Source organism: Clostridium sp. 16K-1-R1, assembly GCF_023921145.1.
GTDB classification, from domain to species: domain Bacteria; phylum Bacillota; class Clostridia; order Clostridiales; family Clostridiaceae; genus Sarcina; species Sarcina perfringens.
This window is the reverse complement of record NZ_CP046515.1, coordinates 922,742-1,038,084: the sequence shown is the minus strand read 5'-3', so window position 1 is coordinate 1,038,084 and position 115,343 is coordinate 922,742. Positions and strand designations below refer to the sequence as shown.

103 protein-coding genes and 1 other annotated feature (2 of these 104 running past the window's edge) are annotated in these 115,343 nt (G+C 26.3%); of the genes, 22 read left to right on the top strand and 81 right to left on the bottom strand.

The genetic code is table 11. From position 1 onward, the window contains the following. From GOM42_RS04510 to GOM42_RS04485, 6 genes are all read right to left on the bottom strand, one after another. Positions 1-1,425, bottom strand: partial view of an ABC transporter ATP-binding protein gene (locus GOM42_RS04510; RefSeq protein WP_252597715.1) — the 5' portion only. 387 nt of this gene lie to the left of the window's left edge; the window shows 1,425 of its 1,812 coding nt (coding positions 1-1,425); its start codon is at positions 1,423-1,425; the stop codon falls past the left edge of the window. Between the two features lie 51 nt (positions 1,426-1,476). Beyond that, the gene (locus GOM42_RS04505) at positions 1,477-2,106 is read right to left on the bottom strand and encodes a DUF4004 family protein (protein ID WP_004457311.1); all 630 of its coding nucleotides are present in this window, start codon (positions 2,104-2,106) and stop codon (positions 1,477-1,479) included. Then, the gene (locus tag GOM42_RS04500) at positions 2,091-2,831 is read right to left on the bottom strand and encodes a polymer-forming cytoskeletal protein (protein ID WP_060794399.1); all 741 of its coding nucleotides are present in this window, start codon (positions 2,829-2,831) and stop codon (positions 2,091-2,093) included. Before GOM42_RS04500 ends, GOM42_RS04505 begins: the two co-directional genes overlap by 16 nt. A gap of 51 nt (positions 2,832-2,882) precedes the next feature. Further along, positions 2,883-3,599: a hypothetical protein gene (locus tag GOM42_RS04495; RefSeq protein ID WP_060794400.1), complete on the bottom strand. Its 717-nt coding sequence runs from the start codon at positions 3,597-3,599 to the stop codon at positions 2,883-2,885. 269 nt (positions 3,600-3,868) lie between these two features. Then, on the bottom strand, positions 3,869-4,822 hold the full coding sequence (locus tag GOM42_RS04490; protein ID WP_110077323.1) for a CAP domain-containing protein: 954 nt from the start codon (positions 4,820-4,822) through the stop codon (positions 3,869-3,871). A 786-nt stretch (positions 4,823-5,608) separates the two neighbouring features. Beyond that, positions 5,609-8,023 carry a glycoside hydrolase family 2 TIM barrel-domain containing protein gene (locus GOM42_RS04485; RefSeq protein ID WP_078233460.1) on the bottom strand — a complete coding sequence of 805 codons (2,415 nt, stop codon included), beginning with the start codon at positions 8,021-8,023 and terminating at the stop codon, positions 5,609-5,611. Between the two features lie 228 nt (positions 8,024-8,251). Here GOM42_RS04485 and GOM42_RS04480 point away from each other — a divergent pair, with 228 nt between their 5' ends. Continuing rightward, positions 8,252-9,607, top strand: coding sequence for an MATE family efflux transporter (locus GOM42_RS04480; protein ID WP_078233459.1), 1,356 nt, complete (start codon positions 8,252-8,254; stop codon positions 9,605-9,607). Positions 9,608-9,671: 64 nt separating this feature from the next. Here the strand turns inward: GOM42_RS04480 and GOM42_RS04475 are convergent, their stop codons facing one another. From GOM42_RS04475 to GOM42_RS04425, 11 genes are all read right to left on the bottom strand, one after another. Then, complete coding sequence (locus GOM42_RS04475) at positions 9,672-10,613, bottom strand: hypothetical protein (protein WP_078233458.1); 942 nt, start codon at positions 10,611-10,613, stop codon at positions 9,672-9,674. Positions 10,614-10,869: 256 nt separating this feature from the next. Continuing rightward, on the bottom strand, positions 10,870-11,652 hold the full coding sequence (locus GOM42_RS04470) for a TIGR02206 family membrane protein (protein WP_004457173.1): 783 nt from the start codon (positions 11,650-11,652) through the stop codon (positions 10,870-10,872). A 401-nt stretch (positions 11,653-12,053) separates the two neighbouring features. Next, on the bottom strand, positions 12,054-12,971 hold the full coding sequence (locus GOM42_RS04465; protein ID WP_060796594.1) for a polysaccharide deacetylase family protein: 918 nt from the start codon (positions 12,969-12,971) through the stop codon (positions 12,054-12,056). 239 nt (positions 12,972-13,210) lie between these two features. After that, positions 13,211-13,558, bottom strand: a complete 348-nt coding sequence (locus GOM42_RS04460) for a hypothetical protein (RefSeq protein WP_078233457.1) — start codon at positions 13,556-13,558, stop codon at positions 13,211-13,213. 384 nt (positions 13,559-13,942) lie between these two features. Beyond that, a complete protein-coding gene (locus GOM42_RS04455) occupies positions 13,943-14,317 on the bottom strand; it encodes a DUF956 family protein (RefSeq protein ID WP_003449204.1) in 375 nt (124 codons plus the stop codon). A gap of 172 nt (positions 14,318-14,489) precedes the next feature. After that, entirely contained in the window at positions 14,490-15,401 is a 912-nt protein-coding gene (locus tag GOM42_RS04450) for a PTS system mannose/fructose/sorbose family transporter subunit IID (protein ID WP_003449308.1), read from the bottom strand. Between the two features lie 19 nt (positions 15,402-15,420). After that, positions 15,421-16,224 (bottom strand): PTS mannose/fructose/sorbose transporter subunit IIC, encoded by an 804-nt coding sequence (locus GOM42_RS04445; RefSeq protein ID WP_003449250.1) that lies wholly within the window; start codon positions 16,222-16,224, stop codon positions 15,421-15,423. 50 nt (positions 16,225-16,274) lie between these two features. After that, positions 16,275-17,255, bottom strand: a complete 981-nt coding sequence (locus GOM42_RS04440; protein ID WP_003449270.1) for a mannose/fructose/sorbose PTS transporter subunit IIA — start codon at positions 17,253-17,255, stop codon at positions 16,275-16,277. 326 nt (positions 17,256-17,581) lie between these two features. Further along, the gene (locus GOM42_RS04435; protein ID WP_078233456.1) at positions 17,582-18,409 is read right to left on the bottom strand and encodes a Cof-type HAD-IIB family hydrolase; all 828 of its coding nucleotides are present in this window, start codon (positions 18,407-18,409) and stop codon (positions 17,582-17,584) included. A 146-nt stretch (positions 18,410-18,555) separates the two neighbouring features. Continuing rightward, positions 18,556-19,464: a D-alanine--D-alanine ligase gene (locus GOM42_RS04430; RefSeq protein ID WP_078233455.1), complete on the bottom strand. Its 909-nt coding sequence runs from the start codon at positions 19,462-19,464 to the stop codon at positions 18,556-18,558. A gap of 200 nt (positions 19,465-19,664) precedes the next feature. Beyond that, the gene (locus GOM42_RS04425) at positions 19,665-23,048 is read right to left on the bottom strand and encodes a discoidin domain-containing protein (RefSeq protein ID WP_252597714.1); all 3,384 of its coding nucleotides are present in this window, start codon (positions 23,046-23,048) and stop codon (positions 19,665-19,667) included. 402 nt (positions 23,049-23,450) lie between these two features. On the opposite strand from GOM42_RS04425, the gene GOM42_RS04420 reads away from it, so the two are divergent. Beyond that, a complete protein-coding gene (locus tag GOM42_RS04420) occupies positions 23,451-23,777 on the top strand; it encodes a hypothetical protein (RefSeq protein WP_003449181.1) in 327 nt (108 codons plus the stop codon). A gap of 210 nt (positions 23,778-23,987) precedes the next feature. Here GOM42_RS04420 and GOM42_RS04415 read toward each other — a convergent pair whose 3' ends face one another. From GOM42_RS04415 to GOM42_RS04380, 8 genes are all read right to left on the bottom strand, one after another. Beyond that, positions 23,988-24,305 (bottom strand): hypothetical protein, encoded by a 318-nt coding sequence (locus GOM42_RS04415; protein ID WP_070956490.1) that lies wholly within the window; start codon positions 24,303-24,305, stop codon positions 23,988-23,990. After that, positions 24,298-24,513 carry a DUF4177 domain-containing protein gene (locus tag GOM42_RS04410; protein WP_070956489.1) on the bottom strand — a complete coding sequence of 72 codons (216 nt, stop codon included), beginning with the start codon at positions 24,511-24,513 and terminating at the stop codon, positions 24,298-24,300. The genes GOM42_RS04415 and GOM42_RS04410 overlap by 8 nt, the downstream gene beginning before the upstream one ends. 78 nt (positions 24,514-24,591) lie before the next feature. After that, complete coding sequence (locus GOM42_RS04405; RefSeq protein ID WP_225899490.1) at positions 24,592-24,828, bottom strand: GNAT family N-acetyltransferase; 237 nt, start codon at positions 24,826-24,828, stop codon at positions 24,592-24,594. Between the two features lie 12 nt (positions 24,829-24,840). Next, positions 24,841-25,080, bottom strand: a complete 240-nt coding sequence (locus tag GOM42_RS04400) for a hypothetical protein (RefSeq protein ID WP_225899491.1) — start codon at positions 25,078-25,080, stop codon at positions 24,841-24,843. A gap of 306 nt (positions 25,081-25,386) precedes the next feature. Then, the gene (locus GOM42_RS04395) at positions 25,387-26,169 is read right to left on the bottom strand and encodes an ABC transporter ATP-binding protein (RefSeq protein WP_011591856.1); all 783 of its coding nucleotides are present in this window, start codon (positions 26,167-26,169) and stop codon (positions 25,387-25,389) included. Between the two features lie 163 nt (positions 26,170-26,332). After that, positions 26,333-27,346: an iron ABC transporter permease gene (locus tag GOM42_RS04390; RefSeq protein WP_078233453.1), complete on the bottom strand. Its 1,014-nt coding sequence runs from the start codon at positions 27,344-27,346 to the stop codon at positions 26,333-26,335. Between the two features lie 3 nt (positions 27,347-27,349). Continuing rightward, positions 27,350-28,363: an iron ABC transporter permease gene (locus GOM42_RS04385; protein ID WP_003466752.1), complete on the bottom strand. Its 1,014-nt coding sequence runs from the start codon at positions 28,361-28,363 to the stop codon at positions 27,350-27,352. 98 nt (positions 28,364-28,461) lie between these two features. Beyond that, a complete protein-coding gene (locus tag GOM42_RS04380; protein ID WP_078233452.1) occupies positions 28,462-29,406 on the bottom strand; it encodes an iron-hydroxamate ABC transporter substrate-binding protein in 945 nt (314 codons plus the stop codon). 262 nt (positions 29,407-29,668) lie between these two features. Between GOM42_RS04380 and GOM42_RS04375 the strand changes: the two genes are divergently transcribed. Then, the gene (locus GOM42_RS04375) at positions 29,669-30,289 is read left to right on the top strand and encodes a YdcF family protein (RefSeq protein ID WP_042262351.1); all 621 of its coding nucleotides are present in this window, start codon (positions 29,669-29,671) and stop codon (positions 30,287-30,289) included. Between the two features lie 39 nt (positions 30,290-30,328). Here GOM42_RS04375 and GOM42_RS04370 read toward each other — a convergent pair whose 3' ends face one another. Further along, positions 30,329-30,592 (bottom strand): hypothetical protein, encoded by a 264-nt coding sequence (locus GOM42_RS04370; protein ID WP_236906578.1) that lies wholly within the window; start codon positions 30,590-30,592, stop codon positions 30,329-30,331. Then, positions 30,558-30,875 (bottom strand): YdgA family protein, encoded by a 318-nt coding sequence (locus tag GOM42_RS04365; RefSeq protein ID WP_236906576.1) that lies wholly within the window; start codon positions 30,873-30,875, stop codon positions 30,558-30,560. The genes GOM42_RS04370 and GOM42_RS04365 overlap by 35 nt, the downstream gene beginning before the upstream one ends. 319 nt (positions 30,876-31,194) lie before the next feature. Between GOM42_RS04365 and GOM42_RS04360 the strand changes: the two genes are divergently transcribed. Beyond that, positions 31,195-31,698, top strand: a complete 504-nt coding sequence (locus tag GOM42_RS04360; protein WP_003466491.1) for a hypothetical protein — start codon at positions 31,195-31,197, stop codon at positions 31,696-31,698. Between the two features lie 294 nt (positions 31,699-31,992). On the opposite strand, the gene GOM42_RS04355 is transcribed toward GOM42_RS04360, so the two are convergent. The 5 genes from GOM42_RS04355 to GOM42_RS04335 all read right to left on the bottom strand — a co-directional run bounded on the left by GOM42_RS04355 (position 31,993) and on the right by GOM42_RS04335 (position 38,989). Beyond that, complete coding sequence (locus tag GOM42_RS04355) at positions 31,993-33,252, bottom strand: L-serine ammonia-lyase, iron-sulfur-dependent, subunit alpha (RefSeq protein WP_110077322.1); 1,260 nt, start codon at positions 33,250-33,252, stop codon at positions 31,993-31,995. A 244-nt stretch (positions 33,253-33,496) separates the two neighbouring features. Next, complete coding sequence (locus GOM42_RS04350) at positions 33,497-35,329, bottom strand: glycoside hydrolase family 13 protein (RefSeq protein WP_078233451.1); 1,833 nt, start codon at positions 35,327-35,329, stop codon at positions 33,497-33,499. A gap of 293 nt (positions 35,330-35,622) precedes the next feature. After that, on the bottom strand, positions 35,623-37,497 hold the full coding sequence (gene hisJ, locus GOM42_RS04345) for a histidinol-phosphatase HisJ (protein ID WP_078233450.1): 1,875 nt from the start codon (positions 37,495-37,497) through the stop codon (positions 35,623-35,625). Between the two features lie 183 nt (positions 37,498-37,680). Then, positions 37,681-38,394: a SprT family zinc-dependent metalloprotease gene (locus GOM42_RS04340; RefSeq protein WP_078233449.1), complete on the bottom strand. Its 714-nt coding sequence runs from the start codon at positions 38,392-38,394 to the stop codon at positions 37,681-37,683. A 127-nt stretch (positions 38,395-38,521) separates the two neighbouring features. After that, on the bottom strand, positions 38,522-38,989 hold the full coding sequence (locus tag GOM42_RS04335; protein ID WP_003449275.1) for a hypothetical protein: 468 nt from the start codon (positions 38,987-38,989) through the stop codon (positions 38,522-38,524). Positions 38,990-39,500: 511 nt separating this feature from the next. Here GOM42_RS04335 and GOM42_RS04330 point away from each other — a divergent pair. Continuing rightward, complete coding sequence (locus GOM42_RS04330; RefSeq protein ID WP_078233448.1) at positions 39,501-40,028, top strand: hypothetical protein; 528 nt, start codon at positions 39,501-39,503, stop codon at positions 40,026-40,028. A gap of 138 nt (positions 40,029-40,166) precedes the next feature. Here GOM42_RS04330 and fliB read toward each other — a convergent pair whose 3' ends face one another. Beyond that, a complete protein-coding gene (gene fliB / locus GOM42_RS04325) occupies positions 40,167-41,423 on the bottom strand; it encodes a flagellin lysine-N-methylase (protein ID WP_078233447.1) in 1,257 nt (418 codons plus the stop codon). 170 nt (positions 41,424-41,593) lie between these two features. Continuing rightward, on the bottom strand, positions 41,594-42,334 hold the full coding sequence (locus tag GOM42_RS04320) for a hypothetical protein (RefSeq protein ID WP_057230942.1): 741 nt from the start codon (positions 42,332-42,334) through the stop codon (positions 41,594-41,596). Positions 42,335-42,557: 223 nt separating this feature from the next. On the opposite strand from GOM42_RS04320, the gene GOM42_RS04315 reads away from it, so the two are divergent. After that, positions 42,558-43,139, top strand: coding sequence for a phosphatase PAP2 family protein (locus tag GOM42_RS04315; RefSeq protein ID WP_011590373.1), 582 nt, complete (start codon positions 42,558-42,560; stop codon positions 43,137-43,139). 149 nt (positions 43,140-43,288) lie between these two features. Here GOM42_RS04315 and GOM42_RS04310 read toward each other — a convergent pair whose 3' ends face one another. From GOM42_RS04310 to GOM42_RS04275, 8 genes are all read right to left on the bottom strand, one after another. Beyond that, positions 43,289-43,804: an NUDIX domain-containing protein gene (locus GOM42_RS04310; RefSeq protein ID WP_003466481.1), complete on the bottom strand. Its 516-nt coding sequence runs from the start codon at positions 43,802-43,804 to the stop codon at positions 43,289-43,291. Between the two features lie 246 nt (positions 43,805-44,050). Then, on the bottom strand, positions 44,051-44,647 hold the full coding sequence (locus tag GOM42_RS04305) for an FMN-dependent NADH-azoreductase (RefSeq protein WP_078233445.1): 597 nt from the start codon (positions 44,645-44,647) through the stop codon (positions 44,051-44,053). Positions 44,648-44,680: 33 nt separating this feature from the next. Continuing rightward, positions 44,681-45,562, bottom strand: coding sequence for a pirin family protein (locus tag GOM42_RS04300; protein ID WP_110077320.1), 882 nt, complete (start codon positions 45,560-45,562; stop codon positions 44,681-44,683). Between the two features lie 82 nt (positions 45,563-45,644). Next, positions 45,645-46,088, bottom strand: coding sequence for a MarR family transcriptional regulator (locus GOM42_RS04295; RefSeq protein ID WP_003468852.1), 444 nt, complete (start codon positions 46,086-46,088; stop codon positions 45,645-45,647). A 102-nt stretch (positions 46,089-46,190) separates the two neighbouring features. Continuing rightward, positions 46,191-46,694 carry a hypothetical protein gene (locus GOM42_RS04290; RefSeq protein WP_003468836.1) on the bottom strand — a complete coding sequence of 168 codons (504 nt, stop codon included), beginning with the start codon at positions 46,692-46,694 and terminating at the stop codon, positions 46,191-46,193. Positions 46,695-46,912: 218 nt separating this feature from the next. Next, positions 46,913-47,338, bottom strand: a complete 426-nt coding sequence (locus tag GOM42_RS04285) for a MarR family transcriptional regulator (protein WP_003461590.1) — start codon at positions 47,336-47,338, stop codon at positions 46,913-46,915. Positions 47,339-47,600: 262 nt separating this feature from the next. Further along, on the bottom strand, positions 47,601-48,530 hold the full coding sequence (locus tag GOM42_RS04280; protein WP_003468868.1) for a 2-dehydropantoate 2-reductase: 930 nt from the start codon (positions 48,528-48,530) through the stop codon (positions 47,601-47,603). A gap of 35 nt (positions 48,531-48,565) precedes the next feature. Continuing rightward, the gene (locus tag GOM42_RS04275; protein ID WP_078233444.1) at positions 48,566-49,624 is read right to left on the bottom strand and encodes a PTS sugar transporter subunit IIC; all 1,059 of its coding nucleotides are present in this window, start codon (positions 49,622-49,624) and stop codon (positions 48,566-48,568) included. Between the two features lie 771 nt (positions 49,625-50,395). Here GOM42_RS04275 and cplR point away from each other — a divergent pair. After that, complete coding sequence (cplR, locus tag GOM42_RS04270) at positions 50,396-52,048, top strand: ABC-F type ribosomal protection protein CplR (RefSeq protein ID WP_078233443.1); 1,653 nt, start codon at positions 50,396-50,398, stop codon at positions 52,046-52,048. A gap of 120 nt (positions 52,049-52,168) precedes the next feature. Here cplR and GOM42_RS04265 read toward each other — a convergent pair whose 3' ends face one another. Together GOM42_RS04265 and ahpC are read right to left on the bottom strand one after the other, a co-directional pair. Continuing rightward, complete coding sequence (locus GOM42_RS04265) at positions 52,169-53,839, bottom strand: FAD-dependent oxidoreductase (RefSeq protein WP_011010029.1); 1,671 nt, start codon at positions 53,837-53,839, stop codon at positions 52,169-52,171. A gap of 246 nt (positions 53,840-54,085) precedes the next feature. Further along, positions 54,086-54,649, bottom strand: a complete 564-nt coding sequence (ahpC, locus tag GOM42_RS04260) for an alkyl hydroperoxide reductase subunit C (protein WP_003477110.1) — start codon at positions 54,647-54,649, stop codon at positions 54,086-54,088. Positions 54,650-54,864: 215 nt separating this feature from the next. On the opposite strand from ahpC, the gene GOM42_RS04255 reads away from it, so the two are divergent. Together GOM42_RS04255 and rd (GOM42_RS04250) are read left to right on the top strand one after the other, a co-directional pair. Next, positions 54,865-56,085, top strand: a complete 1,221-nt coding sequence (locus GOM42_RS04255) for an FprA family A-type flavoprotein (RefSeq protein WP_003455843.1) — start codon at positions 54,865-54,867, stop codon at positions 56,083-56,085. 26 nt (positions 56,086-56,111) lie between these two features. After that, positions 56,112-56,273, top strand: a complete 162-nt coding sequence (gene rd / locus GOM42_RS04250) for a rubredoxin (protein WP_003452884.1) — start codon at positions 56,112-56,114, stop codon at positions 56,271-56,273. A gap of 54 nt (positions 56,274-56,327) precedes the next feature. On the opposite strand, the gene GOM42_RS04245 is transcribed toward rd (GOM42_RS04250), so the two are convergent. After that, the gene (locus GOM42_RS04245) at positions 56,328-57,038 is read right to left on the bottom strand and encodes a Crp/Fnr family transcriptional regulator (RefSeq protein ID WP_078233442.1); all 711 of its coding nucleotides are present in this window, start codon (positions 57,036-57,038) and stop codon (positions 56,328-56,330) included. Positions 57,039-57,256: 218 nt separating this feature from the next. Beyond that, positions 57,257-58,003: an FAD-binding oxidoreductase gene (locus GOM42_RS04240; RefSeq protein WP_003455848.1), complete on the bottom strand. Its 747-nt coding sequence runs from the start codon at positions 58,001-58,003 to the stop codon at positions 57,257-57,259. Between the two features lie 602 nt (positions 58,004-58,605). On the opposite strand from GOM42_RS04240, the gene rd (GOM42_RS04235) reads away from it, so the two are divergent. After that, the gene (rd, locus tag GOM42_RS04235; protein ID WP_003455740.1) at positions 58,606-58,767 is read left to right on the top strand and encodes a rubredoxin; all 162 of its coding nucleotides are present in this window, start codon (positions 58,606-58,608) and stop codon (positions 58,765-58,767) included. A 254-nt stretch (positions 58,768-59,021) separates the two neighbouring features. Here the strand turns inward: rd (GOM42_RS04235) and GOM42_RS04230 are convergent, their stop codons facing one another. The 12 genes from GOM42_RS04230 to GOM42_RS04175 form a co-directional block, all read right to left on the bottom strand. After that, positions 59,022-59,732 (bottom strand): Crp/Fnr family transcriptional regulator, encoded by a 711-nt coding sequence (locus tag GOM42_RS04230; RefSeq protein WP_110077319.1) that lies wholly within the window; start codon positions 59,730-59,732, stop codon positions 59,022-59,024. A gap of 164 nt (positions 59,733-59,896) precedes the next feature. Further along, entirely contained in the window at positions 59,897-60,220 is a 324-nt protein-coding gene (locus GOM42_RS04225) for a hypothetical protein (protein ID WP_003455722.1), read from the bottom strand. A 158-nt stretch (positions 60,221-60,378) separates the two neighbouring features. Continuing rightward, positions 60,379-61,077 (bottom strand): iron-sulfur cluster repair di-iron protein, encoded by a 699-nt coding sequence (gene ric, locus GOM42_RS04220; RefSeq protein WP_078233441.1) that lies wholly within the window; start codon positions 61,075-61,077, stop codon positions 60,379-60,381. Positions 61,078-61,254: 177 nt separating this feature from the next. After that, positions 61,255-62,067, bottom strand: coding sequence for a DUF438 domain-containing protein (locus GOM42_RS04215; protein ID WP_078233440.1), 813 nt, complete (start codon positions 62,065-62,067; stop codon positions 61,255-61,257). 345 nt (positions 62,068-62,412) lie between these two features. Further along, a complete protein-coding gene (locus tag GOM42_RS04210) occupies positions 62,413-63,123 on the bottom strand; it encodes a hypothetical protein (RefSeq protein ID WP_252597713.1) in 711 nt (236 codons plus the stop codon). Positions 63,124-63,290: 167 nt separating this feature from the next. Next, a complete protein-coding gene (locus GOM42_RS04205) occupies positions 63,291-63,869 on the bottom strand; it encodes a helix-turn-helix domain-containing protein (protein WP_243447921.1) in 579 nt (192 codons plus the stop codon). Between the two features lie 235 nt (positions 63,870-64,104). Then, positions 64,105-66,891, bottom strand: a complete 2,787-nt coding sequence (locus GOM42_RS04200; protein ID WP_252597712.1) for a SpaA isopeptide-forming pilin-related protein — start codon at positions 66,889-66,891, stop codon at positions 64,105-64,107. A 163-nt stretch (positions 66,892-67,054) separates the two neighbouring features. After that, positions 67,055-67,897, bottom strand: coding sequence for a class C sortase (locus GOM42_RS04195; protein WP_042268034.1), 843 nt, complete (start codon positions 67,895-67,897; stop codon positions 67,055-67,057). Positions 67,898-67,905: 8 nt separating this feature from the next. Continuing rightward, the gene (locus tag GOM42_RS04190; protein WP_110077318.1) at positions 67,906-68,745 is read right to left on the bottom strand and encodes a class C sortase; all 840 of its coding nucleotides are present in this window, start codon (positions 68,743-68,745) and stop codon (positions 67,906-67,908) included. Between the two features lie 89 nt (positions 68,746-68,834). Next, a complete protein-coding gene (locus GOM42_RS04185) occupies positions 68,835-70,484 on the bottom strand; it encodes an isopeptide-forming domain-containing fimbrial protein (protein WP_252597711.1) in 1,650 nt (549 codons plus the stop codon). A 486-nt stretch (positions 70,485-70,970) separates the two neighbouring features. Next, on the bottom strand, positions 70,971-72,260 hold the full coding sequence (gene aspS, locus GOM42_RS04180) for an aspartate--tRNA(Asn) ligase (protein ID WP_078233437.1): 1,290 nt from the start codon (positions 72,258-72,260) through the stop codon (positions 70,971-70,973). Between the two features lie 155 nt (positions 72,261-72,415). After that, positions 72,416-72,640: a binding site (T-box leader), on the bottom strand. 69 nt (positions 72,641-72,709) lie between these two features. After that, positions 72,710-73,489, bottom strand: a complete 780-nt coding sequence (locus GOM42_RS04175) for an alpha/beta hydrolase (RefSeq protein WP_003461598.1) — start codon at positions 73,487-73,489, stop codon at positions 72,710-72,712. 414 nt (positions 73,490-73,903) lie between these two features. Here GOM42_RS04175 and GOM42_RS04170 point away from each other — a divergent pair, with 414 nt between their 5' ends. Then, positions 73,904-75,283 carry a GntP family permease gene (locus GOM42_RS04170; protein ID WP_078233436.1) on the top strand — a complete coding sequence of 460 codons (1,380 nt, stop codon included), beginning with the start codon at positions 73,904-73,906 and terminating at the stop codon, positions 75,281-75,283. A 142-nt stretch (positions 75,284-75,425) separates the two neighbouring features. Here the strand turns inward: GOM42_RS04170 and GOM42_RS04165 are convergent, their stop codons facing one another. Continuing rightward, positions 75,426-78,455 (bottom strand): glycoside hydrolase family 2 TIM barrel-domain containing protein, encoded by a 3,030-nt coding sequence (locus GOM42_RS04165; protein ID WP_078233435.1) that lies wholly within the window; start codon positions 78,453-78,455, stop codon positions 75,426-75,428. 364 nt (positions 78,456-78,819) lie between these two features. Here GOM42_RS04165 and GOM42_RS04160 point away from each other — a divergent pair, with 364 nt between their 5' ends. Next, entirely contained in the window at positions 78,820-79,659 is an 840-nt protein-coding gene (locus tag GOM42_RS04160; protein WP_061415294.1) for an AraC family transcriptional regulator, read from the top strand. A 222-nt stretch (positions 79,660-79,881) separates the two neighbouring features. Here the strand turns inward: GOM42_RS04160 and GOM42_RS04155 are convergent, their stop codons facing one another. Beyond that, positions 79,882-81,246: a glycoside-pentoside-hexuronide (GPH):cation symporter gene (locus tag GOM42_RS04155; RefSeq protein ID WP_003468848.1), complete on the bottom strand. Its 1,365-nt coding sequence runs from the start codon at positions 81,244-81,246 to the stop codon at positions 79,882-79,884. Positions 81,247-81,599: 353 nt separating this feature from the next. Here GOM42_RS04155 and GOM42_RS04150 point away from each other — a divergent pair, with 353 nt between their 5' ends. Further along, entirely contained in the window at positions 81,600-82,094 is a 495-nt protein-coding gene (locus tag GOM42_RS04150) for a DUF2798 domain-containing protein (RefSeq protein ID WP_003460841.1), read from the top strand. Positions 82,095-82,151: 57 nt separating this feature from the next. On the opposite strand, the gene GOM42_RS04145 is transcribed toward GOM42_RS04150, so the two are convergent. Beyond that, positions 82,152-82,307 carry a zinc-ribbon domain-containing protein gene (locus tag GOM42_RS04145; protein WP_003452954.1) on the bottom strand — a complete coding sequence of 52 codons (156 nt, stop codon included), beginning with the start codon at positions 82,305-82,307 and terminating at the stop codon, positions 82,152-82,154. Between the two features lie 307 nt (positions 82,308-82,614). Here GOM42_RS04145 and GOM42_RS04140 point away from each other — a divergent pair, with 307 nt between their 5' ends. Further along, the gene (locus GOM42_RS04140) at positions 82,615-83,970 is read left to right on the top strand and encodes a DUF4317 domain-containing protein (RefSeq protein ID WP_252597710.1); all 1,356 of its coding nucleotides are present in this window, start codon (positions 82,615-82,617) and stop codon (positions 83,968-83,970) included. A gap of 165 nt (positions 83,971-84,135) precedes the next feature. On the opposite strand, the gene GOM42_RS04135 is transcribed toward GOM42_RS04140, so the two are convergent. Further along, positions 84,136-84,939 carry a MerR family transcriptional regulator gene (locus GOM42_RS04135; protein WP_011010017.1) on the bottom strand — a complete coding sequence of 268 codons (804 nt, stop codon included), beginning with the start codon at positions 84,937-84,939 and terminating at the stop codon, positions 84,136-84,138. 153 nt (positions 84,940-85,092) lie between these two features. On the opposite strand from GOM42_RS04135, the gene GOM42_RS04130 reads away from it, so the two are divergent. Further along, positions 85,093-85,722 (top strand): GNAT family N-acetyltransferase, encoded by a 630-nt coding sequence (locus GOM42_RS04130; protein ID WP_004458221.1) that lies wholly within the window; start codon positions 85,093-85,095, stop codon positions 85,720-85,722. A gap of 234 nt (positions 85,723-85,956) precedes the next feature. On the opposite strand, the gene GOM42_RS04125 is transcribed toward GOM42_RS04130, so the two are convergent. Further along, a complete protein-coding gene (locus tag GOM42_RS04125) occupies positions 85,957-86,910 on the bottom strand; it encodes a hypothetical protein (RefSeq protein WP_078233433.1) in 954 nt (317 codons plus the stop codon). A 226-nt stretch (positions 86,911-87,136) separates the two neighbouring features. On the opposite strand from GOM42_RS04125, the gene GOM42_RS04120 reads away from it, so the two are divergent. Together GOM42_RS04120 and GOM42_RS04115 are read left to right on the top strand one after the other, a co-directional pair. Next, entirely contained in the window at positions 87,137-87,829 is a 693-nt protein-coding gene (locus tag GOM42_RS04120) for a YjjG family noncanonical pyrimidine nucleotidase (RefSeq protein WP_060669807.1), read from the top strand. Between the two features lie 575 nt (positions 87,830-88,404). Further along, positions 88,405-89,670: a cation:dicarboxylase symporter family transporter gene (locus tag GOM42_RS04115; protein WP_003461701.1), complete on the top strand. Its 1,266-nt coding sequence runs from the start codon at positions 88,405-88,407 to the stop codon at positions 89,668-89,670. A 332-nt stretch (positions 89,671-90,002) separates the two neighbouring features. Here the strand turns inward: GOM42_RS04115 and GOM42_RS04110 are convergent, their stop codons facing one another. Continuing rightward, entirely contained in the window at positions 90,003-90,413 is a 411-nt protein-coding gene (locus GOM42_RS04110; RefSeq protein WP_003477074.1) for a peptide deformylase, read from the bottom strand. A 188-nt stretch (positions 90,414-90,601) separates the two neighbouring features. Between GOM42_RS04110 and GOM42_RS04105 the strand changes: the two genes are divergently transcribed. Beyond that, positions 90,602-91,801, top strand: coding sequence for a PucR family transcriptional regulator (locus tag GOM42_RS04105; protein WP_252597709.1), 1,200 nt, complete (start codon positions 90,602-90,604; stop codon positions 91,799-91,801). Positions 91,802-91,927: 126 nt separating this feature from the next. Here GOM42_RS04105 and GOM42_RS04100 read toward each other — a convergent pair whose 3' ends face one another. Both GOM42_RS04100 and GOM42_RS04095 read right to left on the bottom strand, forming a co-directional pair. Beyond that, entirely contained in the window at positions 91,928-92,854 is a 927-nt protein-coding gene (locus GOM42_RS04100; RefSeq protein WP_057230902.1) for a DMT family transporter, read from the bottom strand. Positions 92,855-92,902: 48 nt separating this feature from the next. Then, positions 92,903-93,658 (bottom strand): creatininase, encoded by a 756-nt coding sequence (locus tag GOM42_RS04095; protein ID WP_003453056.1) that lies wholly within the window; start codon positions 93,656-93,658, stop codon positions 92,903-92,905. Between the two features lie 447 nt (positions 93,659-94,105). On the opposite strand from GOM42_RS04095, the gene codA reads away from it, so the two are divergent. Further along, positions 94,106-95,368: a cytosine deaminase gene (codA, locus tag GOM42_RS04090; protein ID WP_078233431.1), complete on the top strand. Its 1,263-nt coding sequence runs from the start codon at positions 94,106-94,108 to the stop codon at positions 95,366-95,368. A 262-nt stretch (positions 95,369-95,630) separates the two neighbouring features. Here codA and GOM42_RS04085 read toward each other — a convergent pair whose 3' ends face one another. After that, on the bottom strand, positions 95,631-96,125 hold the full coding sequence (locus GOM42_RS04085) for an NUDIX domain-containing protein (protein WP_060669803.1): 495 nt from the start codon (positions 96,123-96,125) through the stop codon (positions 95,631-95,633). 112 nt (positions 96,126-96,237) lie between these two features. After that, complete coding sequence (locus GOM42_RS04080; RefSeq protein WP_078233430.1) at positions 96,238-96,357, bottom strand: helix-turn-helix transcriptional regulator; 120 nt, start codon at positions 96,355-96,357, stop codon at positions 96,238-96,240. A gap of 656 nt (positions 96,358-97,013) precedes the next feature. Between GOM42_RS04080 and GOM42_RS04075 the strand changes: the two genes are divergently transcribed. Then, positions 97,014-97,196 (top strand): hypothetical protein, encoded by a 183-nt coding sequence (locus GOM42_RS04075; protein WP_235424397.1) that lies wholly within the window; start codon positions 97,014-97,016, stop codon positions 97,194-97,196. Between the two features lie 46 nt (positions 97,197-97,242). Beyond that, a complete protein-coding gene (gene cls, locus GOM42_RS04070; RefSeq protein ID WP_078233429.1) occupies positions 97,243-98,700 on the top strand; it encodes a cardiolipin synthase in 1,458 nt (485 codons plus the stop codon). 135 nt (positions 98,701-98,835) lie between these two features. On the opposite strand, the gene GOM42_RS04065 is transcribed toward cls, so the two are convergent. The 9 genes from GOM42_RS04065 to GOM42_RS04025 form a co-directional block, all read right to left on the bottom strand. Further along, positions 98,836-99,780: a hypothetical protein gene (locus GOM42_RS04065; RefSeq protein WP_078233428.1), complete on the bottom strand. Its 945-nt coding sequence runs from the start codon at positions 99,778-99,780 to the stop codon at positions 98,836-98,838. A gap of 51 nt (positions 99,781-99,831) precedes the next feature. Further along, complete coding sequence (locus tag GOM42_RS04060; RefSeq protein WP_004458219.1) at positions 99,832-100,170, bottom strand: bacteriocin immunity protein; 339 nt, start codon at positions 100,168-100,170, stop codon at positions 99,832-99,834. A 548-nt stretch (positions 100,171-100,718) separates the two neighbouring features. After that, the gene (locus tag GOM42_RS04055; protein ID WP_078233426.1) at positions 100,719-101,129 is read right to left on the bottom strand and encodes a GNAT family N-acetyltransferase; all 411 of its coding nucleotides are present in this window, start codon (positions 101,127-101,129) and stop codon (positions 100,719-100,721) included. Positions 101,130-101,243: 114 nt separating this feature from the next. Continuing rightward, the gene (locus GOM42_RS04050) at positions 101,244-102,161 is read right to left on the bottom strand and encodes a hypothetical protein (RefSeq protein WP_252597708.1); all 918 of its coding nucleotides are present in this window, start codon (positions 102,159-102,161) and stop codon (positions 101,244-101,246) included. A gap of 14 nt (positions 102,162-102,175) precedes the next feature. Continuing rightward, complete coding sequence (locus tag GOM42_RS04045; RefSeq protein WP_078233424.1) at positions 102,176-104,665, bottom strand: hypothetical protein; 2,490 nt, start codon at positions 104,663-104,665, stop codon at positions 102,176-102,178. A gap of 187 nt (positions 104,666-104,852) precedes the next feature. Further along, positions 104,853-105,602: a reverse transcriptase domain-containing protein gene (locus GOM42_RS04040; protein ID WP_252597707.1), complete on the bottom strand. Its 750-nt coding sequence runs from the start codon at positions 105,600-105,602 to the stop codon at positions 104,853-104,855. 11 nt (positions 105,603-105,613) lie between these two features. Further along, positions 105,614-105,868: a hypothetical protein gene (locus GOM42_RS04035; RefSeq protein WP_252597706.1), complete on the bottom strand. Its 255-nt coding sequence runs from the start codon at positions 105,866-105,868 to the stop codon at positions 105,614-105,616. A gap of 298 nt (positions 105,869-106,166) precedes the next feature. After that, positions 106,167-109,565, bottom strand: a complete 3,399-nt coding sequence (locus GOM42_RS04030; RefSeq protein WP_252597705.1) for an FtsX-like permease family protein — start codon at positions 109,563-109,565, stop codon at positions 106,167-106,169. A 16-nt stretch (positions 109,566-109,581) separates the two neighbouring features. Continuing rightward, positions 109,582-110,283, bottom strand: a complete 702-nt coding sequence (locus GOM42_RS04025; protein WP_003457044.1) for an ABC transporter ATP-binding protein — start codon at positions 110,281-110,283, stop codon at positions 109,582-109,584. A gap of 396 nt (positions 110,284-110,679) precedes the next feature. Between GOM42_RS04025 and GOM42_RS04020 the strand changes: the two genes are divergently transcribed. Then, positions 110,680-111,234 carry a TetR/AcrR family transcriptional regulator gene (locus GOM42_RS04020; protein WP_003457091.1) on the top strand — a complete coding sequence of 185 codons (555 nt, stop codon included), beginning with the start codon at positions 110,680-110,682 and terminating at the stop codon, positions 111,232-111,234. An 87-nt stretch (positions 111,235-111,321) separates the two neighbouring features. Here the strand turns inward: GOM42_RS04020 and GOM42_RS04015 are convergent, their stop codons facing one another. The 4 genes from GOM42_RS04015 to GOM42_RS04000 all read right to left on the bottom strand — a co-directional run. Further along, positions 111,322-111,624, bottom strand: coding sequence for a hypothetical protein (locus GOM42_RS04015; protein ID WP_003457097.1), 303 nt, complete (start codon positions 111,622-111,624; stop codon positions 111,322-111,324). Between the two features lie 203 nt (positions 111,625-111,827). Continuing rightward, positions 111,828-112,247: a YmaF family protein gene (locus GOM42_RS04010; RefSeq protein ID WP_003456940.1), complete on the bottom strand. Its 420-nt coding sequence runs from the start codon at positions 112,245-112,247 to the stop codon at positions 111,828-111,830. Positions 112,248-112,377: 130 nt separating this feature from the next. After that, positions 112,378-113,829, bottom strand: a complete 1,452-nt coding sequence (locus GOM42_RS04005) for a carbon starvation protein A (RefSeq protein ID WP_003457086.1) — start codon at positions 113,827-113,829, stop codon at positions 112,378-112,380. A gap of 457 nt (positions 113,830-114,286) precedes the next feature. Next, positions 114,287-115,343, bottom strand: partial view of an alpha/beta hydrolase fold domain-containing protein gene (locus GOM42_RS04000; protein ID WP_252597704.1) — the 3' portion only. 665 nt of this gene lie beyond the right edge of the window; the window shows 1,057 of its 1,722 coding nt (coding positions 666-1,722); its start codon lies off the right edge, out of view — the gene reads right to left on this strand; its stop codon occupies positions 114,287-114,289.

Here is a 115,343-nt window from a genome sequence, read left to right as displayed (position 1 = left end):
TTGAAGAGAATTTATTTTTTCTCCTACTCCAGCCTTTTCTATGCAATGTAAAACTTTTTCTCTATCAACATCTTCTAAATTCTCTAATGAAACATTTTCTGCCACAGTAAATGCAAAGGTTTTAATATCTTGGAACACTACTGATAAGATTTTATAATATTCTTCCTTAGAAAAGCTTTGTATATTTATCCCATTTATTAAAATCTCTCCGCTTGTTGGCTCATAAAGTCTACATAAAAGCTTAACAAAGGTTGTTTTACCTGCTCCATTAATTCCAACAATAGCAAGTCTTTGCCCCTTTTTAATCTTTAATGAAAGATTTTTATAAATATATTTATCTGTTTTTGGATATTTAAATGATACATTTTTAAATTCTATTTCATAAGAACTATCAATAGGTATATCCCTAGTTTTTTCTTTATCTTCACTCTTAATTTCTAAAAACTCTCTCATATCATCTAAATACATATTTTGTGCCTTAATATGTGCTAAGTCATCTAATATACCTTTCATCCAATCTCCAAAGCCATTTATTGTTGAAAAATACATTGTGAAATCCCCTATGCCCATTCCAGTAAAAAGCACATTATATATTAAATATCCATAAACTACACATTCTCTTATTACAAGAAGTACTACATCAACAATCTTAACATTTAATTGTTTTCCTTGGACGTCCCTAGATATATCTATTCTCTCTCCCCTAAATTTCTTAAATTTTTCAATGAGTATATTTTTTAAGTCATATATTCTTATGTCTTTACCATAGGCAAAATCATACATTGTATCAAAGACATAGAAAGTTCTTCTATCCTTATCAGCAGCCTTTTCTTTTTGGCTATACTCATACTTTTTAACCCTCATAGTTAAAGCATAGCTTATTAAAACATTTATTATTAAAAATAATAAAATCCATGGACTTAAAAATAATACTATAGATATATATCCCACAAAGGCAGTTAACTTTCCAAAGAGTCCTAAAATTGTGTGATATACTCCTTCAACCCCTGTATTATTACTCATAACTGCATTCATAACACTTTTTATTTTATTTAGAACCTCAGGATCTTCCGTATTTTTAAAATCCATTTTCATTATTTTCTCACTTATCATGGTCATATAGTCACATCTAATTTTAGTAACCCTAGGACTATATACACATCTAAGCCAAGCTATAGAGTAGTTCATAACTGAAGATAAAAGAAAAAATCCAATTAAAGTCATTAAGATTATTTCTACTCTTCTCTGTCCTAATAGCTCATCAATCAAAAATTTTGGTAAAAAAATTCCTAGAAAAGGTGAAATAGATGCCAAAATAGTATAAACACCACATTGCGCAAACAAAACCTTATCCTGACTCCAAGCATATCCCATAATATACTTGAGATTACTTAAAAGAGTACCCTTTTTCTTATTACCCCTCATAAATTCCATCTCATAATTCCAATTAAACCCACTTATTTCTCATCTTTAGCTCTAATTTATTAAACTATATTTTTTAACCCTCTCCTTTACCCTATCTAAATTTATTTTTTGTACTACCACAGCAATTTCATCTAAGTCTATCTCCTTTCCTTCACTAACTAAATAATAAAAACAAACCCCTAACTTTCTTTTTATTATTAAGATCATTTCTTCTTCAATTCTTCCATATTCCTTTTTTAAAGCAAGTGATATATCCCTTGCCTCATCTCCATTAATGATTCCACTTAATATTAAATCCTTATATATTAATAAAGAAAATAAGCTAATCTCATTATAATTTTCTTCTCTTCCAGAAAAATCCTCAAACATATTTAATACAGTTTCTGAAACAATATTATGCTCTAATATATAACTTCTTTTTAAATATACATTTTTAATAGAATTATTTGAAAATCTTTCTGCTAATTCATCTAATGAAGCCTCATCTTTAAGCTCTATTATGTTGTTTATCCTAGCTATAATTTTTTCTTTAGGGAAAAAGGTCTCTTGTCCAGTAGAAACACTCTTTTTTATAAACCACTCTTCTGGAATTAAATTTTTTCTTTTCCATCTATATAATTGTCCATATGATATATTCATCAGGACTAATAAATCTTTTTTTGAAATTAATTCTTCATGCATACTTTCTCACCTACTATGCTTTTTTCATCTGTTATATTCAATTCTCCTGTATATTCTATTTTTCCTATTTCACATCCTCTCCCTATAGTAATATTCTCACCCCTAACAATCTTACATTTAGTATTTTCTAGAGTAATTTTATCACCTTCAATAATATCACAATTTATAAAACCATCTGAAGAGAAAGAAAACTTTAAAAACATAAACTTTTTCTTCTGTTCAGATTTAATAGTAATTTCTTCCCCACCAATTTCTTTTATATATGACTCTCCTTCTGGTACTATATTTATCTTATCTGCAGCTAAAAGTTCATTTATTCTTATATAGCCAAAGCTATTAAACTCTTCACCTTCACAATTCCCATTTATTTCACAACTTCCTCTAGAAATCATATTTTCAAAACTTACATTTCCACTAATGGAACTTCCTCCATTCAATATAATTTCCTTTCCTGTTAAATCTTCTTTAAATATCCCTGATCCATTTACTTTTAATATATCACTTGACTTTACTGTTCCATTACAAGACATACTACCTGAACATTTAATTTCTTTTGTAATTATATTTCCTTGAAAATCTCCACTTCCACTTACCTTAATATCATTAGCCTTTATATTTCCTAAAATTTGACCTGATCCTGCCACTTTAACATTATTATATTCTCCTTGTGATATACTTCCAGAACCTAATATCTTAACATCATTTAAATTCTCTTTATTTTCCATAAAACTAAATCCTCCTTTTATGAAATTAATTAGAAATCCTATTCAATTAATTTAAATCAAAATTTTCTCCTTAACCAAACTCTTTTCATCTATCTTAAACTCTCCTGAATATTCAATTCTCTCTATTGTACAATTTTTTCCTACAATTATATTCTTTCCTCTAACAACCTTTGCTCTAGTATTTTCAATCTCTATATTATCTCCTTCTATAAGGTTACAAGTCAGTTGATTTTTTTGTTTATAATTAAAAATCCATAATTTAAAATTATTATCTTTTCCAGATTTAATTTTTATATTTTCTCCACCAATTTCATTTATACTAGATTGTCCTATTAATCTTATATCAATATCATCTGCTGAAAGTAATCCATCAATTCTTAATTTGCCTTCGCCACAAATTTTTCTTCCTTCACAGTTATTTATGCATTTGATATATCCTCCAAATTCAAGTAAATCAAAATTTATTTCATTTAAACAAATAAAATAACCAGCAATATTTAACCTATTGGTAACTATATTCTTTTCACCTTTAAACCTTCCAGAAACCCCAATATTTTCAGTAGCATTCAAATTTCCTAAAGCTTTAAAAGAACCTGATATTACCATCTCCCTAAATTCCATATCTCCTAAAGCCTTTGCCATACCAGATACGTTAATATTATTAGCTTTAACATCCCCAATTACTTTTCCTCTACCAGATATATTTATATTGTTATAATCTCCACCTGTAACTTTTCCTGATCCAGATATATCTATATTATTAGACATTGTATCAACACTCCCTTCAATAAAACATTGTTACGTTGATATGTAAAATATAAAAAGATTTTTATTTTAATTTAAAGATTAATCAATAAATTAATGAAACATTGTTACGAACACTATAAAAAAATATAAACTTCTTTATATTTTTAGTATATACAACATACCATGTTTTGTAAATACCTTACCGCAACATTTTTGTAAAAATATAGAACCGCATCAAAATATCGTAATAAAACTTATTTTGATACAGTTCATATTATAAAATTGCTATTCTATTTCATAAACTCTTGTGTAGCGTAATATGTATTTCCTATTTTATAAACTCCTACTCCAATAGAAGTAAAGTTAGGAGAAAGTATATTAGCTCTATGTCCTGATGAGTTCATCCAATTAGTCATAAATTGGTTAGCTATATTTGAATCTCCTGAATATCCACCTAAATAAGCTATATTCTCTCCCCATGCATTATATGAAACTCCATCAGCTTTCATTTTAGCTGTTATTAATTGTCCATTTGGATCTTCATGTGAAAAATATTTTCTCACTCCCATATCCTCTGACTTAATACGAGCATATTTTTGCATAGTGTTACTATAACTTAAAGGTGCAACCCCTGCCTTATCTCTTTCTTCATTAACCTTATTGAATATCATTTGTTCAATTTGAGCTATATAAGAACTACTATTATTTGATTGCTCTACTGGTTTCTCAACTTGCTTTTCTACAGGTTTATTTTCTTGTTTTTGCACAGAATCCTTATTAGTTTCTTTCTCTACTTTATTATTTTCAACTGGTTTTTCTTCTTGTTTATCCTTTGAAGGATTTGCCTCTTTATTGTTACTTTGTGCAACTTCTTTATTTTCATTATTTGATTGAATAATCTCTAACTTTCCATTTTCATAATTAGATTCTACCTTTGTCTCTTCATCTTGTGGAGTATTTTTAACAATCTCTTCTTTTTTAGTAGTATCTGTTACTTTATCCTTAGAAAAATTCTTACTTATATTCTCAAAAACTTTAGTAAAAGGATTACTGCTTAAAATATTAGTTTCTTCCTTGGATTCCTCTCCTTGTTGTGCTTCTACCTTTTCTGAACTTTCATTTGAAACACTTTGGTTAGCTTGTACATTTTTATGAGATATATTATTACTATTAAAATATCTCACCCCAGCACCTCCAGAACATAATCCTAAAGATAATAATATAGAAATTAAAAATTTACTCATGTTTTTCCCTCCTAGTTATCCTTTGTTTTTCCTAATAAGTATAACTAAAATCCTTTTAGTCTTTCTTTGTAGAGGCTATTACTACTTAAATAATTTATTATATTTAAGTAAGAATAAAACTAAAAATCATTTAGCTATTAAATAAAAAAAGTGTTCTATCTTAACTACCTCTATATGTATAAGTCATCTTGGCTTTTACATCTTCTTGTAACCTTTAAGATCAACACTTTTTTCTAGCTTAGGAATGAATAAATTATAAAGTCTTGTCCATAGACTTTAAATGAATTATATATGAATATTTAATCAATCTCCAGTTTTTCTCCTAAAATTCCCCAATATTATTACTGGTTATAAAGTAAAAATAACTCTACAATAATAAATTATTCACCTCCCCCCTATTTTTTCCTATTAATTCCTATATAAATTATAAGGATATTTGTTCTTAATTTAGCTAATAATATTAATGGACCCTCTTACTCTTAAAAATTATAATTTCGACAGTTGTCGTCCTTTCAAAAGTTACATAAAAAGGAGTTATATCAATTTAAACTTATAAATAAAAATTATAAATTCTTAGTGAAATTCACTAATTCTCCAAATATATTTATAATTCTTATATCTAAGTTTTGATATAACTCCCTCTTTTTATTTTAAATTCCTTAACTAAATTTCAAATATATCTTTAATCATAAATTAATCTAAAGCAAAACTTCACTTTAAAATATAATCCATTTCTTTAATTTAAAATTACTTAATTCTTCCTATAAAAATACTAATAAGTTAACTCTACTTAACTTCTATAGAAATTTCTTCTTCAAAGTACATGCTCTTAACCTTTATTTTGCAAAGACCTTTTTTCCCTTGAGTTCTTACCCAGAAAGCTGTTGCTCCACCAGAAATTCCAAACTTACTTGGTCCCATTATACTTAAAGGTCCATCTATTTCTACTTCAATAAAATCATTATTTAAGAAAAGAACCTCTCCTAAATTATCTAAAAGTTTAACCACGATTCTAGTAGCATCATAACTTGTTTTATCTAATGAAAGTTCTAAATTATCTGGTGTAACTTCAAGTTTATTCATGCTTCTAAGTTCACCTATTTCTTTTGAAATAACCTCTTTATTATCTATAAAGCCTTTTATTATTAAGGAGTTTTCCTTATCTCCCCAACCTCCAGCTAATTTATAAACTAAAGACATTATTTTAAATACAGGTATATTTACTCTTTCACTAAATTCTTCAATATATTTAAAATCTTCTTCAGCTAAATTAGTTAAATTAGAATCTTTTAATTTATTTAATACAAAGTCTTTAATTTCTTTTTTTGCTTCTTCAGTAAGAGGTATTTCTGAATCCATAGATAAAATATGTGAAACCTCTATTGGTGGATGTGGTAAATTAGGAAACTTTTCTTTGTTAGGATAATAAGTATCTATATATATTCCATCTTTAAATATTTTTATATAATCACAGTTTGTAAGCACTATAAATGGAAGTATTGCTCCTCCATCTCTTTCTCCCTTAGCCCCTAAAGTAATAGGCTCTAAAACCACACCATCTTCTACTTTCTTTTGGCTAGCATATGAATAAGCTGCATACTTAGGATTTCTAAACATATCAGAAACTCCATGGTAACAAATTTTATCTCCTGAACCAAAGGAACTATGTGTATTATAATCAAAAGCACACCATCCTATGGCTCCACTTATTTCATCTAAGCCAAAGGATTCGTTAATAACTCTCAAATGTCTATAAGCATGTTCAACTTTTTTACATTCTTGATCAAAGCTTTTTGTTGGATACATATGCCCATTATACTCAGTTACTAAATAAGGAACTTTATCTGCTTGTCCTGTTACTTCACTTTGAGTTCTTAATACTTTTTCTCCCCCACTGTGTATAAAATCATTCATGGTATAAACATCTTCTAGGAAATCACTATTTTCTAAGTATCTAACCCCACCCGTTTGTCTAATAGGATCTAAACTCTTTGCCATAGCATTAGTTTTCACATAAAAATCATGACTATCTTGAGACTCATTTATTCTAACGCCCCATAAAACTATGGAAGGTCTATTATAATCTCTTTTTATCATTTCCTCTACATTTTTAATAGATTCTGCCTGCCAAGCTTCATCACCTATATGTTGCCAACCAGGTATCTCTTCAAAAACTAATAATCCAATCTCATCACATTTTCTTAAGAAATGTACTGATTGTGGATAGTGAGATGTTCTAACTATATTAAGTCCTAATTCATATTTTAAAATTTCAGCATCCTTTTCTTGAACTCTTTGAGGCATAGCATATCCTACATATGGATAAGCCTGATGACGATTTAATCCAACAAGTTTTACTCTTCTTCCATTTAAATAGAAACCATCTGCTCTAAATTCAGCCTCTCTAAATCCAAAGGTATCTTTATATTCATCTATAACTTCTGAATCCTTTAATAACTTAACTTTTATTTCATAAAGCTTAGGATTTTCTATATCCCATAACTTAACCATATTTAATTGGTCTATTTCTATATTTTTAATACTTGTTCCTTCTTCAATTGGTAACTTTGTACTTAAAGTTTCTTCAAAAGTATCATCACCAAACTCTACAACAATCTCTAAATCATCTCTATGCTCTTCAAAATTGTTTATTTCTATATCAAGTTCTAATCTTTTTTCTTCCTTTAAGCAATCATATGCCCTTGCATATAAATTATTTATAAATATAGGTTCAACTATTCTTAAGGAAACCTCTCTATATATTCCTCCATAGGTTAAATAATCAACAACATATCCATGAGGAGGTATATCAGGTCTTTCTGTGGAGTCAACAACAACTTTTAATATATTATCTTCATTAATTTTTAAAGCCTCAGTAATATCTATTGAAAAATTAGTGTAACCCCCCTTATGTCCACCAACATGAATTCCATTTAAATATACCTCTGCAGCTATCATAACTCCTTCAAAATCTAAAAATACTTTTTTCCCTTTGATACTATTATCAAATTTTAAAGTTTTAACATAAGTAGAAACAAACTGATATGATTTTTCATCAAAATAATTATATGGTAACTCTATATTTGTATGAGGTAAATCTACCCTTTCAAAATTACTAAAATCAAACTCATTTTTTAAATACTCATCTTTGTAATCATTTGCATAAAACCATTGATCATTGATATGAATTATTTTCCTCATAAATTCTCCTCCTAATTTTACGATTAATTATATAAACCTTAAGTTAATTATTACCATATATACATTATACATGTTTTCTTATGAACTTTCTTTTAACAATTAAAAGTAATGAAATTTTTAAATAAATTTATCTCATTTATTGATTTATTTTATTCAAGTATACTAATCTCATTTTACAATTAAATTAAATATAATAATTGTATATTAAAGCTAACTTAGGAGTATTATATGAATCATGACTATATTTTAGGTAAAGAAAAAAGTTTCACTGCTCTAATGAAATTAAGTATTCCGGCAACCGTAGCTATGCTTATCAATGCTATATACAATATTGTTGATACAATTTTTGTAGGTCGTGAAATTGGAGCATTAGGAATAGCAGGTGTCTCAGTATATCTTCCTTTACAAATGATTATGATGTCCTTGGCATCATTAATTGGTGTTGGTACAGCCTCAATTTTTTCAAGAAAAATTGGTAATAATGATTTAGAAGGAGCTAATAAGGCTTTTGGTAATTTAATTCTATTAGTTTACTTATTTTCCATATTTACATTTATATTTGGATTTATATTTCTTGAGGAACTTGTAAGATTTCTTGGTGCTAGTAATGAGGTTTTACCTTATGCAATAGATTATGCTAGATCAATACTTCCTGGTGTTTTATTTTTCCCAATTTGTGTAGCAGCTAATAATATAATAAGAGCCGAAGGAAGTGCAAAGGATGCTATGTGTTGTATGTCTATTGGTATGATCTCAAATATATTTTTAGATTATCTATTCATATGCAAATTAAACATGGGCATAACTGGAGCTGGTTTAGCAACATCAATTTCAAAATCATTAAGCTTTTCATATTTAACTTATTATATTTTAAATAAGTCATCTGTAAAATTAAAACTTAAGTATTTAAAATTTGATTTCTCAATATTAAAAAAAATTATTTCTATAGGAACATCCGCCTTTATAACTCAAGTATCTATTAGTTTAGTTGCACTTCTACTAAATCATTCTTTAGTTAAATATGGCGGCAACTTTGCCTTATCTATATACGGAATAATATATAAACTTACCTTATTCATACAAATGCCCTTATCTGGACTAGTACAAGGTATGCAACCTATTATTGGATTTAGTACTGGAGCCAATAATAGAACTAGAGTTATTAATACCTTTAAATTAACTTTAATAATATCAACCTTTATTGCTACAACTCTAACACTAATAATATTAATAAAAACTGATATGTTTATGAAATTATTTACAACAGATATAAATCTAATAAATGAAGGAAGTAAAGTATTAAAAAGCAATATAATTATGTATCCATTTCTTGGTATATATCTAACATCTATTGGCTTCTATCAATCAACAGGCAAAGGAAAGGAATCATTAATTTTATCTTTACTTAGACAATTTATTTTCTTTATTCCTCTTTCGATAATATTACCATCATTATTTAATCTTGGTATATGGGGCATATGGTTGGCATTTCCTATTTCAGACTTCTTAGCATTCATATGTACATTAGTAATTGCTAAAATAACCATTAATAAAAAGTCTATAAACCCTAAAATTATAAATTAAACCTTAAAAGAGATACTTATGTGACTAAGCCACACAAATATCTCTTTTAAAATATCTATAATAATTAATTTTCTTCTATTAACCTTTCTAATCTCTCATTTAGTAGATTTACCTTTAAACCGATACTATTTTCTTTTTCCTCTAATTTTCTTATTAAATTTAAAACATTATTACGAAAATCCTCAATCTTATATAAAGAATCATTGATTTCTCCTTGAACTGAAAAATCACTAAATATATTGTCAAAGAAAATATCAAAGGTATAAGAAAATCCACTTATATTTAAGCCTTCATTAAATATAGAGGTATCTACATCCCCTAATTCCTTATTTAATCTATCTACTGAATAACTAAGTCTCTCCATATAAGTTTTAGCATCATCTATTCTATTATGTTTGATTGCTGAAGAAATCATTCCTCCCCCAACAATATCATATATTCCCCAATTTTTAGCACTCCTTAAGGATTTTAAGGTTTCTTCACTAATCATTAAGCAATTATTAGCTTCTCTTAAGGCTTCTGAAATTTCTGTCTTATTACTTAGTAAGTCCTTTATTTCATTTTCTATTTCAATTATTTCATCTCTTATATTTAGATTAAACTTTTTAACTAACTCTCTCTTCTCATTTATAAGATCTTTATACTTACCTTCAATATTAATTAACTGCCCTAATCTGTTGTTATTTTCTTCTACATCATATCTTAACTTTTCCACCTTAAACTTAAAGTTATCATACTTAAGTTTTGCCTCTAAATACTCTCTTTCCTCTTTTTCTAACTTCTCATCCTTATTCCTTAATATATTAGATATTAAATTAGAAAAAGATAAACTCTTTAACTTTTGAACATCATTAAGCTCCTTATTTAAACTCTTTTCAAGCTCTAGTAATTCTTTCTCCTTATTATCCAATTCATTTTCAAGTGATAAATTCCTCTTTTCAAGTGTTTCCTTTAAAGCCATATTTTCACGACATTCTTTTATTTTTTCATTTAAATCTTTAAGCATAATTTATTTTGGGGTATATAAAAATAAGCCTTATAAAAAATATTAAGATAATACATTCATAATCTTTATATAAAACTTTTAATATGCCCCTTTTCACCTCCCTAAAATCTTCTACATATATTTAATAAATTTTTAAATTAAACCCTAATATATTTATATCCTCATTTTTATATAACTTAGTATTATAATTCTTTCTAAGTTATATTGAATTAAAATGATCAACCCCACATTCTTGATAAAATTTTATTGATTAATCCTAATATTTAATTAAGGAATATTCAAACAAACTATCTTTTTTATAATTACTCATATTAAATGGCAAATACATAATAAATATTCCTAATACAAAAATAAAATATGCAAAGATTGACGTTGTAATTATATTATTTTCAACATTTATGAGATTAAGTATTTCATATCCATTTGGTGGATTTAAAAAAGCATAATTGGCATTAAATAAATAATTTGCTATAAAAGCACAAATTGCAAATATAAAAGAAAAAATAAGTGCTTGTTTTACATTTTTTCTTTTTACTCTAAATTCCTCTATTAATATTATATATAATGATGCTATCAATAAAAAATAATGCCCTATAAAAAATGTATAGTAAGTTATATGAGGAAAAATATAAGAATTAGTTATAGGGATTATTAATGCTCCTATGGATCCTATTGTTCCCCAAAAATAAGCTATTGACTTTGCAAAGTCATTACTTTTCCATATTAATCCTATTGCTGCCATAATTATTGCAATTCTACATGGATACAAAGGTAAACTTTCTTTTAAATAAAAATTAGGAAACCTTAAATACCATATTGCTAAAAATATTTGAGTTGATACTAAAATAAGTGCTATAGATATTTCAAATACTCTCCTATATTTCCATGTCTTTATTTTTTCTTTAAATATAATCCCTATAAATATGGTTATTATTACACATAAAATAATTTTAAAATGTAAAGATGAAAATAACGGGAAAGTATAATCATCTGTTTCTATCCTAAATATTTCATTGCTAAACGCTAACAATCTATTCAAAGTATTATATCTACTCAAAAATATTATGCTGAGTAGTCTCCTCCTTGACTTTATTTTTAAACTATATTCTAAAACTCTATTAATTTATATATCTTCTAGAATTTATACTCATATACTTAATAATCCCTTATATAATCACATCCTTCTTTAACTTAACAAATTTATTTTGTTTATTATATTATCTATTTTATCACATAAGAAACAAATTATTTCTTAATTTATTCTTTAAAATATTTTCTTTATTCTTTTTATTATAAAAAATTAAAGCTACTAATTTATTACTTAAATCATTTCTTCATAAAATTAGTAGCTTCTTATTTCTATTATTGAATTATTTTTAATATTATCTTTATTTATATACTTTAGTAAATCTTATCTTTTAATTAAAAGTTATAGTATTCTTATTTAATACTCTTAAATTCAAAGCCTTTACTTTGTAAGTACTCTATTATTCTTGGTAAGGCTTTAACTGTTTCTTCTTTTCCATAAGTATCATGCATTAAAACTACTACACTATCTGCATTAGGTCCTAAAGCTTCTACACTTTTCTTAGCAAATTCAACTAATTCATCTGCATTTTTCTTTTTCCCTTCTGCATCTCCATTTAATGCATTCCAATCAATATTTTCTATTCCCTCTTGAATCATTTTTTCCTTCATAGGTGTTCTATCTTGCCAAGACCAGTATCCCCCTGGGAATCTAACTACTTTTGTTGAGAAATCTTCACCTAAAACTTCTTTCATTAGATTTTCATTCTTATTTATGTCTGACATTATGTTATTTACATTCATCTTTCTATTAGGATAAAGATATTTGTAATCGTGACTATATGTATGATTTCCTATAGCATGTCCATTTTTAACAATCTGCTTTAATAATTCCTTTGATTTCTCTCCAGCACTTATAGAATTTCCTGTTACAAAGAAAGTTCCTTTTATATTATACTTATCCAAAATCTTTAAAACTTCTGGTGTATTAGTTGTTGATGGACCATCATCAAAAGTTAAATATGCTATCTTCTTACCATCTTTTCTAACTGGATACTGTAATGTTCCTTTTAGAAGACCGTTAGTGTGTTCTGATACAACTTTTCCATCCTCAGCATTTGGATCTTTATCAAAAGGTAAATACTCTAATTCATTTGTCTTTGATTTATCTTTACCTTCTGTATTTTTTTCATCTGCTGTATCCTTAGCTTCTACAGATTCTTTATTTTCTGTTGCCTCAACCTGTTTTTTATTTAGTGAGTTGCATCCTACAAAAGCTCCTAAGCATATTAACATACTAAAAACAAGACCAATTTTAATTATTTTTTTCATCTATTTATCCCCCATGTTTATTGATTATTGCAAATTTATTATATAAAAATATAAAATATAAAAAAATACAAAATAGAAACAAAGCGTTTAAAATTATTTTACTTTTTTATGTTATTTTAAAGAATAAAATATTTAAACCTACAAATTTATATACTCAATTACTATCTTAACATACTTTTATAATCTATAATTAAAATAAATTTAATAAAAAATAAAAAGCCACTAATTTAAGTAGCTTTTTAGACGGTTGCCCATGCCATATAATAGTCATCTTCATTATCCTTATTAAAATTAACCTTAACAACCTTATAAGAACTATCATTACAGCAACAAATCATTCTATTACCATATTCATCATAGATTCCTTTTTCATAATATTCTTTTAAAGAAATAAAATCATATCCTAAGGAATGTACTATATCTTTTAAATTTTCTACTCCAGTTCCTCTTATACCTAGCTCCCTTATTACATCGCATTGACACTCTTCACATAGTGTCATGGCATACAAGTTTAGCTCATCATCATAAAGAACTAACTCTACAGTACCATATTTAGTTAATAAATTTTTAAGGTTTTCTTTAAACATAAAATTCTCCCCCTTAAGTATAAACATATCATTACATTTATATCCTATAAGTAAAGATTTCATACATTAATTAACTTATGTATCTTAAAATTTATTATACTCCTCTACATTTTCTCAATCAAACCTACATAGAAAGCTTAAATCAGTAAAATTAATCAATATTCTTATTCAAACTAATATTTGTTTACTTTTATACTAAAAATACAAATTTTCTTTTAATAACTCTTTTATTTACTTTAAAATTAAATATTTAAACATATTTATTTACTTTTATAATAAGCTTTATTAATTTTCTTGGGTAATTTAAAGAATATTAAAACATATTTGCTTTTATACTTAATTTTATAAATTTACATAGAATTTATTACACAAAAAAACTTTAAATTATTTCTTCTTAAATAGTGCTTTTACCTCTCTTTTTACAACATCAAAGAAACTTAATGACTTAACTATACGATTTGCATCAACATATTTTCTAACAGTACGAAGTACTTTCTTTGTGTCTTTAGAAGAAAATGAATATGTACCATTTTTCTTAGTTTTAATTGCATATCGTGGAATCCACTTTCCTTTGAACATAACTGATGCAATTACATAGTCAACTTCTTCCCAAGGGATTTGAATGAACTTTCTATAATCATTAGAATTATAAAATTCAAATCCTTTATCACCAATCATTATTTGTCCATAATCAGCAAGACCTGAAAAAGATGTTGCATCAACTACTAAATCCACTTTTGTATTAAGTGATTGAACCATAGATCTACCTCTTTTCTAATTAAATATATAAACTTATTTTACTTAATTATTTCTTTTCAAAATAAATAGTTCTTATGAAAATTTTTTATAAAGGCTCTTTTATCCTTTTTATTTTTAAGAAAAGCCTAGGCTAAGTAAAAATATTATACTAACCTAGGCTAAATAAAAAATATTACATTAATCCTATTACGTGGAAAACAATACCGATTACGAATAAAGCAAGAATAATTACAATTGGAGATACTTTCTTTTTAAGTAACCACATACAAAGGAATGTTAATAATAATCCTGCAAGACCAGGAATTAATGAATCTAAGTTTCCTTGTAATGTTGTAACTTTCTCAGCAGTTAAAGATAATCCAGCTGATTGTTGTAATAAGGCTTCCTTAATACCTTCTGCACCTGCTGGAAGGCTATTCCAATCAATATAAGCACCTGGGCTTAATTGAACTGTTGATACTACTGGAGCAAATTTAATAGATACCCATCTATTAACTAGTGATCCTAATATAAACATACCAAGTATAGATGCACCTTTTGTAATATCTTGTAATAAGTTTCCTGATAAGTCCTCTGTAATACGAGAACCAGCTTTATAACCAAATTCTTGTGTGTACCAAGTAAATGCCATACGGATAATATTCCAACCTAAGAAGAATATTATTGGTCCTAATATGTTACCAGCCATAGCAAGTGAAGCACCTAATGCTCCTAATATAGGTCTAACAGTAAACCAGAATACAGGGTCTCCGATACCTGCTAAAGGTCCCATCATACCAACTTTAACCCCTTGAATAGTTACATCATCTACTTGAGCTCCATTTGCACGATCTTCTTCTAATGCTAATGTTACACCAATGATAGGTGAAGCTACATATGGGTGAGTGTTGAAGAATTCTAAGTGACGTGTTAATGCCGCTGATCTTTCTTCTTTAGTTTTGTATAATTTTTTGATTGCAGGAATTAATGAGAATGCCCAACCACCATTTTGCATTCTTTCATAGTTCCAAGATCCTTGAATGAAAGTTGAACGCCACCAAATAGAAAGACGATCTTTTTTTGTTAATTTTAAATTTTTCTCCATTTTCGTCTTCTCTCCCTTCTTAGTATCTATCGATAATATCGCCTACTGGATCTCCTATGTTTGATCCACCATTACCTGAGCCACCTTTTTTGCTAAGTGCTAAGTAAATAAGAGCTAAAGCTACACCAATTGCACCTAATCCTATAAGTGTAAGTTGAGGAATAGTTGCTAATACAAAACCGATTGCAAAGAATGGCCATACTTCTTTTGTTGCCATCATGTTAATTACCATTGCGTAACCAACAGCTACTACCATTCCACCACCTACTGCTAAACCATCTGTTAACCAAGCAGGCATAGAAGCAAGTAATGCGCTTATTGGACCAGCACCTATTAATAAAATTAATGCAGCTGGTAATGCTATACGTACACCTTGCATAAGAATAGCAATGAAATGCCACATTTCAACTTTTCTTATATTACCTTCTTTAGCAGCAGCATCCATAAGGTGTACAAATGCTGTAGCTATTGTACGACAAATAATTGTTAATAATAATCCAGCAACAGCTAGTGGAATTGCTATAGCGATAGCTGAAGATATTCCCGCTTGCCCTTCTCCACTAAGAACTAAGATAATTGCAGCTGCAACAGATGCTAATGCTGCGTCTGGTGCTACGGCAGCACCTATGTTTGCCCAACCTAAAGCGATCATTTGAAGACTACCGCCTAGGATTAAACATGGTATTAAATTACCTGTAACTAAACCTATTAAAGTACAAGCAACTAATGGTTGATGAAATTGGAATTCGTCTAGGATCCCTCCCATACCAGCTAAGAATGCAATAATAATAACTAATATTATTTGAATTATATTTAAATCCACTGTTATTAATCCTCCTTTTCATTAAAATAACTTATTTATATTAAATCAAATTATTTTAATTTATTTAATTCCTCTTGTGCTTTTTTAAGAATTTCATCCATATTTCCTTTTGTATCATTTGGAACTTTACGAACATCAAAATCTAATCCAGCTTCTTTAAGTTTATTAAAAGTGTCAATATCTTCTTGATTAAAAGCAAGTACTTTATTTGGTTGAACCTTACCTGGAGAGTGTGCCATAGAACCAACATTAACTGTCTTTATAGGTACTCCTCCCTCTACTGCTCTAAGTACATCTTCTGGGTTTTCAAAAAGAAGTAATGCACGCTGTCCTCCAAAGTGTTGATCATCTTTTGCAAGCTTAATCATTTGACTAACTGGAACAGTATGCGCTTTAACTCCAGGAGGAGCTGCTTGTTGAATCAATTTCTTACGAAGTTCATCTTTAGCTACATCGTCTGATACAACAATAATTCTTGTTGGTTTTACAGTTTTTGTCCAAGCAGTTGCTACTTGACCATGAAGTAAACGTGAATCAATACGTGCCAAAACGTATTCAAAAGAGCCAGGCGCACCTACATTGTTAGATTGTTGAACAGAATCTGTAGTAGCTTTAGTAGACTCTTCAGGTTCTAATGATTCAGGCTTAACTTTAACTCCTTCTCTAGCTGACTTTAGGATATTAGCAGCAATTTCTTGTGCTGATTCCATTGAGAAACGAGAAGCATAAGCTTCAATAACCATTGGTAAATTCATACCAGCTACGATTGCCCATTTGTCTTTATGTTCTTCAACTAGGCTATCTGCTTGGTTAAATGGTGTTCCACCCCATAGATCAACTAAGAATAAAACCTCATCTTGATTATCAAAGGAAGCGATTGCTTCTTTCATTTTTGCTCTAATATCATCAGGTCCTTCACTCGGCATTAATGTAACAGCTTTTACATTTTCCTGTTCTCCAAAAATCATTGAGCCAGATTGTAATATGCCTTTAGCAAATTCCCCATGACTAGCAAGAATAATTCCTACCATATGTATACCTCCTATTTTTTTATTCTTTAAGACAAATTTTTCACTTTATCTTACGTTAATTTTACAATTTTTACATCAGTTTTACAAGCCTTATGTAAATTTTAAACATATATATATTTTTCAAAAATACAAATTCTATTAAATAAATAATACCTCTTTAAGCAAGTATTTATCTATATAATGAACATTTTTATCACTTATGATAATATATTAAACCATTTTAAAAAATTTTCAAAAAATTCAAACTTTATTTTGACAAATTATAAAAGAAGTACACCTATTAATTATACTTCTTCTATATTTTTTCTATTCATTTTACATTTTTTCTATTTTAATCTTTCAATCAAAAATCTAACCACTGCATCATCATTATTATTGCCAATAATCCCCGTAGCTATGGCCTTTAACCCAGCTGAAGCATTTTCTAAAGCATAACATTCATCTGCAATTTCAAACATAGGAACATCATTTTCTCCATCACCAAAAGTTATAACTTTACTATGTTCTACATAATCCGCCAAAAATTTTATTCCATTAGCTTTTGAAGCCTCCTCATTATATACATCTAAGAAAAAAGCTCCTTCGTTATATATATCTTTATAACAATTACCAGTAACACCTTTTACTTTCAGTATCTTCTCAAATAATTCATGAGCTATAAGTTTATTATCTTCAAAAAACACAAAATTTATTATTTGATTATCATCTAAAATATCTAAATAATTTTCAACTTTTTTAAAAGACTTAAGTTTTTTATTGCATCTTTCCTCATAATATTCTCTCTCAAAATCATAAGTAAAATCTTTATGATAAACCCATAGATAATCATCTTTTATCCCATAAAGAAAGAATGTTTTGTTATATTCTTGAAGTATTTTGATAATCTCTTTGACACTTTCTTTGTCTATTTCTTTAACATCTATATATTTTTTCTTTTCAATATCAAAAATTATAACTCCATTCATAAGAACAACAGGTGTTTTTATATCTATTCCATCTAAAATATCTGAAACAGTAGCTGGACTTCTAGCTGTTGCAATTGCAAAATTAATCCCTGTGTTTATAAGTCTATTTAATTCCTTTTTAGAATAATCTGATATAACTTGATCCTTATTTAATAAAGTTCCGTCTAAATCTGAAACAAATAACTCCATTTAATACCTCTTTCTCTAATGTCCTAAACATTAATTACCTTTTTTTATCTAATATACAATATATCTAAATATTATTCAAAGGAGTATATGAAAAACCATTTATTAAAATAATTATCTTTCAATAAATGACTTTTGAAAACTTATATTTATTTTATTTTCTTATTTAATGATGTTTCTATTATTAAATCTATAAATTTTGAATATGATATTCCTCTAGATTCTGCACTTTGTGGAAATAAACTTGTAGCTGTCATACCAGGTAATGTATTTACTTCTAGTATATATGGAACTCCTTCTTCTGAAATTATCATATCCACTCTAGCATAAACTTCACATTTTAATACTTCAAAAGTTTTTAAAGCCATTTCCTTAACTTCATCATATAAAGATTTTTCTAACTGAACTGGTAAATGTTCTGCTCCATTAGCTGCATACTTTTGCTTATAATCATAAAAATCTGCTTTGCTCTTTATTTCAAGAATAGGAAAAAGATCTTCATTAAATATAGGACAAGTAATTTCTCTTCCTTTTATAAAGGATTCAATTATTACTTCTTCATCATATTTTAATCCTTCCATAACAGCATTTTTTATATCTTCTTTTTTATAAACCTTAAAGGTAGCTACACTTGATCCTCCATTATTAGGTTTAACAAAAACTGGATAGCTAATTTCCTCAATCTTGTCATAATCTATTTCCTCTATAGACTTCACAGTTATCCATTTTGCTGTTCTTATGTTTTCAGCTTTTAAAACCTTCTTACTTAGATTTTTATCCATACATAAAGAACTACTTAAAGCTCCACATCCTGAATATGGTATATCCATTATATCTAATAAAGCTTGAACTGTTCCATCCTCCCCAAATTTACCATGTAGTGCTAGTAAAGCAAAATCTAACCCTTTAACTTTTTCTAAGATATCTCTTTTATTATTTATAATTATTTTACTAACTTCATACTTTTCTTTATCTATATGATTAAAAATTGATTCTCCACTTGCTAAAGAAACTTCTCTCTCTGAAGAAATTCCTCCCATTATTATTCCAACCTTCATATTATTGTCCTCCAACTATAATTATTATAAGTAAATCCAAATTTAACTCTATAATATTATTATAGAATTTTTGCATATAAAGGTAAGAACCACATAGGCTTTAATTTTATATAATGGTGGCCTAATAAAAAATGATATTAGATAGAATATAAAATATTTAAATCTATCTAATATCATTTATAATTAATTATTTAGTTTATCTATCTAGCTGTTCTTACTGTTATTGTATCTCTTTTTGAAATTTCTCCATTAGAATACTTAGCAGCAACTTTAAAGTTATAAATTGTATGTCTGTTTAACTTTCCAACTGTAAATTCAGTTTGATCTGCTGAAACTTCTCCAACTTTCTTATTATCCTTATAGATTATATATCCATCTAATCCATAAGTATTTTCTGGTGAATCCCAAGCAAGACTTACACTCTTCTTTTGAACATCTACTGTTCTTAAGTTAGTAGGTGCTTCATTTTCTATTTTCATTTCTATTTCGCCAAAACCTGAATATGGAACTTCAATTCTTCTAGCCTTCTTGCCTTCTGATTTAACTTCTAATGTTAGTACTCCACCCTCTGGATTAATAGATATTCTATCTAAAATAGCTGTATCTCCCCCTTTGGCTACTGAAACACTAACCTTCTCTGGGAATATTGAATCCTTGTCATTAAATATGCTTACAATATCTCCAGCTTCTAAATCCTTTATTTTTAAAGTACCATAATTGTGATTTTCTCCATTCATTCCTGGTGCCTTGTAAGGAGTTAATTCAAATCTTTCTGGAACCTTTGAATATTCCCAATTTTCTCCTTCAAAAGCAGCACTCATTCTTAAACTTTCTCTCTTACCTTCTTCAACTGTTCCATAGTAAACTCTTCCACCATCTTCACCAAAATCTAATCCTTCAAATTTAGCTTCTCCATTAGAGTCTATAGTAGCTGTAGCAAAAGGAGTTTCATCATTTAATCCCTTATAAAGATTAACAGTTTGTCCTTCTTTACCTCTTGTAAATAATACAGAGTCATTATCCCCTTTATTATTTTTAGCATTTACAAATCTCATTGGAATCTCAGTTGTTTGATCTGTAAATGTTTCTTCATATAATTGGAACTCGTATATTCTTATAGCTGCCCAAGGTGAATTTCCTGAATTATCAATTCTCAGTCTTAGATGTTGTGCAACTATTGGATTTTCTAGATTTCTATCAGTAATAGCCTCCTCATTTCCAGTTACAACATCAACCTCTTGATAAGTTTGTCCTCCATCATATGAAACTTCTAAAGCAAAATCTCTTGTATTCATATCTTTTGCTTCTCCACCGGCTTCAGAATGTTTAACAACCCATCTTTGAATATTTTTTGGCTCTCCTAAGTCAATTGTTAACCAACCATCCTTAGCTCCAGCGGCACACCACTTACTATTATTATCTACTTTTCCATCAACGGCTTTAAGACCTGGTTCTGCAGCCCCCTCTGCACTAGTTTGAACTGATTTATATAAGGCAAGGTTTTCATAAACCTTTTTATCTGGAATTTGTGTAGCATCATGAGGAATTCCCCAATTAAATGTTACTCTCTTTCCTTCTCCTCTATTGTAATTTACATCTACAGGAACTACTTCAATGTCAAACTCCATTTCTTCTCCATATCTCTCAAACTCTTGAACATAGTAAGCATCATTTGGAGTTGCTCCCATAAGTTCTCTAGATCCGTCTGGCTTAATTCTATATATTTCATAGAATGCTAAATCATCTTCATTTCCTGATTCTAATCCATTCCAGTAAATTCTAGCCTCTGCACTATTTGAATTATGAACCATTGTTTCTTCTAAAATAACATCACTATTTTTTAACCCTTTATTATTTTCAGCAGTTTCTTCTATGGAGATTTGTCCTACATTTATCTTAAAGTTTTCAACATCTTGACCACTTTCAAACTTTAATGATATTGCAGAAATTGTTTTTCCAACATGGTCACCTAAAGGTATTTTAACCTCTGTCCATTCTCCATTACTATTTTTATTTACATCAAAGAATGTAAAGTTTTCTTCATCATAATTTTCTCCAAAACATAATCCTACTTTCATGTTTGGAGCTGATTCTGTTTTATAAACAATTGATAATTCTGTTGAGTTATTCTCTATATTTAAATCAGTACTATATAACTTAATATGGTTTGGATTTGCAGCCTCTAACTTACCTTCAACCTTTAATGAACTTCCTCCATTGTATGCAGTTTTAAAGTCAAAATCTGGAGTAAGTTTTGAACCATTTGATTCAACTATCCATCTCCAAGTTGGTAAATATTCTTGCATTGCTCTATTGTTCCACTCTTCATCCCTTGAAAGTGAACCATCTATATAATAATCTTCCCCATGTCCTAAATTAAAGTTTGTCACAAATGGTAAATCATTTATTGCTGATCTATCTGGAACATAGTTAGCTAATCCTGTCCAATCTTGCTCTGTATCTGATTTTGATGGATCTCCTGTTGGTCCTACCCAGAATTTTTGATCATGCTTATAGAAATCATAAACATCCTTAGCCATTGAGAATGTTGAGTTTGGAGTATACATAGCTAAAGAAAGTCTAAGCTTTCCATTCTCATCTAATAAGTAATCATCATTAAATGGAGTATTATATGCATTTTGTTGAACATCTAATCCTGCATAAACATCAAAAGGACTTCTTCCTAATGATTTAGCAGTATTAACTGTAGTCTCTATTTTTTCTGGAGTCCAATTATAATTTAAAAAGAATTCGTCAGTTGTTCTATTTTCTCCATTTTGGAAGAAAGCAGCATTCTTATCATTTAAAGCATCTTGCCACTTAACATTTCCATCAACAGTCATAGAATCATACCAACCTATAACCATATTTGGAGCTTTCTTTTTGATATACTCAAGCATTTCTACCATTCTATCTGCATCATCTTTTACACAGCCATAGGATTCTTGGTTAAAGAAATATCCATCAAATCCATAATATTCAGCTATTTCAATCATTTTGTCTGCAACTGGGAAGTTTCCATTCTTATCTTTTTGAAGGAATGCTCTTACTTGTTCAACATACCCTTCTCCTGGCCCCCATGGAAATCCTATTGTAGCTAAAACTGGAACACCATTTTTATGTGCATTATCAACTACATCCGGTGTTGGAAGTGCAAATATTCCTCTACTTGATCCTCCCCAATAAACATATGAATTTACATACTGCCAATATGAAAACACATAAGCATCCATTGAATCACTACCTTGTGATGGTGCTCTATCAACATATGGATTAGTTAGAGCAACATTCATTATTTTAGCTTCTGGATTAGCATTTTCATTTATAATGTCTCCCATAAACCTATCTTGAAGCTCAATGCTTGCTCTATTATACTTAGCATCTGGATCACTTTCCGGTGTCCAATTTAATAAAGTTTCAATGCTATAAACTTCTCCTAATGGTGCTAATGATTCTTTTTGATCATATGGCACATTTGGTGAAGCCTTAACTTCTAATCCTCTAAAACTAATTAATGATGTTGTTACTGATGCCATGCACAAAACCGCTAGCAAACGTTTACTCATAATGCCTCTTTTTCTCATTTCCCTTTTCCCCCTAAAATCTAGTGTTAATTTTATGACTTTATATTTATATTCGGTAAAATCATATAATATGACAAAAAAATAAAACTTTTTTTAGAAAAATTTTATTTTTTCAAATTCATTCCCTCTCTATTGGAAAATATTGTTCTAATATGTTTAAATTGGTTCAAAATAGTAATATAATTATAAATATATTATTGTTTAAATATTACTTGTTATTTAATATTCCTAAAATTAAATTTAAGTTTTTATTTAATATGTAGATTTATAACAAAGCAATATTGTTAGATTTAATCTTTATTAACTAAAAAATAATATTTCATATACGCTTATTTTTTATTGCTAAAGTTTTCTATAATAAAAGTTTAGTAATAAAAAGTAAGTGTGAAAGGAGAAAATATTATGGTTTTAATTCTTATTCTTATAGTTGGATTAATATTTTTATTTGTAGGTCTTTATGTATTTAAAAATAAGAAATTTAAACTTGGATATTATCTTTTCTACTTCAAAAGAATTGAAAACTACTATGATGTGAACCAAATAAAAAATAAAGATCATATTGCAGACTTAATAGGTATAACATTTATAATTATTGGTACCATTTTAGTTTTAACAGAGTGTGTATTTTTTGTTTTTAAATTTGAAGATGCTTATTTATTAATACCTCTTGTAGGTTGCTTTATATACTATGTATCAGAAATGTTTGAAATCAATAAAAAAATCAGTTAAGTAATATTTAAATAAGCAAAAATAGTTGCTTTTATTTAGCAACTATTTTTGTTATCCATCTATATTTCATATAATTTATATTAATATCAAATACTTTTCTATAATGTAATTACCTACAAAGAATTAGTAATACAATCTTTAAATGTTTTATTTAATAAACTTCACCAATAACTTTATTAATATATAACCCTCTATATTTTTAATTACAATCTACTTACTTAAATTATTTACAATACTATCTATAAGAAAGAAATAATAAAAATATATAATAAAGAACATAAAATTAAATAATTTGTAATTTAATATTCTTCTTAATCTTTTATAAAATCCACTTATAGCTACTACCCAATAAGGTCCTAATATTAAAAATGAAATTCCTATTTTCTTAATAATAGATATTTTTTCTTTTCCCATATCACTAAACCATATTGCAGCTAAATTGGTTCCCCATATAAAAATAATAAAAAGAACTATAGCTAAAATTAAAGTCCTTAAATTTCTCTTATTAAAAAATTCTTTATTAAACATTATTTTCTACTTTTCTTTCAAATATTATTTCATAAGCATAAGTAATATTAAGACCTGACTTTTCATTAATTGGAGTAACAATCTGCTTTAACCTCCATCCATTTTTAGCTTCTTCTTTTATAATATCTTTACATTTTTCAAAGGAGTCTCCTCTTTTGCACTTAAATGATTTGTCAACAGGCACATTTATAAATTTATATTCATACATATAACCTCTCCCCCTTTATTCTCTAAACCTATTTATACTATTTAAAATTATAAATATATATTATCCCCATAATTAACTCTACAAGTTTATCCTTGCCATCATAATTTCATCAGCATATTCTCCATTTTTCAAAGCTGACTTTACCTTTATTCCCTCTTCTTTAAATCCAAACTTCTTATATAAGTTTATTGCTTTATAATTATCCCTAAATACACACAATTCCAACCTTATAATATTAAGACTTTCGCTTAAATTTATTAACTTATCCATTAATAAACTTCCTATGCCTTTATTTTGATAATCACTATTGACCATTAATGTTATTACTCAAACATGTTTCTTTCTTAAATTGCCATGATTCATTAATATTCCTAATCCTATAACTTTTCCATTTTCTTCAGCAACATACCAGTACTGATTCTTGCCCCTATTTATAATCTTTTCCTTAATCAATTCCTCTTCCTCATCCTTATTGGACAATATATTCTCCATAACTCCAGGCATTTTTCTAATTTTACTAATTTCTTTATAATCTTCTATCTTAATATCTCTAATCCTTAAACTCATAAATTATCCTCTCTACTTTTTATAATAAGTCAATTTAAAAATTAATTAATATACTTATACCTTTATTTCATACTAATTAATAAATATACTTTTTAATATGTCTACATTTATAGATATTACACTCCATCTAAATTCCAATTTAAACCAATTAAATATTATTATATCATATTAAGTATTTCATTAATCATAAAAACTTTAATAAATAAAATAAATCTTAGAGAATATTCTCTAAGATTTATTTTTATTAAACTATACTTATACTATTATTAGAATTACATTTATATTTTAAAAATTATCATCTTAATTTTACAACATATCATAAGTTACACAAACTGGTCTTTTATTTCTTGGATCCTCTATAATTTCTGCATCTATATTAAACAGCTCTTTAAGATTTTCTTTTGTCATAACTTCGTATGCTGTACCTTGGCAAGCTATTTTTCCTGCTTTCATACCTATCATATAATCGGCAAATCTAGCAGCATTATTAAGTTCATGAATAACCATAACTATAGTTGTTCCATGATTCTCATTCAATTCCTTAAGTAAATTTAAAATCTCTAATTGATGGGCTAAATCTAAATAAGTTGTTGGCTCATCAAGTATTAATATATCTGTTTGCTGTGCTAAGGCCATAGCAATCCAAGCTCTTTGTCTTTGCCCTCCAGATAAGTCTTCTATGTCTCTTTCCCTAAATTCAATTAATCCTGTAACCTCTAAAGCCCATTGAATTATATTTTTGTCCTCTTTTTTTAATTTACCGAAACCTTTTTGATGAGGGAATCTTCCATAGGCTATTAGTTCTTCAACAGTAAGCCCATTAGGTGCTTGAGGACTTTGAGGTAAAACGGCCATAACCTTTGCTAACTCCTTAGCTCCCTGCTCTTTTATATTTTTTTCATTTATATATATTTCCCCACTTTTAGGAGTTAAAATTCTAGCTATTGTTTTTAGCACTGTAGATTTTCCACATCCATTTGCACCTATTATTGTAGTTATTTTCCCCTTTGGTATATTTAAGTTTAAATTTTTAACTATATCTAAACTTCCATATGAAATATTTAAATTATCAGTAGTTATACAATTCATAATTATCTCCTTCTACTTTCGTGAAAACTTTTAATTATAAGATTTTAAAATACTTGTTACTTTAATTCTTATCTCTTATTTAAAATAAATTTATCTAAGATGAAATTTAATTTTAATTGCCTTTTATTTATAAATATTAATTTATGCCTAGGTATATAAATATCTATTTTGATAACATTAAATAAACAAAATATGGAACTCCTATTATAGATACGATTATACCTACTGGCATTTCCATTGGTGCAATTAAATTTCTTGCTATAGTATCTGACACTAATAATATTAAACTTCCAATAAGGGCTGCTACAGGAATTAATTTTTTATGCTTTGGCCCTATTAATTTTCTTGCTATATGAGGAGATACTAAACCTAAAAAACCTATGCTACCTGCAACGGATGTAACTACCCCTGCTAATATAACTGCATATATAATTAGTTTTCTTCTTTCTTTTTCTACTTCAATCCCTATACCTGTGGCAACTTCGTCTCCTAAATTTAATCCGTCTAAATATCTTGATTTATATATAGTTAAAGCCATAAATATAATTATAAATGGTAATATTGCTAATACATATTTCCAACTTGCTCCCCATATGCTTCCTGATATCCAAGCCATAACTCTATTAAATTCTTGAGTGGTAAATCTTAACTGAAATATTGTTAATAAGGATGTAAAAGCTATATTTATACCTATACCTATTAATAATAGTCTTGATGAATTTATTCCATTCTTCCATGCTAATATGTATATTAAAAATGCTCCAAATATGGCTCCACTTAAAGCTACTATAGGCATAGTAAAAATAGTTAAATTGCTTACACCATCATATACATTTCCATTCATTATGTATATATAAACTACAACAAATAAAGCCGCTCCTGAATTTATTCCAAGTATTCCTGAATCAGCTAAATCATTTTTAGTAACCCCTTGCAGGATTGTACCTGCAGTTGCTAAAGCTGTTCCTACTAATATTCCTATGACTATTCTAGGAAGTCTAAGCTTAAATATAGCTATTTCATTACTTTTTGTACCTTGTCCAATTAAAGTTTTAATAACTTCTCCTGGCTCTATTGAAAGTGAACCCATGTTTAAACTTATTAAGAAGGTAATAAAAATTAAACCTATTAAAATTCCCGTTACCCATATAAATTTATAATTCTTTTTTATATTCATAAATTACTTACCTCCCTTTCTAACTAAGTATATAAACACTGGAACTCCTAATAAGGCAGTTAAAGATCCTATTGGTGTTTCATAAGGAGGGTTTATAATCCTTGCTAATATATCACTATACACTAATAAAACAGCACCTAATATCATTGAACTAGGTATTATATATCTATAATCTGAACCTACTATTCCTTTGCATATTTGAGGAATTATTAATCCTACAAAGACAATATTACCAGCTACCGAAACAGAAGCACCTGTTAGACATATAACTATTATTATGGATATAAATCTTACAAGATTGGTTTTTTGTCCAAGTCCTATGGCTACTTCTTCTCCTAAACTCAAAATTGTTATTCTAGGTGACATAATCATGGCCCCAATAAATGCTATTCCTCCAATTAAAGCTAATAAAATTACCCCTTCCCATTTAGCACTTAACAATCCACCTGATACCCAGAAACTTAACTGTTGAGATAAATTAAAATACATTGATATTCCCATTGCTAAGGATATAAGTAAAGTTCCTAAGGCTGTTCCTGCAAGAGATAACTTAACAGGATCAACTTTTCTAGATGCTCTAGAGCTTATAAAATATACTAAAAGACCACTTATACTTGCCCCTAAAAATGCAAAAATCATAAGAGCAAAGCTATTTATAACTAAATTAGGATATATTCTTTGTAAAACAAATGCTACAGCTATCATAAATGTAGCTCCTTGAGTTATACCCATTACAGAAGGTTCTGCAATTGGATTTCTAGTTATTCCTTGCATGATGGCACCAGCTACGGCTAAAAATCCTCCTACTAAAGCTGCTGCAAGTGCTCTAGGTATTCTTACATCCCTAATTATATTAGTATTTATATCTGCATCATTTGTAAAAATAGCATTTATTATCATAGAAAAATCAATTTCTTTTGCCCCTATAGATATAGATAGAATGATTCCACTAAGCAAAAGTAATAAACCTATAAACATTAATCCATAAGCCAAGGTCTTTTTCCTTCCTATTTTCATAAGTTGTCCTCCTTAAAGTATCACCAAAATTTCTATTTTAACTTAAATAGTGGGGCTGTATCTTTATATTTTGATACAGCCCCTACTAAAAATTTTAATTATTTTACAAGTTCATTTTTTATTGACTCTAATAAAAGTTCTCTTCCCATTGGGTTATAAGCTTGGCTAAAATATGGACTTACATCAAGTATTGTTACATTTCCATTCTTAACAGCTCTCATTTCATTCCAAACACTATTTGACTCTAAATCAGCCTTATCTGATTCTGTTCCTAAAACTATAATATGATCTGCATCTATTTCAGTAAGTCCTTCAAGTGTAACTGTAGGTAATGTTATGCTATCTTGTTCTGGCATTTTACTTGGTTGAGGTAATCCCATATCACTCTTTAAAATTGTGCCTATTCCACCTTCAGTAAATACCATGAATTGACCTGAAGAAGCTAAAACAGATAAATAAGTTCCATCACCATTTGCTTTCTTTATTTCTTCTCCAACTTCTTTTGCTTTTTTATAATAATTATCTAACCAATTTTGTGCTTCATCTTCTTGATCAAATAATTTTGCTACCTCTTTAAACTTAGCTTCCCAATCATTTGCATTATCATTAATTATAACTGTTGGAGCTATTTCTGCTAATTGATCATATATTTTCTCTTGTCTAGGTGACATTATTATTAAGTCTGGCTCTACTGATAATATCCCTTCTATATCAGCAGTATCCATCATAGAATGACCAACTATTTTTGTATCTTTTAACGTCTCAGCCATATATGCTGGTACTTGATCAGTTTTATATGAGTCTACATTTGCCGTAGCTACAGGAGTATGTCCTAATAAAACTAACTCTTCTGAACTTCCTGAAATGTCTACTATCTTTTTAGGATTAGCTGGTATCTCAACTTCTCCTTTTACAGATTGAACAATCCTTTTTTCATTACTAGTGTTGCCCTCTTCACTAGTTTTACTATTAGAACATCCTACAAACATTCCAACCGTAAGTGTTGCGATCCCTAAAATCGCTAATTTTTTAAGTCCTTTCATCTTTAGTCCTCCTAATTTCCTTATTAGATTACCAGCAACTTGCATCAATGATAATCATTTTCATATAAACATGATTTATTATATCATCAGATTCTGCCTAGTCAATATAATTATCAAAAATTTCACAACTCCAATTTTTACCTACATATTATTGTAATAGTTCCTTAACATTTAAATCATAATTATGTAAGTTATATATGAGATAATAAGCTTAAGGATAAAATTTATATTAATTCAAAGAATAAACATAGGAAGTGATTATTTGCTAAAGAAGAAAATTTTAGTTGGAATATCTATTTTAATAGGGCTACTTATCCTAGTCTTCCTTATTTTTGAAGTTTTTTTAACATATAAAATGATAAATTTTAAAGATATAAATCAACTTAAGGATGTAGAATATGAAATAATTTTAGGTGCAGGATTATATGGAGACAAGCCAAGTCCAATTTTACAAGAAAGGTTAGAGGAAGGCTTGAAATACTTAGAATTACACCCTAATACTAAAGTAATAGTTTCAGGTGGACAAGGAAGTAACGAGCCAATACCAGAATCTGAGGCTATGAAAAATTTTCTTGTTAATAAAGGAATTAATTCTAATAGAATTATAGAAGAAGATAAATCTAAATCAACCTTTCAAAATTTAGAATTCAGTAAAAAAATTCTTGAAGAAAGACATGCTGATAAAGATGAAGTGTTAATAGTAACAAGTGATTTTCATTTATTTAGAGCTAAGGAAATCGCAGATTACCTTAATATTAAAAATGAAGGACTTCCTTCAAAAACTCCTATATCTTTAAGAGTTCAATATATGGTTAGAGAGTTTCCTGCTATGATTAAATTACTTCTGCAAGAAGCTTTTCTAGATACAAAAGATATTGTTTAAAAAAATCAGCCAAATAAATATCAAGAGTACTCTTGATATTTATTTGGCTGATTTAAAATTCTCTATTTTCATATTTAATATATTTATTTCTGGACTATCACTATCTACTCTTTCAATTTTAGCTATAATATATTTTGCTCTTTCTATATCTCCTCTTTTTATAGCCTTATCTGCCTTACGTGAAAAATCATCTATTATACATTTTTTACAAACTTCTATTTCTTTATGACTATTTATTTTTAAATCATTTGAATCATCCTGAATTTCCCTAAAAACATCTATAGCTTCTGAATACCTTTTCATTTTTTTCCAATCTTAATCCTTGATCATAAAGTTCCTGCTGTTCTTTATGAAACTCTAAATTCTGTATCTTTTTACATATTACATTGGTCTTATTGTTCATAAGTTTAGCTTTTTCTAATAATACCTCTGCTGTCTTATATTCTTTATTTTCAATAGCTTTATTAGCATTTTCTATAATATTATTAAACCTTTCTTCTTTTAAACTTGTATAATGATTAGCTATTAATAAGCCTCCTAATCCTAGACATATAATAACTGATAAAATTGTAATAAATTTTTTCATGCAAATCTCCACCTTTAAAGCTACAAAATACATTTACATTTTATTCATCTTCATTATAACACCTATGAAAACGTTTGTATATAAAGAAATATTTATATACCCAACTAATATTTGATAGTATTTTAAATTCACTAAAGTTACTTTTTTATTCTTATATAAAATTAAATATAAAAATTTCTATTTAATCCTTTACTTATATTTACAAAAAGTTTATATTAGTATAGAGTTAGTTAACATTTTGTTCATTTTTGTAGCAATTTAAATTTAATGATAAGCTATTTCACATTCACTATTTACTTATATTAAGGAGTTGAAAAAATTGAATACAACAAACAAACTTAGAAATAATATCTCAACATTAATTATGATTGCTTTATCATTTTTAATAATCTACTTATTGCATGATATTTCAAAAGCTGTGGTTGGATTATTATGTGGAGGAAAAATAGAATTTAATCATGGCATAACAATAGTAAATGCTAATTATGGCAATTTTTCTTATGCCCTTAATCTTATACTAGGAATATCAATACCAGTATTATTTTTATTCGCACTAGTACTTATATTTAATAATTCATTAAGAAATGGCTTATATCATAAATTTACTCTTATATTTTTTATGTGTTCAGTATTAAGCATTTCAGTATGCTTAATTTTCTATCCATTGGTATCATTATTTACTGATCTTGGATTACATACTGAACTAGACGAATTAATAGAAGTAACAGGACTAAGCCCATTAGTCGTATTAGTACTCTCCTTATTAATAACAACTTTATTAGTAAAAATAGCTTCTAAGAAAAACTTATTTAAAAATTTATAAGGTTCTAGATAAAAATTTTTAAAACTTATTTTAAGTATCTAAACTTATCTAAAAAAATATATAGTTATTATTTTATTAAAGTATAAAAAAGATTGTATTAAAAACTTTGAATAATAAAACTTATAATTTATAAAAATATATTTAAAAGTTTTATAAAGTAAATTAATACAATCTTTTTTCATTTATATTTTTATTTATTCTTTCTTTTTACAGATTCTAAGTAATATATTAACTTTGGCTAGGCTCTTAATCACTTTTTAATTATTAATATTAACCTTTTATCTTTATTACTTATTACTTATTATTCTTTTTCTTTTCAAGCATTATGTTAAGTATAGTATCATCAACATTTTTAAAGCCATTTTGTATTAAAGTTTCTATACTTTCAATTGTTTCTTCTACATCTTTTGCTACTATTCCATCATTGGCTGTTGCTGATATGCCATTTATAGCCAAGTTTGCACATTGTATTGCAGCATTAGTTCCTGTGGCAATCTTTAAAGCACAGGTTTCCTTTGCTCCATCACATATCATACCTGAAAGATCTGAAATCATATTATTTATACAATAATTTATATTTTCTAAATTTCCTCCAAGAAGATAAGTTATTCCACAGGAAGCCCCTGTTGCCCCTGCTATTCCTGCACCGCATAGAGGAGAAAGTCTTCCCATGTGTTTTTTTATTCTTATTGTAACTAAATTACTTAAAACTAAAGCTCTTGCTAATTCCTCTTCAGACTTATCTAAAAGTCTAGCAGTTTGAGCTACTGGTATTGAACAAGCTATTCCTTGATTTCCACTTCCTGCAGTGGTCATTATAGGCATTGCACACCCATCCATTCTTGCATCTGAGGCTGCTGCTGAGGCTGCAATTATCTTATTAGATGCATCATTAGAAAATAAATTAAAATTACCCTTTTGAATTATTTTACTTCCAACTTGAAGTCCATAATCTCCTTTTAATCCTTCTTCTGATACCTTTTCATTCATTTTTGCACTTTCTAAAATAAATTTTATGTCATCAAAATCTGCCTCTTTAGCAAAGTTATATATATCTGCTATCTTAAATAATTTATAGTCTTCCTCTAAATCTTCACTTACCTCACTATTATTGTCCATTATTATTTCATCATCACATTCAATTAAAGTTACATTAGTATGAGTATCCTCTATAATAACTTTAGATTTTGAAGTTTCAGATAAAAGTTCTACCTCTATATAAAGAGCTTTATTGGTATTTTTTTGCTTTATATTTATTATATTTTCATCTACAATTTCCTTAGCTTTTTTAAGTTCATCCTCTGTGAAATTAGATAATATAGTTAATTTTTTATAGGATTTTTGAATTGAGATTCCTAAAGCTGCTGCTATTTCTATTCCAACTCCTAAGGCATTTTTTATTACGTTTTTACTTAAATAAATATTTACTTCTTTTATTTCTCCCTTTAAATGTTCTGCTGCTATAGATGCTGCATAAGCTATTGCTATTGGCTCTGTACAGCCTTCTGATGGTACTACTTCCTTTTTTAATGTTTTTAAATATAACTCTCTCATCTTCTCACCTTCTTATAAATTCCTTTATATTTTTATTATAACACCATATCTCACCTCGTGTAATCATTTACAAGAAAATTTCAAATTTATTTATTATAATGTTTTAATTACACGTTTAATTATTGCTTACAAAACACATTAGAACTATAGTTATTTTATCCTTTCTAAATATAAATAAAAAGAGTAAAAATTATAAAATATAATACATTCTAAAATTCTTACTCTTTTTTTAATTTATTAAATATTAAAGCTTTTTATAAACTTTAAATGCAAAGGGCTTTAAGTCTATATCTTCTTTTAAGAGTTCAATTTTTTCTTCAAATAAATCATTAATCTTATTATTTTTAAGCTCCTTAGGTAAATATATCTTTTCTTCATTCTCTGAATTGTTCATAATTATAAATATATTTTCCTTTGAATAAATAAGTATATTTTCATCCTTATTAGCTCTTATCCAATTATTATCTAATAAATTTAATTCCTTATTTTCTTTTCTTATTTTTATTATTTGTTTCATAAACTTAAGCATATCTTTGTCTTGTTTATTTTCATCCCAAATCATACATCTTCTATGGAATTCCATACCCATTCCTTGATTTCCTTCCATACCAACTTCATCTCCATAATATATACATGGAGAACCAGCTTGAGTAAACATAAACAGATAAGCTAGTTTCATCTTATCCTTATTTCCTCCAGCTACAGTTAATATTCTTGGAGTATCATGACTATCTAACAAGTTAAATATTGTTTCTCCTATTTGTCTTAAATAGCTAACCTTATTAGCTTCTATCATATATTTAAAATCTTCTGGATTAGATTGATTTAAACAAAAATATTCTTTTACTGCATCTGTAACAGGGTAATTCATAACTGAATCAAACTGATCTCCCATAAGCCATGGAAGTCCATCATGCCAAACTTCTCCTAATATATAAACTTCTTTATTAGTTCCCTTTACTACTTCCCTAAATTTTCTCCAAAATACATGGTCTACTTCATTACATACATCAAGTCTCCAACCATCTATATCCATTTCTTCAACCCAGAACTTAGCGACTTTTAATAAATATTCTACAACCTCTGGGTTTTCAGTATTTAGTTTAGGCATTGTGGCTATTCTTCCAAAGGTTTCATAATTCAAATTATTTCCATCAACATTTTCTAAGCCATTTTCAAGCACTGGGAACTTCTTTATACAAAACCAATCCTTATATCTTGATTTTTCATTATTCTTTAATACATCTTGCCATTTTGGTGAAAAATAACCTATATGATTAAATACTGCATCTAACATTATTTTCATGCCTCTTTTGTGAGCTTCACTTACAAGTTTTTTAAAGACTTCATTCCCACCAAGTGCTGGATCTACTTTAAAATAATCTATGGTTTCATACCTATGATTCTCAGTAGCTTCAAATACTGGACAAAAATATAGTCCATTAATTCCAAGATCGCATAAGTAATCTAATTTATCTAAAACTCCCTGTAAATCTCCTCCCATAAAATTATCCCTAGTAGGCTCTGTCCCCCATGGCTCAACATTTTCTGGATCTATTGATTTATCTCCATTGCAAAATCTATCTGGGAATATTTGATACCAAACAGTATCCTTTACCCATTGTGGTGTTTTAGCAACATCTATGGCATTTAAATATGGAAAACAATAAAAGTTTCCTATAGCACTTAATTTTTCTTCATCATACTTTCCATCTAACTCCTCTATTCTTTTTTCTGTGCATAAAAGAGTTTCCTCATCTCCATATAATATAAATCCATATCTTGAACGTTTGGTTAATGGTTTATACTCAACTATCCAGTGATCAAAGTATTTTGTTTCGCATTCCTTTCTCATAGGATAACTTTTTCCACCTGTCCATCGTCCTCCAGTGGCATTCATATTTCCTCCATCACAACCACCTTCATCCCATATGTAAGGATCTCCAATTCTTATTTCCACTTTATTAACTTCACCTTTTTTAGTCTTAACTCTTAAATGCAAAGTTTCATTATCATATCCATAGGAATAATTGCTTTGAGCTATATGATGTATTGCCTCTCTTGTAATTTTACCCATAAATTTAACCCTCCATAATATTATAATCATAAATTATTACAAACAATTTTGGTAACGGTACCAAAACAAATCAAAAAAATATTAATATGTATATCTTCTCTGTATGTAATTATAATCCCCTTTATGAAAACGTTCAATATTTTTTAACATTTTTATTATAAATTCCTAGAAAGGTTTTAAATTTTATATTTAAATGAAATTAAAAATTACTATAAGATTTTGTTTTAGGTAAGTGTTTAGTTTAGATATATAATTACTATCTAAACCAAACACTACTTTAAATCATATCTTGTTTATAAGAATTCTTTTATACATTTTATATATTTAGCAGAATGAGAATCACTTCCTAAAACCATAGGTATGCATTTCTCAATTGCCATTTCTAGAACTTTTCCTTCTATATAGAATTCATTACACTCTTTTTTTCTTAAACCTGCAATGTTAAAATCAAGTTCATATCCTTTTTCTTTTATAAGATCTAGTATTTCCTCTATCTTTGAAATATGTTTTTCGTAGTTATATGGAAATTCCTTATTAAACCTTCTTACTAGATTTAAGTGTCCTATTCTTTTTGGTTTGTATGGTCCTAAATCACTTTTTAAAGCCATAATTAATGTATCGTAATATTTATTATATACTTCCTCTAAAGAACCTAAATCATCTATGATTTTTTTAAATTCCTTTTCGCTAAAATCTATACAATAATATCTTTTATTTCCTTTTATCATATGAACGGATAAAATTCCATCATTTAAGTATTTGCCATATTTATTTAAAAGCAATTCTGTTTCAATCTCGTAACCTTCTATATAGTCTACTTCTACTCCAATATTTACTTTTATCTTATCCTTATATTTTTCCTGTAACTCATGTCCCTCTTTTAAATAGGATTCCATTTCTTCTAATTTCATAGCACTATCTTTCAAAGGCGAAGGATCAATAAAATTTTCAGGAAGAGGAAGGTGCTCAGTAAAACTTATTTCATCTAACTTATATTTTATAGCTTCTTCAATATAATCTTCAATATTATCATCACTACCATGAGGGCAATATTTTGTATGGACATGACCATCTTTATTTTTAAAGTTATATTCTCTAATCATATTATTAAAAAATCTATATCCTCCCTTTTCTCTATTTTTTACTTTATACATAGCCTTATCAGAATTTCTCATAAGTACTTCTATTTTTTCTCCATCCTCTGGAAATATTGTTATCCCTATGGATGAGTCAATATTACATGTAACATCTCCTATTTTTATTCTTTTTCTTAAGGAGTTTTGAATATCTTTAACTATTTTTTCAATTTCTTCTCTATCACTTATATCCTTTAATATAGCTGCGAATTCATCTCCACCTATTCTTCCTAGAATATCGCCCTTCCTTAAACATTTGTATATTCTTTTAACTGCACAAACTAGAACTTCATCCCCTACATCATGTCCATAATTATCATTTATTTCCTTAAACCAATCTAAATCTATAAAAAGAACTGCAAACTTCTTGTCCATCTTTTTGCTTTCATTTATAGTATTTCTGAAAGATTTAAAAAATAATCTCATATTAGGAATATTAGTTAATTCATCATAATTAGCCATTCTGTCTAACTCTATTTCCATTTCTTTTCTCTTTGTAATATCTTCTCTTGAACCTACTATGAAAACTCCATCATCCTCATCAACAATAGGAAGTAGTTTCGTTAAGAACACTCTTTTCTTCCCATTTAAAAACAAATCATCTTCAAATACAACTACTCTTTTACCTTCTATACAATTTTTATAATAATTACAGAATCTTTTCCCAAGCTCTTCCCCAAACACATCCTTTGGAGTTTTATTTATAATCTCTTCTCCTTTAAGTCCAAATTCCTGAAGATATGCATTGTTATTTCTTACATATTTAAAATTTCCATCTTTAAGCATTTCAACTAAAAATAATGCATCTTGAGTTCCATTAAAAACTATATAATATTGTTTTAATAAGCTTTTTATATTCTTTATAGCCTCATATAGGGTATTTTTTCTTTTACAATTGCCACATAAATTTTCTATAATCTTCAATTCATTTTCTATCTTAATACTTAAGATATCCATTTTTAATTCTCTATTTTCTTTGCCTTCTTTATAGTAAATTTCATCCACAACCTCTTCTAAATAGTAGTTTTTCATATCTTACCCTCACTTGTGAAGTATGTTATTTAATAATAATATTAAATAAGTTTTAATGTTTCGATAAAAAATTAACATTTTATCCATATACAGTATATAATATTAATTAAATAATTTCTATCTTATTAATTATAAAAATACTAAAATTATCCTTTATATTAATTTTAATACTATTTATTCCTATCATATATCCATTATAATTCCATTTTCTTTTAACCACATTTTTTGTTCTTTATAATTTGGAATAATTTTTGAAACAAAATTCCAATAATTTTTTGAATGATCCTTATGAACCATATGTGTCATTTCATGAACAACTATATAATCAACTACTTTTAAAGGTGCCATGATGCATCTCCAATTAAAAAGTAAATCATTATAATATGTACAGCTACCCCATCTTCTTTTTTGCTCTTTAACCTTTATACTTCTAGGCTTTACAGAATAAAACTTCAAATAATGCTCAACTCTATCTTTAATTATTCTTAACCCTTCCTCCCTATACCATAATTCAATTGCTTTTCTTAATCTTTCCTTATTATATTCTCTCATACAAACCACTAATTCTTTTCCTATTATCCTAACAGAAATCCTCTTTAAAAATGGACTAAACTTTATTTTTAATGAATATTCATTTCCTAAATACATAAATAAATCTCCATCTTTATAGTTTTTTTCAACTTTTTTAGAATTACGCTTGTAAGCCTCTTCTCTCTTTTCAAGAATCCATTTTCCTTTTTCCATAACCTGACTAATAATTACTTCCTCTGAAATGCCCATAGGGGCTCTTACTTTTACTTCTCCCTCAGCGGAAATCTCTATGCTCATAGTTTTTCTTTTACTTAATATTAATTCAAAATCTATAATTTTATTTTCATATTGAAATTTTAATATCATAAAAACCTCTCTGTAATTTTTCACATTTTAACAAAGTTAATTATACCAAATAATGCTATTTTAATTTTATTTCTGTATAAAAAATCATATAAATAAAAAATGCTTCACAAAATTGTGAAGCATTTTTTTATATTTCTTTATTCTCTTCCATAATTCTTACTATACCAGCCATACAAAATACTATAGCTTCTGTCATTCCTAATGAAAAAGCTAAAGACATTCCTATGTTTATAATATACTTTATAAATGAAGTATTTAAAACCTCTGTATTAATTACATTTAAAGCAACTAATACCATACCTAATATAATTATTATACTTGTACCGTATTTAAACATTTTTGTGTAGATTCTACTAAAATACTTAAGTCCTTTAATTCTATCAGTAAAACTTTTAATACCATCTGTTAAAGTTAATCCACGCTTTTTTAAATCCCATATATGGTATCCTAAAGCAAAAATTGTCCATAAAAGAGCAATTCCTGCAAGTACTGATTCTTCTATATCACTACTTGCCCTTCTTATCATAAGTATATAATCAATCATTACCAAAATAGTAATAATCTCAATCTTTAGTTTTCTCTCGTAACTCTTCATGCTCCCCTCCAAATCTTTTAAATCCTATATAAATATTATCAATTTAAAGTTTCTTTGTAAATAAGTTTTAAACTGTTAGCTATATATACTTTAATTTATCCTTTTTAACTAAATCATAAAGTTCTAAATTAAAACTTTTTTTCATAAAATAAAATAATATGCAATTTAAAGTTAATAATATAACTCTCTTATTTTACAATATACTATTAACTTAATCATAACAAACCTTTTTAAAACTCCCATTTTAAAATTTTTCAAATTATTTAAGGAAGTGACTATTACTATGGATTTATTAGTATTTTGCTCAGTGATTCTTTGTTATTGCATAATCCTATTAACTGTATCATGATATAAAAATAAATTTATATAAATAAAATCATATTAATATTAAACTTTATAAAATTATAAAAACCTATAATAACTATAAATAAATCAAATAAGTGAATTTATTTTAGTCTAAACTAAAAAATGATATACTTTAGGAAAGATTCTTAAAGTGAGGTGAATATTTATGTTTACAATTAATAATTTCGCTTTTGATTCTATAAAAAAATTAGATGAATTAAAATTATATAACTGTTTAGATATAAGATCCTATAAGAAAAATAGAAAAGTGATTATAGAAAAACTTGAAAATACTTTTAATGTATATGAAGATGGCTATGAAAAAAGAGAATTCCTTAATATTTCAAAAGAAGAGTTAAAAAAACTTTTAAGAACCATAGAAAAAATTGAATTTCCTAGAAGCAATAAACTTAGGGTATATGTTTTAGAAACAAAAGATCAAAGTGCTTGTAGAGCAAACTATAGAGATGAAAGTATTTCTGAAGATGAAGAAGAAAAGCTTTCTATCTTCATAGAAACATCGTATAGTTCATATGAAGCAATAAAAAGCTTAATTGAAAGCAGTAATGATTTAATTATAGAAGTAAACTTTGCTCAAAATGTAACCATAAAATCAAAAGTTTCAACTGAAACATACTTAACTTTAAAAAACTACTTAAAAGATAGACAAGATACCAATATCTTTGCATATTAGTTTGTATTATAAATTATTAAAATAGGAAATAAAATATTATTTTAAGCTTTACCTATATTTTTAATCCCAATGTAATAAAAAACTCCATCCTAAATATACATAGGACGAAGTTAAAATTCCTCATTTCTACCTATATCTTTAATTTTTTAATGCAGGTAGTAAAGTTTTCACAAATTCTAAATTATTAAAATCATGCTCTTTTATATAATTTAATAAGTCAATTAAATAAGTTTTATGATGTTCTACAACCTTTGAGAAACACTGAATAAATCTTACTACTTCTTCTTTTGAAAGAGCTTTATCTAAGGTCTCTTTATTTTTCTTATGATATATATACATACCAACTAAATAAAATCTTATAAATGTATATCTTATAAGCAACATAATATAGCTATCAAATATTGATTCTCTCTCACAGAATGGGAATAAATTGCTATAAATAAAATTAACTATGTAATTTTCAAATATATAACTATTTTCTTCTATAAATTCTTTTTCATATTCTTCAAAAGCCTTTATATACATTTGAGCATTTTTAGCTAAATAATTTTCTTCATCTAAATTAAGCCCAATTTTAACTTCCTTTGAGTATTCCTTAAATCTATCACTATCTATATCTTTTTCTACCCTAAGCATAGTAAGTAATTTCTTAAAGAAATCAACTTGAATAATATAATTCATATAGTTTTCTTCGTATGAATCTTTAATAGTATCTATATCATATTCCCTTATAAAACTTAAAGTATTATGGTAATTATACTCATACTCATCCTCTAAAGCATTTATAAATTCACCTAATATGTAAAGCCTTTTATCTAATGAAAACTTTCTATTTTTCATTATCTTTATACTAGTCTCTCTAATTTCCTTAAGAAACTCTACTGGAAGATAGGCCTCTTCACTTAGTTTAGTATTAACCTCACTTGATACTATATGTTTCCCTAAGTCTTCATCACTTTCTGAAAACTCAATACCATCCTTCTTAAGTAAAAGTATTCTAGCTGCCTCTGGACATGCTACAGCAAGAGACATTTCATAAATTCCATCAATCTTATTAGTTACCCTAGGAAATGATGTACAAACATTTGAAAGATACTCTTCTCCAAGATTAGAATGGATAACACAGTAGTTATCACACTTTAAAAATGGACATCTTTTATTTTCCCCTAGCTTCACTTTAGCAAAATCAATTTCATCACATTGACACCTCTTATTTTTAATAAGATTGCTTTTAAGTATATTCTTCATATCACTATCACTTACACTTTCATATTGCTGAAAAGTAAACTTATCAATATCAACATCCCAGCCTATGCAACAGCTATCTTCACATTCTCCCCCAATACACTTAAACTCTTTAAGATATATTGGATATCTCATTTTAATATTCTTCATTATATACTTCCCTCTTAGATAAAATAATTTAATTCACTTAATTATTTTATCACACCATATTATCCCATTGAAAATTTAAATTAAAGCTTTTTATATTAAAGACTATTATAAGTAAATTTTCAAAATCAAATATAAAAGTGAAATCTCTATAGGAATTTAATTAGTGTAAGTTAATAAAATTCTTTAATTTTTTTAATCATACTTTCTTTATTTTCCTTTAATTGAGGTATTCTATTTACATTTGCACCTGATGGATGTGGAAATCCCTTAAGTATTTGTCTCTCACTTATAAAGCCCTCTTCCTTAAGCTTAAATAGTACTTCCTCAACTGCTTTTCCTAAAGGTATTAATAATATATTTTCAAAATCATCTAAACTCTTAATTTCCTCAATAAAGTTCTCATAAACATACTTCATTAAAAAATCACTCTTTATAAGTTTAGGAGTATGTCCTGTATAATTTGCTTTCTTAAGAAAAACAGAGTAAGGAATTAAAGATACCGTATGTAATAAATAATCCTTTTCTCCAAAAAGCTCTCCACAATCATTTATTTTTAAAGCCTTATTAAGCTCTATCTCATTTAACATACTAATTATATTTTTTCTTAAGGTTCCACTAAAACGTCCTGCCACCTTGCATTTATATTGAATATCTTTAATATTATTACCAAGTTCTAATTCTTTTCTTGCTGTAGCTATAGCTGTACTCATTTGATTAAAACCTGGAGTTATACCAATTATAAACACTTTAGCCTTAGGATTTATATATTCATTATGTGGAGCATAATAAATTTCAATATTCCCCTCTTTATCAACAAGAAAATCATCTGTTAAAAGTTCTTCTTTTGTATATTTATCTTTTAAAGGTAGTTTTTTAATTGCTTCTTCATAATCATATAAAGTCTTTTTCATATTAACATCTCCAAATAATATTCTTATAAAATAAATATAGTCATAATATAATCTTAATTCAACATATATTATTGTTTATTTTTATATAAAAATTTATTTTTTGTAACTTTTGTGTAGTTTCTTTTTAAAATAAACTATGTATAATTAATTTTAAATTTTATGTACAAGCATCATAAAATTTTATAAATATAACTTAAGAAGAAATTATTAAGGAGAACCATATATGAATTTTTGGAATGACATTTTTAACTCTATTAATGGGTTAGCAGGAAAAAATCACTTATTAGATTCAATTATGCTTTTTAGTTCAAAAAGACTTCCCTATATTCTTTTTGCTACAGTAATTGTTGTTTATTTAATAGGAATTATAAGTAAAAATAAAAAAGCTAGAGGAATAGCTGTAGACACCATTGTGTTTACTGGAATTAATTTAATTCTAGCCGTTATTGTAGGTCACTTTTTTTATGCTCCAAGACCTTTTGTAAATGATCCTAATGCAAAGCTATTATATCCACACAAGCCAGATTCATCTTTTCCAAGTGGTCATTCAGTTGGTAGCATGAGTATAGCTTTAGGATTAAATAGATATAATAAAGCGCTTGGAACAATTTGCGTAATTTTATCTATATTAATGGGAATTTCTAGAGTATATGTTGGACACCATTATCCTCAACACGTTGTTGCTTCATTCTTAATTGTAATTATACTAAACGTACTTTACATAAAATTCTTAAGTAAAAGCGTTCAAAAACTTTATTTTTCAATTGAAAAACATATACCAATTTTAAATAAATTAGTTAAATAATCTAAAACTCTAAAGTTTAAATAAAAGCTAATTTTTAAGTGAATTTTAATTTGTATACTATATAATCTTTAAATTAAAAATCTGTACAAATAAAAATACTTTATCAAAAATTTTAATATCTTTTTGATAAAGTATTTTTATATTTAGAACTAATTTTCATTTAAATATTCTTTAATCTTTTTAAGTACAAAAGTTTCTCTTTTCACCCATGGATTAATTTTTTCTCTTTGATTAAGTATATTTTCATTCTCTCTAATTACCTCATCTAAAGAAATCCATATAGGAGTAAAACCTAGCTCTTCCTCATACTTATCTAAATGTTGTTCTCCTCTTTCTTCAATAACACTGCAAAGATAATAATGAGAGGTCATTTCAAAAATTGTACAACCCATTCTCCTTCTTCTATCTCTTTCAATTAAAACTCCAAATTTTTCTTTAACTTCATTTAATATGTATCCTGTTTCTTCTTGAACTTCTCTTCTTAAGGTTTCCTCTGGAGTCTCCCCTTTTTCAACTCCGCCACCTGGGAACTTATAATCTCCTGTATTAGATTTTACCATAAGTATTTTATCACCCTGTAAAATAATTGCCCTTATGGCAACTCTATAAAACACCTTTTCATCTTTTCCAAACTCTTTCATCCCTAGAACTTTATTAAAATACATATCTTCACCCCTTTAATGAAATTAATATATCCATAAATACAAAAAAGAAGGGAGTTTATTCCCTAAACTCCCCTAATAATCATCTGCATTTTAATATTATAATTTTATTTTACATCTAAATACTTTATATGTAAATCAAATTTCCTTAGTTTATCTCTTTATATCTCGTATTTATGAATTATATAATTATCAAGAAGTCTTCTATTTAAATTTACTATTTTTTATGTTCTAATATTTAGCTTTAATTTAAAATTTCTTTGCAAGTGAAATAGCATTTTCTATACCTTCTTCTACCTTTCCCTCAACATTTACGCCAATAACATCTAAATTATCTATGGCAATAGTTTCTATATCCTTAATTCCAAAGAAACCTAATATAGTTCTTAAATATCTATCTCCCATTTCATATGGTGAATTATCATACCCACCACCTCTAGATACTATATGTACTGCCTTTTTGTTATTTAATAAACCAACTGGTCCTTCAGCAGTATATTTAAACGTAATTCCAGAAACACTTACATAGTCAATATAAGCTTTTAGTATAGCTGGAAAACTTAAATTCCACATAGGTGCTGCAATTATATATTTATCAGCATCAGCAAATTGATATGCATATTTTAATATTGAATTATTCTTACTTTCTTCATCTTTAGGTCCAAATAATTTTCCTAAATCATCAGCTCTTAAAAAGTCTATATTCTCTTTATATAAATCTAATGTTATTATTTCATCCTCTGGATTATTTTTCTTATACTCTTCTACAAAACTATCAGATACTTTAAAAGTTCTTGATTCTCCCTCATTTTTTATATTTGCTTTAACATATAATACTTTACTCATTGTATTCACTCCTTCTAATTTATATATAAATTATTAAAAATTCTCTGTTCCAAACTTATTGTTTCTAAAATCTTCATATGCATCAAGTATTTCTCCTAGTGTATTCATAACAAATGGTCCATGTGAAACAACCGGCTCATTTATTGGTTCTCCACTAAGAACTAAAAATAGTGACTCTTCAGTCAAAGACTCTAGTAAAATCTCTCCCTCAACATTATCAAATATGATAAAATCTCCTTCTTTACATATTTTATCTTCATTTACTTTAGCTTCACCTTTTAATATAAGAATTGCAGTATTAAAATTTTTTGGTTCACTTAATGTAGTATTACCATAATTCTTTAAATTTATATTATAAAGATTTATATGAGTAAAGGTATTAGCTGGCCCCTTTACCCCATTAACTTCCCCTGCAATTATACTTATTTCTCCTTTATCATTATCAAGTTTTAAAACTCCCATTTCTTCTTTTAATAAAGGTTGATATTTAGGTTCTATCATTTTTTTATCTTTAGGTAGATTCACCCAAAGTTGAACCATATGAAAGATACCACCATTCTTACTAAATTCAGCTTCATGATATTCTTTATGCATAATACCTGATGCTGCAGTCATCCACTGAACATCCCCTGGTCCTATAATCCCATGATTTCCTTTATTATCATGATGCTCAACCTTTCCATCATAAGCAATTGTTACTGTTTCAAATCCACGATGAGGATGAGCTCCAACGCCTAATCTAGTCTCTGATGGCTTAAAATAATATGGTTCATTATAATCTAATAATAAAAATGGTGATAAACGCTCCATACTTTTTATTCCTGTTGGTATATACTGAGATACTCTAAATCCATCCACAACCATATGTGGTTCTGGTCCTTTAAATATATTCTCTATAGTTCTGAATTTTTTCATTGCTTTGCCCCCTTTTTATCTAAAACAACTTTTATCACTAATTAGTGATAAATACCTAAAAATTTTTATTTTTTATTGATGACTATACATTTTTAAATTTTTTTAATATATTCTTCAATGTGATTTTCTCTTCATCGGTTAAAACTTCAAAAATATTTTTAATATTATTAATATGACTAGGTAAAATATTTTCTATAACCTTTCTACCTTCATCTGTCAATGATATTATACAAGATCTCTTATCTTCTGGATCTGCATTTTTTTTCACTAGTCCATCCTTTTCTAGATTTTTTATAACAACTGTTATATTTCCTGATGTTGTTAAGATTTTTTCAATTATTTCACATATTCTTAAGTCACCTTTATTGTATAGAACTTCCAAAACTCCAAATTGAGCTATGGTTAATCCACTTTCCTTGATTGTCTGAAATTCTTTTTTATGAATAGTATGCTCTGCTCTTGTAAAGACAACTAATGTTGATAATTCTAATTCATTTTCTTTAATTAAATCTTTTATATTATCCATGCTTTTAATTTATCACTAATTAGTGATATTGTCAACATTAAATATAATTATTTAAATAAAAAAGCTATATCAAACCAAGTAAAGATTTGATATAGCTTTCTCTTATAATCCGCAGTCTATTTCTACTTCATTTTCAAAATTATATTCTTCATTACCAAATACACCATTTAAGAAGTCTGGCATAAAGTATTTTTTACTCATTTTCTTTAATTGGTCTTTATCAACTATATTATGTCTATTTAAAATTTCTTTAGCTGATTTTATATTATTATTCATTGAAACTTGAATATCTCTAGCCTCTTCTGAATCTAATTTTCCATTTCCATGATATAAAAACTCTCTTAAGCTTATTAAAGAATCTCTAAATTCTTCATTTAATTTTTCTATAGTTTCAATATCCTCTCTAGAAAGTTCTCCTTCCCCTATAGCTTCCTTTGGCTCAGCATATAATTTATCTTCAATTAAGAAATAAACCTCTTCAGATGAATTCTCAAAAAGATTTCCTAATTCACTTACTTCATAAGCTGAAATATTTTCTATATTATCTAAGTTAAACTTATTTTTAAATTCTTCTACAGTAAATTTCTTTATTCTTAATTCTTTCATATATGTATATCTCCTTTTTGAATATTTTAAATCATTAAATAAATATTCTAATCTCTTATTAAAAATAATAAGTTTATTATATCATTATTAATCTAAAATAAGTACTTATATATATAATAATGCACAGCTTCTTATAATTAAAAATGTAAGAAGTTGTGCATTACTACTTGTTTTCAAATAAGTTTAAACCTTTAAAATTTAACTATTAAGCATATCTTTTATTCAGACTCTAATATTCTTGCAGAATCATTTGTTAGTTTAGTTAAAAAATTATATTCCTCTTCTCCAAGTATCTCTTTATAACGATTATGTAACTTTAATCTGTATTTTTTAATATCCTCTTGTATCTTTTCTCCACTCTCAGTTAGATATATATGAGATAATTTTCCCTCTGATCTTCTTTCCACCAATCCATTTATAACAAGTTTATCTATAAGTCTAGTTATTGTAGAAGGTTTCAAATGAAGTTCCTCACATAATTCTTTTTGAGTTATTCCTGGTTTAAATTTTACCCCAAGAAGTATATATACATATGTTGGAGACATTCCTAATGGTTTTAATTCATCTTCAGCTATTTTAGCTGCTATTTTTTTTAATCTGGTTACAGTAAAAAACAAGCACTGGCAAAAATTTTCTTCAAGCATTATATCAGTCCTAACCTCTTAAAATTTTGTCTATATATTATATTAAATATAAATTTTAAAATTTGCAACTGAGTTCATTCCATTATTTTCAAATAAATAAGGTTTTACTACCCTAATATTTAATAATGTATCTATAAAATATAAAAGATTATTTTCTATATTAAAATAAGTATTTATACCAAGTTAAATTATAAAATATAAAAAGTTGATTTCTATAAAACATAAAAATCAACTTTAAAAAAACTATATTTATTGTATATTCTTATTTAATAAGTAATTGCTCTTTTGCATGAACAAGAGTAGTAAGTAAGTCATTATATGGTGTATTTATATTAAACTCTTTACCTTTTCTTGATACATAACCATTTATATAATCTATTTCTGTAAGACGATGATTTTGTATTAAATCTTGATGCATTGATGGATAGTGAGCGCCAGCTTGGCTTGGATCATATATTGCCTCTATTCCCCTTGCAACCTCTTCAACATCTAACTTTACTCCATATTTAGATGCAACATCAGCAAATTCTTTTATGATATTACGTATAAGCTCTGGAGCTTCTTTTAATTCACCAAATTCTTTAATATTACAATCTAAAATTGTACATCCACTATTTAAAGTTCCATTTACACATGCTTTACGCCATATTGAAAATAATACATTTTCACTATAGTGAGCTTTTAATCCAGCATTACTTAATATATCACAAATTTCTTTTGCCTCTTTTTCCATACTTGGATCAATATTTTGAACTTCTAGGCTTCCGCTTCCTGTTAATACAACATGTCCTGGTCCTTTTAACCCAGCTGTCCATAAAGTTACTCCCATAAGTATGTTTTTGTTATCAACATATTTTGCTACAGTTTCATTATGTCCTAATCCATTTAATAAGCATAATACTTTTGTATTTTTTCCTAATATACCTTTTATAGATTCTAACATTGGTTCTAATCCCATAGATTTAGTAAATAATATTATTAACTCTGGAATTTCTTTAGCATCTTGAGGTAGCATTGCTGGTATCTTTACTTTTTTAATTTCTCCATTTTCCTCAACAGTTAATCCCTCTTTGTTTATAGTATCTACATGATCCTTCCACCCATCTATTAGCATAACTTCATTTCCAGCTTCATGTAACATATATCCATAACGTGAGCCCATTGCTCCTGCTCCAACAATTGCGATTTTCATTTAAATCAACTCTCCTCTATTATCTTTTTTGTAAATTAAATATATTTAAAAATATTTTCATCATATAAATGTATAACTTTTCTACAGAACCATTCAATAATAAATGCTCCTACAAAAGGTATTACAAAGAATGCCATTATTACTCCAAATATAGCATTTGTAGCCCCTGGAGTATTTATAGCCGCTAAAGGTCCAACTAATCCAACTATACCAAATCCTGCACTATTAGGTGTACCTAATATATTAAATAAATAAGCTCCTATTCCACTTAGTATTCCATTTGCTATTATTGGAACTGCTATTATTGGGTATTTTACTAGGTTTGGCATCATCATTTTCATAGCTCCTAATAATACTGATAAAGTAACTCCACTTTGATTTACTCTTCTTGATCCTGCAACTAAAACTGCTGTACAAGCAGTAACTCCTATGGCAGCTGCCCCAGCTCCTAAGCCAGTTATTCCAATAGCTATACCTATTGCCACAGTTGAAATTGGTGAAATAATTAATATTGAGAATGAAACACTTATTAAAATACACATTAATAATGGCTGTAAAGTAGTAAAGTTATTCATTATATCTCCAATTACTATGGTAATTTGTCTTACATAAGGTAACATAAATATTCCTATTATACCAACTCCAGCGCCAGCTATAATAGGTAGTAATAATATAGTTAAAGATCCTAATTTATTTCCTATTAATCTAATAACAAATACAGCTATACAAGAAACTAACATTATATTTATTAAGTCTCCAATACCAACCATTTGTACTCCTGCTTCAGTAACCTTAAATGCCCCTGAACCTAAGAATACTGCTGCTCCAACTATAACTGATTGCATAGCATTTAATTCAAACTGTAATCCAACTAAGACTCCCACAAGCACAGGTACTATAAACTGCATAATATTCACGGCATTATAAAAAGTAGAAAATATAGGTGAAACCCCTATTAGCCCTTTAAAAATTGATCCTAATATTGCATTAGGAATTAACCCTACAACTATCCCTGTTGCAGTTCCTGCCAAAACTTTATTTAAATAATCTTTTGGTGTTAACTTATCTTTCTTTGAAACATTCTTTTGTGTCATCTCTCTCTTCTTCCTATTATAAAATTTTTTGTTAGTTAAAATCTATAACAATACAAAATTCATTAAATATTATTTCTCTAAAAATATTTATTATTCAAAGTCTTTGTTTATTTTTTGTCATTTATATTTTTATAGATTCTCATGTCAAACTCCACTTTTTTATAAATTACTAGTAATTTTTTTAAAATTAATTGTTTTAATGTATAAATACATACAAATTTAAGTTCATTTGTATGTACAACTAATTTTTTCTGCTATAAATATATCATAATATAAATATAAATTGCAATATATTTAAGACATAAAAGTTAAAAATATAACAAATTATTTTACAAAATTCACATTTTAAAAATATTTTCTGAACTTTATATAATATAATAAACAAATCACTAAATTTAAAATAAAAATATAATTATATAAAATTTTTAATAATCCACACTACCTATTTAAATCTAATATATTTTATGAAAAGAATATGATTTATTAATAGATCTCACTACCCATTGGATAATTATAGTAAATAGTGATATAATAATATCTATAAACTAAGACTTTAAGAAAGGCGAAGGTAGTTTCAACAATGGAAATATAATCTATTTTTCAAATTTTAATTACAACAAAAAGTATTTAATTTTAGCTTTAAAAATGATTTATTTTAAGCTTTTTTTGTTGTATTTAACTTTATGGAGAGTAGATTATAGTGAGATAGGTATATTTTTGACTTTTTATGACTATATATACTCTCCTGTAATTTATAGGAGGGATTTTTTTATGTCTTTAGCAAGATTAAATAAAGTAAAAAAATATTATGGAGATAAATTAATTCTAGATATAGATAAACTAGAAATTTTAGATGAAGATAGAATCGGATTAGTTGGAGTTAATGGTGCTGGTAAAACTACACTTATTAAATCTTTATTAGGTCAAATTCCTATTGATGAAGGAAATGTATCTCTAACTAAAAGCTTTGCTTATATAAGTCAAAGTGAAAATTCTAATGAAGAAACTTTAAATAATAATTTTAAGAATGTATTCAATGCTCCTTTTGAATACCATGAGTTTTTATCAGGTGGAGAAAAGGTTAAATTTAAAATAGCTAAAGCTCTAGGTGAAAATAAACATTTAATTATTGCTGATGAGCCTACTGCTAATTTAGATGAAAACAGCATTGAAACTCTTGAAAACATGCTAAAAAACTATAATGGTGCATTACTTCTAGTATCACATGATAGAAGATTTCTAGATTCATTATGTAACACTATTATTGAAATTGAAGATGGAAAAATAAAAACTTATAAAGGAAATTTCTCTAAATATCTAGAGCTAAAAACTTTAGAGAGGCAAAGAGCTGAAATTGAGTATAATTCTTATATAAATGAAAAAAAGCATCTTGAAAATGCTATCCTTAATAAGCGAAACTTAAAAGATAGTCTTCGAAAAACACCTAAAAGAATGGGTAATTCTGAAGCTAGATTACACAAAATGGGGCCTCAAAGAGCAAAGAAAAATCTAGATAATAATATAAAGGCCTTAAGAAGTAGAATTGATCATCTTGACATTAAGGAAAAGCCTAAAACAATAAAAGAGATTAAAATTAGAGTTCAAGATAATTTAAAAATAGCTTCTAAAAATCTTATAGAAGCTAAAGATTTCACATTATTTGCAGGTAATAAGCTTCTACTTAAAGATATTAAATTTAAAATAAAGAATGGTAAGAAAGTAGCACTTATTGGTGATAATGGTTGTGGTAAAAGTACATTGCTAAAAAATATTATTTCAAAAGAAGACAATATAAAAGTTTTAGATAATGTTGTTATAGGCTACTTTGATCAATCTCAAAAGATATTAAAAGATGATGAATCAATACTAAAAAATATTCTTAAAGATTGTTCTTATGATGAAAATTTTGTGAGAATAAATCTAGATGGTTTTGGTTTTAAAGGAGATGATGTATTTAAGAAAGTCTCTTCCTTAAGTGGTGGTGAAAAAGTAAAAATAGCACTTTGTAAAATATTATTATCTGATAATAACTTAATAATATTGGACGAACCTACAAACTATCTTGACATAAAATCTATGGAATCTCTAGAGACTGCATTGATTAATTGTAATAAAACATTAATTGTAGTTTCTCATGATAGAAACTTTATTTCTAATGTATGCGATTATATTTTAGAGATAGATAACAATTTAATTCATGAATTTTCTGGCACCTATGATGAATATATAAAATTTAAGAAAAAACCTAAGTTAGATCATAAAGAAAGAGCTAATAAAGATAGTCTTCTTCTCTTAGAAAACAGACTTTCTAATGTAATATCGCTCCTTTCAATAGAACCTGACAACAATAAAAAAAGTTTATTAGAAAATGAATATTATAATTTACTTAAAGAATTAAAAAACTTAAGAAAAAGATTAAGTTAAATCTAGAAAACTCTGTAGAAACAAATATTCACTTAAAGCAGAACTATTAACTTAAATCTATAAAAATAACCTTAACAAAATTAAATTGTTAAGGTTATTTTGTGGTGTTTTATAATAAAATTATTTTATTATCTCTAAAATTTCTTCTATTTTTTTGCTTCCAAAGTAAACATCTTTATTGTTTACTATTAGAGCTGGTACACTCATTATTTTAAATTCATCTTTTATATCTTTAAAATTAGCTAAATCAATCATTTCAGCTTCTATATTTTTATTTTCTTTTGCTATTCTTTGTGCACTAACTACAACATCAGGGCATAAATGACATGATAGTGATACACAAACCTTAATATTAGTCTTTTTATCTAATTTCTTTATTTCATCAAGTACTCCTTCATCAATACCTTGACCTGGACCACCTAAGTTATATATAGCTAAAATAAATGAATTTAACTCATGTCCTCCTGGAACACCATGAAACTTAATTCCACTATAATTTTCATTTTCGTCTAAAAGTGCAACTATTGGATATTTATCAGCATTTATCTTCTCTTCAACCTCTTTATTTTCGCCTCTATTAAATATCTTAGCATTAATTTTTTCTCCTAAATCTGATATATCTAATACTAAGTCTCTAAGTTCTATAGATTTTGTATTACTTCTATCAACTATAGAAACTAAAGTTACTTCATTTTCTATTTTGCTTAAAATTCCTTTTAGTTGAGCTCTTAATACATCATTTAATAGGGAACTTTTTCTTGATATATTTCCCAAATCATTATTTTCATCACTATTTTTTTCTTCTTGGATATTTTCCTCTTCTTCTAAATATTCATCTTCTATACCAAGCTTTTCTTTTAGCTCTTTAACGTATCTCTCTGCTGTAGTGGCAGCAATAGCTCCATCTGATACAGCTGTAACTATTTGTCTTAAAGATTTTGGACGTAAATCTCCAGCAACATAAACCCCATTAATATTAGTTTCCATATCTTCATTAGTTATAATATATCCTTGCTTGTCTAACTCTAAAATATCTTTAAACAATTCACTTTTAGGGGCATAACCAACGAATACAAATATTCCAAAGGCTCCATCCTCTTTTTTTGCTCTGTATTCAAAAATTTCTCCTGTTACATTATTCTTGAACTTAGCATAGTTTACCATGTCTTTGCCCTTAGCTTCAATTATTTCAGTATTAAATTTCACCTCAATTTTAGGGTTAGAAAGAACCTTATCTGCTATAGATTTTGCACAAGTAAATTCTGGTTCTCTAGCTATTACAGTTACCTTTGATGCAAATCTAGTTAAGAATATTGCTTCCTCAGCCGCTGCAAAACCAGCTCCTATTACAAATACCTCTAATCCTTCAAAAAACTGACCATCACAAGTTGCACAATATGCAACTCCTCTTCCTGTAAATTCTTCTTCCCCTTTAAATCCAAGTTGTCTAGGTGCTGCCCCAGTAGCAATTATTACAGATCTTCCCTGAACTAAACCTTTGTCAGTTTTTATTTCCTTAATATCTCCCTCTAAACTTACTTCAAGGACTTCTCCATTCATAAACTTAACTTTAAAATCCTCTGCCTGAGCTCTCATTTCACTCATAAGTTTAGGACCATTTGTATTTCTAGATCCAGGATAATTAGATATGTCGAAGGTTTTATTGACTTGTCCTCCTAATTCTCCCTTTTCTATTATCAAGGTATTCATCTTAGCTCTTCCGGCATATATACCTGCTGAAAGTCCTGCAGGCCCTCCCCCAATAATAACCAAATCATATATTTTACTCATAAATTTACGTCTCCTCCTTAGTCCTTACTATTCAAAATATTTTTAAACTATCTACTTTGAAATAACTTAAAAATGTTTTAATTTCAATTAATTAACTAAAAAACTATATAAAATAAATTCTTATTACCTAAGCATTTAATCTTTAATAAATTTTATAAAACACCTAAATATAAAATAATTTTTATACAAACTATATATTAATTTAATAAAAGAGTGGTAATTAAGCCACTCTTTTATTTATTTTTATTAAAGTTTTCCTATTAAATCTAAACTTGGTGCTAATGTTTCTTCACCTGGTTTCCATTTAGCTGGACAAACTTGATCTCCATGTTCTGCAACAAACTGAGCTGCTTGAACCTTTCTTAATAATTCTTCAGCATTTCTTCCAATTCCGTTATCATGGATTTCATATGCTTTTATCTCTCCTTCTGGGTTAATTACGAAAGATCCTCTTAAAGCTAATCCTTCTTCTTCTATCATAACTTCAAAATCTCTTGCTAATTTTCCTGTTGGATCTGCTAACATTGGATATTTAATCTTTCCTATAGTATCTGAAGCATCTGCCCATGCTTTATGAACAAAGTGAGTATCTGTTGATATTGAGTAAACTTCACATCCTATTTCTTTAAAGCTTTCATAATTGTCTGCTAACTCTCCTAACTCAGTTGGACAAACAAAAGTAAAGTCTGCTGGATAGAATACGAATACTGACCAGTGTCCTTTTAAATCCTCTGATGTAACTTCTTTAAATTCTCCATTTTGATATGATTGCACTTTAAAATCTGAAACTTTTTTGTTTATTAATGACATTTGCACTTCCTCCTTGATATTTATTTTCAATTGATTCTATTTATCATTTATTTCTTATAATCAATAATAATTATTATTTAATAAAAAGTCAATACTTTTTAGAAAAATTTTTATATTATTTTTATCATGTGTGTGCAATCACATTCAGATATTTTATTATGTTTTAAACTAAGGTTGTAGATTTTCACAAAAGAAATTTAATAAGGAGGGTACTTATGAATAAAGAAATTAAACTAAGAAATGATATTTACTCAGTAGGAGTAATTGACAATAGACCTGTTCCATTTCACAGATTAATATTAGAAAAAGGAACTACATACAATAGTTATTTATTAAAAACTAGAAAGCCAACAGTTATTGATACTGTAGATTTAATATATACAAAAGATTTTTTAAATAATTTAAAAGAGATTATTGATTTAAAAGATATAAGTTACATAGTTATTAATCATACAGAACCAGATCATTCAGGTGCATTAGGTGGACTAGCTAGACAAGCTATTAATGCTAAAATAGTTTGCAGTGAAAAAGCCGTATATCATCTAAAAGAATTATATAAATTACATGATAGAGATTTTATAGTAGTAAATGATGGGGATACCCTTGATATAGGAGGAAAAACATTATTATTTAAAATGACTCCTTATCTTCACACTGAGGAAACAATGATTACATATGATGTGGAAGATAAAATATTATTTCCTTGTGATATTTTTAGTACTCATCTTACTGCCAAGGAACATTTCTCAAGTAAATCAAATGAAGATATTACAGAGGACTTTTTAACTTACTATAAACTTATAATGGAACCACATAGAAAATACATTAGACCACTGATTGATATATTAAAAGATTTAGATATAGAAGTTATTGCTCCATCACATGGTTATATACTAGATGAAAATATTCAATCATATATTGATATATATGATAAATATAGTAAAGAAACTAAAAAAGGGAAAAAAGCTACTATAGTTTACACTACAATGAGAAATGCAACAAAAAAAATAGCTGAAAAATTCAAATCTGAATTAGAAAATGAGGATATTGAAGTTTATATATTTAATGCAGATAAAAGTACTAAAGAAGATATATTAGCTTCAATAAAAGAATCAGATTCAATACTATTTGGTACTTCAACTAAATATGGAGATTTAATAGGTTCTATTGAAGATATATTAAAAGAATTACCTAAATTAGATTTAAGCAATAAACTTTTAGGTGCTTTTGGTTCATTTGGATGGAGTGGTGAACCTATAGAAATAATTCAGGATTACTTAAACTCTACAAATGGTAATGTTTTAAATACTTCATCAATAATAAAATCTACTGGTATGATTGATGTTCATTTCCCAGTAAGAATTAGATTCTCACTAAATGAAGAATCAGAAAAAGAAGTTGTAAGAGCTGCTGATTATATCAGTTCAATAATATAATCGTTAAATTTTAGGAGGAATTAATTATGAAAAAATTTATATGTGATGTTTGTGGATACATTTATGATCCAGCTGTAGGAGATCCTGATAATGGTGTGGAACCTGGAACTGAATTTAAGGATATACCTGATGATTGGGTTTGCCCTCTTTGTGGAGTAGATAAATCTCAATTCTCTGAAACTGAATAATATTATATTAGTAAAAAGCCTAATAAATCATATAGATTTATTAGGCTTTTTACTTTACTCTGCTAAATCTAATAAAGCTTCTATATCCTTAATTATAATTGCCTTATTTCCATGTAAATTTATTATTCCTGTTTTATCAAATTTAGATAGTTTCCTACTTACAGTTTCTCTAGTAACACCACAGTAGTTTGCCATTTGTTCTCTATTAAGTGGTAACTTTACATATATTCCTTCTTCCTTTTCAATTCCATATCTATTCATAAATTCTACCAACACTGATGCTATTCTCACTTCTACATCCTTAGTTGCTAAATTTTGTGCTAAATTCTCTGCTAAGTTTATTCTATTAGCCATCTCTTCTATTATTTTTATTGATATTTCTGGATTTTCTAAAAGTATTTTATCTAAACTTTTTTTATTTAATACACACATCTTACCTGAAGTTATTGCATAAGCTGAAAAATTACTAATATTACTATTAACAAAAAGATTATTTTCTCCAAAGAAATCTCCTTTGGATAATAGATATACTATTTGTTCTTTTCCTTCTTTAGTAATTTTACATATTTTCACTTCTCCCTCTCTAATTAAAAAAAGCTTGTCTGATATTTCACCTTCCCTACATAATGTATCATTTTCATCAAATTCCTTATGTTCTGTCATATGGACTATTTTGAATAGTTCCTCATCTGATAATGATGAGAAAATAGCTATATTCCTAGCACATGGTCCTTTATCTAATGCACAATTACATAATCTAATCACAAATTTATACGCTCCTTTTATCTTTTGGTATTTCATATCAATTTTAACAAATGCTATTAATAACTATCAATATATCATAAGTTTTTAAAAATATAAGCATATAATATTATTAAAAACAAAAGTAGTTAATTCTTAAGAATTAACTACTTTTTATAACATTTTAAATCCAAATTTTTAATATACTAAGTGTTATTATATTAAAATCTAAAAAATAATTATTAAAACTCTTCTTTTCCAAAGAATTCAAAATTAATATTATCTTCTTTAACGCCTAAATCTTTTAAACTATTTCTTATACTTTTCATAAATAAAGTTGGACCACAAAAGAAAAATTCTCCATTTAAAGGCAAGTTATTTTTTATCCATTCTTTTGTTATAAATCCCTCTTCATCAAAATCTTTACCTTTTATATCACTTTCTAATGGCTCACTAAATATCTTTATTTCCTTAAAATTCTTTACTTTTTTAATTCCTTGAACATCTGAATTTAAAGCTAGATTATCTGAGTTTAATACAGCTTCCACAAAGTATACATCTCTGCTTTGTTCCTTAGCTCCATATAGCATTGATAAAATAGGTGTTATTCCTATACCTCCTGATAGTAAAACTAAAGGCTTATTACTATCTTCTGTTAATGTAAAATTCCCAAATGGAGGCATTGCTAATATTGTATCACCTACATTAATAGATTCATGAAAATATCCACTTACCTTTCCATTAGGCACCCTTTTTATTGTTAATCTATAATAATTCTTTTTGGGATCACCTGATAAACTATATCTTCTCATTTCTTTTTTTATAACTTCATCATCAGTTTCTATTTTAAGAGGTAAAAATTGACCACATTTATATTCTTTTAATGGTTTACCATCAGTAGCTCTTAGGTAAAATGATTTTATATCCTTTGCCTCTTCTTCTATTTTAAATATTTCTAATTGTCTAAATCCATTCCAAACATTTTCCATATTATCACCTCATTACACTTATCATAAGTTTATAATTATTAAATAAGTAACAATATATGACTTAAATTAATACTTAATGAAACTTCATATATTGTTACTTACAGTTAAACCTATAATTTTAAATTTATATTTTTATATAAATTTAATAGAGTAAGTAGAAACTAATTTATATTTGTACATCGAAATTCTTAATTTATAGGTTTTATATATTACTTTAGGGTTTTATAAAAATAAAAACGAAAATTATAAGTTTATTTAAATATTATATATATAAAGCTATTAATATGTGTTTATATGCTATTAATATTAACATCTTAGTCTTTACTTCTCTATTATAGATTTATTATATCTACAATAATTGCTACGAAATATGACTGGCATCACATTTAAAAATTATATTTACCCAAAACAAGTCTTTGACTTTAATAATATACTATCCAAATATAAAAATACTAATTCTTCTATACTTATTGGGATTTTTAAAATTACATATATTATAATTTCTAATAAATCTAATACTAATTAATATTTTTAGACATAATTTATTTAATAATTAAACATAATAAAATAACATATCTATTAATTCTAAGGAGGTTTTAATAATGGAAAAATTTGTATGTGATGTTTGCGGATATATTTATGATCCAGTTGTAGGAGATCCTGATAATGGTGTGGCTCCTGGTACCAAATTTAAAGATATTCCAGATACTTGGGTATGTCCACTTTGTAAACTAGATAAAACTCATTTTTCTAAAGTTGAATAATTTAGAAGTGTATATAAAACCTTATAATACACTCCTAAACTAAGACAGTATATCTAATTAGTTCTATTATAAAAATCAAAAGTTTTATAAAGATTATTATCTATTTAAAGGCTATATTTTAAAGTAAATTTGATTAAAGCTATAAACCACTTATTAATAACTAAATCATTAAGTGAAGTCTAAAATCAAATCAGACTTAAAAATATAGCCTTGTTAAAATATTTTCAACTTACTAATATATAATACCCTTTTAACTATTCAGCTAAGCTAAATAAAGCTTCTTTGTCCTTAACAATAAGACCCTTATTCCCCTGTAACCTTATTATTCCTAACTTATCAAATTTTGAAAGTCTTCTACTTACAGTTTCTCTTGTTATACCACAATAATTTGCTATCTGTTCTCTATTCAGAGGTAAACTTATGTATATTCCTTCTTTATTCTTCTCACCATACTTATCCATAAATTCTATTAATACAGTGGCTAATCTTGCTTCTACATCCCTAGTAGCTAAAGTTTGTGCCAAATTCTCAGCAGAATTTATTCTATCTGCCATCTCTTGTATTATTTTTAATGATATCTCTGGATTTTTTATGAGTATTTTTTCTAAATTCTCCTTTTTTAAAATACATAACTTTGCATCTGTTATTGCATAAGCTGAAAAGTTACTAATATTATTACTAGTAAAAAGATTATTTTCTCCAAAGAAATCACCTTTAGATAATACGTAAACTATCTGTTCTTTTCCCTCTTTAGTTATTTTGCATATCTTTACTCTTCCTTCTCTAATTAAGAAAAGCTTATCTGATTTTTCTCCTTCTCTGCATAAAACATCATTTTCTTTAAAACTTTTATGTTCAGTCATATTAACTATTTTTAACAACTCTTCATTGGATAATGTTGAGAAAATAGATATATTTTTAGCACAAGGTTCTTTACATGACCCACATGTACATGTTTTTTCCATTTATATCTTCCTCCTTACTCTTTTATTTATCCTTTTTCTTTATTTAATATTCTACTATAAAACTTAACATTTAATAAAAAAAGAAACATCAGAACTAGTCTATGTTTCTTTTTAATTTACAATTTATAAAATTATTTCATTTTCTAATCTCCAAAATACTAATATTAAAAACCAAAGATCAATATCATAATAAAATAAAACATAAATGGCATTAATCCTATAAAAGTAAGGCTTATACTCCACTTCATATTACCGTAACTTTTTTCATGATTATACTTTTTAATAAATAATATTAAAATCAATATATAATTAATCAATGATGATATAAATAATATTGGAGATACTACAAAACTAAATCCAACTAAATAAGACATTATTTCACGAGGAAGTATTTTTAAAAACTCTAAAATTATAATTAATATACTTAATAATCCTAAAAAAGCGATTATTTTTGAAAAAACTAAATTTAATTTAAACTCAAAGCTCATAAATACCTCCTTAGAAAAAATATTAAATAACTAAAACATCTTTCTGTGTAAATTAATCATTAAACACAATCTATTTTCTTTATTTAAAAATATCATATTCAGAAAATGTTTTCAATATTTTTGCTTCTCATATATAATTATAATAATGTTTATAACTATTAATATCTTGGGAATAATATATTGTTTTCTTTGTGTATATGTATAAATAAATCTTTTTCTAAGTCATGTAAATAATCATATAATAATTTAAAACTTATGCATCCCCACTCTGGAACTTTATAATCATCAGTTACTTCTGCTAATTCTTTTAATATATCACCAGCAGCTTCATGTTCCTTAACTATGATTCTTATATCCTCTTCTATTTCTTTCTTTTCTTCTTTATCCTTTGCTTGGTCATACTTAATCATTAATGGGAATAAAATATTCTCTTCTTTAAGTAAATGTTCTTCTAATTCACATTTTAGCTTTCCAAAAAGGCTATGAACTTTCATTAAAAGTTCTGGATCATGTGAAAAATGTACTCTAAATACCTTAACCATCAATGGATCTATTTCTTTTAATAATTTAAAAGTCTCTGCATGATGAGTTTCAACTATATGATTAATTAGTTCTTCTGAAGATTTTTCTCTCCAATCTACATATTGAGAGTTTTCAAATTTAAACTCTTTGAATTCTTTGTTTAAATCTTCAACAAATTTATCAACATCAATACCTTTTTCTTTAAGTGCTAATTCTAAACTCTTACTTCCACCACAACAATAGTCTAATTCCATATCATTAAATTTCTTAACAACTACTGGATAAACAGTAACAACTTCTCCTAAACTATAGTCTTTTCTAATTAATTTTTCCATAGTGCTTTCCTCCTAATTTTTAATCACACATTTATAACAAACTATTTTTGCTAGTGTTGATTTTTACATAGAACTTTAAGTTAATCTTAATAATAAAGTAATAAAAATACTTTAATAAACTAAATTTCATCTAAAGAACCAGCTAAAATCAACATTCAACCGAAATATAATCTTAAACTATTTTTCTATACATTCTTTTGGAGTAAATGGACAATATCCTATGTCATCACATTTCTCTCTCATATTCTCCCAAAGTTTTTCATCTTTTATGGCCTCTAAAGCTGTTGGATATAAAATATAATTTTCTTTAAATATATGATCCTTAAGTTCAAAACAAATTTCTTTAGATAAAGATTGAAGATTATCTTTAAAGTCTTCAAAATCAAGATATTCAACTACTTTTATTAATTCCTTTAATCTTCTCTTTTTCTCTCTTAATTGATCGTGTTCTAATCTCATTATTCTTGTTGGACCAGTAATCTCTCTCTTTTCTAACTCTGGAAATAATACATCTTCTTCTCTTTTATGGTGAAGCTCTGCATCTAAAATACCTTGTACTATTTCTAAAGCCTTTGAAAATTCTACCTTTTCTTTATTATACTTATCCATTTTTACTATTTTACTAGTAACTACTTCAAGCTCTTCCAATAATCCTAATATTTTTGTATGCTCTTCAACTAAAGTATCTAAGACATGTCCCCTTGATATATTACTTTTTAACTTTTCAAGTTCATCCTTAAGTATTTCCATATGTATATCACATAAATGTCTTAATTCACTAGGCTCCATTCCATCATCTATTAAGCTTTGCTCTGCAATTGATAATTCTAAGGGATCAATTGACTTTACAATATCTAATCCTTCTTCTCTTAATTCTTTAGTTATACCTTCTTTATTTATTCTTCTTAAAAAGTCAGTTAACCTTTTGATTCTTTCATAATCAATAACCTTTGCTTGTCCATTTTTTAATATTACTTTTTTATTTTCCATATATAAATTTCAATAGCATAATAAATTTATGCTAACTACTTCCTCCTATAAATAAAAATTTCTTATTATTTATTTGGCTTGTTGCCTCTCTCTTATGATGCTATTATAATTTCAAAGTGCTTATCTTAAATATGACCGGGGTCACATTAGAAAAATTAAATAAAAAAAACTGTAGAATATTTAATCTACAGTTTTACCTTTTATTTTCGTCCATACGTAATAAATAATGATGGAACCTTCAAAAATGATTTTCTTAAATTATTCACTTTAAAAAATTCTGATATTTTTGATTGAATTTTTATATAATTCTCTGCATAAACTTTGTTAATACTCCTATTCATAATTTTAGTATTCAATACTATTATCAATTTCTTTTAATATTTCTACAATATTATTTAAATCATATTGTTCATCTAAATTTGTGAAAAAATACATTTTTCGGTAGTTATTAGATAGTTTATCATTGTTCGAAACTATATTTGATAATACTAAATCATAATTTTTGTTTTTATTATATATTTCTATATTTATATCAAATTTTTTTCTTAGATAATCATTTAAGTTAATAATTTTAGGTATTAAAACTAAATCTTCATTATATGATAATATACCTATAGTTATTGAATTTTTAGTTTTTCCATTTATATAACTTAAAGTAATAATTATTACAAATTTAAAGAACTCATCATTTGTCTTATCATACCCATCTAAATTATGTAATTTCAACAATAAATTTTCAACAAATTTTATCCTAGAGTGATTTGAAAATTTGTTTAAGTAATATTTCCTTGTTATATAGTCATTTGAATAAAAAATTCCTTTAAAGAAATAAAACCTATAACATATACTTAATATATTTTCTTTTAAAATATTATTTATATGTATAGGATATACATATAATTGATTAATTTCATTAATTATAAAATCATATATTTTATAAGATTTACTATTTTTAAACTCGTAATTTTTGTAAATAAAATCACTAGGTAAAATATTAAAACTTAATAAGAAACATGTTGTTATATAAGCTAAGTATTGATTTAAACTTTTATTCAAATAAATTTCTTCAAAAAATTTTCTAAAATCTAAGAATAATATATTATTATTTAAGCTTTCTAAAATTTCTTTATGAAGATTAATAAATTTGTAATCCTTTTTTAAAAAAGAAAATCCTTTATTAATAGTAAATAACCATACACTTAACCGATATTTTTGTTTTGAATTTAAAGAAATATTAAATTTTTCATAAAAAAAACAACTAAATTATTACATAAAAAACTTTCATCATTTAAAATCACTCCAGTATTTATAAAAAGCAAATAAAAAAAATATATAATTTGAATCGGTGAGCCTATAAATTTAAATTTTTTTATACATATATCAAAGTTATGTAAAATGTTATTACATTCAATAATATTTTTATTTAAAGTAGACTTACTAATATTCAATTCATTACATATTTTTATAGTACTTAACATGGATGAATTTTTTTCAAATAAATATTTAAGAAGTTTAAACTTTAAGGAATTTTCTATTAATTTTGATGTTAATTTATCTAAATTAAAATGTTTATCACATTTTAATAAAACATAATTTTTAGTACATATTATCTGAGTATTTTTACAATTATTACTCTTTAATAAGAATTCGATTTCCTTTATATATGATCTTAATGTAGGGAATGAAATATTTAAATTGTTACACAGATCATTTTTAGATATTTTCCCATTATTAAAACAAATTTTTTTTAATATACTTAACTGAATTCTTTTTGACCTTTCTAATAATTCTTCTTTAAACATTTATACTCCTTTCATATTTAATCTTATCTAATTACAAAAAAATTTAGGATATTATATATAATTTTTTGTAACCAAATTTATAAAAGATTAAGGCTATTAGTCTAAGAGAGCTTATTTTAGATTAAGATATAATATCTTATATCTTAGAATGAAAAGAGCAAATCAAATTATTAATTTTTGATTCGCTCTTTTCAATTTATTTTAAATAACATTTAATATATTTAAATTAAGTATTTTATATCTTTTTATTTAAAGCCTTACTCTTAAAATAAAAACTTAAACTTAATGTAATTAATATTGTTCCTATAAGTAAGAACGGATACACTCCGATGCCACCAGATGACGGAAGTTTATATATTTTAGCATTTTTAATAAAAATAGTTTGTCCATTTACATTAGCAAGTGCTTGTACATCCTTATCATTATCTATAACAACAATATTATCTTTAAAATGGAATAATATTTCTTTTCCACTTACAGTGTATCCCTTTGGTGCCTCAGTCTCTTGAATAAGATATTTATATTCTTGTCCTGAATTAAGATTATCCCATTCAATTCTCCCTTCATCATTGGATACTTTTTCACTTATTAAATAATAATTAACACCATTTCTTACCAGATTTTTATTATTTTTATAATTTTCATCATTAGTATAAAGTGAAAATTTTGCTCCACTTAGCTTTATTCCTGGATTTATTGCATCTACTTTATCTATGTATACAGCTGATTTCAACTTTTTATTTTTTATACGAATAATCTCTTGATTATTCCACTTTTCTACATCATTACTTTTTAATTTCTCCCAAGGAATTGTTACTACACCAGTATTATCAACTACAATTGGTCCGATATTTTCCTTAATTGATTCATATCCATTTGGAGCAAGAACTTCCTTTAAATAGTAAGTACCTGGTTCAATCTCTTTAAATTCTATTTCTCCTTTATCATCAGTTTCTTTTACTAAAGGTTTAAAATTTTTATCATTAGCTTTATTTAATTCAAATTTTGCTCCACTTAAAAATTTAGCATCAGATTCTAACTTTGAATCATCAGTTTTCTTTATACGTATACTATTAGGTATATTGCTTACAGTGATAAATTCTACTTCATTTTCATCTTGTATAGCCTTTCCATTCTTAACCTTAAAATTAATAAAATCTTTAGACAAAATATATCCCTTTGGTGGGGTTATTTCTTTTAACTTATACTCACCTTCTGGTAAATACCCAAGACTTACCTCCCCATTTTCTTTTGTTGTAAAAGAGCCTAATTTTTCATTTATAGAATTATAAAGTTCAAATTCTGAATTAGCTAATGGCTTTGATGTTTCACTTGATATCTTCTTTAATTTAACTTCTATTGATGGTCTTTTTCCACTAACAGAAGGTATTACAAAGTCACGAAAAATATTTGGTTCTTTATTATTAGGGTTTAAAACAGTTCTTTTATTAGCTTGATACCAAAAATCCCCATTAAAGTCAGGGTTGCTTGTATTTAATCTTACTTTATAATTTAATTCAACCCATTCATTTTCACCTAAATTTAGTCCTGTAAGAACTATCTGTCTATTTTTTTCGTTATATCCTACTTTTACACCTTCTAATAACTTATTATTAGATGCCGTTAACTTATAATCCTCATTATTAAATTCTCCATTTTTAACAATATAAACCATATCACCCATAGGATCTATAACAGTACCATCATTTATTGAATTCTTTATTTTATCAATAATTTTATTAATAATCTCATCAATATCATCAACACTATCATTAACAAAAGCTTCAGCAGGACTAGAAGAAATTGATTCTAAGAATTTTTTTATTTCTGGAAGTTCAGCGACACCTTCAGCATTATAATATTTTCTGTAATCATCCCATTTATATACCTCTTTTTTAAGTTCTATCCCAATAGTGTAAATACTAATGTCCGGATTCTCCTTTTTAATATTCTCTGCTTCTAAAGTAGTTGGAAAACCATTATTCAATATTGCTTCATTTTTATTTGTTGAACGATTTAAAGCAGAATATACTTCTTCTCTAGAATATATATACGGCTTTTGAGTTTTAGTATTAAAAAAGTATGATGTCCCAAATCCACGTACACCAATACCATTATATTGAGTGTTATAATCAAAAATAGCTTTTTCATTTCCCCCAAACTCTTTTAAAAGAAAAGAAAATGTTGGTAACCCATCAGTAAGATGAATAATAATTTTTTCATCAGCATCACTATTTTTCAAAAGTTCTATTGCTTTCAATAATCCTTCTTGAGTAAATGTTCCCCCTACATAACCATTATTTCTCTGATTTGGAACAGTAGCAGGTATTTTATTATAAATCTCTTGAATATTACTAGTAAAATTTAGATAACACTGGTTACTTGTATAACCTTTATAAACTGTATATTGATTATCCCCTATAGATCTATCAATTAAATGATAATACCTTCCATCTAAAATTGTTGAGGCATACGTAACAAGTGCATAACGTGTATTATTAGTATTTAGCTTATCCATAACATTTTTAATTTGTTCTTTAATCTTTATTGCACGATTATTTGTTGTCATAGAATTTGAATTGTCTAAAAGGAAAACCACATCTTTTTTTAAAGATTGATTTTTTTTCCCTTGAATCTTTAGATTAATGTCAAATACATTATCTTCATCTGTTGTATAAGATTTCTTTGTCAAAAAACCTTCATTATATTCTAATGGTTGATTCTTACCATATACACTTTTGTTTATTTTATTTTTATTACTTACATTTCCATACTCCCAATATTCTGGCCATGTACCTTTATTATTATCAGTAGTGTACTTAATACTACTTTTATTGTTTAATATTTCATTATTGAAATTATTATACATTTCTGAATTTAATACTTTTTCAACAGACATGCTATGAGAATTTTCTTCTGCTTTTATTAAATTAGTAGGCAATAAAATACTTAAAAATACAACTGTCATTATTAAACTTATAATTGACGTTAATTTTTTCGTAGTTATACCCTTACTATTCATAAATTAAATCACCTCCATATTTACTCCACGTAATAGTGAAAGTATAAACAAAATAGCTAAGACTAAGATTAATACACTACTTTAATAAAATTAAGTCAAAACAATAACATATTTTTAAAGTTACAACTATTTTATCTTAGTAAAAATATTAGCACTGTCTTTTTTATTTAGATTTATTTCTTACTATCTTTTTAATAGTAATAATTACTATTAAGATAATTGCTATTAATACTATAGAAATATAAGTTTTCTTATTTTTATTAGAGTTGTCTATATAACTATTTTTTATCTGTCTATAATCATTAGAATGATTCACTCGTTTTCCTCTAACCAATAACCTATGACTATTTACTCCATATGGGGTACAAGTAACTAATGTAACAAGATCTTCTCCTTTTTCTATAGCTAGCTGAGAAAGATCTGATGGTAATACAACTGAAATTTTATCAACTTCATATTCAAGCTTTTTATCTAAAACTTTAATATAGAATAAATCTTTTTTTTTCAACTTATCTAAATCAGTAAATAAACGTGCATTTGTAAAACCACTATGTGATGCTAAAACTGCATGAGTTCCTTCCCCACCAACTGGAAGTGATGTTCCTTCAATATGTCCACACCCATTTTCAAGAGCTTCCTTTCCGACTCCATGCCAAATAATTAGTTTTTGATTTATTTTAGGTATTTCTAGAATCCCCATAACGCCATCATTATTAGGATTAAGTAATGAATAATATACATTATCTTTTGAATATTCATTATTACTAAATACATCTTTAACCATATTGACTAAATGCTGTTTATTGTACTCTATTGCTTTATTTAAAATTCTATCTTTTTCAACAGTATTTTCTTTTGAGATTTTCTCACTATACTTTACTTCTAATTGATTATTTATATGTTTATTCCATAAGTCGCTAATAGTTGGATAAAAAAATATACTAGCTCCAATAAAGAAAATTAAAAATGAAAAAATTAAACTTAATTTATTATTTTTTTTATTCATAAAATTAATCACTCTTTTCGTCTTTTTTTAATAAAGTCAAGTAATTTAACCAAAATTAAAGCTAATAATATTCCTCCAATAATACATGCAATTTCTACTATTAAGAAATATGGTTGTACATTTTTTACTTTTTCTTTCTCTTGAAGTTCTTCTTTTTTATCATATGGAACTCTATGTCCACGAACTAATAATCTATGTGAGTTAATTGAGTACGGGGTGCATGTAAATAAAGCAGCCAAGTCTTTACCTTCTTTAATTGCTAATTCAGAAGTTTGTTCTGGCTCAACAACTAATATTTGATCTACTTTATATGCAAAAGTTTCACCGCATACATGAAAATAGAATAAATCTCCATCTTTAAGTTGATCTAAATCAGTAAATAACTTAGCACTGGGTAATCCCCTATGAGCTGAAATAACAGTATGTGAGCTCTCTCCACCTACAGGTAACGAACTACCCAAAAGATGACCAGCCCCCTTAGCCAATACTTCATCTGTAGTATAATGATAAATTGGTATGTTAACATCAATTGATGGAATTTCAACACTTCCAATTATTCCATCATTATTTATATTTAATAATGATTCATACTCCTTATCTTTAATACCATTTCTAACAGAAAAAGCATCTGGTACAACCCCACCAATTAATGTTTCATTGTACTTTCTAGCATCATCTATTTTCTCTTTAATTTCATCAGGTTTTATTTCTTTAACAACATTATCATAATTAGCAATTAATTTATTAGCCCTATATTTATTCCATTGATCACTTATCAATGGATAAAATGCTATGCTTAATCCAAGTATAAATATTAAAACAATAGAAATCTTCTTAACGCCTTTCAATATTTCCTCCTATAGAAAAAATTCGTACTAGAATTACCTAGTACGAATTTATTTAATTACCTAAGTAATATTAATTACTCCATGTAAATCTATACTCTTGATTTTTTCTTACCAAATAAGAAGTGGCTTCCTATAGCACCAGCCATTAAAGTAACTCCTACAAAAGTGAATATGTATGTACCCATTCCACCTGTAGATGGTAATTGACTTAATTTTGTATTTTTGATTATTGAAGTTTTTGTATCATCTTTAATTTCTTTAATGCTTCCATCTTGTTCATAGGTTGCTGTATATGTTGATGTATTTTGATCATTAATTGTTATACTATAACTCTTTAAAGTACCTTCTGGATTATATGTAGCAGTAATCTTTACTTTTTGAGGTGTGTTATTTAAAGCATATCCTTCTGGAGCTTTAGTTTCCACTAACTCATACTCACCAGTAGCTAAACCAGTAAATTTTAATTTACCACTATTATCTGAAGTTGCAGTAAGTACTTTTCCTGGCGTTCCATTTTTAGGTGTTAATGTAAATTCAGCCCCAGATAAAGGCCCTTCTACCTTTTGACCAGTTTCCATTACATTTTCTGTTTGTTGATCTAAAACTTTACCAGTTTCATCAACTTTTATAATTTCTCTTGTTACCTTATTTTTATCTTGTCTTGAAGCAAATAAATCAGCATCTATACCAAATGTATATTGATAAGTACGATCATGTATCTTAGTACTATCTTTTGTTGTATCTGGATTATTACTATATTCTAAAGTAACATCGTTTGTGTTTGGATCAAAGTTGTATTTTGCATCATTGTTTAATTTTGCACTATATGTAACAATAACTTCTTTTCCACCATTTGCAAGAATATAATTAGAATTGAAATCTATTTTTATGTTTTGAGCATCTGTTTTTGTAAATTTAAAAGTATTTTCTCCTTCTTGAATGACTTGTCCATTTACAGTCACTTTGATAGAATCATCATTGTAATCTAATCCTTCGCTTAATTTATCTGTAATAATATATTTTACATTAGTATATTCTTTTGAATATCCTGGAATAAGTGCAGTTACTTTGAAATTAAAATTTTCACCAACAGCTTGGTCTGCACCTTTATTATTACCATTGTGTGGATTTTCAATTTCCTTTTTTATAGTAGGCCCTATTTTTTTAGCCCATGCTTCAGTACCATTTAGGTTCCAATTTGTATTAGCATCAATTAAGCCTTGTTCCATTGAATTATCGCTACCACCTTTATTGTAATAAATACCTAATAACATTGGATTATAAATAGTAGTACCTTCATCTTTAGGAGTAGCTATTACTAACCAATAACCTGCATTTAAATTTGCTGTATAAGTTGTTTTATCTTCTCCAGGAGTCATTGTAATTTTTTCATTAGATGGTAAACTATTTAAAGCATTAGTATCTTTTGCAATTGCAAGAATTTCTTCTTGAGTTGGTTTTGTTGGATCTTTAATATTTAATCCATTTCCCAAAGCACTATTGAAAACATAACTAATAAACCCATTCTCATTATAATTTCCTTTTACAATTTGATATGCAGTTACTGTACTTCCTTCTGCTACATTATGTACTGTTCCCAATGCTTTATCATTATCACTAGGAGCTTGTCCAGCAGCTTTTACTACTTTACTTGTTAATGGCGAGCCAAAGCTAAGAAACATAGCAAAAACAGTTAAAAATGAAATCATTTTTTTAATTAAAAAATTTCTCTTATCCATACTTAATAACCCTTTCTTATTTTTATTTAAATAGATTCAAAAATATAACATTAAAAATATTTAGGGAATATTCTAATGTACATTTTTTATACTACCAATTGACTAAACTTAAATAAAAATTCCTAAATAACATTGTATACTAAACAATATTTACTATTTATACACATTATATTATTAATTTGAATTATAGTTAGTTCTTTTTTTTTTTTTAGAAAGAAAAAAAAAGAACTTTATCTGATAAAATTTCTCATAAAAAAAGTATGCTGATTATTTAATCAGCATACTATAAATCTTATTTTTTCTTAAAATTTAATTTTAATATAATGAATTTTTAAATCTAATATATTTTTATACATTGCATATTTTTAATAATTTTTATATTTCTTATTTTAAATTTTTTATTCTCCAATTAAAACAATATTTTCTAAATCTAATTTATTAATATATTTCATTAAAAAGTAATATTCTTAAATACTTTTATTCTTCCTATGGAACAAGCCTTTTTCTATCTCTAGTTATTAAGGTTGCTTCTCTAACATTTTCTAACCCTAAAATTCTTGCTGTTATTCTTTCTAGACCAATAGCCAATCCACCATGTTTAGGCATCCCTAATTTAAATAACTCTAAATAACTTTCATAACTATTAGGGTTAAGCCCCTTATATTTCATATTTTCTACTAGCATTTCATAGTCATGTATTCTTTGTCCACCTGTTGTTATCTCTATTCCCCTAAACAATAGATCAAAACTATGAGTTCCCTTCTCTCCTTTAGGCATTGTGTACATTGGTCTTTTTTTTCTTGGATAATTAGTCAAAAATAGAAAATCACTATTTAGTTTTTCTTTTGCATACTTATATAAAAGTTTTTCTGCTTCTGGGTCTAAGTCACCATCTAAGTCATTTTTATTATACTGTTCTTTTAATATCTCTATTGCCTCATTAAATTCTATTTTAGGTATTTCCTCATATATAACAGGCAATTCAACTTGTAATAACTCTAGATATTCTTTTCCTTTAATTCTTAAAGAGTTTAATATAAATTTAAGTAAATTTTCTTCTAAATTCATAATGTCAAACTCATTTTCAATAAATCCCATTTCTAGGTCCATACTTACATATTCATTAAGGTGTCTATTGGTATTATGCTCCTCAGCTCTATATGCATGACCAATCTCAAAAACTCTTTCAAAACCTGCACCAACCATCATTTGCTTATAGAATTGAGGACTTTGTGCTAAATATGCTTTATTTTCAAAATATTTCACCTCAAAAACTTCTGTTCCCCCTTCAGCTCCCTCTTTAACAATCTTAGGAGTATGAATTTCTGTAAAACCTTCTTTATTTAAAAACTCTCTAAATGAGTCTGTTATTATATTTTGAACTTTAAAAATAGAATTTATCTTTTTATGCCTTAAACTTAACATTCTGTTATTAAGCATAGTATCTAAATTTATATCTAAAGTTTCTTTATTTACTTCTATTTTTAGCTCTTCTTTTGCCTTATTTATAATCTCTATATTTTCTACTTGTATTTCAAAGGAATTTAATGAATTTTTACTCTCTTTTAATGCTCCTTCAATAGAAACTACAGATTCCACAGTTAAATTTGATAAATCACTCTTTTCATTTTCAGCAACACACTGAACTAATCCAGACCTATCTCTTATAATAATAAACGTTATAAATTTTAATCTTCTAATTTTATATATCCATCCCTTAATACACACATTTTCATTCAAATGATTTTTTAATTCATTTATTAAACTTCTTTTCATAATTTTTACCTCCAAAAAAATATCCCCTTGAGTAAAAACTCAAGGGGCAAAATAATTTCGCGGTACCACCCTTTTTAATAATGTTTAATTGAATTAAAATAAAAACACTATATAGAATGAGCTCTTTTCTATATAAAAAAAGCACTCACTCCCATAATAGGAGCGAATGCATATATTCACGGTGCCATCCTAATTCAACAATGTATTAATACATTATCATCTCAGATCCCTGTAACGGAGGAAAACCGTCTCATCCTACTTAACACTTCAGATAAGCTTCTCCAGAATGTCTTTCAATATTACCTTTCTCATAGGCTCACACCAACCCTACTCGCTTTGCATACTAAGTATATATTTACTCTTCCTTTCAAAGAATTTACTTTTTTGTATATTTTATTAGAATAATTTCAATTTGTCAATATTTATTTTTCTACTAAATATATATTAATTTATTTAATATTTACTTTATTATAAAAAAATTCTTTGCTTATTTTGATGAACTTCTCATAATTTGAAAACATTGCAGGATGTCCACCTTTTTCAAAAATGTAATATTCACCATGTCCTATCTTTTTAATGAGATCTTTGTATGCATTCTCAAAAAAGTCTTTATTATTTAAGCTTAAAATATCATCTTCTCGACTTCCAGTCATAAGTATTTCAGCTTTTAATTCACTTAAAGGTTTATGAAAAAACTTACCTATTTTCTTTTCATGCTCTAAAGTAACTTCAGTATCTTTATCTACTATGCTTTCCCAATCATCTCCATTCATGTATTCATAGAACCCTCTAGCATTTTCATCATTTTTAGAAAGTTCTCTTTCTTTGACTATGTTTTCAGTATATGCTTTTAAAGGTACTTCTCCTTCAAAGCTATCAGTAATCAATTTATCAACTAGATCTGGTGCCTCTAAAGCGGCATTAATTGCTGCCAATGCTCCCCCACTACTCCCTATTATATAAACATCTTTATATTTCTTTTGTCTTAAAAATTCAATAACTTGCTCTCCTTGATCATACCAAAAATCTATTGGAAATTTATCAAGTCTATCTGATTTTCCATGTCCTAAAAAGTCTAATAAAATCACCTTATAATCTGATGAATACTTATCAACAATAAGAGAAAACATCTTTGAAGAAGCCGTATTACCATGCAAAAATAATAATGGTCTTCCTTCTCCTATTTCTTCATAATAACAAGATTGATTTTTATATTTAAAATATGCCATACTCAAACACCCTTTATAATACTTTCTTTAAAAATAAATCATTTATAAACAACTTTTATACAAATAATATTATAACACAGCTTAGTAAACGATTAATAAAGAAGCTATTTGCCATTATTCACCTCTTAATTTTATTTAATATAAATTATTATATGATATAATATTTTATCAAATCAAAATTATTAATTTAATTTTATGAATTTATAAATATAAAAAAGAAAAAATAATAAATGAATTTAACTAAAGAAAGGAGATAGTGCTGTATAGAAATATAAAAATAAAACTCAAAAATAGTATGAAGAGAATATCTAGATGAGCTTTAGAATTTAAATCTTTAGCAAAATCTAGTAATTATCTTAATATGTTTATTAGTTTTATAATAATTTATTTTTTAGATGCAGCTATTTAATCATAATGACAAATATCTTAGGTTTAATATTATCCTTAATACTTATAATGTATCTTGCTTATAAAGGGTACTCAACAATAATAACAGCTCCCATTGTAGCATTAGTAGCTATACTTATTACTACTGGGTTAGATGCACATTTAATGGCTAGTTACACTGAAATATATATGTCTGGCTTTGCAAGTTTTATAAAAAATTATTTTCCTCTTTTTATGACAGGAGCAATTTTTGCAAAGTTAATGGAAGAGGTAGGTTATGCTAAATCTATAGCTCACTTTATAACTAAAAAACTTGGAAAAGAAAAATCAATATTAGCCGTTGTTCTTTCTGGAGCATTGCTTACTTACGGTGGTGTTTCCTTATTTGTAGTAGCATTTATTCTTTATCCAATTGCCACTACATTATTTAGAGAAGCTGATATTCCTAAAAGACTTATACCTGGAACAATTGCTCTTGGAGCATTTACTTTTACAATGACTGCTATGCCAGGTTCACCAGAAATTCAAAATGTTATACCAATGAAATATTTTGGTACAGATACTTTTGCAGCACCACTTATAGGATTATTAGCAAGCATTATGATGCTAACTCTTGGTATGATATGGCTTACACGCCGTGCAAAATCAGCTAAAGCTAAGGGTGAGGGATATGGAAATCATAATGATTCAATAGTTAATGAAAACTATGAAAACTTACCTAGTATATTTAAAGCAATAATTCCTATAATAATAATTTTTATAGTTAACTTATTCTTTTCAAAAGTTTATTATGAAAATATAGATGGAAGTTACCTTAAAGAATTTAATACAACTTTAAGTAATGTTTCTGGAACTTGGAGTGTAATAATTGCTATAGTTTTAGCAGACTTATTTTTAATAATAACTAACTTTAAAAAAATAAAAAACTTAAAATCAGTATTAGATAAAGGAGTTACTAACTCATTTAAACCACTATTAAATTCTAGTGCCATAGTTGGATATGGAAGTGTAATAAAATCACTAGCTGTGTTCACTCTTATACAATCAGTTATATTTGGCGTTTCATCAAACCCAATAATCTCTGAAGCTTTATCGGTTAACTTAATATGTGGACTTACAGCCTCAGCCTCTGGAGGACTTGGAATATCTTTAGATGCTCTTGCTCCAACATACTTACAAATGAGTCAGGCTATGAATATTTCACCAGAAATACTTCATAGAATAGCTTCTCTATCTTCTGGAGGGTTAGATACTCTTCCTCATAATGGAGCAGTTATTACTACTTTAGCAATTTGTAGTTTAACTCATAAAGAAGCATACAAGGATATGTTTGTAACCTCTGTCCTTATTCCTATATTTACAACAGCTGTAATAGTTTTATTATTTTCTATGAAATTTGCTGTTTAATACTAAAATTTTAAATATTATTTTTATATTTTGATATAACTCTTTTACAGTTTTTATTCTATAAAAAATGCTGTTTTATATAGTGTTTTCAAGCACTATATAAGACAGCAATTATTTTAAAAAATTATTATATTTAATTATTCTATATATTTTCTTTCACAAATTTTAAGTAAAAATCATAAGAAAATTCTTTTTCATTTAGTCTATATTCTTCATCTAAATCGGGGCCACAACTATTTGATCCTATACCACTTTGTTTATAATCTACAATTAAATAAGTTGCCTCTTCTTCATTCAAATCAAAATTATGATTTGCATTAGTTAATTGATTTAAAGAAAAGTGTGAAACATTGAATGCAAAGTCATTTTCTGATAAAACACAAACCTTTCCTTTTTCATTATTAATAGCTACTTCTCTACAATAATGATGACTTCCATTTTCTTGAGGTCTTATATAATCTTCATGCATTTCAGAAACCTTAGAATTAAATCTTCCTAAATAACAAGATGAATTTTTGTCCACGTAATTTTCATATGGTCCAAATCCAAAGTAACTTACCTCTTCATAGGATTTATTAAGCTTAAGCTCTACACCAAACCTTGGTAAATAAGGTGTTTTCATATTTTTATTCCCTTTAACATGGCATTTAATTAATCCCTCTGAGTGTATACTCCATGTTACCTTAAGATCAAGAACTCTTTCTCTATATGGTGGTATCAAGCTTAAATCGCTAGTTATCTCCACCCTATTTGAAAACTCCTTAATTTTACTATTATACACTCTTGTAGTAATTTGATTAAAGCCAGCTTCAATCCACAGATTTTTAATCTTTCTATCATTATCTGTAGGTGCTCTCCAAATAATAAATTTCATTGGATCATCTATAAATGTTTCTCCTAATGCCTGAATAAAATCAAAGGAACCTGTATTTTTATTATAATTATAAATAAACTCATTATTTATAACTTTAATCTTATTAACTGTTTCTTCTACATAAAATTTTTGTTCATTAATAGTACTTTTTAAGATTTTATCAACAGATGAAATATTATCTGCTCCATTTTTTATGATAAAATGGTCAAAGCCTAGAACTTCACCTTTTTCATACAGATGATTATGATTTTTCACTTTACACTCAAATAATATAGTTATAATTCCCTTCGGCAATTCTGATAAGTTTAAATCATACCATTTTTCTTCTTTTGCTTTTAAGCTTTCTAAATCTATATCATCTCCGAAAATTGTTTCTTCATCTAAAAATACTTTATAGGTAACATCTAAGAATTCACCAACATCCCTAAAATCAAGCATATTTTTAAGCTTAACTCTTTTCTTAACTTCATCAAATTCTATGGCTCTTATAGGTCTATTGATATTTTTATATTCTAATAACCCAGTGTGAGGAGTTCTATCTGGGTAAACTAAACCATCTACACAGAAGTTCCCATCATGATTTTCCTCTTCAAAATCGCCACCATATCCATATGCTTTTTTATCGTTAATATTTTCATTAATAAGTATTGCATGGTCACACCACTCCCAAACATATGCCCCTGCAAACTGGTCATACTTTTGTATCATTTCATCATAATCTTGTAATCCACCTGGTCCATTTCCCATAGCATGTGCATACTCACATAATATTAATGGCTTGTCTATTCCTTTTTCAAAGTAATCCTTGATTTCCTCTATACTTATATACATACGACTAATAACATCAATATTTGTAAAGTCATTTTCTCTTTCTTTGCTAGCATAATAAGCACCTTCATAATGAAGTGGACGTGTAGGATCTAATTTTCTAGCATATTCTAATCCTCTTTCAAAGTTACATCCAAATCCTGACTCATTTCCAAGAGACCACATGAAAATACAAGATTTATTCTTAAAAGGAACTATAGATGAATCAACTCTATCAATAATAACCTTTTCATAAACTTTATCATCAGCTATCATATTATAATTATCTAAATATCCTAGTCCATATAGTTCAACAACCCCATGAATTTCAATATCAGCCTCACTCATAACATAAAAACCATATTCATCACATAACTCATAAAAAATCGGAGATTTAGGATAATGAGCTGTTCTTATAGAGTTAAAATTACACTCTTTCATTATTTTTAAATCTAGAATCATATCATCATATGTCATAACATATCCCTTAGTTGGATTACTATCATGATGATTAACTCCTCTTAACTTTACTTTTTTATTATTAATTTTTAAAATAGAATTCTCTATTTTAATTTCTCTCATACCTATTCTTTCTTTTATAACTTCATGCTCTGTTTCAATTAATAAGGTATATAAATTAGGTATTTCAGCACTCCAAAGTTCTACATTTTTAATATTGATTTGGACTTTATTATTATCTATATTTCCAGATGCTATCATGTGATTATTAGGATTTAATAAATAATATTTCCCTTTTGGATTTCCTATATTAGATAAAATTTCAAGATCTAACTTTCCTTCTTTAGCTGAAAAATCTATACTTTGAGTTATTTTATAGTCAACTATTCTTTCCTTTGCTCTTCTTAGTATATATACATCTCTAAAAATTCCAGACATTCTAAACTTGTCTTGATCTTCAAAGTAAGTTCCATCACACCATTTTAAAACTAAGACTGTAATTGTATTTTTACCCTTTACTAAAAATTCTGTAATATCAAACTCAGATATGCTATGAGATATTTGGCTATACCCAACAAAGTTATCATTTATCCAAAAATAAAAGCAGGAATCAACGCCTTCAAAGTTTATATTGTAATCATAATTTTCAGGAAGTATTTCAATTTCAAAATCTCTCTTATAAATTCCACACGGATTGTTTGTAGGAACAAAAGGTGGATCAAAAGGAATTGGATATTTTACATTAGTGTATTGATTATAATCATATCCCTTTAATTGCCAAAGAGATGGCACATCAATATTATCTGAAAAATTAATTTGATTTATATTATCAAACTCTTTAACTTTTTGTAAGCTATCAAAGTAATTAAATTCCCATTTACCATTAAGTGAAAAGAAGTTAACTTGCTTACTTCTATCTTTAATATTTAAAGCTTCATCAGTATCCACAAAAGGAACATAATAACTTCTTCTTGGCATCATATTTACATGCAGTTTAGAAATATCTTCATGGTATTCATTTTTTAATATCATTTTACCCTCCCAATACATTTAAAATAATTATGTATTTATGAAACATGATTGTATATTTAAGAAACATAATTCCATATAAATCATTTTTCAAAATAGTTTTTACCCATAATTAAATGTTAATATGTAAATTAATCTTTTAGAATAGTTAAAAAGTTCTAAAATATGTTATAATGTTTCTTATAATCTTATAAATTTTAATAACTAATATATAAAGATATTTCTTTAAAATATTCTTATATTTAGAAGGATTTATTTTAAAATAAAAGGCTTTTATGTTGATAAACGGCTTTGCAAAGCTCTCATGTAAATGTTTAATATAAAACTTACTATAAAATTGGCTAATTTTATAGGTTAGGAGGTAGAAATGCAAATATTGTGGAAAAAGTATGTTAAAGAAAATTTTGAAATGAATGTAGATGAATGTGGTATAGAACAAGGTATACCAGGATTAGGATATAACTATGAAGTATTGAAAAATGCTGTTATTCATTACGTAACTAAGGGATATGGGACTTTTAAATTTAATGGTAAGGTATATAACTTAAAACAAGGTGATATTTTTATACTACTAAAAGGTATGCAAGTTGAGTATGTGGCTTCTATAGATGATCCTTGGGAATACTACTGGATAGGCTTTAGTGGTTCAAATGCTAATGAATATTTAAATAGAACTTCTATAACTAACTCTTGTGTTGCTAATTGTGAAGAAAACTCAAAAATTCCACAGATAATATTAAATATGTGCGAAATATCAAAGACTTATAATCCTTCAAGATCTGATGACATACTATTACTAAAGGAACTTTACTCATTATTGTACGCACTTATAGAAGAATTCCCAAAACCTTTTGAATACAAAGATAAGGAATTACACACATATATTCAAGATGCCCTTAATTTCATTAATTCTAATTATATGCATAGTATAACTGTTCAAGAAATTGCTGATTATGTAAACTTAAGCAGAAGTTATTTATATAAAATGTTCATAAAAAACCTTGGAATTTCTCCTCAAAGATATTTAATAAACCTTAGAATGTACAAAGCCACCCTTTTACTAAAAGGCACTAAATTTCCTATAGGAGAAGTCGCAAATAGTGTAGGTTATAGTGACTCCCTATTATTTTCAAAAACTTTTTCAAAACATTTTTCAATGTCTCCACTAAATTACAGAAATAATCAAGTAAATAAACCAAGCATATAAATTTAAAATACAGCTTTAAAACAAAAAAATTCCAAAAATAAAAAGTATGACAGAGGCGTAAATTTAAACCTCTGTTATACTTTTTAAATCTTTTATAAGAATTAAAATTATATGAAATTTATTTTCTAAAATCTCAATTAGACCTTTAATATAATTACTATATTAAATTCACTTAATTTAGTATTAATATCTAAATTATCTCTTATACTTTTCATATTAATGTTAACCTATTCTTGTAACACCATTTTTCAAGTCATCAACTATAGCTTCATATTCTGCCTCAGATAAATTATATCTTCTTAGTAGCATAAAGCTTATTATTACAATGGCACATGGAACTAAAGTCTGTATTAAATGAATTCCGTTTAATGTAAAAGTAGATTGACTTTCATTTGCTGTATAACCAATATACGCTAAGATATATCCACATAAGGATCCCCCAATAGCACTGGCAATCTTACTTTTAAATATATTTAAAGAGAATATCATTCCTTCTGATCTCTTTCCAGTTTTCCATTCACCATACTCAACACAATCTGCAACCATTGATGTTAAGGTAATATAACCTGCTCCATCAAAAATTCCACTTATGAAGTTTATAACTATCATTAAAGGTAATGAAGAATAGGATAATAAAAATACTAAAAATGATCCTGCAGCACCAGCTAATAATCCTAAAAGAGCTGTATTTCTTTTTCCTAATTTTTTTGTTAAAAATGGTGACATTATTCCACCTAATATACTAGCTCCCATACCAACTGAACTAACTACTGGAATCATCATTTCCGCATTAAAATTATACTTTACATAATATATAGATATTGTATTTTTTATTGATCCACTTAATTCTAAAACTAACATTGATAATAAAACTATTCTTAAAGGCTTATTTGTCTTTAATAGATTTATAAATTGTTTAAAACCTTGCTTTTCCTTTTTCTTTGCCACATTATCCTTAATTTCTCTAATTCCAAAGGCTGTAACCCAAGTAAATATAGTAGCAAAGCAAACATATATTATGGCCACAGTTTGCCAGTTTCCAATTATTGATACAAGAGGAATTGTTGAAGTTAAAATTATAAAATTACCTACATAGGCTACTGTTCTTGCTGATGTAACAATCTTAGTTTTTCCTGATGAAGATCTTGTAATATTTGCAGATAATGACCAATATGGTATATCCATTGCAGTAAAGGATATTCCCCAGAAAATATATGCTATGTATATCCATATTATTTTACCACTATAACTTAAATCTGGTGCTGAAAAGCACATTATTGTTGCTATTCCCATGAAAATAGGAACGATAAATAAATATGGTCTACTCTTTCCGATTTTAGTATTAGTATTATCAACTATAACCCCCATTATAGGGTCTGTTATTGCATCTATAATTCTTGCCACCAAAAATAAGGTTCCTATGGCAGCTGCCCCTACTTTAAAACTATCTGTTAAAAAGATTAAAAGGTAGGAACTAATCAATGCGTATATCATATTGTTTCCTAAACTTCCCATACTATAAGTAATTAAAGTTTTTATAGAAACATCATCACTTTTTTCTACTTTTTTATTTATTAATGTATCCAAACCATCACCTCTATATTTAAATAATAAAATCTTATAAATACCCGTTTAATTAAACCTTCAAAAAAGAAATCGATTTCTTAATCTTCGTTTATATTATTGCAAAATTTTTCTATTAATCAAATAGAATTAAGTTTCTAAAATATTGATTTATATTTCCTAATTAAATACTATATAAATCAAAAAATTAAATTTTAAATTGACTTTTAAAGAAAATATGTAGTATAATCCTTAATGAAACGACACATGTAGTGCTTTGCACGTAAATCTGATTACGGTACAAAGGCATACATGTGTTTTTTTATCGTTCAACAATACAAAAATAGTTATTTTTAGAAAATAGAGGAATGTATTATATGCCAAAGACAAAATTTCAACAGTTATTTTTTGCTTTTTTAACAGTGCTAATAACTGTTCACTTATTCGTATTTTATAATCTTGCTATAGAGATGGGGGGTATGTGTAATCAAGTGTTTATAGACTCTATAAATATAGTCCCAATTGAATTTTTATTTGCATTTTTACTTGATATTTTTATTGCAGGTCCACTTGCATTTAAATTGGCTTTTAGCATTGTAAATCCTAAAGAGGACAAACCTTATATAGTAAATATAGCAATCACATGTTCAACAATTTGCTTAATGTGCCCTATGATGTCCTTTGTTTCAGCTTTACTTTTTAAAGGATTTAATTCAGAACTTATTGCGAATTGGCTACAAAACATTGTAATTAATTTCCCCTTTGCATTTTTCACACAATTATTTTTAATACAACCTTTTGTAAGATTTGTTTTTAGAAATGTATTTAAAAATCAATTAAATAATGATAAGTGTATTGTTAATGAAGCTTAACTTATGGAAATATAAAAAAGGCTGTAGTTTAAAACTACAGCCTATAACACTTCAAAATTATCTTCTATTTTGTTGTTGTTTCTTAGCTCTTCTACAAGACATACATCTTGTTGGCTCGTTATCGAATCCTTTTTCTTTGTAGAATTCTTGCTCTCCTACTGAAAATACGAATTCACTTCCACAATCTCTACATGTCATTATTTTATCTGTCATAAATATTCCTCCTGAAATTAAAGATTCTAAATCGATATAATAATCTCTAATTTACGAGAAACTATTTACCTAAATGAAACTTTTTTTGTTAGCATTTTTGCTACTCTCTTATAGTAACACACTATTTATTTTAATGCAATTGTTTTTTAAAAATAATTATTAATAAAAAGTTTTTTGCCATTTTATATTTATCTAATATTGTGTAATCTACACTGAATTCATTTAATAAAATCTTTAATTAATGTATAAAAAATACTATACTTAATAATGAAAATATATTAATTAGTTTAGATTGAGGAGTTTATATATGAGAAAAAAAGATATACTTGAATTAAAAAAACGTCTTAAAAAAGACCATTGCACCTTTACTAAAATGTGTGGATGCTATGTCAATGGAGAAAAAAATATTATTTTAAACTTTAGGGAAACTTTTCTTAACTTAGATGAAGATGAATACTTTAAGTATTTAGAAATTGCTAAAAAAGTAATATCTGGAACTATTGGAAACAATATTTTAGAACTTAACTTTCCACTAAATGATTATCTTGTTAATGAGAGACAAGTTTCTCTTATGCAATTAAAAAATAGTCAATTAAAGGATGATGAACTTCTTAATGATTTTTATAAATTAGTAATAGATAATTATGATTACACAGGTAACTTTTTAATACTTCTTTTCCATGATGCTTATGATGTTATCACTAAAACTAAGGATAACCTTAAGGTAGATGAATCTGAAGAAGTATATGAATATATTTTATGTGCAGTATGTCCAGTTTCTCTTTCTGGTCCTGGTCTTAGATATTTTGAAGAAGAAAATCAAATAAAAGCACGTATTAGAGATTGGGTAGTTGAAGCCCCTGCCAATGGATTTGTATTCCCAGCTTTTATAGATCGTAGCTCAGATGTGAATTCTGTTATGTATTATACTAAAAATGCTAAGGATACTCATCCAGAATTAATGGAAAATGTATTAGGTTGTACTTCAAAACAAACTGCTACTATTCAAAAGCAAACCTTCCAATCAATTATTAAGGATTCTTTCTTAGATGAAGAAAAAGCAGAAAAAGTATTTATGGAAGTACAAGAAAATTTAAATAATATGATAGAAGAACATAACTCTATGTATGAAGATACTCCTGACTGTGAACCTATAGCTTTAACAGATAAGGATGTTCAAAATATATTAATAGAAAGTGGAATTCCTGAAGATATTACTAGCCAGATTGAAAAATCTTATGTGGAAAGCTTTGGAGAAGATCTTCCTTTAGCTGAAAACTTAATTGATAATAAAACTCTAAAAGCAAATGAACAGAGAAAAAAAGAAGAACATCTTGAAAAGCAAGTGGCAATACTAAAAACTAGACTTGAAGAAGTGAAAAAAGAAGCTGCCATGGACAAGGAAGAAGATTCTGTTACAGAAAATGATGATTTAGTTTCTGATGAAACTTTAGAAAGTAACTCAGAAGAAATCTTAGAAAGTAATTTAGAAGAATCTGAAGATAATACTGATATTAATAGTGAATATGATATTGTACTTCAAGTAAAACCTGAAAAAATACCTGAAATAAAATCTCAAATAATTGATGGTCAAAAATGCATAGTTATTCCTATTAATGATGATGAACAAACTACAGTTAATGGATTAGATGATTTAATTTAGATTAGTTGAAAATAAGGTAATATGAATTTAATACCCTATATTACTTATATAACTGGAAATTTTATTTCCAGTTATATTTTTATCCTTTTCTTCAACTATTATTTTTCACTCTAAATAATGTCATATATCAAAAGTTATTTTGAAATAGCCAATAATTCACCTATTCTATAAACTTAAGTATATTCTTACAAAGTACTTTACTTCCTCTCTTTTTTTAGGCAAGTAAAATTCATATTCTATAAAGGCATAATTATCTATATTACCTTTAAAATATTTATTCATACTAAGTATATAATTATGAATTTCTTCTACAGTTCCATAAAAATCTACTAAAGCAAACTTTCCCTGTATGCTTTTAAAGGTAATTTTATCTTTGCTCTTTGATTTTTTTAAAAATTTTTCTATATTCTCATTAGATTTTATAAAAAGTAAGTTTTCTTCTTCTATAATGTGTTTATTATCCTTTATTTCATAGAAATAAAAATATGCTTCATCTTTTAATTCTATTAATTTTTTTTCTACTTTAGATTCATTCTCTAAGTCTAAAGCACTTCTTACCTTCACTTCATAGAGTTTTAAATCTAAATTTTCTACATTGACTTTAGAAAAATCATACTGATTTTTAAAATTCATTATTCTATTTATTACTTGTCCACTATTATCTAAGGATTCCTCTAATTTTTTAAGTTCTAGAATCCTCTCTTTTATTATATCTTTTTGCTTTTGCATCAAATTATAATAATCCTCTATGTCCCCATTTTCTATAATCTCTTTGATTTCACTTAATGAAATACCTAAATATTTTATTCCTAATATTAATCCTAATTGCTCTAAATGTCTTATATCATAAAATCTATAACCATTTTCTTTATTAATCTCTGGTTTCAAAATTCCTATCTTATCATAGTATCTTAATGTATCTTTACTTATATTAAATAACCTAGCTACCTCACCTATAGATAACTTCATATTCCCACCTCTTATACTCACTATATATTCAATTATATCTCATTAAATTATACATATGAATATATTTTCAAAATAGGCATTGACATTGGAGTTACTCCACTCTTTATACTTTCTTATTGTAGATAAAATTTATTTAGAAAGGATGATATATTTATGAAAGATGTAATATATAGAGATGTAAAAAAAGAGGATTTATGTGAGTTTGAAAACTTAATCAAGGATGCCTTTAACTTTGATAAGTTTATCCATAATAAAGAGCTTTTAAAAGTAATAACAAGCTCTTATCTTAAGGAAAGTATTTGTGAAAGTTCATTTATTAAAGTGGCATCTAAGGGTGATAAAGTTTTAGGATTTATATTGTGTAAAGCTGATGGGGATAAGGCTAATTATAACCATCTTTTCACCCCTTTAAATGAAGAAAAATATCCAACTACTCTTCCTATAGAAAATATTAAAGATGAAAATGAAATAACTGAATTTATTAAAATAAAAGAAGCTTACTCAGAATTATTAAATGGAAAGGAAAATCTTTTTGATAGTTGCATTAATTTATTTATTGTATCTGAAGAATCTAGAGGCCTTGGAATTGGAAAAACTCTTCTTAATTATTCTTTAAAATATATGCACTCTATGAAATCCTCTTCTCTTTACTTATTTACAGATGATAGATGTAACTATGGATTTTATAAGAGCCAAGGGTTTAATTGTTTAGATGAAGTAGATGTTTATTTAAAAACTGTAGACTCAAATTTTAAAACATTTTTATATACCTATTCCTATTAAAAGTTCTCTTAAAAATAAAAAAATACAAATGAGGTTAAATCCATTAAATATCTGATTTAAAGTCAAATAAATCCACCTTAAAATTTAGTTATGACTTATAAAAATTTCTTAAAATAAGGTGAAAGAAAAATTTTTATTAAATCAAAACTTACTAAAAAACCTCATTTGTATTTATGTTTTTATATAAATTATATTTTAATAAATTAATCAGTTTTTATTTACTAAGTATAAACCTTAATCTACATCTTCAAAATTCCTATTTAAATATTTAACTGAAGTAACTATTCCATTATCATTAAGAACTAGAGTCGTGTCATAATAATATATGCTATACTCATCTTCAGTATTAAATCTGTATTTCCTACCAATTCTAACATTCCTATTACCTTTTTCATCTAAAAATTCTTCATATATAGTACTGTCATCATGATCTTTCTCCGCTTTACTTATATTTTCTTTAATAGTATCAATATTTTCACCTATTATATTTACCCCCTCATACTTAACTATATTTCTTTCTATAGAAGCTTCTTTCACCCAGGTTTCTTTTTTATTAAATTTAATCACTATACCCCCAAAATCATAAGTTTGATTGCCTAAATAATTAAACACTTCATGGCTAAATTTTTCCTTTGCACTCCATGGTTTTAAATCCCTAAAATCAGATTCTTCCCTTATATCAGAATCAGGATTTTCTAAAAAGTTAGATTTTCCATAATAATAGCAATTGTTAGGTGCATTATGATGTACATCCTTAATATCACTATTCTTCATAACAATAGAATTTATAGGTTCATAAAAACTTATCCTTGAATCATGTAATCCATCACTAGAAGCAGCTACTACTAATCTTCCTTCTTTATATGCTAAAGCTTCCACTTTTGACTCAAAAACATAAGGTATTAAAATAAAACCAAATATTAAAACAAAACTTATTATAAAAGATAAAAATGTAGTAAACGTCTTAGCAAATCCCCCTATTCCTTTCTCTTTCCAAATTATTTTAATAAATATTATATTACCAAAAGCTATAAATACAAATTTATCTAAAAGTATAAAATTCTTAACACTTTCTCTAAACTCCATACCATAGTTTAATAAAATATTGCTTGAAACCAAATAAACAATATAAATTAAAAAACTTATTATTAAAATAACTCCTGAAACACTTAATTTATTCCCCTTCATGTAACTCCTCCCCCATAAAAATATAAATAACTTAATATAGCTTAAGTGTTATATTTTACAAATATATTATTTTATTTATATAAATTTGTAAATATATATAAATAAAAAACTACTTTAATAATCATTCCTTTTAATGTAAAATATCATAAAAAGATAAATAAACAATCTCTTATTCAATTAATAATGAAACTATTTATATAAAAATACAAAAGCTGGAGGATATATTATGAAATATGAAGTTATACTATTTGATGCAGATGAAACCCTATTTGATTTTAAAAAATCTGAAAAGGAAGCCTTTAAAAATGCTATGCTTGACTTTAATATAGCATATGACGAAAACTACCATTTAAAAGTATATAAAGAAATAAATACTGCTATATGGAAAGAGTTTGAGCAAGGACTTATTACACAAAAGAAATTAAAAATAGAAAGATTTAAAAGATTATCAGATAAATTAAATATAAATTTTGATGCAGCTAACTTTGCTAAATCATATATGAATCATTTAGCTGATGCTTCTTTTCTATATGAAGATAGTACTGACCTTATAGAAAATCTTAATAAATCTTATAAACTTTCTATAATAACTAATGGTCTTATTTCTGTTCAAGATAAAAGAATAAGACAATCTACTATAGCAAAATATTTTGACACTATAGTAATTTCTGAAGAAATACTAATATCAAAACCTGATCCAAAAATCTTTGAGCATACTCTAAAACATATGAATTTTTCTGATAAGAGTAAAGTATTAATGGTTGGAGATAGCTTAACTTCTGATATACAAGGTGGTATAAACTTTGGTATAGATACTTGTTGGTACAACCCTAACAAGATAAAAAACGAAACATCAATAAAACCTACTTATGAAATTTCTAGCTTTGATGAACTAAAATCTTTACTAATTAATTCATAAATAATAACAAAAAGGTATAGAATTAGATCTAATTCTATACCTTTTAAATATTTGTAAAAGACTTATTCATTTATTATATGGTTAATAGTAGTTGATCCTATATCAACTCCTAAGTGTAATACTTCTTTCATAAACTTCTCACCCTAAAATAAATTATTAATATAATTGCAATTTTCTATATAATAAAACTGCAATTTCGTATTAAATATTATATAAAAACTTCATAAGTACATCCAATCAAAATTTAATGTTAAAGCGTATAAAATATTTATATTTTTACACAACATTCGTTATTATATTCTATTTATTAATGTAAAACTTGCATTTTTTTAAATAAGCGAAGGATTTCCATCAATTATTTTTATATCAATTTAATTTTTTTAAATTTTAATTAACAAATACATATATTAAATTAATTTTTTTTAAAAAATATAAAGCTAAGTTTATTTTTTTGTGATATACTATATGCTATAAAATGAAATTTCAATTATTCATTTCTTGCATATATTTAATTTAGCAAAGTTTCAAATAAATGATTTTCAAGTTATAAACTACTCAAGGAGGCTATTAAACAAATGAAAAAATTAGGACTAGCATTTCAAATTGTACTTGGACTTATACTAGGTATTATAGTAGGAGCTGTTTTTTATGGTAATCCAGTTGTTACTTCATATTTACAACCATTTGGAGATATTTTTATAAGATTAATTAAAATGATTGTCATACCTATTGTCTTTTCATCACTTGTTGTTGGTGTTGCTGGAGTTGGAGATGTTAAAAAATTAGGGAAAATCGGCGGAAAAACAATACTTTACTTTGAGATTGTAACTACATTCGCTATTATAATAGGTTTAGTTGTAGCTAATTTATTTCATCCAGGAAGCGGAGTAAACATTAGTACTCTTGCAACTACTAATATTGATAAATATATGAGTACAGCAGAAGCTGCATCTAACCATGGATTTATGGATACATTTATAAATATTGTTCCAACTAATATTTTTGAATCTCTTGCAAAAGGAGATTTACTTCCTATTATTTTCTTTTCAGTTATGTTTGGATTAGGTGTAGCTGCAATTGGAGAAAAAGGAAAACCTGTCCTTGCAATATGTCAAGGTATAGCTGATTCAATGTTTTGGATTACTAATCAAATTATGAAGCTTGCGCCACTTGGCGTATTTGGATTAATAGGTGTAACTGTTTCTAAATTTGGATTAGCTTCATTAATTCCTTTAGGAAAGTTAATAATTACTGTTTATGGCGCCATGTTCTTCTTTGTATTTTTTGTTCTTGGCTTTATTGCAAAAATATCTGGAACAAGCATTATATCACTTATAAAGCTTTTAAAGGATGAACTTATTTTAGCTTATACTACAGCAAGTTCTGAAGCCGTTTTACCAAAGCTTATGGAAAAGATGGAGAGGTTTGGCTGTCCTAAGGCAATTACATCTTTTGTTATTCCAACAGGATATTCATTTAACTTAGATGGATCTACTTTATATCAATCTATTGCAGCACTTTTTATTGCTCAAATATATGGAATTCACTTACCACTTTCTGCTCAAATTAATTTAGTGCTTGTATTAATGCTTACTTCAAAAGGTATGGCTGGAGTTCCTGGTGCATCTTTTGTAGTACTTTTAGCAACTGTTGGTTCTTTAGGAATTCCAGTAGCAGGAGTTGCCTTTATTGCTGGTATAGATCGTATCGTTGATATGGCGAGAACTCTTGTTAATGTACTTGGAAACTCATTAGCTGTTGTTGTTATATCTAAATGGGAAAAGGAATTTAATGCTGAAGAAGGACAAAAATATATTAAATCAGTTAGTGAAATAGCATAATTTTAATTTACTAAATTATGATTTTATTTAATTATAAAAATAGTCTTAGACAAGTTATATCAATATCTAAGACTATTTTAATATTTCTTTATAATACGGTTATCCCTATGGAAGACAAGGGCTTACCTTTCTGTAAATTTTTAATATTAAATACTATATTAATAAAAGATATACTTAAATTAATAAGTATATCTTTCAAATCAAAATTTATTCTTGGTATAAAAAATATCTATTTTTTATAATTGCAGCTCTTTATATCATTTCTAAACGTGGTTTGTTATATAATTAATATAAAATTGCTTGCTTTCTCCTTCACTAATCCGAATCATGTCTTAGATTATTATACCATCGAAGTGGTCCACTTCATGCTGAATAATCTGAGCAGTAAATCCTGAAAATGTTTCTTTGTGTTTCTTGAAATTTCTATCAAGATATTCTACCTCAATTATTTCATATCTTGTTGTTTTTCTGAAGCCAGTTAAAGATAAGCAACTCTCTTCAGTTTCATAACTTTTCTCTTTTTTTAATATAACTGGATTAACCATAGGAACTATAATATTTCCTATACTAAATACAAGTATGCGCTTTTTAACTCCTATCATATTGGCAGCCATACCAACACAACTCTCTAAATTTGCTCTTAGGGTATCAACTAAATCATCAATAATTCCTATATCTTCTTTAGTTGCAAGTTCTGATTTTTGCCCTAAAAATAATACATCCTTAACAATTGGTCTTATCATATTTATTCCAACCTTTCTAATTTATTGACCTTAATAAGGTCTAAAATTAACAATCTTTTTAAAAAATCATACTTAAAATATAAATGTAATAAACAAATATGTAAATATATTAATTAATATTTAATATATTTATAAAAAATGGTAAAATAAATAAGATGGAATGAAATGGGATTAAAAGGAGTGACTTTATGAGTTTTTGTTGCAAAGATTTATTTCAACTTAAGTATTTTTCAAAAGCAAAATTGTTAGCTGGAGAAAGTGGACTAAATAACCAAATTTCTTTGCCCTATGTAAGGACAACAGAATCTATTTCAAATTGGCTTTATGGAGGAGAGTTACTCTTTGTTATTTATAAAGATAATGATGAAAATCTCTCACTTTTACTTGAAGAATGTATTCAAAAGAAACTTGCAGGTATTGTTATTTTAATTGATGATAAACATATAGATAAAATAACAGATACCATGATTGATAGAGCAAATAATGAGGCTCTTCCCCTATTTATAATGCCTTGGAATATAAAACTAATTGATATTATACAGGAAATTTTTCTAAAAATAGAACAAAAAAGAGAGGAAGCAAAAAATGGTAAGCATTTTCTTGAATCACTTCTTTTTTCACAAGATCAATTAAGTGATGATATAAACGCCTTAGCGGAATTTTATAATATAAAGTTAAGACCCTTTCATTATATTTGCATACTGAAAATGAGAAAATCCTCAAATATTCCTTATGATACAGAGCATATTAGCAAACATATAACTAATTCCTTAGATGATGGCTTAAAAGGGAAAAATTATACTTTAATCCATATGGAATATGCAAATTATCTATTGAGTTTGGTATTTGCTAATGATTATGAAGAAGCAAAAAAATCCTTAGAATATATTGAATCTGGTTTTAACCTTATGTGTTCTAGATATTCAGAAAATATTGAAATGAACTTAAGTTTTAGCCGCATAAGAGAAACTAATTCTAATATTAAAGCAAGTTATAAAGAAGCCTTTAAAGCTTTATCCATGATTGACATGTATGATAACGATTCAAAAGTTATTAAATATAACGAATTAGGTATTATAAGATTGTTTATTGAGTTAGCTGAAATTAAGGACGTTGAACAATATTGTTATGAAAACATAGGTCCTATTTTAGAATATGATAAAAGTCATGGAATGAATTTATTAGAAACTTTAAAATGCTATTTTAAAAATAATAGACATTTACTAAAAACTTCCCAAGAACTTTTTATTCATAGGAATACTTTACTTTATAGATTATCAACAATTAAAAATCTTTTACAAAGGGATTTAGATGATGCTATGACTGACTTAGAACTTTTTAATAGCATATTAATTTTTGAATTTCTTAATTTACAAAATAAATTATAAATGTGGACTACCCTTTAAATAAAGATTAATTACTATATATTTAAAATATTAAAATGGACTATATAAAAATTCTACAAACAATTTTTATATAGTCCATAGTTTATTGCAATTAATTGGCAAATTGTTTTAATTGGTAACTGATTCTTTTATTTTTATATTAGCTTTTGACTTTTCTTTTGCAAAGGATAGTATTAATACTCCCGCAAATATTAATGAACATGCAATTATTTTCATTACTGTTATTTCTTCGCCTAAAAGTATAGCTCCAAAGATAACACTTGTTATAGGTTCAAATGTACTTATAACCGCAGCTTCACTAGCACCAATATATTTTATACCCACTTGTAATAATGATAATGCTACCACTGTACATAAGAAAGCAAATATTGCTGATAATCCCCATGCTTTATGTGTCAATGAAGATAATACAAGTTCCTTTGTAAGCATTCCATAGATAAACATACCTACTGTGGAAGCTATTGCTACATAGAATGTTATTTTAAAAGGTGGTTCACTTTTTAAACCACTTTTATCCATAAATATAATATAGAATGCATAGAACATTCCAGATGCTACGGCTAAAATTAATCCTAACAATGTACTTTTTCCAAAAGATGCTGAATTTAACGCTGTAATAAAGAAACATCCTATACCTGACATAGCAATAATTAATGCAAAGACTTTTTGTTTACTTAATTTTTCGTGGAAGAATAGTACACAACCTAATGTTACAAATATTGGGTAAGTAAAATGTATAGGTGTAACTATTCCAACATCTATACAAGCAAATGCCATATTTAACATTAAAGTTGTTATTGCATTCCCAACGAAACCAAGTATTATTAGATCTCTAAGTTGTTTCTTTGTTACTCTTAAATCTATTTTTAAAAGTAAAATAATTACTAATAAAAATGGCAAACTTAAAAAATTTCTTAAAAAAGTTAATGTCACAGGGTTGCTTCCTTCAAGACCATAGGTCATTGGCCCAAGTGTAAAGGCAAAACCAAAGGTAATTGAAGATAGCATAGTTAAAATAATTCCTTTTAATTTCATAGTATCCCCTACTTTTTCTGCTTAAATTTATCAAATACTAATTTAATATTATTTAAAAGCTTTGTCAATAATTTCGATAATGTTTGGAATAACATCATCAACTATTATTTTTCCTCTTTCAGCTGATGAAGATTTAGCTGATGCAAGTATTCCAGTTTCAGGAACAATATCTTTTTCTATTGGATATCTATAGTAAGTTGCAGGGCTAGCATTTTCTGTATCCATAATCTTATCTTCTCTAACAAGTTCTGGTGCAAAATACATCATTAATGATGTTTCTGTAACAGCAGCATGTTCTAAAGCCCAACCTGGAAATGGTACTTCATCAAATACCTTATCAATTACGTCAGGTGACATTGGATCCCACCAGTTAGTAAGAAGTAATTGTACTTTATCTCCATATTTTGCAGAACATAAATCCATAGCTTCTACTATGAATGCTTCATTTTCAAAGTGAGCACTTAATATAAATATTTTTGTAAATCCATCACGAACAAATTCGTCTATTATATCCATTACTAAAGCTTGTAATGTAGCTCCATTTAAATCTATAGTTCCTGGGAATAATGGGCCACCACCACTTAATGGTTTTGATTTATATCCATATGATAAAGCAGGAGCAACTACCCCATTTATTTTTTCAGCAATTCTATAAGCAAATCCATTTGCTATTACAGTATCTACACAAGTTGGAAGATGAGGTCCATGTTGTTCTGTAGATCCTATTGGTAATATAATTACATCATCTTTTTTCTTCGCAAATTCTCTCCATGTCATGTTTTCCATTTTTACATTTTCATACATAATAAAGTCCCCTTTTCTTGTCTTATTATTCAGCTTATCTTTATTAAAGATTGATTTTTAGCTAGAACTATAAGAACCATTTCTACCAAAGTAATCCTTTGCAAAATTAAATGCGCCTAAAGATCTAGCTAAAAATCAAAACTTCATTAAATGTAGCTTTAATTGAAAATTCTTTATGTGAATTTTGCTATGCTCTCAGTATACAATGAGTATTTTTTAGTGACAATGTACTAAAAATACAAATCTATTTACCAAAATATGTTCTTTATGTGCACAGTAATCTTAAACTATTCTTGTATATTTGATACAATGACTAGATAAATCTTTCATGCTAAACTTTCCTTATTGACAAGTCATTACTAAAAATAATAGAAATTTCAATTTATTAATAATGATATAAGTAAATTTTTTTAGTAAAATACCAAAAACTGAAGGGAGATTATTTAAATGAAAGCTATTTTATTTAAAAATGCTAGATTAAAAGGAAATGAAACACTAGTTGATTTACTTGTTGAAAATGGAGTTTATAAGGAAATAGGTCCAAATCTTTCTGAAAAATATAAAGATGTAGAAACTTATGATTTAAAAGGAGATCTTGTTGTACCACCTTATGTTGATCCACATATTCATTTAGACTATGTATATACAGCTCGTATGCCTGGTGCAAATAATGGAACAGGAACTCTTTTTGAAGGAATTCAAAGATGGTCTGAAACAAAAGGAAACATGACAATAGATGAAATTAAAGAACGTGCAAGAATAGCTCTTAAAAAAGAGATTTTATATGGTACTCAATATATGAGAACACATGTTGACGTAACAGATCCTAAGTTTACAGGATTAAAAGCTATTATGGAATTAAAAGAAGAATATAAAGATATTATAGATATTCAAATCATAGCTTTCCCACAAGAAGGAATGTATTCTTATAAAGGTGGAGATGAATTAGTAGAGGAAGCTTTAAAAATGGGTGCTGATGTAGTTGGTGCTATTCCTCACTTTGAATTCACAAGAGAAATGGGAGAAAAATCAGTTAAGAAAACTATAGAACTTGCAATGAAATATAACAAATTAATTGACGTTCACTGTGATGAAACTGATGATGATCAATCAAGATTTGTTGAATTATTAGCAGCAGAATCTTATTTAAATGGAATTGGAGAACTTACAACTGCAAGCCATGCTTGTGCTATGGGTTCATATAATAATGCTTATGCATTTAAATTATTCAAACTTTTAAAATTATCAAAAATGAACTTCATATCATGTCCAACAGAAAATATTCACTTACAAGGAAGATATGACACTTATCCAAAGAGAAGAGGTCTTACAAGAGTTAAAGAATTAAATGATGCAGGAATTAATGTTTGTTTTGCTCAAGATTCAATCTCAGACCCATGGTACCCATTAGGAAATGGTAACCTAATGAATATATTAGATGCTGGTATTCACATATGTCATATTATGTCTGTTGATGAAATTAATAATGCCTTAGATTTAATCACAACAAATGGTGCTAAAACTCTTCATATCCAAGACAAATATGGTATAGAAGTAGGAAAAGATGCTAACTTCATAGTTTTAAATGCTAAAAATGAATTTGATGCAATCCTTGAAAGAGTTGGAGTTAACTGCTCTGTAAGAAGAGGAGAATTCCTATTTAAGAGAGAACCAGAAATAATAGACACAAAAATAACTCTATTAAAATAGTCACCATATAAATTAAAGATTACAAACATATTCCGAAAATTACTAGATTTCACTAAGAATTTATAATTATTACTTCGAAGATATTACTAAAGCTTCGAAACTCGCTTCGCTTCGAACAGTCTCAGCTTTTTAACGTAATATCTTCTACGTAATAATTTAAATTCTAAAGCTCATCTAGATATTCTCTTCATATTGTTTGTAATCTTTATAAAAAGTTATTTTGATATATACTCTCATTTTTTTCTATAAGGGCATTTAAATATTATATGTAATTCATCTTTTTGAAGGCATATATTAAAAATTCCTCAGCTAAACTTTTGCTTTTAATATTTTTTAATGCATCTTCAAAAGAAAACCATTCTGCTTTATCAACTTCCTCATTAATTTGACTTAAATCTTCACTATCTACCATACAAATAAAATTACACATTAATGTATTAGTCTTTTCATAATAACTACTCTTCATATATTGATAATCTTTAACATTAAGACCTGTCTCTTCTTTTATTTCTCTTACTAAGGTCTGTTCTGCATTTTCACCTTTACTAATGTATCCTGCTACAAGTATATTATCTTTTTTTCCATATTGTTGTATAAGTAACACTTTATTTTTATCAGGATTTAAAACAATTGCACTTATAGCTGAACTAAATGTTGGGAAACGAAACATTTGACACTTATTACAATATGGAACCTCCCCCTCATTATTACATTGTTTATTTATTAATTTAGTGCCACACTGAAAGCAATAATTCATAGTCTTTACTCCTTATATCTAGTATATAGATTATACTAGTTGATTTATCCTTAGTCTCTTATTCCCCCACTAAAGTGAGAATTTACCTTTTATTATATTTCTTTTCTATAGCTTAGTCAAAAATATACAGTCTTGATATTGCTTGACCAGATATATTTAACTCCTTAGCAAGCTGTTCCTGTGATATATTTTTTTCTTTTCTTAATTCCTTTAACTTATTATTAAACCCCAAATTGCTCACCTCAAATATAATTATCTCTATATCCCTATCCTTATTCAAGCATCTAGTAGTTTACACATTGTAAACCAATAGTTTCTATTAATTATTATCGTAAATTTACTTGTTTATAAACCAAACCTTTCTTTTCAACTTATATTTTCATGTTAAAATAGTATATAATATTAGTAATTCTTATGATTCTAAAAGCCACTAGGTTTTCTTATTTAAATAACAATTTTTATAATTTAACTTACTAAAAATTTGCTAATGGAAAATATATAGAGATTCTCATTAATATAAAAATTTTAAAATAAGGGAAGTGAATTATTACGAAAAAGAAATTGCTTACCATAATTATAATTTTTTTAGTGATTACTCTTTCTTATTTTTATTTATTTAAAAATAAAAATTTAAAGAATAATTCTGAAATAGAATAACCTATATATAATCTTTTAACTGAATTTTTTGAAATTGATTATAATAATACGCCTTTAGATTATTCAAATGTTGTAAATAATCATAGATTAATTACTTTGCTAAATTTAAATAAAAATCGTTTTCTTGATTACAAAAATAAATATAAAAAATTTAAAGTTAAAATAAATAGTATCTATGAAAAAGATTCTAATAATTATATAGTGAAGTTACAGGTTTTACAGGGAGAAAAAATGGACATTAAAACAGATTATACCTGTTTGATTCAAAAAGAAAATAATAAATATTATATTAATAGGATTATTAATAATATTTTGCTAGAAGATAGAAATCCAGAAAACTTTATAACTAATGATAATTTATATAATGATTATATTAAAAATTTTGTAGATTCAATTCAAAAACAAAATAACTAAAATGAATTTATAAAATAATAAGAACCATAGAAAGGATTTATTAATTATGATTTTTACTTTTTTCTCTAATTTAGTTCATATTGTAAACTTATTAACTATTTTTTATATGATTTTTAAAGAGAATCGTTCTTCTAAGAGTATAATTTCTTGGACATTAGTATTAATTATACTACCATACATAGGTTTTATTCTATTTTTAATGTTAGGAAGAAAAGTTAATACTAAAGATATTTTCATCATGAAAAAATCTGAACTTACTCTCTTTGATAAATATATAAAAAAATTAAAAAATGCTGATAATTCAAATAATGATTTAAAAAGAGCCAAGCATTCTGATATGATTAAAGCTATTGAAAGTATGGAGTACTCACCTTATAGAAAAGATGTTGAAACTAAAGTATTTTTTGATGGTAAGGAATTATTTGATGATATTTTAGAAAGCTTAAAGAAAGCACAAAAAAGCATAAATATAGAATTTTACATATTTAAAAATGATGATATTGGTTCAAAAGTATTAGATATTCTTAAAGAAAAAGCTAAAGCTGGCGTTGAGATAAGATTATTATATGACTCTGTAGGAAGTAGAACTACCAATAGAAAAAAACTTCAGTCTGCAATTGATGCTGGTGTAAAAGTTGGTGAATTCTTCCCTTCTCTACTTAGATTAATAAACATAAACATGAACTTTAGAAACCATCGTAAAATAATAGTTATAGATAATAAAATAGGATATGTTGGTGGCTTTAATGTGGGAGATGAATATTTAGGTAAAGATCCTAAGTTTGGTTACTGGAGAGATACTCATATAAAATTCATGGGTGACTCAGTAAGAGACTTAGATTTAAGATTTTGGGCTGATTGGAGATATGCTACTAAGGAAGATATTGATTTAAGCCACTTAATAGATTATAAAAATGAACAAGCCCCTTCTACAATGGCTAATTATTCAAAATGTGGTATGCAAATAATATCTAGTGGCCCTAACCCTGATAACTTTTATGAAATCAAATTATCATATTTAGAAATGATACAAAAAGCTAAAAAATATATTTATATACAATCACCATACTTAATTTTAGATAATAGCATAGCTGATAGTTTAAAACTTGCATCTATTTCTGGAGTTGATGTAAGAATAATGATACCTGGTAAAGGTGATCACCCCTTTGTTTATTGGGCAAATCTAAAATACGCTGGCGATTTACTAAACTTTGGAGTAAAAATATATCATTATGACAAGAATGCTTTCCTTCACTCTAAAACATTGGTTATAGATGATGAAGTGTGTTCAATAGGAACTGCCAATATGGATACAAGAAGCTTTGAACTAAACTTTGAAGTAATTGCTATGCTATACTCAGATGAAATAGCAAAAATACAACGTAAACAATTTGAAAAGGACATGCTTATTTCAAAAGAATTGACTAGGGAAGACTATCTTAAAAGAGGAACTTCCGTTAAAATTAAAGAATCATTTTCAAAACTCTTCTCAGCTTTACTTTAATCTAAAATAAAGCTTAATAAAAATATCTATCTTTATAGGATTCTTTTAATTATTCAAAAGAATCCTATAAAATTATTTTTTAATTCCAAGGTTAATTATAATAACTTTTTTCATATTAATAAATTCAATAAAATATTATTTATCTATTTTATCATCAACAAACTTCTTTAATTTTAATAATGATACACCTGTTATATCACTAATAGTCTCTATAGGTATTCCTGCTTCTATAGCCTTTAAAGAAATTTTTATAGATTGATCACTTAATTTATTTATACATTCATCTAAATGATTAAAATATATATCAAATAACTTTGAATTAGTATTACTATATTCAATATAGTTATTCTCATCTAATTTTGTAGTATATTCTTTTAATTTAAAATAATTCATTAATAAAAAATATACACTACTTTCTAATTTACTCTCTTCAGAAATTTCATTTATATTTCTAATTTTTTCAAGAATCTCATATTCATTTACCATTAATATATTTCTAAATTCAAATTCCCTTATATTACTTTTTTTAAAGCTACTATTTATTTCTAGTAATTTCAAATCATAATTAACATAAATGTAAGCATTATATTTGGTATATATACTATTAGGTTCACAAATTAATGATTCTAATAAATAATTCATCTGGATATCTGTTAGTTTGTATTTATATTTGTATTCATCTAAATTTTCTACCATATCATTAGAATTTATTATATTTATAAATTCCTTTGTCATACTAATATCAGAATTTTCGTTACTATCCATATCTTTAAAAATTAATTTATTTATATCTATGTACTTTCTTCTATCTTTTGATAAAAACTCTAAGTCGTAAAGTTTACACCTTAAACTAATTAAATAGAAACTCTCAAAAACTAATAAAAGTGGTATGATCATTGTTTGCTTGACTAAAATTAAAGTTATTAAAAAAATAAAAATTACTATGGGTCCTACTAATGCCTTTCTAATTTCTTGACTTTCTATTATATATTCTCCTTCAACAACTATATTTTTTAACTTTAAAGCTAATATCAAGTTTATTAAATTTATTAAAACACATACTATTTCTATTAATATCATAATAGATATCCTCCAAATTTCTTTTTAAAGTAACTAGAGTAATTTTCAATTTTATTGAAACCAAAGTTTAGTTGCACATAAACCAATAGCTAAATTTTTCTCAAATAGTCCTGTAGTAGAAATGTCCATATAAAACTTACTAACTTCATCACTAAGTTTTTCTTTATGTTTAAACTTACTAAGTGCTAATTGTCTTAAAGTTTCTGCTAATTTCATTGTTTCTAATTGAAAATCTTTTCCACTTTCAACTGCATTTTTAAATTCAACTAAGATACTACGTTCTTCTTCAGAAGTTTGTTCATTTAGAATTAAATCATAAACTCGTGCTAATAAATTATTTTCCACTAATTCTCTTTTTTCTTTTCTGGTTAATTTCTCTGAATTTTCCATAAAAATACCTCCTAAAACTCCTTAGGATATCGCATCCATAATGCAATCTCCTTGAAATAGTTTTTTATACTCATAAAATCAAGATCTTATAAAAATAATCAGCATATTTATCATAATTGCTGATTATTTTTTTATATTTATTTATCAATCTTTCTTTTATTTGTTAATAAAATCAAAACACTTAATAGTATAATTTTAACATTAATTTCATAATTTTAGAAGTCTTGTATTTTTACAAATTTTAATTCATACTAAAAATAAAATCTATAAAGGAGATTATTATGAGTACCAATAAAAACCCCTTAAATAATACCATTGTTAATATAAGCATTATGATATTATTAGTCATATTAATCCTAATAATATTTTTTTCATTATTCATATGGAAAAAAAGAATTGATTGGCTATCCATTATATCTATCTCTCTGTGTATTTTAGGTACTATTTTTAATATATATCTTTTATCAAAAGAAAAATAAAATTAATTATAGAGTGAATTTAAAATAAATAAAAATATATTCTATCTTAACATTCAGCAATAACTAATATTAAAACTTTACAAATGATACACAGCCAAATTCTTCAGCCATAGAAAATCCAACTTTTTTATAGAATAAAATATTTTTCTCCTCTTTATCTGTTAAAAGTACTTTTTGCATAACATTTTTATATTTATCTAAAATAATTTCTATAAGTCTTTTTCCTATTCCTCTGTTTTGGTACTTTTGTAATATTAAAATATCTTGAATATAAATTATAGAATGTCCATCTCCTACAACTCTTATCAAACCCACCAATAAATCCTTGTCCCAAACACTTATTACTTTCAATGAATTTTTAATTGATTTAATTAAAGAATCTATATCTTTAGTATATGAATTCCAACCAACATCATTATACAAATATAGTATATCTTCAACGTTTAAAATAATATCTTCTTTAAAAACTAAATTCTCCATATTTCCTCCCAATAATATCACAGTAACAACTAAATAAGCTAACCCATTTATTAAGTGATTAATCAAATAATTAAAATTTAAATTACATAAAAAATAGTATAGAAATTTTCTATACTATTTTTCATCTAAATTGTCTTTTTTTACTTGCAATGACATATATGTAGCTAAACTTACAGTTATCACCATACCTAATGTACCTATTCTTAAAATATTAATAAGGATTTCTAGTCCAGTATTAGCCTTTAATTCTCCACTTATTACAATATTAAAAAGTTCAAAAAAGGTATTTACTTCAATCTCTTTAAAGGCCCATCTCATATATTTTAATATATATATTAATATACAAAATTCTAAAATTATCTTTATATAATTAGATAATGCCAACTCTATATATTTTATCTTTTCTTTAGGTTTTTTTACCTCATTATACTTAGTCTTATTTTTAAAATCATTATAAAATACAAAACAATAATGCATTGTTCTTGTTATAAAATAAATTACACTTAAAAATGATACTATATTTGCAACATAATTATTTATTAAAACTAAACTTCCAAAGTAAATCATTATTAAAGATAAAAAGATAATTGTTATAAGAGAATGTCTAAAAAATATTTTAATAAAATTTGCTCTAATACTATTATTTTTATATTTTTTAGTTTCTATTATATATTTTATAAAATTTTCTTTATTATTAATCTCATTAATAACTAAATTAAATTTATAAATATAATTTATATTTAAAAATAGTATTAATAAAAAGACAATTACATACGTCAAACTATTAATATTAAATTTAGATTTTAAGATTATAGTTTTAAGATTTATAAAAAATATTAGAGAAACAAAATTCAAATCTATAGAAAAGAAAAAATATTTCATTATTTTTGATATTGTACTTCTCATACCCCCTATATTTTTTTCACTATTCTTTTCTTCTTCCCTTTCTATGTTTATCATATTATAAAAAATATATGATGGTGAAATAATTTTAATTATTTTTTCAAAAAAATTTTTTTCATACTCGTACAAATTTTAAACTCCTTTTATAATGGTAAATTACTTCTTATTTTTACATTTTTGTGTTTGTATTCAGGTGGCACAGGCTTAAAACTCTTATCATTAATTTGTAAATTATAGTCTTTAATTTGAAATTCTCTTAATTTTTTTATATCTATTTCTCCTACTAATACAACATTATTTATTCCTCCACTAATCTGTAAAATATTTTTATTATTTGTAGATGATGGCTGAATAATTCTATTGTCACCTAAAACAGAATCATTCACATGTACAAAATAACAGTGAACATCCCTAGAAAGTGATTCCATCACATTAGAGTAATAATTAATATCTCTATTATGAACACTTCCAATTAATAAATCTACAAAAGAAGTAAACAATGCTCTATCTTTAATATTAGCTAACTCAAAACAACTAAATGTAGAAAAATCTATTCCTTTCCACCTAAATAAATCATATTCTTTTTTCCAATTTTCATTCTCTTTTGGCAACTCCCAACCATAACCTTTAACCCATTCTTTTTCTTTAGGAGAATAGTGATTTTTTAATCTAAGTTTTATTGCTGCAAATGTATAGTCTTTATATTTATCTGGTAAAATAGTAGCAATATAATTGCAACATAATTTATTATCATAAATTATATGCTCTAAACCACAAACAATTAATACCTCATGTCTTCTAGCAAAATCTGCTACTACTCCAAGCCATTCTATAGGTATGCTAACTTCTGGGAAAACTATAAGTTCCGCACCATTTTTTACAGAAGTATTCAATAAAGCACTAATTTTTTCTAATCTTTTACTACTTATATTAGGTATTTTTTTAAAACTGCTTTCTAAATCATTATCATGAATTTTCATATTTACTATTCCAATTTTAAGTTTATTTTTATTTTTCTCTTTAGCATATTCTAAATAGTTTATTACTCTTTCCTTACCTACAAATAAATAATCATCAAAATCAAAATATTTAAAATGAGTATCTAAAAACATTTCTTTTAAATATTTATTTTCTTTACATTCATCAGTATTATACTTGTACTTACATTTGTAATTCTTATTTTCACATGATTGCTCTAAATTTATTTTACATTTTAATATATTATTTATGTCACTATAGATATTGTTGAAATTTTTATTTTTTTTATAATTTAAATTATTTAATTTATAAAAAACTTGTTGAGCTTCTATAATTTCTCTTCCTTTGCTTATTACTTCTCCTTTTGCGATTATGTTATGTATTGAATTTAAAATACATTCATGTAAATGAACAAACCTTGGATTATATTCAACTGCAAATTCACACATTTCAATGTTACAATTATTATGTTTACATTTTTTTGAATTATCAATCCTATTATTAAAAATACAATTTTTATAATTAGCATTAATAAGAAAGCATCTACTTTTATCTGTCAATATTTCTGGTTTTCCAACTATGTAATTAACAAAATTAATATTTATTAATTTAAATTGTTTTAAATAGCATTCCCTATATTTAAGATAATAATAATTCATTAAGGGACTTTTTACAAAAGAATGATTCATCATATTTGATATTCTTATCTCTTCTTTTAATCTATATAAGCCATCTATATCTAATTCCAATCTATTTTCATAACTAAGTCTATTTTTTAATGCATTCTTTATATATTTATCATATTCATCACAGTTATTATATAACTTAATATCATTAATAAAAATGCTATCATTTAATGCATAATTTCTAGCCAAAACAAACTTTAAATAATACTTTAAATCTGTTTTTAAATTTTCTTTTTGATAATTATGCCAATTTACATCATTAAGAGTAAAGTTAGATAAATTTAATTCTAACTTTTCTATAGACGAATATATATTTACAAATAAATCCTTAATAAAATCATATCGTCTATTCATTAAGTAATAATTTAAAACTTTATCCCATAAGAAAAAATATTCTACAGCATATTTCCCCTTAAAAATCCATAATATTTTTTCATCTACATCTTTAGTATAATCATCATTTTCAAGTTTATCTGAATATATAATACGAGCTAAAAATTTTGAAAGATTATATCTATTTATTTTAAAATCTTTAATGCTTGATAATTTATTTATACTATCCTTATAATCAACTTTATAAACTTCTCTATCAAAACTATTTAAAACTTCATCTTTTTGAGGTAAGAATTTAAATACACTAGAATTTTTAGCTATTTCATTTTTAAAATTTTCAATTAAGGCTTTTGATCCTGTACTTAAGAAATCATACAATTTAACTTTTTCATCTTGTATTATTAAATATGCAGAACAACCATTTAATTCTGGTTTATTTTTTATATAATCTTTTATTAAATATATTTTTTTAAATTTATTAGATTTTATTATCAAATTTTTATTTATATCTCTCAGATTTTTCTCTAATTCTTCCAGGTTAATTTTTCTTTCAATCGGATTTTCTATTTCCCAATCTAAGAAAATATCTTCTTCATTAAATATCTCTTTATTTAATGAATTTTCAATTACAAACAAAATATTTTGTTTTAACTTAATATCAATCCTATCTATTTTTTTAACAAATTTTATTAAATTTTTTATACTATCTAATATAATTACTTCTGTTAATTTATCTGTTTCTTTTTTATTTTTAGTATCTATTAGAACTCCAATTTCAAATAATTCAGTGTCATAAAACTTTGTATTTAATAATGATTCTTCTTCAAAAACTTCCTGTTTTTTTATAATCTGTATTTAACACAATTAAAATATCATCTACATATCTCTTATAATATAATGCATTTATTTTACTATTTACTGCTTCATCGAACTCTTTCAAATACCAATTGCTTAATATAGAACTAGGTAAAAAACCTATAGGAAGAATATTTCTAATCTTTTTACTAGTATTATCAGAAAGTTCTTTTAAATTCATAATATTTGAATACTCTTCAATAACCTTAAATACATAATCATTAATATATTTAAATATTTCTAATGAAATATACTTTTTATTTTTGCTATTTTTAAATATATCTATAATTTTTTCTTTATCATTTTTTATATCTAAATTTATAGAATAATAGTATTCCTTTATATCTAAAGATAACATTGTTGATCTGTTCCCATTATTTATTCTATCTTCTACTATATTGATAGCATCATCTCTCCACCTTTCATATGATAAATAATAAGGTTTAAATAATTTTAAATTATTGTTATCTATATCCTCCTCTAAAAGATTTCCTGCAGTATAATCCTTATATAAATTTTCTAAATCTTTACCTATTATCATTACCCATAATGTTCCTATTATCTGAGACATAATATCTATGTCTATATAATACATAAGTTTATCAACTTCGGCATTGCTATCTTTTTTTTCAAAATTTCTAATTATGTTATTTCCATACTCATCATCTGCAATACTCTTCGGAACACTTCTTATAGTAAAACATCCTTGTCTTTTCAAATAATTATCTGTTAACTTGCACTATGCTTAAATTTAAAATTAATTTTTTCTTTATTTAATATAGTTTTTTCTAATTTTTCAAATTTATTTTCTATATCTTTAACATATCTTGTAGAGCTTTTTATTTTTTTGCCATTATTTTCAAACTCCACTATTCTGTTTTTTAAAAAAATATTTTTATTATCGTAATATGAATTAGATTTTAATTTTTTATATGCACATTTTATATATTCTTTCAAAGCAATTTCATCTGTTTTTTTATTCATTAAATTCTCCTTTATTAAAATATTTAAGAATATTTTACCATATTTTAAAATTCTATTCTATTAAAACGTAAATACACAATTTGCAACTATATATTTCAATATAATTCTCTTTTCCTTTTATAATTAGCTAAAATCAAAATACTTCTTAATAAAATTATCAAACTTTAAAAAAAATATATTTTTTTTAAATGCACTCAAACATATAAAAATTTTTAACTTTATAAATTATCAATTGAGTATATATGAAAATAAGAACCTCTAAACTTTAAATAAATTAGAGATTCTTTGGGTATTTTATTTATTCATTTGATTTCAATGCATCAATCATATTAACTTTTCTTAACTTAACATGCATAAGTATCATAACTATTACTGTGAAAAGTATAGTTATTAAAGCTGAGAATATATAACTTGATATATGTATCTTAGGATACATCATCATAGTATCTGTTTCTGATGTCCTTATTATGAAGGCATGTAGAATCTTTCCTAAAACTGATCCTGCCAATATTCCTAATAAGGTTAAGATTATATTTTCCCTTAATATATACATTGTAACTTCATCATCAAAGAATCCAAGAACTTTTATGGTTGATAGTTCTCTTATACGCTCAGAGACATTTATATTGTTTAGATTGTATAAAACTACAAAAGCTAATGATCCTGCTGATAATATTATTACTAGCATTACTACATTCATATTAGCTGCTGACTCTTTAGTTGTCTTTTCTATTTGTGATGTCATTGTTACATTCACAACGTCCTTGCATTCCATAAGTTTTGAGGATATTTCATCTTCATTGATCTTACTCTTATCAAAGTTTATAAGATCTGTGTTGTAGATAGCTTTCTTCCCAAAGACTTTTTCATAATATTCTGGTGACATATACATTGAATGCATAAGATAATTTTCAGCTATCTCCTCTACTTTCACCTCATGAGGATTATTATTTTCATCCTTAAAGGTTATTGTATCTCCAATGGATACCCCTAAAAGTTTTCCTAACTTTTCATTAATAATAACACCCTCATCTGGAATCTCATATTTTTCTCCTGAAATTCTATCATTTAAAAGTATAAATTTATCTAACTCATCTTTATTTTCAGGTACATATAGACTAACTGTTTGCTTATTCATTCCTTCTTTGCTAAAGGTTACTGATTCTTGGTGCATTCTTAAATTATTTTCATATCCAGGTAATTCTTTTAAAGTTTCATTATATTTTTCAATCTCTGTTTCTGTAGGATTATCTCCAAAGACTACCATAGTTTCATATTTCCATAACTTATCAAATTGCTTTTCAACCATTCCAGTATTTGAATACTTAAGTCCAAAACCAGTAACAAGAAGTGCCATACATCCTGCAATGCCAAAGATAGTCATAAGCATACGCTGTTTATATCTAAATATATTTCTAAATGTTACCTTTTGATTGAAGTTTAATCTCTTCCAAATTGGTATAATTCTTTCTAATAATATCTTTTTGCCTAGTTTTGGAGCCTTTGGTCTCATAAGATTTGATGGCTTATTTTTAAGCTCAACTCTTACAACAAATAAGGCTGCTCCCACTGTACATAATATGGATATTACTAAAGCTTGAATTATATAAGATGGATAGTAATAAGTATCTATACTAGGAAGAGCATATACACTTGTATAAGCATTGCTTATTATTTTAGGAAGAATGTTGCTTCCAACTAATATTCCAAGTAGACATCCTAAAATACTTGCTAAGGCTGCATATATTACAAACTTTAAGGAAATTTCAAAATCTCCATATCCTAAAGCCTTCATAGTACCTATTTCTATTCTCTTCTCCTCTACCATTCTTGTCATTGTTGTTAAACAAATTAAGACTGCCACTATAAAGAAAAACACAGGTAATACTGATGCAATACTATCTAAACTATTAATAGAATCCTTGTATCCTGAATATCCTGGATTATCAGTTCTATCAAATACGTAGTAATTACATTCATTCAAATCATTTAATGTTGATTTTTCTTTTTCTTCAATTTCTTTTCTTCCTTCTGCTAGTTTTTCCTTATTTTCTTCTATTGCTTTTTGGCCCTCTTTTAACTTTTCTTCTGATTCATCTAACTTCTTCTTTGCCTTTTGAAGTTCTCTTTCTCCTTTAGCTTTTCCTTTCTCAAGAGATTTTTTTCCCTCAGCTAATTCTGCCTTACCCTTTTCTAATTGTTTTTCAGCTTCATAAAGTTTACTTTTACCTGTATTAAATACAGCCACTTGAGTTTCATACTGATTTTTTCCCTCTTGATATTTAGTTATTCCATCTAACAATACTTGTAATTTTGAAGTATTATCATTAATTGACTTAACACTTTTATCTAAAGAATCTGAAAGTCCTAAAGCAATATTTTTATTTTCTGGATTTTTTTCTAAGCCCTCTATTGCTCCACCTAACTCATTTAATCCTAAGTTAGCCACTATACCTTTCCAGTACTGAATCTTTTCAGCTGGTATTTTTTCATTTTCTGAAAGATTATTAACTGTATTTTTTATATCATTAGATAGAGAAGTCATTGTTTTAGATAAACTTTTTAAATTTTCTATTTTCTCCTTTAATCCATTTGTACTTTCCTCTGGATTAATTCCCTGGTTTAAAAATTCTTGTCTACTATTATCAAGGGTAGTTTTTGCATCATTTAACTTTTCTTCGCCCTCTTCTATATTAGACTTTTGATTTTTAATTTCAGCCTGCCCTTCTTCTAATTGCTTTTCACCCTTTAGAATATTGGCTTCTCCTTCTTTAATTCCCTTTTCAAACTCTAGCTTTTTATCACTATATTGTTTTTTCCCTTCTGCTAATTGCTCTTTTCCTTTTTGTAATTCTTTTTCCTTATCTAAAAGTAACTTTTCATTTTCATTTAACTCTTCATAAGCCTTATTAAACTCTTTTTTGGCTTCCCCTTTTATCTCTTCAACTCTTTCTACTTCTCTATTAGAATATAAATCTTCAAGATATTTATTATTCTCTTCCATTAATTCCTTGTACTCATCTCCATAAGCATCAAGACCTTGTACATTCTTAAATCTTACATATATTTCAGTGTAAGCATCCATATTTATATCATTGCTATTTAATACACCAAAGTAATCAATAGTTCCTTTTCCAACAGTGGTTGATCCTCTTGACTCTTTTTCAATATACATTGGACTTTTTACAATCCCAACGATTTTAAACTTACTTTCTTTAAAGTTCTTCATTGTATTTTCATCAGTATCAATTATAAAATCATCACCGATTTTTAAGTTTTTATTAAGTTTAAAAGCTCTTTCATCTAAAGCTATTTCACCACTTTTTTCTGGTAACTTACCTTCTAATACAACTAAATTATTTATATTGTTCTTTCCATCATACTCCATAAACTTAACCACATTGCTCATATTAGTTAAGTTTGCATCTATACTATGAGTACCATAATAAGCTAAAATCTTAGGATTATTCTTAAGTAAATCCAAATCTTTATCGCTTAATCCTAAAGTTGAAATAATCTTGCTATCCATAAGATTTTCACTATTATAAAACTTATTTATGGTTTTATTCATATCTGGGCCTGCTGATTTTATTCCAGAATAAAAGGCAACCCCTAAAAATATAATTACCATTATAGAAAAGAATCTGGCTTTTGATGATAGAATTTCTCTTACTATGGACTTTTTATATGCCTTCATCTAAAACTATTCACTCCTACCACTCTATTTCTTCAACTGAGATTGGATTAGAATTAATCTCAATACTTCTAACTTTTGCATCATTAATCTTAATAACCTTGTCAGCCATAGGTGCTATTGCTGAGTTATGAGTTATTATTATTACCGTAGTTCCTATCTTTCTACATGTATCTTGAAGTATTTTTAAAATTTGCTTACCTGTACTATAATCTAAAGCTCCTGTTGGCTCATCACAAAGTAAAAGTTTTGGATTTTTTGCAATAGCTCTCGCAATAGAAACCCTTTGTTGCTCTCCACCAGATAATTGTGCTGGAAAGTTATCTTTTCTGTGCCCAAGTCCAACTAACTCTAAAGTTTTCTCAACATCTAAGGCATTATTTGAAATTTGAGTGGCAAGTTCCACATTTTCCTTTGCAGTTAAGTTTTGTACTAAATTATAAAACTGAAATACAAATCCAACATCATATCTTCTATACTTAGTGAGCTCTCTATTACTAAATTTAGATATATCAGTTTCATCAATTATTATTTTTCCCTCATCACAGCTATCCATTCCCCCTAAAATATTAAGAGTAGTTGATTTTCCTGCTCCACTTGGTCCTAAAATAACAACAAATTCTCCCTTATCAATAGAAAAATTAATTCCATTATTAGCAACAACTATGTTTTCCCCAATTTTATATCTCTTGTGAACATCTATCACATCTATATATGCCATCTTATTCCTCCCTAAACTAACAATTACATCATAAAAAATTTACTATATACTCAAAGTTATTAAATAGACACTTTGTTCGTTTAATTTTATAATAAATAGTATAAGTTAAGAAAATATGCTAAACAATAATCACATAATTTCTTAACGTTATTAAATGTACATTTAAAATTAATTTGTTGATTTAATAACATTTAACATTAAATTATCTAAATTATGTTTTAAGGTAAAATTTATTTTCAAATTTAGCTTAAAGACAAGTTTTAATATATAGTAAACACTCTTTTAAAAATTACGTAAGTCTAAAAATTTCTTTAAAATCAATAACTTTTTAAAATATATAAACTAAAGGAAATATATTGGTATTATATAAATGAGATGTTAAAAGGAGAGGTATATATGGCTGGTGTTAGTGGAAATCGTAGAACTTTATATACTAAGAAGGTTATTAAGGAAAGTTTAATAGAACTTCTTAAAACTAGAGAAATTCATCAAGTTACTGTTACTGATATTTGTAAAAAAGCTGATATTAATAGGGGAACATTTTATACTCACTATAAGGATGCCTTTGACTTATTTCAGTCTATGGAAGACGAGTTATTCCATCAAATTTTAAAATATATAAAAGAAATTCCTATAGAAGAATATAATAGTTTACTGCTTCTTAAGGTACTTGAATTAATTAAAGAAAATAAAGATTTGTGCAAAGTTCTATTTTGCAATCAGAGGGATAGTAGTATATTAAATCGTATTTTAAATATTGCAGATCAAATAGATGTAATGAAGCTATTTAATAATCATAATTTAATAAATAAAACCATTGCTAATTACTATATGAGATATTCTGTTGGAGGGTGTATTTCAATCATTGAAACCTGGTTAGAAAATGATCTTCCTGAATCTCCAGAGGAGCTTGTCCAAATAATTAATGGTATAAATCAAATGAGTAGCTAAAATATATTCAAAATAATTGAGACTATAGTAAGCTTTCCATAAAACAAAACTTTCTATAGTCTCAACTAATTTCTATATGTTCTTTATTTATCTGTAATATCCATACTCACAAAGAAGCTCATGGCAACTATTTACTTCATCATCAGTGAAAAGTTCGTTGTATTTACTTTCAACAATAGTAGCTTCCATGGTAAGATCTAAACGATTTGCCTTTTGTAATTTATCAAAACCATCTGAAACTCTACCTTTACGTAAAATTTCTTGAACTGTTCTCACTCCACCAAACTTCTCTATTGTTAATAAAAGTCTTTTTTGAGGACAACCACACTCTGTCTCTGCTATTTCACATTTCTTAATAAGCTCTTTTTCAAAATTCTTTTCTAATGACATAATCTTTACTCCATTAATTTAATTTCATTTCCCTTATAATACTATATTTATTTATATAATTCTAATACAAATTCAAAATAATAGAGGGAATTATGAGTTTTTTCATAATCCCCTCTTAGTTTTATTATTTACTTTACCACAAATCAACTAAATAGATAATTATATTCTTAAACGCAATAAATATTTATCTATTTCAATAGCTATTATACTAAAGGTGCATTAATTTGTGTTGTAAAAAGAAATTCATGAAAATGTCCATCATTAATACTAGTTCTTCCAACTACTAAATGAACATGTTTATTAGTGCCTGGTATTGGAATTGCAGGACCAGTAAAAATACATATTCTGTGAAAATGATCAAGAAAATCTGTCTTGTCATTATTAATCTTATGAATATGATTTGTTCCACCATTTATTGGTATAACTTCACCTGTAACACCTGCAACACGATGATTATGCCTATCATCTCCTTCTTCAGCCAATTTTACGCTTTCTCCATATTCATGAACATGTGTCTGTCTTTCTTCATCACAGCATTTCTCACAATGATATTTCATGTGACAACAATCATATTCATTATTGTCATGATAGTCTCTTCTACATTTATAATTTTGATAACCCATTTCAAATATCTCCTCTATACTATATATTTAAGAAATTAATCTAAAAATCTCTTAATATACAATATGTAAATATTAGCTGAATTTGTTCTTATTATTTGTAGAATTATAATATATTTAATTGTTTGGTGTCTTATTTATTTTTAATCACCTCTTCTACTTCCTCAATTTCTACAATCTCACAATTTTCATTATTTTCTTTTTTACAATACTTAATGAAAATTCCAAAAAGAACTAAGGCAAATACCACACCTGCTATATTAGAAAATGTTGCATTTAATCTAAATCCTTCAGGAGCTTGTAATATATATGAACAAGTAACTGCTGACATGAAAACTGCTGGCACTAAGGTTATCCAATAATTATTATGAGCTTTTAACATATAAGCAGATGCTGCCCAAAGCATTATCATTGCTAAAGTTTGATTTGACCATGAGAAATATCTCCATATTATGCCAAAATCAATAAAAGTTAATGCTATACCCACAACAAATAGTGGTATGGCTATCTTAAATCTATCAATAACCTTATCTTGTTTAAGTTTAAAAGCATCAGCAATTGTAAGTCTAGCACTTCTGAAAGCTGTATCGCCTGAAGATATAGGACAAGCTACTACCCCTAATATTGCTAATACGGCACCTACTTTTCCCATTACTGTATTAGAAATAGTATTAACTACAGTGGCTGGTCCTCCAGCTTTTAAAATTTCTTGTAATCCATTTGTATCACCAAAGAAGGACATAGCTGCCGCTGCCCAAACTAAGGCTATAACTCCCTCTGCAATCATTGCACCATAGAATACTTTTCTTGCCTCTGATTCTTTTTTTACACATCTAGCCATAATAGGTGATTGTGTAGCATGGAATCCAGATATAGCTCCACAAGCTATTGTTATAAATAAGAATGGGAATATTGGTGTTCCTTCTGGATGGAAGTTTGCTAATTGAATTTCTGGAATATTATATCCTTCAATTACAATTCCAGCACCTATTCCTACAGCCATTATTAAAAGACAAAGTCCAAATATAGGATAAATTTTTCCTATAACCTTATCTACTGGTAAAACAGTGGCCGCTATATAATATACGACTATAATAACTATAAATATATCTCTGTCTATTCCTGTTAAAGTTTTTAAAAGATCTGCTGGGCCTGTTAAGAAAACTACCCCAACTAAAATTAATAATACTACAGAAAATATAACCATTATTTTTCTTGGTATTTCTCCAAGATATTTACCTACAAGTTCAGCAACTGATACCCCTTTATTTCTTATAGATAAAACTCCTGTGAAATAGTCATGAACAGCTCCTGCGAATATACATCCAAAAACTATCCATAAAAATGCTACAGGTCCCCATAATGCTCCAGCTATGGCTCCAAATATAGGTCCAAGCCCAGCAATATTAAGAAACTGAATTAAAAAAATTCTTGGCCAACTCATTGGTACATAGTCTACTCCATCTGCCATAGACTCAGCAGGTGTTTCAATTGAATCATTTGTACCAAAGGTCTTGTCCACAAATTTTCCATAAGTAAAGTAGCCCACAATTAATAATACTAATGATAATAAAAATGATATCATTTTTCTCATCCCCTTCGTTAATTGAATTAATTGTTACAATTTAATTATACCCCTTTTAGAAAACGTATTTATAATTCTTTTTTACCATAAAATAGCCTTTTCAGACTGAATACTCTTGAAATTTTAGGTAATAACTTTGAATTTTGACTATTTACTATTTTTTTCAAAGTTGCTTTTTAAAGTTAATTCACTCCTTGTTATTTATGCTGCTTTAATGTGATTTTTATTTATTTAAATTTAATATTATACTTTAAAACAAAATCATTTATAATTCCTTTAAAATTCTCTATACTATTAGATAAAAATAACCATCTTAGTTTACAATATAATTCTAATAATAAAAAAGTGTATATTAAAAGCTTAGCAAACAAAACTTATTAATAGTCTTTAATAATCCACAAACCACTATAAGTTTTCTTGTAGCCTTTTAATACACACATTATTTTTATAACTTCAATTAAAATTTATTTCCTATAGTATCTAGAAACTCTTTTACAATTTCATTTATTGTATCTTCTGCTTGAGGGTATATTCCAAGGTTATCTAAAAACGAATGGTTTACCCCTTCATATCTTATTATTTTTGTTTCTACTCCTGCTTTATGAATAAGCTTACCATAAGCTTCTCCCTGTACTCTTAAATAATCATATTCAGAAACTGCAATTAATGTTTTTTTAGCCTTTGAAAGATTTTTATTAAATATCGGTGATAAATCTTCTCTTCTAGGATCTAACTCTCTTTGTATGTAAAGTCTTTGTACTAAATCCTCACAATTTCTTAAAGAATTAATAAAATTATATATTTTTTCTTCCTTATATGGATTCTCATATAAATCTATATCCCAATTAAAAAATGGATTTTTCTCTACAAAAGTAACTACAGGATATACAAGCCCTTGAAACTTTATATTTGAATTCTCATTAGCCACAATTGTTGCTAAATTAGCTCCTGCACTTTCCCCTACTATTCCTATTTTATTTTTATCTATTCCATATAAAAAATTATTTTCTTCAATATATTCAACAACTTTTTTACAATCATTTAATCCTAGAGGATATGGCTTTTCTGGTGCCAAGGAATAATCAACGCTTATTACAATCCCATTAATTCCCTCAGCTATAAGTTTACAAGGATTTTCAGAAACATCTAAGCTTCCTCCAATAAATGCACCTCCATGTATATAAACTATACATGGTAAATTTTCTTTTAATCCTTCTTTCTTATAAACTCTGCAATTAACTCCATTTATATTTTCTTTACTCATCAATATATTACTTTTGCAGAGATTTAAATTTAATAATCCCATATTATCTCTCATATCTCCAACTGCTTCCCCTGCAAATACATAAGGATTTCCTGATCTTTTAGGTCTTTTATACTCATCAAAATATTTAATTCTTCTATCTATTCTTGTCCCTTTAACTGGATCTGGTATTGGCTTAACTAAAATATCAACACCATCTTCATTAATAAATCTTGCATTCTCATTCATTGCTTTTATTAAATCACTTTGG

What these genes read in the sequence shown, in the direction of transcription:
- GOM42_RS04305 (WP_078233445.1), bottom strand. Translation starts at nt 44,647, where the DNA reads ATGAGTAAAGTATTATATGTTAAAGCAAATATAAAAAATGAGGGAGAA.
- GOM42_RS04265 (WP_011010029.1), bottom strand. Translation starts at nt 53,839, where the DNA reads ATGAGTAAAATATATGATTTGGTTATTATTGGGGGAGGGCCTGCAGGA.
- GOM42_RS04290 (WP_003468836.1), bottom strand. Translation starts at nt 46,694, where the DNA reads ATGAAAGAATTAAGAATAAAGAAATTTACTGTAGAAGAATTTAAAAAT.
- GOM42_RS04160 (WP_061415294.1), top strand. Translation starts at nt 78,820, where the DNA reads ATGCAAATATTGTGGAAAAAGTATGTTAAAGAAAATTTTGAAATGAAT.
- GOM42_RS04115 (WP_003461701.1), top strand. Translation starts at nt 88,405, where the DNA reads ATGAAAAAATTAGGACTAGCATTTCAAATTGTACTTGGACTTATACTA.
- GOM42_RS04170 (WP_078233436.1), top strand. Translation starts at nt 73,904, where the DNA reads ATGACAAATATCTTAGGTTTAATATTATCCTTAATACTTATAATGTAT.
- GOM42_RS04105 (WP_252597709.1), top strand. Translation starts at nt 90,602, where the DNA reads ATGAGTTTTTGTTGCAAAGATTTATTTCAACTTAAGTATTTTTCAAAA.
- GOM42_RS04025 (WP_003457044.1), bottom strand. Translation starts at nt 110,283, where the DNA reads ATGGCATATATAGATGTGATAGATGTTCACAAGAGATATAAAATTGGG.
- GOM42_RS04225 (WP_003455722.1), bottom strand. Translation starts at nt 60,220, where the DNA reads ATGAGCTTTGAGTTTAAATTAAATTTAGTTTTTTCAAAAATAATCGCT.
- GOM42_RS04205 (WP_243447921.1), bottom strand. Translation starts at nt 63,869, where the DNA reads ATGTTTAAAGAAGAATTATTAGAAAGGTCAAAAAGAATTCAGTTAAGT.
- GOM42_RS04390 (WP_078233453.1), bottom strand. Translation starts at nt 27,346, where the DNA reads ATGAATATAAAAAAGAATTATAAATTTATATGGGTAACGGGAATTTTA.
- GOM42_RS04370 (WP_236906578.1), bottom strand. Translation starts at nt 30,592, where the DNA reads ATGAAAAGGTATTCAGAAGCTATAGATGTTTTTAGGGAAATTCAGGAT.
- GOM42_RS04485 (WP_078233460.1), bottom strand. Translation starts at nt 8,023, where the DNA reads ATGAGGAAAATAATTCATATCAATGATCAATGGTTTTATGCAAATGAT.
- GOM42_RS04120 (WP_060669807.1), top strand. Translation starts at nt 87,137, where the DNA reads ATGAAATATGAAGTTATACTATTTGATGCAGATGAAACCCTATTTGAT.
- GOM42_RS04340 (WP_078233449.1), bottom strand. Translation starts at nt 38,394, where the DNA reads ATGATATTAAAATTTCAATATGAAAATAAAATTATAGATTTTGAATTA.
- GOM42_RS04110 (WP_003477074.1), bottom strand. Translation starts at nt 90,413, where the DNA reads ATGATAAGACCAATTGTTAAGGATGTATTATTTTTAGGGCAAAAATCA.
- GOM42_RS04285 (WP_003461590.1), bottom strand. Translation starts at nt 47,338, where the DNA reads ATGCTTGAAGAAAATTTTTGCCAGTGCTTGTTTTTTACTGTAACCAGA.
- rd (WP_003452884.1), top strand. Translation starts at nt 56,112, where the DNA reads ATGAAAAAATTTATATGTGATGTTTGTGGATACATTTATGATCCAGCT.
- GOM42_RS04055 (WP_078233426.1), bottom strand. Translation starts at nt 101,129, where the DNA reads ATGGAGAATTTAGTTTTTAAAGAAGATATTATTTTAAACGTTGAAGAT.
- GOM42_RS04075 (WP_235424397.1), top strand. Translation starts at nt 97,014, where the DNA reads ATGGACATTAAAACAGATTATACCTGTTTGATTCAAAAAGAAAATAAT.
- GOM42_RS04165 (WP_078233435.1), bottom strand. Translation starts at nt 78,455, where the DNA reads ATGATATTAAAAAATGAATACCATGAAGATATTTCTAAACTGCATGTA.
- GOM42_RS04035 (WP_252597706.1), bottom strand. Translation starts at nt 105,868, where the DNA reads ATGAATAAAAAAACAGATGAAATTGCTTTGAAAGAATATATAAAATGT.
- GOM42_RS04015 (WP_003457097.1), bottom strand. Translation starts at nt 111,624, where the DNA reads ATGTCATTAGAAAAGAATTTTGAAAAAGAGCTTATTAAGAAATGTGAA.
- GOM42_RS04010 (WP_003456940.1), bottom strand. Translation starts at nt 112,247, where the DNA reads ATGGGTTATCAAAATTATAAATGTAGAAGAGACTATCATGACAATAAT.
- GOM42_RS04060 (WP_004458219.1), bottom strand. Translation starts at nt 100,170, where the DNA reads ATGGAAAATTCAGAGAAATTAACCAGAAAAGAAAAAAGAGAATTAGTG.
- GOM42_RS04140 (WP_252597710.1), top strand. Translation starts at nt 82,615, where the DNA reads ATGAGAAAAAAAGATATACTTGAATTAAAAAAACGTCTTAAAAAAGAC.
- GOM42_RS04230 (WP_110077319.1), bottom strand. Translation starts at nt 59,732, where the DNA reads ATGGAAAAAACATGTACATGTGGGTCATGTAAAGAACCTTGTGCTAAA.
- GOM42_RS04315 (WP_011590373.1), top strand. Translation starts at nt 42,558, where the DNA reads ATGAATTTTTGGAATGACATTTTTAACTCTATTAATGGGTTAGCAGGA.
- GOM42_RS04030 (WP_252597705.1), bottom strand. Translation starts at nt 109,565, where the DNA reads ATGAAGGCATATAAAAAGTCCATAGTAAGAGAAATTCTATCATCAAAA.
- GOM42_RS04195 (WP_042268034.1), bottom strand. Translation starts at nt 67,897, where the DNA reads ATGAATAAAAAAAATAATAAATTAAGTTTAATTTTTTCATTTTTAATT.
- ric (WP_078233441.1), bottom strand. Translation starts at nt 61,077, where the DNA reads ATGGAAAAATTAATTAGAAAAGACTATAGTTTAGGAGAAGTTGTTACT.
- GOM42_RS04175 (WP_003461598.1), bottom strand. Translation starts at nt 73,489, where the DNA reads ATGGCATATTTTAAATATAAAAATCAATCTTGTTATTATGAAGAAATA.
- GOM42_RS04200 (WP_252597712.1), bottom strand. Translation starts at nt 66,891, where the DNA reads ATGAATAGTAAGGGTATAACTACGAAAAAATTAACGTCAATTATAAGT.
- GOM42_RS04125 (WP_078233433.1), bottom strand. Translation starts at nt 86,910, where the DNA reads ATGAAGGGGAATAAATTAAGTGTTTCAGGAGTTATTTTAATAATAAGT.
- GOM42_RS04380 (WP_078233452.1), bottom strand. Translation starts at nt 29,406, where the DNA reads ATGAAAGGACTTAAAAAATTAGCGATTTTAGGGATCGCAACACTTACG.
- GOM42_RS04500 (WP_060794399.1), bottom strand. Translation starts at nt 2,831, where the DNA reads ATGGAAAATAAAGAGAATTTAAATGATGTTAAGATATTAGGTTCTGGA.
- codA (WP_078233431.1), top strand. Translation starts at nt 94,106, where the DNA reads ATGAAAGCTATTTTATTTAAAAATGCTAGATTAAAAGGAAATGAAACA.
- GOM42_RS04475 (WP_078233458.1), bottom strand. Translation starts at nt 10,613, where the DNA reads ATGCTTAAAGATTTAAATGAAAAAATAAAAGAATGTCGTGAAAATATG.
- GOM42_RS04020 (WP_003457091.1), top strand. Translation starts at nt 110,680, where the DNA reads ATGGCTGGTGTTAGTGGAAATCGTAGAACTTTATATACTAAGAAGGTT.
- GOM42_RS04505 (WP_004457311.1), bottom strand. Translation starts at nt 2,106, where the DNA reads ATGCATGAAGAATTAATTTCAAAAAAAGATTTATTAGTCCTGATGAAT.
- GOM42_RS04065 (WP_078233428.1), bottom strand. Translation starts at nt 99,780, where the DNA reads ATGATATTAATAGAAATAGTATGTGTTTTAATAAATTTAATAAACTTG.
- rd (WP_003455740.1), top strand. Translation starts at nt 58,606, where the DNA reads ATGGAAAAATTTGTATGTGATGTTTGCGGATATATTTATGATCCAGTT.
- GOM42_RS04335 (WP_003449275.1), bottom strand. Translation starts at nt 38,989, where the DNA reads ATGAAGAGTTACGAGAGAAAACTAAAGATTGAGATTATTACTATTTTG.
- GOM42_RS04400 (WP_225899491.1), bottom strand. Translation starts at nt 25,080, where the DNA reads ATGAGTTTAAGGATTAGAGATATTAAGATAGAAGATTATAAAGAAATT.
- GOM42_RS04310 (WP_003466481.1), bottom strand. Translation starts at nt 43,804, where the DNA reads ATGTATTTTAATAAAGTTCTAGGGATGAAAGAGTTTGGAAAAGATGAA.
- GOM42_RS04425 (WP_252597714.1), bottom strand. Translation starts at nt 23,048, where the DNA reads ATGAGAAAAAGAGGCATTATGAGTAAACGTTTGCTAGCGGTTTTGTGC.
- GOM42_RS04435 (WP_078233456.1), bottom strand. Translation starts at nt 18,409, where the DNA reads ATGGAGTTATTTGTTTCAGATTTAGACGGAACTTTATTAAATAAGGAT.
- GOM42_RS04295 (WP_003468852.1), bottom strand. Translation starts at nt 46,088, where the DNA reads ATGGATAATATAAAAGATTTAATTAAAGAAAATGAATTAGAATTATCA.
- GOM42_RS04150 (WP_003460841.1), top strand. Translation starts at nt 81,600, where the DNA reads ATGCCAAAGACAAAATTTCAACAGTTATTTTTTGCTTTTTTAACAGTG.
- GOM42_RS04365 (WP_236906576.1), bottom strand. Translation starts at nt 30,875, where the DNA reads ATGAAAAAATTTATTACAATTTTATCAGTTATTATATGTCTAGGATTA.
- GOM42_RS04135 (WP_011010017.1), bottom strand. Translation starts at nt 84,939, where the DNA reads ATGAAGTTATCTATAGGTGAGGTAGCTAGGTTATTTAATATAAGTAAA.
- GOM42_RS04355 (WP_110077322.1), bottom strand. Translation starts at nt 33,252, where the DNA reads ATGAGAGAGTTATATTTAAAAACATTAAAAAAGGAAGTAGTACCATCA.
- GOM42_RS04240 (WP_003455848.1), bottom strand. Translation starts at nt 58,003, where the DNA reads ATGGAAAATGTTTGGAATGGATTTAGACAATTAGAAATATTTAAAATA.
- GOM42_RS04450 (WP_003449308.1), bottom strand. Translation starts at nt 15,401, where the DNA reads ATGGAGAAAAATTTAAAATTAACAAAAAAAGATCGTCTTTCTATTTGG.
- GOM42_RS04330 (WP_078233448.1), top strand. Translation starts at nt 39,501, where the DNA reads ATGTTTACAATTAATAATTTCGCTTTTGATTCTATAAAAAAATTAGAT.
- GOM42_RS04395 (WP_011591856.1), bottom strand. Translation starts at nt 26,169, where the DNA reads ATGAATTGTATAACTACTGATAATTTAAATATTTCATATGGAAGTTTA.
- GOM42_RS04495 (WP_060794400.1), bottom strand. Translation starts at nt 3,599, where the DNA reads ATGTCTAATAATATAGATATATCTGGATCAGGAAAAGTTACAGGTGGA.
- cplR (WP_078233443.1), top strand. Translation starts at nt 50,396, where the DNA reads ATGTCTTTAGCAAGATTAAATAAAGTAAAAAAATATTATGGAGATAAA.
- GOM42_RS04145 (WP_003452954.1), bottom strand. Translation starts at nt 82,307, where the DNA reads ATGACAGATAAAATAATGACATGTAGAGATTGTGGAAGTGAATTCGTA.
- GOM42_RS04430 (WP_078233455.1), bottom strand. Translation starts at nt 19,464, where the DNA reads ATGAAGGTTGGAATAATAATGGGAGGAATTTCTTCAGAGAGAGAAGTT.
- hisJ (WP_078233450.1), bottom strand. Translation starts at nt 37,497, where the DNA reads ATGAAAAACTACTATTTAGAAGAGGTTGTGGATGAAATTTACTATAAA.
- GOM42_RS04350 (WP_078233451.1), bottom strand. Translation starts at nt 35,329, where the DNA reads ATGGGTAAAATTACAAGAGAGGCAATACATCATATAGCTCAAAGCAAT.
- GOM42_RS04465 (WP_060796594.1), bottom strand. Translation starts at nt 12,971, where the DNA reads ATGAAAAAAATAATTAAAATTGGTCTTGTTTTTAGTATGTTAATATGC.
- GOM42_RS04005 (WP_003457086.1), bottom strand. Translation starts at nt 113,829, where the DNA reads ATGATATCATTTTTATTATCATTAGTATTATTAATTGTGGGCTACTTT.
- GOM42_RS04215 (WP_078233440.1), bottom strand. Translation starts at nt 62,067, where the DNA reads ATGGAAAATAAAAAAGTAATATTAAAAAATGGACAAGCAAAGGTTATT.
- GOM42_RS04460 (WP_078233457.1), bottom strand. Translation starts at nt 13,558, where the DNA reads ATGTTTAAAGAAAACCTTAAAAATTTATTAACTAAATATGGTACTGTA.
- GOM42_RS04300 (WP_110077320.1), bottom strand. Translation starts at nt 45,562, where the DNA reads ATGAAAAAATTCAGAACTATAGAGAATATATTTAAAGGACCAGAACCA.
- GOM42_RS04410 (WP_070956489.1), bottom strand. Translation starts at nt 24,513, where the DNA reads ATGTATGAATATAAATTTATAAATGTGCCTGTTGACAAATCATTTAAG.
- GOM42_RS04415 (WP_070956490.1), bottom strand. Translation starts at nt 24,305, where the DNA reads ATGTTTAATAAAGAATTTTTTAATAAGAGAAATTTAAGGACTTTAATT.
- GOM42_RS04085 (WP_060669803.1), bottom strand. Translation starts at nt 96,125, where the DNA reads ATGAATTATTGCTTTCAGTGTGGCACTAAATTAATAAATAAACAATGT.
- GOM42_RS04480 (WP_078233459.1), top strand. Translation starts at nt 8,252, where the DNA reads ATGAATCATGACTATATTTTAGGTAAAGAAAAAAGTTTCACTGCTCTA.
- cls (WP_078233429.1), top strand. Translation starts at nt 97,243, where the DNA reads ATGATTTTTACTTTTTTCTCTAATTTAGTTCATATTGTAAACTTATTA.
- aspS (WP_078233437.1), bottom strand. Translation starts at nt 72,260, where the DNA reads ATGAAAAGAAGTTTAATAAATGAATTAAAAAATCATTTGAATGAAAAT.
- GOM42_RS04455 (WP_003449204.1), bottom strand. Translation starts at nt 14,317, where the DNA reads ATGGTTCAATCACTTAATACAAAAGTGGATTTAGTAGTTGATGCAACA.
- GOM42_RS04130 (WP_004458221.1), top strand. Translation starts at nt 85,093, where the DNA reads ATGAAAGATGTAATATATAGAGATGTAAAAAAAGAGGATTTATGTGAG.
- ahpC (WP_003477110.1), bottom strand. Translation starts at nt 54,649, where the DNA reads ATGTCATTAATAAACAAAAAAGTTTCAGATTTTAAAGTGCAATCATAT.
- fliB (WP_078233447.1), bottom strand. Translation starts at nt 41,423, where the DNA reads ATGAAGAATATTAAAATGAGATATCCAATATATCTTAAAGAGTTTAAG.
- GOM42_RS04275 (WP_078233444.1), bottom strand. Translation starts at nt 49,624, where the DNA reads ATGACACAAAAGAATGTTTCAAAGAAAGATAAGTTAACACCAAAAGAT.
- GOM42_RS04385 (WP_003466752.1), bottom strand. Translation starts at nt 28,363, where the DNA reads ATGAAAATAGGAAGGAAAAAGACCTTGGCTTATGGATTAATGTTTATA.
- GOM42_RS04095 (WP_003453056.1), bottom strand. Translation starts at nt 93,658, where the DNA reads ATGTATGAAAATGTAAAAATGGAAAACATGACATGGAGAGAATTTGCG.
- GOM42_RS04280 (WP_003468868.1), bottom strand. Translation starts at nt 48,530, where the DNA reads ATGAAAATCGCAATTGTTGGAGCAGGAGCAATGGGCTCACGTTATGGA.
- GOM42_RS04255 (WP_003455843.1), top strand. Translation starts at nt 54,865, where the DNA reads ATGAATAAAGAAATTAAACTAAGAAATGATATTTACTCAGTAGGAGTA.
- GOM42_RS04440 (WP_003449270.1), bottom strand. Translation starts at nt 17,255, where the DNA reads ATGGTAGGAATTATTCTTGCTAGTCATGGGGAATTTGCTAAAGGCATA.
- GOM42_RS04490 (WP_110077323.1), bottom strand. Translation starts at nt 4,822, where the DNA reads ATGAGTAAATTTTTAATTTCTATATTATTATCTTTAGGATTATGTTCT.
- GOM42_RS04100 (WP_057230902.1), bottom strand. Translation starts at nt 92,854, where the DNA reads ATGAAATTAAAAGGAATTATTTTAACTATGCTATCTTCAATTACCTTT.
- GOM42_RS04420 (WP_003449181.1), top strand. Translation starts at nt 23,451, where the DNA reads ATGGTTTTAATTCTTATTCTTATAGTTGGATTAATATTTTTATTTGTA.
- GOM42_RS04405 (WP_225899490.1), bottom strand. Translation starts at nt 24,828, where the DNA reads ATGGTCAATAGTGATTATCAAAATAAAGGCATAGGAAGTTTATTAATG.
- GOM42_RS04320 (WP_057230942.1), bottom strand. Translation starts at nt 42,334, where the DNA reads ATGAAAAAGACTTTATATGATTATGAAGAAGCAATTAAAAAACTACCT.
- GOM42_RS04185 (WP_252597711.1), bottom strand. Translation starts at nt 70,484, where the DNA reads ATGGATAAGAGAAATTTTTTAATTAAAAAAATGATTTCATTTTTAACT.